Annotated in this window: 93 protein-coding genes and 1 tRNA gene (1 of these 94 running past the window's edge); 41 read left to right on the top strand and 53 right to left on the bottom strand. The window is 63.1% G+C overall.

The genetic code is table 11. The annotated features are described in order from the left end of the window. The 7 genes from NKI35_RS18495 to NKI35_RS18465 form a co-directional block, all read right to left on the bottom strand. A partial coding sequence (locus NKI35_RS18495; RefSeq protein WP_352741197.1) for a TadE/TadG family type IV pilus assembly protein occupies positions 1-424 on the bottom strand: 424 nt, incomplete at its 3' end. A gap of 19 nt (positions 425-443) precedes the next feature. Beyond that, positions 444-1,649, bottom strand: coding sequence for a pilus assembly protein TadG-related protein (locus NKI35_RS18490; RefSeq protein WP_502897150.1), 1,206 nt, complete (start codon positions 1,647-1,649; stop codon positions 444-446). Positions 1,650-2,026: 377 nt separating this feature from the next. Further along, positions 2,027-3,013, bottom strand: coding sequence for a methyltransferase (locus NKI35_RS18485; protein ID WP_352741195.1), 987 nt, complete (start codon positions 3,011-3,013; stop codon positions 2,027-2,029). Between the two features lie 237 nt (positions 3,014-3,250). Further along, a complete protein-coding gene (gene chrA, locus NKI35_RS18480) occupies positions 3,251-4,642 on the bottom strand; it encodes a chromate efflux transporter (RefSeq protein ID WP_352741194.1) in 1,392 nt (463 codons plus the stop codon). Next, positions 4,639-5,457, bottom strand: coding sequence for a chromate resistance protein ChrB domain-containing protein (locus NKI35_RS18475; protein WP_352741193.1), 819 nt, complete (start codon positions 5,455-5,457; stop codon positions 4,639-4,641). The genes chrA and NKI35_RS18475 overlap by 4 nt, the downstream gene beginning before the upstream one ends. 140 nt (positions 5,458-5,597) lie before the next feature. After that, entirely contained in the window at positions 5,598-6,386 is a 789-nt protein-coding gene (locus NKI35_RS18470) for a 3-hydroxybutyrate dehydrogenase (RefSeq protein ID WP_352741192.1), read from the bottom strand. A gap of 333 nt (positions 6,387-6,719) precedes the next feature. Next, positions 6,720-7,256 carry a TetR/AcrR family transcriptional regulator gene (locus NKI35_RS18465; RefSeq protein ID WP_352741191.1) on the bottom strand — a complete coding sequence of 179 codons (537 nt, stop codon included), beginning with the start codon at positions 7,254-7,256 and terminating at the stop codon, positions 6,720-6,722. Between the two features lie 149 nt (positions 7,257-7,405). Here NKI35_RS18465 and NKI35_RS18460 point away from each other — a divergent pair, with 149 nt between their 5' ends. Beyond that, positions 7,406-8,710, top strand: coding sequence for an efflux RND transporter periplasmic adaptor subunit (locus NKI35_RS18460; RefSeq protein ID WP_023670058.1), 1,305 nt, complete (start codon positions 7,406-7,408; stop codon positions 8,708-8,710). Then, positions 8,707-11,790 (top strand): efflux RND transporter permease subunit, encoded by a 3,084-nt coding sequence (locus NKI35_RS18455; protein WP_352741190.1) that lies wholly within the window; start codon positions 8,707-8,709, stop codon positions 11,788-11,790. Before NKI35_RS18460 ends, NKI35_RS18455 begins: the two co-directional genes overlap by 4 nt. Before the next feature lie 165 nt (positions 11,791-11,955). Here NKI35_RS18455 and NKI35_RS18450 read toward each other — a convergent pair whose 3' ends face one another. Next, positions 11,956-12,417: a L,D-transpeptidase gene (locus NKI35_RS18450; RefSeq protein ID WP_023670060.1), complete on the bottom strand. Its 462-nt coding sequence runs from the start codon at positions 12,415-12,417 to the stop codon at positions 11,956-11,958. 330 nt (positions 12,418-12,747) lie between these two features. Between NKI35_RS18450 and NKI35_RS18445 the strand changes: the two genes are divergently transcribed. Both NKI35_RS18445 and NKI35_RS18440 read left to right on the top strand, forming a co-directional pair. Beyond that, positions 12,748-13,080: a hypothetical protein gene (locus NKI35_RS18445; protein ID WP_023670061.1), complete on the top strand. Its 333-nt coding sequence runs from the start codon at positions 12,748-12,750 to the stop codon at positions 13,078-13,080. Between the two features lie 33 nt (positions 13,081-13,113). Continuing rightward, positions 13,114-13,284 carry a hypothetical protein gene (locus tag NKI35_RS18440; RefSeq protein ID WP_023670062.1) on the top strand — a complete coding sequence of 57 codons (171 nt, stop codon included), beginning with the start codon at positions 13,114-13,116 and terminating at the stop codon, positions 13,282-13,284. Between the two features lie 71 nt (positions 13,285-13,355). Here the strand turns inward: NKI35_RS18440 and NKI35_RS18435 are convergent, their stop codons facing one another. Continuing rightward, on the bottom strand, positions 13,356-14,060 hold the full coding sequence (locus NKI35_RS18435) for a response regulator transcription factor (protein ID WP_352741189.1): 705 nt from the start codon (positions 14,058-14,060) through the stop codon (positions 13,356-13,358). A 94-nt stretch (positions 14,061-14,154) separates the two neighbouring features. On the opposite strand from NKI35_RS18435, the gene NKI35_RS18430 reads away from it, so the two are divergent. Beyond that, positions 14,155-14,883, top strand: coding sequence for a response regulator (locus NKI35_RS18430; RefSeq protein WP_352741188.1), 729 nt, complete (start codon positions 14,155-14,157; stop codon positions 14,881-14,883). Positions 14,884-15,106: 223 nt separating this feature from the next. Continuing rightward, positions 15,107-17,197 (top strand): hybrid sensor histidine kinase/response regulator, encoded by a 2,091-nt coding sequence (locus NKI35_RS18425; RefSeq protein WP_023670065.1) that lies wholly within the window; start codon positions 15,107-15,109, stop codon positions 17,195-17,197. 231 nt (positions 17,198-17,428) lie between these two features. On the opposite strand, the gene NKI35_RS18420 is transcribed toward NKI35_RS18425, so the two are convergent. Beyond that, a complete protein-coding gene (locus NKI35_RS18420) occupies positions 17,429-17,809 on the bottom strand; it encodes a hypothetical protein (RefSeq protein ID WP_352741187.1) in 381 nt (126 codons plus the stop codon). Positions 17,810-18,312: 503 nt separating this feature from the next. Between NKI35_RS18420 and NKI35_RS18415 the strand changes: the two genes are divergently transcribed. After that, on the top strand, positions 18,313-19,515 hold the full coding sequence (locus NKI35_RS18415) for an aromatic ring-hydroxylating oxygenase subunit alpha (protein WP_352741186.1): 1,203 nt from the start codon (positions 18,313-18,315) through the stop codon (positions 19,513-19,515). A gap of 15 nt (positions 19,516-19,530) precedes the next feature. Here the strand turns inward: NKI35_RS18415 and NKI35_RS18410 are convergent, their stop codons facing one another. Beyond that, positions 19,531-20,943, bottom strand: coding sequence for an aminotransferase (locus NKI35_RS18410; protein ID WP_352741185.1), 1,413 nt, complete (start codon positions 20,941-20,943; stop codon positions 19,531-19,533). A gap of 292 nt (positions 20,944-21,235) precedes the next feature. On the opposite strand from NKI35_RS18410, the gene NKI35_RS18405 reads away from it, so the two are divergent. From NKI35_RS18405 to NKI35_RS18395, 3 genes are all read left to right on the top strand, one after another. After that, positions 21,236-22,153: an ABC transporter permease gene (locus NKI35_RS18405; RefSeq protein WP_023701363.1), complete on the top strand. Its 918-nt coding sequence runs from the start codon at positions 21,236-21,238 to the stop codon at positions 22,151-22,153. Then, on the top strand, positions 22,150-22,974 hold the full coding sequence (locus tag NKI35_RS18400; protein WP_023690125.1) for an ABC transporter permease: 825 nt from the start codon (positions 22,150-22,152) through the stop codon (positions 22,972-22,974). Before NKI35_RS18405 ends, NKI35_RS18400 begins: the two co-directional genes overlap by 4 nt. A 91-nt stretch (positions 22,975-23,065) precedes the next feature. Next, positions 23,066-24,139: an ABC transporter ATP-binding protein gene (locus tag NKI35_RS18395; protein WP_023690124.1), complete on the top strand. Its 1,074-nt coding sequence runs from the start codon at positions 23,066-23,068 to the stop codon at positions 24,137-24,139. Between the two features lie 40 nt (positions 24,140-24,179). Here the strand turns inward: NKI35_RS18395 and NKI35_RS18390 are convergent, their stop codons facing one another. The 5 genes from NKI35_RS18390 to NKI35_RS18370 all read right to left on the bottom strand — a co-directional run bounded on the left by NKI35_RS18390 (position 24,180) and on the right by NKI35_RS18370 (position 29,314). Beyond that, positions 24,180-25,475 (bottom strand): flavin monoamine oxidase family protein, encoded by a 1,296-nt coding sequence (locus NKI35_RS18390; protein ID WP_352741184.1) that lies wholly within the window; start codon positions 25,473-25,475, stop codon positions 24,180-24,182. Then, positions 25,472-26,548: an extracellular solute-binding protein gene (locus NKI35_RS18385; RefSeq protein WP_352741183.1), complete on the bottom strand. Its 1,077-nt coding sequence runs from the start codon at positions 26,546-26,548 to the stop codon at positions 25,472-25,474. Before NKI35_RS18385 ends, NKI35_RS18390 begins: the two co-directional genes overlap by 4 nt. 116 nt (positions 26,549-26,664) lie before the next feature. Beyond that, a complete protein-coding gene (locus tag NKI35_RS18380) occupies positions 26,665-27,747 on the bottom strand; it encodes an ABC transporter substrate-binding protein (protein ID WP_352741182.1) in 1,083 nt (360 codons plus the stop codon). 58 nt (positions 27,748-27,805) lie between these two features. Next, on the bottom strand, positions 27,806-28,486 hold the full coding sequence (betI, locus tag NKI35_RS18375) for a transcriptional regulator BetI (RefSeq protein WP_023708595.1): 681 nt from the start codon (positions 28,484-28,486) through the stop codon (positions 27,806-27,808). Positions 28,487-28,513: 27 nt separating this feature from the next. After that, positions 28,514-29,314 (bottom strand): class I SAM-dependent methyltransferase, encoded by an 801-nt coding sequence (locus NKI35_RS18370; RefSeq protein ID WP_352741181.1) that lies wholly within the window; start codon positions 29,312-29,314, stop codon positions 28,514-28,516. 202 nt (positions 29,315-29,516) lie between these two features. Between NKI35_RS18370 and NKI35_RS18365 the strand changes: the two genes are divergently transcribed. The 4 genes from NKI35_RS18365 to NKI35_RS18350 are packed head-to-tail and all read left to right on the top strand — an operon-like array spanning position 29,517 to position 34,214. Next, positions 29,517-31,136, top strand: a complete 1,620-nt coding sequence (locus NKI35_RS18365; RefSeq protein ID WP_352650978.1) for a phytoene desaturase family protein — start codon at positions 29,517-29,519, stop codon at positions 31,134-31,136. After that, entirely contained in the window at positions 31,123-32,688 is a 1,566-nt protein-coding gene (locus tag NKI35_RS18360; protein ID WP_352741179.1) for a phytoene desaturase family protein, read from the top strand. Before NKI35_RS18365 ends, NKI35_RS18360 begins: the two co-directional genes overlap by 14 nt. 51 nt (positions 32,689-32,739) lie before the next feature. Further along, a complete protein-coding gene (locus tag NKI35_RS18355) occupies positions 32,740-33,966 on the top strand; it encodes an aminomethyl transferase family protein (protein WP_352741177.1) in 1,227 nt (408 codons plus the stop codon). A 2-nt stretch (positions 33,967-33,968) separates the two neighbouring features. After that, positions 33,969-34,214: a hypothetical protein gene (locus tag NKI35_RS18350; RefSeq protein ID WP_352741175.1), complete on the top strand. Its 246-nt coding sequence runs from the start codon at positions 33,969-33,971 to the stop codon at positions 34,212-34,214. A gap of 3 nt (positions 34,215-34,217) precedes the next feature. Here NKI35_RS18350 and NKI35_RS18345 read toward each other — a convergent pair whose 3' ends face one another. From NKI35_RS18345 to NKI35_RS18330, 4 genes are all read right to left on the bottom strand, one after another. Then, positions 34,218-35,276: a dipeptidase gene (locus NKI35_RS18345; protein ID WP_352666303.1), complete on the bottom strand. Its 1,059-nt coding sequence runs from the start codon at positions 35,274-35,276 to the stop codon at positions 34,218-34,220. Positions 35,277-35,525: 249 nt separating this feature from the next. Next, positions 35,526-35,825 (bottom strand): GNAT family N-acetyltransferase, encoded by a 300-nt coding sequence (locus NKI35_RS18340; protein WP_352741173.1) that lies wholly within the window; start codon positions 35,823-35,825, stop codon positions 35,526-35,528. Further along, entirely contained in the window at positions 35,818-36,450 is a 633-nt protein-coding gene (locus tag NKI35_RS18335; protein ID WP_352741171.1) for an alpha/beta hydrolase, read from the bottom strand. The genes NKI35_RS18340 and NKI35_RS18335 overlap by 8 nt, the downstream gene beginning before the upstream one ends. Positions 36,451-36,454: 4 nt before the next feature. Then, positions 36,455-37,387: a VOC family protein gene (locus NKI35_RS18330; protein WP_352741169.1), complete on the bottom strand. Its 933-nt coding sequence runs from the start codon at positions 37,385-37,387 to the stop codon at positions 36,455-36,457. 217 nt (positions 37,388-37,604) lie between these two features. Between NKI35_RS18330 and NKI35_RS18325 the strand changes: the two genes are divergently transcribed. After that, positions 37,605-39,158 (top strand): alkaline phosphatase family protein, encoded by a 1,554-nt coding sequence (locus tag NKI35_RS18325; RefSeq protein ID WP_352741167.1) that lies wholly within the window; start codon positions 37,605-37,607, stop codon positions 39,156-39,158. Between the two features lie 92 nt (positions 39,159-39,250). On the opposite strand, the gene NKI35_RS18320 is transcribed toward NKI35_RS18325, so the two are convergent. Next, positions 39,251-40,555 carry a PRC-barrel domain-containing protein gene (locus tag NKI35_RS18320; RefSeq protein WP_023693689.1) on the bottom strand — a complete coding sequence of 435 codons (1,305 nt, stop codon included), beginning with the start codon at positions 40,553-40,555 and terminating at the stop codon, positions 39,251-39,253. Between the two features lie 258 nt (positions 40,556-40,813). Here NKI35_RS18320 and NKI35_RS18315 point away from each other — a divergent pair, with 258 nt between their 5' ends. Beyond that, a complete protein-coding gene (locus NKI35_RS18315) occupies positions 40,814-41,734 on the top strand; it encodes a diacylglycerol/lipid kinase family protein (RefSeq protein WP_023683959.1) in 921 nt (306 codons plus the stop codon). Positions 41,735-41,760: 26 nt separating this feature from the next. On the opposite strand, the gene NKI35_RS18310 is transcribed toward NKI35_RS18315, so the two are convergent. Then, on the bottom strand, positions 41,761-41,988 hold the full coding sequence (locus NKI35_RS18310) for a hypothetical protein (RefSeq protein WP_023693688.1): 228 nt from the start codon (positions 41,986-41,988) through the stop codon (positions 41,761-41,763). Positions 41,989-42,100: 112 nt separating this feature from the next. Between NKI35_RS18310 and NKI35_RS18305 the strand changes: the two genes are divergently transcribed. Beyond that, positions 42,101-43,675 (top strand): sensor histidine kinase, encoded by a 1,575-nt coding sequence (locus tag NKI35_RS18305; protein WP_502897149.1) that lies wholly within the window; start codon positions 42,101-42,103, stop codon positions 43,673-43,675. 57 nt (positions 43,676-43,732) lie between these two features. On the opposite strand, the gene NKI35_RS18300 is transcribed toward NKI35_RS18305, so the two are convergent. The 3 genes from NKI35_RS18300 to NKI35_RS18290 all read right to left on the bottom strand — a co-directional run bounded on the left by NKI35_RS18300 (position 43,733) and on the right by NKI35_RS18290 (position 45,418). Further along, the gene (locus NKI35_RS18300; RefSeq protein WP_023806538.1) at positions 43,733-44,194 is read right to left on the bottom strand and encodes a hypothetical protein; all 462 of its coding nucleotides are present in this window, start codon (positions 44,192-44,194) and stop codon (positions 43,733-43,735) included. An 11-nt stretch (positions 44,195-44,205) separates the two neighbouring features. Further along, on the bottom strand, positions 44,206-44,532 hold the full coding sequence (locus NKI35_RS18295; protein WP_023670092.1) for an ElaB/YgaM/YqjD family protein: 327 nt from the start codon (positions 44,530-44,532) through the stop codon (positions 44,206-44,208). A gap of 124 nt (positions 44,533-44,656) precedes the next feature. Continuing rightward, positions 44,657-45,418 (bottom strand): Crp/Fnr family transcriptional regulator, encoded by a 762-nt coding sequence (locus NKI35_RS18290; protein WP_023670093.1) that lies wholly within the window; start codon positions 45,416-45,418, stop codon positions 44,657-44,659. Positions 45,419-45,756: 338 nt separating this feature from the next. Here NKI35_RS18290 and NKI35_RS18285 point away from each other — a divergent pair, with 338 nt between their 5' ends. Further along, positions 45,757-46,074 carry a response regulator gene (locus tag NKI35_RS18285; protein ID WP_050485906.1) on the top strand — a complete coding sequence of 106 codons (318 nt, stop codon included), beginning with the start codon at positions 45,757-45,759 and terminating at the stop codon, positions 46,072-46,074. A gap of 56 nt (positions 46,075-46,130) precedes the next feature. On the opposite strand, the gene NKI35_RS18280 is transcribed toward NKI35_RS18285, so the two are convergent. Then, positions 46,131-46,682 carry a sigma-70 family RNA polymerase sigma factor gene (locus tag NKI35_RS18280; RefSeq protein ID WP_023670095.1) on the bottom strand — a complete coding sequence of 184 codons (552 nt, stop codon included), beginning with the start codon at positions 46,680-46,682 and terminating at the stop codon, positions 46,131-46,133. 3 nt (positions 46,683-46,685) lie between these two features. Then, positions 46,686-46,889: a NepR family anti-sigma factor gene (locus tag NKI35_RS18275; protein ID WP_023670096.1), complete on the bottom strand. Its 204-nt coding sequence runs from the start codon at positions 46,887-46,889 to the stop codon at positions 46,686-46,688. Between the two features lie 212 nt (positions 46,890-47,101). Between NKI35_RS18275 and NKI35_RS18270 the strand changes: the two genes are divergently transcribed. The 6 genes from NKI35_RS18270 (at position 47,102) to NKI35_RS18245 (ending at position 50,579) form a co-directional block, all read left to right on the top strand. Then, positions 47,102-47,896: a response regulator gene (locus NKI35_RS18270; protein WP_023670097.1), complete on the top strand. Its 795-nt coding sequence runs from the start codon at positions 47,102-47,104 to the stop codon at positions 47,894-47,896. Between the two features lie 219 nt (positions 47,897-48,115). After that, positions 48,116-48,283 (top strand): DUF1328 domain-containing protein, encoded by a 168-nt coding sequence (locus NKI35_RS18265; RefSeq protein WP_023670098.1) that lies wholly within the window; start codon positions 48,116-48,118, stop codon positions 48,281-48,283. Between the two features lie 160 nt (positions 48,284-48,443). Beyond that, positions 48,444-49,478: a sensor histidine kinase gene (locus tag NKI35_RS18260; RefSeq protein ID WP_352741161.1), complete on the top strand. Its 1,035-nt coding sequence runs from the start codon at positions 48,444-48,446 to the stop codon at positions 49,476-49,478. 129 nt (positions 49,479-49,607) lie between these two features. Next, the gene (locus NKI35_RS18255) at positions 49,608-49,784 is read left to right on the top strand and encodes a hypothetical protein (RefSeq protein ID WP_023690108.1); all 177 of its coding nucleotides are present in this window, start codon (positions 49,608-49,610) and stop codon (positions 49,782-49,784) included. Between the two features lie 143 nt (positions 49,785-49,927). Then, positions 49,928-50,254, top strand: a complete 327-nt coding sequence (locus NKI35_RS18250; RefSeq protein ID WP_352741159.1) for a hypothetical protein — start codon at positions 49,928-49,930, stop codon at positions 50,252-50,254. Positions 50,255-50,336: 82 nt separating this feature from the next. Next, on the top strand, positions 50,337-50,579 hold the full coding sequence (locus NKI35_RS18245) for a YMGG-like glycine zipper-containing protein (protein ID WP_023818436.1): 243 nt from the start codon (positions 50,337-50,339) through the stop codon (positions 50,577-50,579). Between the two features lie 39 nt (positions 50,580-50,618). Here the strand turns inward: NKI35_RS18245 and NKI35_RS18240 are convergent, their stop codons facing one another. From NKI35_RS18240 to xylF, 4 genes are all read right to left on the bottom strand, one after another. Next, positions 50,619-52,265, bottom strand: a complete 1,647-nt coding sequence (locus NKI35_RS18240) for a CHASE domain-containing protein (RefSeq protein WP_352741158.1) — start codon at positions 52,263-52,265, stop codon at positions 50,619-50,621. Between the two features lie 156 nt (positions 52,266-52,421). Then, on the bottom strand, positions 52,422-53,219 hold the full coding sequence (locus tag NKI35_RS18235) for an ATP-binding cassette domain-containing protein (RefSeq protein ID WP_352741156.1): 798 nt from the start codon (positions 53,217-53,219) through the stop codon (positions 52,422-52,424). Between the two features lie 12 nt (positions 53,220-53,231). Continuing rightward, entirely contained in the window at positions 53,232-54,548 is a 1,317-nt protein-coding gene (locus NKI35_RS18230) for a sugar ABC transporter permease (RefSeq protein ID WP_352462175.1), read from the bottom strand. A gap of 144 nt (positions 54,549-54,692) precedes the next feature. After that, a complete protein-coding gene (gene xylF / locus NKI35_RS18225; RefSeq protein ID WP_352741154.1) occupies positions 54,693-55,733 on the bottom strand; it encodes a D-xylose ABC transporter substrate-binding protein in 1,041 nt (346 codons plus the stop codon). 265 nt (positions 55,734-55,998) lie between these two features. Between xylF and NKI35_RS18220 the strand changes: the two genes are divergently transcribed. Further along, complete coding sequence (locus tag NKI35_RS18220) at positions 55,999-57,234, top strand: ROK family transcriptional regulator (protein WP_352741152.1); 1,236 nt, start codon at positions 55,999-56,001, stop codon at positions 57,232-57,234. A gap of 30 nt (positions 57,235-57,264) precedes the next feature. On the opposite strand, the gene phoB is transcribed toward NKI35_RS18220, so the two are convergent. From phoB to NKI35_RS18185, 7 genes are all read right to left on the bottom strand, one after another. Continuing rightward, positions 57,265-57,954, bottom strand: coding sequence for a phosphate regulon transcriptional regulator PhoB (gene phoB / locus NKI35_RS18215; RefSeq protein ID WP_031193203.1), 690 nt, complete (start codon positions 57,952-57,954; stop codon positions 57,265-57,267). A 16-nt stretch (positions 57,955-57,970) separates the two neighbouring features. Next, complete coding sequence (phoU, locus tag NKI35_RS18210) at positions 57,971-58,675, bottom strand: phosphate signaling complex protein PhoU (protein WP_352741150.1); 705 nt, start codon at positions 58,673-58,675, stop codon at positions 57,971-57,973. Positions 58,676-58,715: 40 nt separating this feature from the next. Beyond that, positions 58,716-59,540: a phosphate ABC transporter ATP-binding protein PstB gene (gene pstB / locus NKI35_RS18205; protein ID WP_023670110.1), complete on the bottom strand. Its 825-nt coding sequence runs from the start codon at positions 59,538-59,540 to the stop codon at positions 58,716-58,718. 17 nt (positions 59,541-59,557) lie between these two features. After that, complete coding sequence (gene pstA, locus NKI35_RS18200) at positions 59,558-60,874, bottom strand: phosphate ABC transporter permease PstA (protein WP_352623583.1); 1,317 nt, start codon at positions 60,872-60,874, stop codon at positions 59,558-59,560. After that, complete coding sequence (gene pstC, locus NKI35_RS18195) at positions 60,871-62,331, bottom strand: phosphate ABC transporter permease subunit PstC (protein ID WP_023706293.1); 1,461 nt, start codon at positions 62,329-62,331, stop codon at positions 60,871-60,873. Before pstC ends, pstA begins: the two co-directional genes overlap by 4 nt. 96 nt (positions 62,332-62,427) lie before the next feature. After that, positions 62,428-63,456 carry a substrate-binding domain-containing protein gene (locus NKI35_RS18190; RefSeq protein WP_352741147.1) on the bottom strand — a complete coding sequence of 343 codons (1,029 nt, stop codon included), beginning with the start codon at positions 63,454-63,456 and terminating at the stop codon, positions 62,428-62,430. Positions 63,457-63,952: 496 nt separating this feature from the next. After that, positions 63,953-68,515: a PAS domain-containing hybrid sensor histidine kinase/response regulator gene (locus NKI35_RS18185; protein WP_502897148.1), complete on the bottom strand. Its 4,563-nt coding sequence runs from the start codon at positions 68,513-68,515 to the stop codon at positions 63,953-63,955. A 188-nt stretch (positions 68,516-68,703) separates the two neighbouring features. Between NKI35_RS18185 and NKI35_RS18180 the strand changes: the two genes are divergently transcribed. Beyond that, complete coding sequence (locus tag NKI35_RS18180; RefSeq protein WP_352741143.1) at positions 68,704-69,057, top strand: hypothetical protein; 354 nt, start codon at positions 68,704-68,706, stop codon at positions 69,055-69,057. Between the two features lie 118 nt (positions 69,058-69,175). Here the strand turns inward: NKI35_RS18180 and NKI35_RS18175 are convergent, their stop codons facing one another. Next, positions 69,176-70,087: a DUF2865 domain-containing protein gene (locus NKI35_RS18175; RefSeq protein ID WP_352741141.1), complete on the bottom strand. Its 912-nt coding sequence runs from the start codon at positions 70,085-70,087 to the stop codon at positions 69,176-69,178. Positions 70,088-70,378: 291 nt separating this feature from the next. Here NKI35_RS18175 and NKI35_RS18170 point away from each other — a divergent pair, with 291 nt between their 5' ends. Next, positions 70,379-70,594, top strand: coding sequence for a hypothetical protein (locus NKI35_RS18170; protein ID WP_023690098.1), 216 nt, complete (start codon positions 70,379-70,381; stop codon positions 70,592-70,594). Positions 70,595-70,729: 135 nt separating this feature from the next. Here NKI35_RS18170 and tolA read toward each other — a convergent pair whose 3' ends face one another. The 6 genes from tolA to NKI35_RS18140 all read right to left on the bottom strand — a co-directional run bounded on the left by tolA (position 70,730) and on the right by NKI35_RS18140 (position 74,362). Then, on the bottom strand, positions 70,730-71,098 hold the full coding sequence (gene tolA / locus NKI35_RS18165) for a cell envelope integrity protein TolA (protein ID WP_023735219.1): 369 nt from the start codon (positions 71,096-71,098) through the stop codon (positions 70,730-70,732). 212 nt (positions 71,099-71,310) lie between these two features. Continuing rightward, complete coding sequence (locus NKI35_RS18160) at positions 71,311-72,192, bottom strand: glutathione S-transferase family protein (protein WP_023828378.1); 882 nt, start codon at positions 72,190-72,192, stop codon at positions 71,311-71,313. A gap of 25 nt (positions 72,193-72,217) precedes the next feature. Then, a complete protein-coding gene (locus tag NKI35_RS18155) occupies positions 72,218-72,799 on the bottom strand; it encodes a VOC family protein (protein ID WP_023818427.1) in 582 nt (193 codons plus the stop codon). A gap of 594 nt (positions 72,800-73,393) precedes the next feature. Then, positions 73,394-73,468, bottom strand: a tRNA-Glu gene (locus NKI35_RS18150). A gap of 92 nt (positions 73,469-73,560) precedes the next feature. Then, positions 73,561-73,968 (bottom strand): VOC family protein, encoded by a 408-nt coding sequence (locus NKI35_RS18145; RefSeq protein WP_023818426.1) that lies wholly within the window; start codon positions 73,966-73,968, stop codon positions 73,561-73,563. A 13-nt stretch (positions 73,969-73,981) separates the two neighbouring features. Continuing rightward, the gene (locus NKI35_RS18140; RefSeq protein ID WP_023748342.1) at positions 73,982-74,362 is read right to left on the bottom strand and encodes a hypothetical protein; all 381 of its coding nucleotides are present in this window, start codon (positions 74,360-74,362) and stop codon (positions 73,982-73,984) included. Between the two features lie 26 nt (positions 74,363-74,388). Between NKI35_RS18140 and NKI35_RS18135 the strand changes: the two genes are divergently transcribed. Both NKI35_RS18135 and rpoH read left to right on the top strand, forming a co-directional pair. Beyond that, positions 74,389-75,447, top strand: a complete 1,059-nt coding sequence (locus NKI35_RS18135; RefSeq protein ID WP_023748341.1) for an RluA family pseudouridine synthase — start codon at positions 74,389-74,391, stop codon at positions 75,445-75,447. Positions 75,448-75,691: 244 nt separating this feature from the next. After that, a complete protein-coding gene (gene rpoH / locus NKI35_RS18130) occupies positions 75,692-76,603 on the top strand; it encodes an RNA polymerase sigma factor RpoH (protein ID WP_023670124.1) in 912 nt (303 codons plus the stop codon). A 294-nt stretch (positions 76,604-76,897) separates the two neighbouring features. Here the strand turns inward: rpoH and NKI35_RS18125 are convergent, their stop codons facing one another. The 4 genes from NKI35_RS18125 to NKI35_RS18110 all read right to left on the bottom strand — a co-directional run bounded on the left by NKI35_RS18125 (position 76,898) and on the right by NKI35_RS18110 (position 79,416). After that, entirely contained in the window at positions 76,898-77,770 is an 873-nt protein-coding gene (locus NKI35_RS18125; RefSeq protein ID WP_352445271.1) for an MBL fold metallo-hydrolase, read from the bottom strand. Positions 77,771-77,915: 145 nt separating this feature from the next. Next, positions 77,916-78,575: a peroxiredoxin gene (locus NKI35_RS18120; RefSeq protein WP_023727298.1), complete on the bottom strand. Its 660-nt coding sequence runs from the start codon at positions 78,573-78,575 to the stop codon at positions 77,916-77,918. A gap of 190 nt (positions 78,576-78,765) precedes the next feature. Then, positions 78,766-79,131 (bottom strand): cell division protein ZapA, encoded by a 366-nt coding sequence (locus NKI35_RS18115; protein WP_023670127.1) that lies wholly within the window; start codon positions 79,129-79,131, stop codon positions 78,766-78,768. Positions 79,132-79,143: 12 nt separating this feature from the next. Beyond that, entirely contained in the window at positions 79,144-79,416 is a 273-nt protein-coding gene (locus NKI35_RS18110) for a DUF4164 domain-containing protein (RefSeq protein ID WP_023670128.1), read from the bottom strand. Between the two features lie 273 nt (positions 79,417-79,689). On the opposite strand from NKI35_RS18110, the gene tkt reads away from it, so the two are divergent. From tkt to NKI35_RS18070, 8 genes are all read left to right on the top strand, one after another. Further along, a complete protein-coding gene (tkt, locus tag NKI35_RS18105) occupies positions 79,690-81,681 on the top strand; it encodes a transketolase (protein WP_352741138.1) in 1,992 nt (663 codons plus the stop codon). Positions 81,682-81,836: 155 nt separating this feature from the next. Continuing rightward, a complete protein-coding gene (gene gap / locus NKI35_RS18100; protein ID WP_023696438.1) occupies positions 81,837-82,847 on the top strand; it encodes a type I glyceraldehyde-3-phosphate dehydrogenase in 1,011 nt (336 codons plus the stop codon). 205 nt (positions 82,848-83,052) lie between these two features. After that, positions 83,053-84,939 carry a potassium/proton antiporter gene (locus tag NKI35_RS18095; RefSeq protein WP_023683985.1) on the top strand — a complete coding sequence of 629 codons (1,887 nt, stop codon included), beginning with the start codon at positions 83,053-83,055 and terminating at the stop codon, positions 84,937-84,939. 145 nt (positions 84,940-85,084) lie between these two features. Further along, on the top strand, positions 85,085-86,287 hold the full coding sequence (locus NKI35_RS18090) for a phosphoglycerate kinase (protein ID WP_352741136.1): 1,203 nt from the start codon (positions 85,085-85,087) through the stop codon (positions 86,285-86,287). Between the two features lie 121 nt (positions 86,288-86,408). After that, positions 86,409-87,434, top strand: a complete 1,026-nt coding sequence (locus tag NKI35_RS18085) for a class I fructose-bisphosphate aldolase (RefSeq protein ID WP_023727302.1) — start codon at positions 86,409-86,411, stop codon at positions 87,432-87,434. A gap of 174 nt (positions 87,435-87,608) precedes the next feature. After that, positions 87,609-88,349, top strand: coding sequence for a DUF899 domain-containing protein (locus NKI35_RS18080; protein WP_023752897.1), 741 nt, complete (start codon positions 87,609-87,611; stop codon positions 88,347-88,349). Positions 88,350-88,411: 62 nt separating this feature from the next. After that, positions 88,412-89,125 (top strand): SGNH/GDSL hydrolase family protein, encoded by a 714-nt coding sequence (locus tag NKI35_RS18075; RefSeq protein WP_023683989.1) that lies wholly within the window; start codon positions 88,412-88,414, stop codon positions 89,123-89,125. Between the two features lie 25 nt (positions 89,126-89,150). Continuing rightward, positions 89,151-89,471 (top strand): hypothetical protein, encoded by a 321-nt coding sequence (locus NKI35_RS18070; protein WP_155924185.1) that lies wholly within the window; start codon positions 89,151-89,153, stop codon positions 89,469-89,471. Positions 89,472-89,480: 9 nt separating this feature from the next. On the opposite strand, the gene NKI35_RS18065 is transcribed toward NKI35_RS18070, so the two are convergent. After that, positions 89,481-89,642 (bottom strand): hypothetical protein, encoded by a 162-nt coding sequence (locus NKI35_RS18065; RefSeq protein ID WP_023683991.1) that lies wholly within the window; start codon positions 89,640-89,642, stop codon positions 89,481-89,483. Positions 89,643-89,846: 204 nt separating this feature from the next. Here NKI35_RS18065 and NKI35_RS18060 point away from each other — a divergent pair, with 204 nt between their 5' ends. The 3 genes from NKI35_RS18060 to NKI35_RS18050 all read left to right on the top strand — a co-directional run bounded on the left by NKI35_RS18060 (position 89,847) and on the right by NKI35_RS18050 (position 91,455). Beyond that, the gene (locus NKI35_RS18060) at positions 89,847-90,017 is read left to right on the top strand and encodes a hypothetical protein (protein ID WP_023670139.1); all 171 of its coding nucleotides are present in this window, start codon (positions 89,847-89,849) and stop codon (positions 90,015-90,017) included. A 181-nt stretch (positions 90,018-90,198) separates the two neighbouring features. After that, positions 90,199-90,609, top strand: coding sequence for a hypothetical protein (locus NKI35_RS18055; protein ID WP_031196067.1), 411 nt, complete (start codon positions 90,199-90,201; stop codon positions 90,607-90,609). A gap of 126 nt (positions 90,610-90,735) precedes the next feature. Then, on the top strand, positions 90,736-91,455 hold the full coding sequence (locus NKI35_RS18050) for a helix-turn-helix transcriptional regulator (protein WP_023683994.1): 720 nt from the start codon (positions 90,736-90,738) through the stop codon (positions 91,453-91,455). Positions 91,456-91,518: 63 nt separating this feature from the next. Here NKI35_RS18050 and NKI35_RS18045 read toward each other — a convergent pair whose 3' ends face one another. The 3 genes from NKI35_RS18045 to NKI35_RS18035 form a co-directional block, all read right to left on the bottom strand. Further along, the gene (locus NKI35_RS18045; protein WP_023670142.1) at positions 91,519-92,211 is read right to left on the bottom strand and encodes a DUF1013 domain-containing protein; all 693 of its coding nucleotides are present in this window, start codon (positions 92,209-92,211) and stop codon (positions 91,519-91,521) included. A gap of 325 nt (positions 92,212-92,536) precedes the next feature. Continuing rightward, positions 92,537-92,677, bottom strand: coding sequence for a DUF1127 domain-containing protein (locus NKI35_RS18040; protein WP_023670143.1), 141 nt, complete (start codon positions 92,675-92,677; stop codon positions 92,537-92,539). A 420-nt stretch (positions 92,678-93,097) separates the two neighbouring features. Then, the gene (locus NKI35_RS18035; RefSeq protein ID WP_031196069.1) at positions 93,098-94,108 is read right to left on the bottom strand and encodes an NAD(P)H-quinone oxidoreductase; all 1,011 of its coding nucleotides are present in this window, start codon (positions 94,106-94,108) and stop codon (positions 93,098-93,100) included. 146 nt (positions 94,109-94,254) lie between these two features. Here NKI35_RS18035 and NKI35_RS18030 point away from each other — a divergent pair, with 146 nt between their 5' ends. Further along, positions 94,255-94,433 carry the 5' portion of a DUF1192 domain-containing protein gene (locus NKI35_RS18030; RefSeq protein ID WP_023670145.1) on the top strand. The gene runs 16 nt beyond the window's last position, so the window shows 179 of its 195 coding nt (coding positions 1-179); its start codon is at positions 94,255-94,257; its stop codon lies off the right edge, out of view.

Genomic DNA, 94,433 nt, shown 5'->3' with positions numbered 1-94,433 from the left:
AGCGGACACGGATCACCTGCTGATGACTGATCGCGCGCGGGTCCGGGAAGACACCGAAGTTAAACGGGGGCACCCAGGTGCCCGTTGCCGTTATCTGGACGAAGACGGTCGGCAGCTTCGTTCCGCCGCAAATGGTGGTCGCATCCACGACCGTGGCGCCGCACAAATAGGAGCGGACCAGTACGACCGCGGCGTCCTCGGGCTTGTCGTTCCAGCTCGAAAGCGCGACCGCCTGCGGTCCGGTGTCATTGGACGCGCCGGCCATTACGAGATTGGCCGCGGTTTTAACGCCCGCGCGCATCTGCAGGTAACTCGTTACGTAGGACCAGCCGTCGGCGATGCCGAGGCAGACGAGGCACAGGATGGGCAGCAACATGGAAAACTCGACGGCAGCTATCCCGGATTTGTCCAGGACAATGCGCAAGGTCCGCCCACCCATCCCGCTACTCGACGAGCTGAACGGATTGCGCCGCCGGAATGTTCTTCATCCCGAGGCTGGTGCAGTCCTGCTTGATGGTCGTACTGCCGGACCACTGGATGGTGTCGGCGACGACCTGAGTGCAGCCGCCGTTCCCGGAGAAGTTGCCAAGGTAGTTGACCTGCTGCCTGGGGAAATAGATGGCGCCGGTCAAAAGCGAGGCCGCGGTGCCGTTGAAGGTGCTCTGCGCCGTGGCCCCGGTCCTGTCGCCGTAGAACAGCACGCCGGAATAGGTTCCGGATGTCGGCGCGCTCAGCGTCACCTTGGCGTTGCCGTTCATGCTGACAGTGTTGCTGCCCGCCATGAAGATGGTTACCCCGCTGCCGGCGACGACCGCGTTGGCGTTGACCTTCATACCGCCCTGCACGACGTAGACGCCCGGCTGCAGGGTGACATTGCCCTTGAGATCCATGCCGCTGCAGTAGGTGCCAGGCTGGAGTGTTTGCGACGTCTTGTTGCCGTTGACACTCTTGCACGGGTTGCCGGCCGTCGGCTTCGCCAGGCTGGAGAAAGGATCAGCCGCCGGCAAGGCATGGGTCATGTTAGACTTGCAGACCGTGGTCGCTGGATTGTTCAGTACCATGCCGCCGACCGTGATCAGGCAGTCGGCCTTGAGCACCGCCGAGCCCTGCGTCTTTATGGCGTCCGAGGCAATCGAGTCCGACATGACCGAACAGCCGGTGAGGTTGACGGTGGTGTTGCCGGAAAAGAGCGCAGCCTGGGAGGCCGAGGGACTGAGCGCCAGCACACAAGCCTTGGAGGCATCATTGATCAGCGCCACCGCCCTTGCCTGTTCGGCAACGGGCGCCTGGTTGAAAATCGCCGTGAAGTAGCGATCGAGATTCTGCTTGACGATGACCTCTACCGCCTTCTTCGCGGTGTTCGGGCCGGACAATGGCGGCGTGTTGACCTGAATCGTGCCCGGCGTGGCAAAATTGTTCGAGGTCGCGGACTGCGTGGCGGCGGCGATGATGGTCGGGTTATCGGAACCCGCGACTTTCTCGAGCGCACCGGCATAGGCCGCGGCATCGGCGACGGCCTGCAGCTTGAGGCTGCTGTAGTACCAGAGGGATGTCTCGACACCGAGGCCGGCGCCGCCGACCACGACCGGCAAGGTGAAGGCAAAGATGACGGCAACGTTACCGTTCGTGGCGCGCGTTGGGCGGCCCAAAGCAAACCAAATCCGGGTGAACGCGTTGGATGCCATATGTATTAGAAACCACGAATAGATAAACGAATGTCTAAAAACACCATTCCGATTCGACGTAGTCGAACGTGCTAGGCGCAATTGCAGCGACCGCGCATCATCCTGTCGGAGGTACCGCCCCAGAATCGATGAATGCGAAATATGCCGCTATCGCGAACTTTGTTGTCGACCAAGTGACATTTAAATGCCCCCTCTGCGAAGAAGCTGTCGACAAGACAGGGGACACCGCGCTGCCCGGTAAGGGGAAAGATCGGCTCACGCCGCCTCAGGAACTTTGTGCAATCCGTCCGGGGCTGGCTCTGAGGGCCACACACGCCCGAAACCAACCACTCCAGTCATGATCAGTCCGTGAGGCGCCCACGAAACAACGTGGTGCCGTCGGTCAGCTGCGACCTGGAGATATCCCGGAACCCAGCCTCGGCCATCCACCCGCGATACTGACCTTCCGTGTACGATTCGCCTGCGCGGTAAAGGTTCAGGAAGGTGAGATTGAGAAAGACACCCTCAGGCGGGCCGAGACGGTCGTCATCGACGACACCCCACCCCGCAATTGCGATCTCGCCTCCTTGGGTGAGGCAACGCGCCGCGTTCAGGATCGAACTGCGCGCCTGGTCCGGCGGCAGGACCTGGACGACGGCCTTCAGGATCGCCAAGTCATGCAGGCCGGTCGATGGCGCGACCGTTATGTCGCCTTCTTCGACAACCACATCGCCGGCACCGTATTCCGACAGGGTCGCTGGTGCGACCGCCGCGACCGTCGGGAGTTCCATCAATGTCGCCGCAATATGCGGCCATCGCTCGCGAAGACCGACCAGAATGGTCCCGGCGCCGCCGCCGATGTCGATCACCGAACGGACCGCCGAGAGGTCCAGCTCGCGGGCGAGATTTCGGCCGAAAATCACCCCTCCCGGTGCGAGCATGCGGCTGAAGGCCGCTGCGGATTCTGGTCCCGCTTCGGAAAAGTCGTGCAGCGCGGCCGGCCGGTTCTGCCGCAGCGACTCTGCGGTCAAAAGGTCGGCTCCCCAGAGTTCGCGCAGCAGCACATGATCGCCGCCGCGATAGGTCGGCTTGGACGCGTCGAGAAACTCCGACGATTCGGCTCCGTTGCGAAACTCACCATCCTCGACCTCGAGGAGACCGATGCTGGCGAGCGCGTAGAGGAGCCGCGACAGACGAGCGGGCTCGACTTTGAGCGCTGCCCCAAGGCTGTCGGCAGTCGCAGCATCGCCGCCGAGCCGGGTGAAGATGCCAAGGTCCAGCCCGGCACGAAGCGCCAAGGCAGGGGGCACCCCTGCGATCAGCTTGTCGATCCGATCGGAATCTACCATGTCATATCCCGTTGTGCGATCCAGGATCGACTTTGAACAGCTCGGCCAACCTCGTCAAATCAGTTCACCAGCGCGCCGCTCTCCGCGTCGAACAGGTTCAGCTTGGCGGTATCGGGTTCGACGTAAAGCGTATCTCCGGGGCCGGCGCTGATCCTACCAGCGCCCGCGACCGTTGTGCGCCGCCCCGGCATACCTCAAAAATCCGGCTGTGATGATGGCTGGCCGCGCCTTCGAACGCTACGCAGGCAAGGCCAGCAGCGCCAGTCCGGCCAGCGCCGAGCCGGCCAATGTCGGCAGCATGCCGATCCTCAGTTTCAGCATGGCGACCATGGCGGCTGCCGCCAGCAGCGCGGCACGCCAATCCAGCGACGACAGCACCGGCACCTCCATCCCCAGGCCAACGCGGTGCACCGCGCTGAAGACGACATGCAGTGCGAACCACAACGCAAGGTTCATCACCACGCCGACGACAGCCGCCGTGATCGCACTCAGCGCCGCCGACAGTGCCTTGTTGCCGCGCAGCGCTTCGATGTAGGGGGCACCGAGAAAGATCCAGAAGAAGCACGGCACGAACGTCACCCAGAGCGTCAGCAATGCGCCGAGCGATCCGGCGACAAGCGGTCCCATCGCACCGGCGTGCCGATAGGCGGCGACGAAGCCGACGAATTGCAGCACCAGGATCAATGGTCCCGGCGTCGTCTCGGCCAGGCCAAGCCCATCGACCATTTCACCCGGCGCCAGCCAGCCGAACGAGGTCACGGCTGCCTGCGCGACATAGGAGAGCGCGGCGTAGGCGCCGCCGAATGTGACCACCGCCATCAGGCTGAAGAAGCCGCCAAGCTGTGCCCAAACACTGGCAGGGCCGGTCAGCGCCAGGATCAGTACGACCGGCCCGAGCCAGATCGGCAGCCAGATCGCGATGGTGCGCGGCGCGTGCCATTTCGTCGGCTTGGTGTGAGCGAGTTCGCCGCGTTCGAACATGACGTCGACGGCGCCCCTGACATCGGGCAAATTGTCCTTGCTGCGTGCGGCTCCGGAAAAACGCGCCGGTGCCAAGCGGTTGCCGATCCAGCCGGTCAGCCCTGCAACCAAGATGATCAGCGGAAACGGCAGCCTGATGACATAGATGGCAAGGAACGCGGCCACCGCGATCGCCACCATCACCCGGTTCTTGAGCGCCCGTTTGCCGATGCGGAGGACCGCCTCGACGACGACGGCCAGCACCGCCGCCTTGATGCCGAAAAACAGCGCCTCGATGACAGGCGCATCATTGTAAAGCACGTAGAAGATGCTGAGGCCCAGCATGACAAACGCACCGGGCAGCACGAACAGGATGCCCGCGACGAGGCCGCCGGCGGTCCGGTGCAGCAGCCAGCCGATATAGATGGCGAGCTGCTGTGCCTCGGGGCCTGGCAGAAGCATGCAGTAGTTGAGCGCATGCAGGAACCGCTGCTCGCCGATCCAGCGGCGATCCTCGACCAATTCCTTGTGCATCAGCGCGATCTGTCCGGCCGGCCCGCCGAAGGAGAGCAGGCCGATCCTTGCCCACAGTTTCGCGGCTTGGCGGAAGGTCGGGACGACCGGAGCCTCGGTAGCCTGTGCATCGTCGTCCGCGGCGAGGGCGCTCATGGCGCTTTGCCCGCGCTGGGCCAATTGTGGGTTTCGTCAGTGGCATCGCGGCACCATCTGAAGAACGCATCGTAGAGCAGCATGCCGGCATTAAGCTGTTCGAGATCGTCGCGGAACATGCGCGACAGCCCGAGCGATGCAGCGAGGAACCCGGCCGCCTGCGGTACGAGATCGAGGCGCGCCGTATCGGCTGCACGCACGATCAGCGCAAGGCGATCGAGCGCTTCGGACCGCAACCCGAACTCTTCGATCATCGTGTCGAAGGTGCAGCGCTCGCCGCGATGGCTCCAGAACACGTCGTCGATGTCGAAGGCAACCGCCCCAAACCGATCGGCGGCCGCCAGCACTTCAGACGGCTCGACAAACAGGAACACCGCCGAGGGATCGACGAAGCGGCGGATCAGCCAGGGACAGGCGATGCGGTCGACCTTGGGGCGGGCACGCGTCACCCAGACCGTACGGCCCTTGTCGTCGCGGGGCGGTATCTTGTCGGCCTTGACCAGAAGTCCCTTGGCCGCCTGCCACGCCTCGAAGCCGCCTTCAAGGGATTCGGCAGCAATGCCCTCATGGCGCAGCCATGCGGCAACGCCTTGCGAGAGCTTCAGCCCCTTCTGGCAGATGACGACAGCATGAGCCCCCGTGAACTCGGCCGCCCAGCTCGAAACAGACTTGAAGTCGCGCCGGCACGAGGCCGGAAGCAGCCGCGGATCGGCGTCGTAGTCTTCGTCGATGCGGACATCGACAAGAACAGGCGCGTCGGACAGACCGACAAGGCGGGAAAGCTGCGCTACGGTGATTGCGGTTGTTGACGGCATGGCGTCCACCTCCAGAGTGAGAGTTTGGACGCGATCATTGGGCTGACGCCTCACGGGGTCGTCGCGAAGGAACCCCTTGTCACTATGCTGGATTGATCCTTCGTCTTTGTCAAGGAAAGAGCGGCGCCGGGGGACCGCGCCTACTGCGCCGTCCAGCCGCCATCCATCGGCAAAGTCGTGCCGGTAATCTGCCTGGCCGAGTCCGAGCACAGAAACAGCGTCAGCGCGGCGAGCTCCTCCACGGTGACGAATTGCTTCGTCGGCTGTGCCGCCAGGAGCACGTCGCGCTTGACCTGTTCCTCGGTCATGCCGCGCGCCTTCATCGTGTCGGGGATCTGCCTTTCGACCAGTGACGTCCAGACATAGCCGGGCGCGATGGCGTTGACGGTGATGCCGTCCTGCGCGACTTCCAGCGCTACCGTCTTGGTCAGACCCGCTATGCCGTGCTTGGCCGAGACGTAAGCCGACTTGAACGGCGAGGCGACCAGTGCATGCGCCGACGCGGTGTTGATGATGCGGCCCCATTTGCGCGCCTTCATGCCGGGCACCACGGCCTTGATCGCGTAAAAGGCGGCAAGCAGATTGATGCGGATGATGGCTTCCCACTTGTCGTCGGGAAACTCCTCGATTGGCGCGACATGCTGTATCCCGGCATTGTTGACCAGAATGTCGAGGCTGCCCAAGGCCTGCTCGGCTTCGCGCACCATGGCGGTCAACGCTGCGCCGTCCATCATGTTGGCGCCGGAGTAGCGGCACTGGACGCCGAAATCCTTCTCGATGCCGGCGCGCTCCTGTTCGATCGCCGCGGCTTCGCCAAGGCCGTTGATCGTGACGTTGGCGCCCTCGGCGGCAAGGGCGCGGGCAATGGCCAGGCCAATGCCGCTGGTCGATCCGGTGACGAGCGCATTCTTCGAAGAAAGGGAACCCATGGAGATCTCGCGACTGTTAGGAGGACTACAAAGGCACATAGTTTGTGCGCCACAACATGACAACGCCATAACCATATGTCGGCGCCATCACAGCCCTAAAACGCGCTTTGCCGGCCTCGCCGAGCGCCGTCTCAAGGCTGACACGGCAGTGTTATGGTGCGGCGCAACATAGTCGGCCGCGCATTCGCGCAGTCATTCCTGAACCATCGATCCAACGAATCAGGGGGGCTGTAGCTTGAAATCGCCGATGTCGTGATGCGTGCCTATGCCATGCCGCTCACCAACCGTGCTTTCCGCCCGGCCCGTATCGCTTCTTCGACCCGACGCCTTGAGCTATCCCGCAATCTCCAGCAGGGCCGATACCAGCAAGCGGCGTTCGTCGGCGGAAAGCACGTCGGAATCGAAGAGGTTCATGCTGCGCAGCCCTTCGATGGCCAGAAAGCAGACCAGCAGCGTCTTCAGGTCCGGCGTCTCGCTCTTCAGCCGCTGCAGCAGCTGCGACTTGAAGGCTTTTATCGGCGTCAGGAAATCCGGATCCTCGGCGATCGCCGAGAATATCCACGAAGCCGTCGGCTTCGGCTCCTCGCAATCATCCGCCGAGAGCCGGATATAGGTGGCGAGCAGGTTCTCGCCGCTGGCGCCGGCGACAAGGCCCGATTCCAGCGCCAGCTCGAACGCGCGCAGGTAATTCTCCACCAGGCCCTGCATCAGTTTGGCCTTGGTCGGAAAGTTATATAACAGGCCGCCTTTCGACACGCCGGCGCGGCTGGCGACGGCGTCAAGCGACAGGCTGCCGGGACCGGCCTCGCGTGCGACATCGGCGGCGGCGGCGAGTATCTTGTCGCGCGAATTTGCCCTTTGGGTCTTCATCGATCCCTTCCCCCGCACCAGCCTAGGCGGAATTGACAAGACCGTCCAGACGGTACAGTAAGTTCGCCGTCATTTGTAATCGGGACCTGGCGTCGATAAGTGTCCCGCTATTCGGCTATTTTGCCGGACACCGGCCGAGGGGACAGTTCGTGAAGCGCTTCATCTCTATCACCGCAATTCTGCTTCTGCTCGCTCTGGTGTGCGTCGGCGTTGTCGGCTTCAACCTGTTCCGCGACAACGCTATCAAACAGTATTTCGCCACCATGAAGCCGCCGGCGACGACCGTATCGACGGTTGTCGTCAAGCCTTCCGACTGGACGCCGGGCGTCGAGGCGATCGGCACGGTACGCGCCGTGCGCGGTGTCGACCTTACCGTCGAGACCAGCGGCATCGTCAAGGACATCCTTTTCCATGCCAACCAGAAGGTGCCGGTCGATTCGGTCCTGCTGCAGCTCGACGATGCCGTCGAACGCGCGGATCTGGTCGCGGCCAAGGCGCAGTCCGTGTCCGACAAGACGGCGCTCGAACGCGCGCTGGAGTTGCAGCGGCGCGGCGTCGGAACGGATGCCACGCTCGACACCGCTCAAGCCGCTGCATCGGCCTCCGCCGCGCAGGTCAACAAGCTGCAGGCCGTGCTCGATCAGAAGCAGCTGACGGCGCCGTTCGCCGGCACCGTGGGCATCCCCAAGATCGACCTCGGCCAATATCTCTCGCCCGGCAACGCAGTGGTGACCTTGCAGGATCTGGACACCATGCGGGTCGATTTCTCGGTACCCGAACAGCAGCTGCCGCTGCTCAAGATAGGCCAGGCGGTGCGGCTCGGCCTCGGCGGCACCGGCGGCGGCGCCGACATGCCGTTTGCCGGCTCCATTCGCGGCATCGATCCCAAGATCGACGCTTCAAGCCGCCTGGTGTCCGTCCGCGGCGAGGTCGCCAACCCTGACGGCAAGCTGACGCCCGGCCAGTTCGTCCAGGTTCGCGTCGAGCTGCCGCAGGAGAAAAACATTCTGTCCTTGCCGCAGACGGCATTGACGTCGAGCCTCTATGGCGACTTCGTCTTCGTCGTCGTTCCGGCGAAGCCGGCGGAAGGCGCCCCAGCCGCGAAACCCGAGGAAAAGCCTGCTGCAGGGGCCGACGCAGCAAAGCCGGCGGCAGATGCAAAGCCGGCAGACGCGAAACCGGCTGCCGAAGACGCCGCGGCGAAGCCCGCGGACAAGCCGGCTGTCGACCCCGCGAAGCCCGCGGCAGAACCGGAAAAGCCGGCGCTCGTGCTGTCGCAGGTGTTCGTGAAGCCCGGCCGCCGCAACGACGGCATGGTCGAGATCATCGAGGGCATCAAGGCCGGTGACGAGGTCGTCACCGCCGGTCAGAACCGTCTCTTCAACGGCATGTCCGTCGCTGTCGACAACACCATTGACCCCAGCAAGTCGGCTAACCAGCAGGCTCAGCAATGAACTTTTCCGACATCTTCATTCGCCGGCCGGTCCTCTCCACCGTCCTCGCCTGCATGATCCTGCTCCTGGGTTTCCAGGGCATCTTCAACCTGTCGATCCGGCAGTATCCCAAGGTTGACGAGACGGCGATCACCATCACCACCGCCTATCCCGGCGCCAGCGCCGACCTGATCCAGGGCTTTATCTCCGCCCCGATCGCGCGGGCCGTCGCCTCGACCGAGAACATCGACTACGTCACCTCGTCCAGCCGGCCGTCTTCGAGCACTGTGGTCGTCCAGATGAAGCTCGGCTCCAATCCGGATGTCGCGCTCACCGAGGTCCTGTCGAAGGTGCAGGGCGTACGCGGCACCTTGCCGGATGCATCCAAGGACCCGGTCATCGTCAAGGGCACCGGCCAAGAGTTCGCGATGATGTACATCTCGATGCAGAATCCGAACATGAGCAAGGAGCAGCTCACCGAATATATCGAGCGCGTCGTGCGGCCCCGCATGTCGACGGTCGAAGGTGTCGCCGACGTGCAGATCTTCGGCGCCGAGGAATATTCGATGCGGGTCTGGATCGACCCGGTCAAGCTTGCTGCGCGTGGCGTCACCGCCGCCGAAGTGCTGGCGGCGATCAACAACTCCAACTTCCTGTCGGCGCCCGGCAACACCGAGAACGAATATGTCGTCTCCTCGATCACGGTTCGCTCGACGCTGCAGACGCCTGAGGCCTTTGCCGAGCTTCCGCTGCGCTCGACGGACGGCCAGGTGGTGCGCTTGCGCGACGTGGCGCGAGTCGAGCTTGCCGCCGAGAGCACCCACACGAGGGTGAGCTTCAATGGCAAGCCCGGCACCTTCCTCGCCATCTTCCCGACGCCGGCCGCCAACCCGCTGACAACGGCGGAGGCGATCCACAAGATCGTGCCTTTGATTCAAGAGACGCTGCCGAAAGGCATGACCATCGAAATCGTCTACGATTCCACCGAACAGATCAGCGCCTCGATCGATGAAGTGTTCAAGACCATCGCCGAAGCCGTCGCCATCGTCGTCGTGGTCATCCTGTTGTTCCTCGGCTCATTCCGCTCGGTGATGATGCCGATCGTGACCATCCCGCTGTCGCTGGTCGGAGTCTGCTTCCTTTTGTTTGCGGTCGGCTATTCGATCAACCTTCTGTCGCTGCTGGCCATGGTGCTGGCCATCGGCCTTGTCGTCGACGACGCTATCGTGGTGGTGGAGAACATCCATCGCCACATGGAGGAGGACCACATGTCGCCGATGCAGGCGGCCTTCAACGGCATGCGCGAGATTTTCTCCGCCATCGTGGCCATGACCATCACGCTCGCCGCCGTGTTCGCGCCGCTGGCCTTCACCGGCGGCCTGACCGGTGCGCTGTTCCGCGAGTTCGCGGTGACGCTCGCCGGTTCGGTGGTGCTGTCCGGCCTCATAGCCGTCACCATCACGCCGATGATGGCGGCGCGTCTGCTCAAGGCGGGATCGCACAGTCGCTTCCAGCGCGTCGTCGACGGAACCTTCAGCCGTGTCGAGCATGTCTATGAGCGGGCGGTCACCGCCTCCTTGAGAAATCGACCGGTGACGCTGCTGATGGTCGTGGCGCTGGTTGCGCTCACCGGCTTCATGTTCACCAAGACCTCGAGCGAACTGGCGCCGGAAGAGGACCAGGGCTTCCTGTTGTCGATCGTGACGGCACCGCGCTACGCGACCTCGGACTACACCGAGACCTACGTCAACCAGATCCTCGGCCTGGTGAAGGACATTCCCGAAACCAGGGCGCAATTCTCTGCCGTTGCCTTTGGCGGCGCCACCAACGGCGCCTTTGTCGGCTTCGCCTTCAAGGATTGGGCCGAGCGCCAGCGCAACTCAAAGGAGCTTCAAGCCGATATCCAGGGACGCCTCGGCAAGGTGGCCGGCGTCGAGGCCTTCGTCTTCGCGCCGCCGACGCTGCCGGGCTCCGGCGGCGGCCTGCCGATCTCCATGGTGGTGCGCTCGACCGGTGGTTCCGCCGAGGTCTACGAGGCGGCCGAGCAGATTAAGAACAAGGCGCAGGCCTCCGGCCGCTTCATCGTCGTGCAAAACTCGATGTCCTTTGACGCTCCGCAGGTGACGGTGACCATCGACCGCGACCGCGCGGCGGCTCTCAACCTGCCGATCGCCGACATCGGCCAGACGCTGACGCTGCTGGTCGGCGGCGCCGAAGTGGCTCAGTTCGACCGCGACTCCAACAGCTACGACATCATCCCGCAGGTGCCGAAGGAATTCCGCGACAATCCCGAGAAGCTCGGCGAATATTTCGTTCGTAGCGTGACCGGCGAAATGGTGCCGCTTTCAGCGGTAGTGAAGATTTCGACCAACGCCGCGCCGGCCGCGATCGAGCAGTTCAACCAGCTGAACTCGGCGACGATATCAGCGCTGCCGCTTCCCGGCGTCACCACGGGCGACGGGCTGCAGACCCTGGAGACCCTTGCCAAGGAGAGCCTGCCCGATACCTTCTTCATCGATTATTCCGGCCAGTCCCGGCAGGAAAAGGAGCAGGGCAACACGATCCTTATCGCGTTCGCAGCCGCCGTAATCGTCATCTATCTGGTGCTGGCGGCGCAGTTCGAAAGCTTCCGCGACCCGCTGATCATCATGATGGCGGTGCCACTGTCGATCTTTGGCGCCATCGTGCCGCTCAATCTGGGGCTTGGAACGCTCAATATCTACACGCAGGTCGGCCTGATCACACTGATAGGTCTGATCACCAAGCACGGCATTCTTCTGGTCGAGTTCGCCAACCAGCAGCGCGAGTTGCATGGCATGAGGCGGCGCGATGCGATCGTCGCCTCGGCCAAGGTGCGCTTGCGGCCGATCCTGATGACGACAGCGGCGATGGCGCTCGGCGTCGTGCCGCTAATCGTGTCCAGTGGTGCTGGTGCGGCGGCGCGCTATTCGATGGGCCTCGTGATCTTCACCGGCATCCTGGTCGGAACCATGTTCACCCTGTTCGTGGTGCCGATGTTCTACACCTTCATCGCCAGCAAGGACCTGCCGCACCACGCCGAAAAGCCAGACCCGAAGCTGATGCCGGTGCACGCGGACTGAGCTGCGAACGGCGTCAGCGAACAAACGAAAAGAGGCCGGAAAATCCCGGCCTCTTTTTTGACTGGATTGATTTACCGCGAAGCCCCGATGGAGCTCCAAGGCGGGAACTTGCGGTGTGGCATGACCTGTCCGGCTGCGCTGCACCATCGCTCCAAACGCAGTCTGCTACTTGACGATGACGATGCTGGTGTTGGTCGGGCCGAAGGTTTCGACCAACTGGTAGAAGTCGGCGGCATTGTCGGGATGCAGCCGCACGCAGCCATGCGACGCCGGGCGTCCCAGCCGCTTGATGGCGTTGGTCGCATGCACGGCGTAGCCGCCGCTGAAGAAGACCGAATGCGGCATCGGCGCGTTGTCGTATTTCTTCGAATGCCACATCTCGTGCATGCGGGTCGGCTTGAACGAGCCGGTCGGCGTGACATGCGCACTGTCGCCGGTCGAGACCTTCCAGGCGAAAGTCGGCCGGCCATCGACCAGCACTTCCATGGTCTGCTGCGACAGCGAAACACGCGCCACGATCTGGTTTGCCGCGGCATGGGCGGTGCTGTTGGCGGCGCCAAGCAGAAGCGCGGCGCCGCCGGCTGCGGCGGTGACGTTGATGAGTTTGGCGGAAATGGCTTTGTACATGATGGCTCCTCTTTGCCGGTCCTGCCGGCGTCAATTCGGTGGCCGCCTTATCCACTGCGCCATGTTTCAGACTGACTTCGCTGAGGCTCGTTTGTGTTTCGAATCTGTTTCCTCTGGTTAACAAGCAAGGTGGACAAGGAGCGTGCTCCCGTCTTCGCTGCGCACTCCCGACACGCACCGCCCCCCAAACGAAAGTGCTGATGTCCTTATATGAAAGAAGATTGGCTTCGCTCGAAACCGACTTGCAACAAAGCGCGGCCCGGGCGGCATGATCTGGTTACAGGCTCACGGCAAAGTCATCCCAACGAGAACAGCCGGCGCCAACGAAAAATGAGCATCAAATCGACAACCCTGTCCTGGCTCTTCAGGATAAGCATCGCCGCATTTGTCGTCGGCGGCATCGGCACAGTAGCCGGCACCCCGATGACGAAACTGGCGGTGATGAATTCGGGTGAGATTTCGACGCTGCATGCCGCGCTGTTCATAGCCTTGGTCTGGATTGTCTCCAGTCTGCGCATCAACCGTCTCAGGGCCCTCTGGCGGGTCGGCCTCGGGTTGAAGTGGATGCGCGGCCCCTCCGGCAACTTGCTGCCGAGAGGACCGAAGGCCCGCGTCGCAACGGGGGGCTCCGTGGGCGACGCGGGCACTTCGGGTTTATCCTGAAGCACCCGCGGTTCTGATTTTTGAGGACAACCGATGAAGACGAAATCTGCAGCCTCCGTGCTTTCGGTACTGCTCTATGCACAAGGCCTGCTCGGCTTTGCCGGTCTCGCCACGGTTCTTCTGAAGGACCGCGCGCATGCCGCCAGCGAAATCGTAGTCGCCAGCGAATTGCCGTCGGGACCATCGCTTCTGGTGGTGCGCTGACGCCTATGCATGGCGTCCAAGATTGCGCAGCTTTTTTGGGCGAGCCGAGGAACAATCCAGCCTCCCAACCCTCAGTCGGCGCGCTGCGTCGGCGGGTCGAACCGGTAGCCTGCGCCGCGTATAGTTGTGATGGTTTCGGTGTCGAGCTTGCGGCGCAGCCGCACGATGCGCGAATCGATCGAGCGGTCGAAGGCATCGGCATTTTCGGCGGGCGCCGCCGCAATGATGTCGTCGCGCGTCAGCACCTTGCGCGGGCTGGCCAGAAACAGCCTGAGCAGCGCCACCTGGCCCGGCGACAGCTGTTCTTCCGTACCCGAACGGTGCATGACGATGGCCGACCGCAAATCGACGGTGGCATTTTCCAGCACGATCAGTTCCTGGGCGGACCTGCCGCGCCGCGTCAGCAGGCCGCCGATGCGCGCGGCAAGCTCCCTGACATTGAGCGGACTTTCGACGACATCTGCGGCGCCAAGCTCGAGGGCCAGCACCTTGTCGACCAGATCGGCCGGCCGGCAGATCAGGATGAAATCCGGCGCCGCCTTCCCGTCCGCGCTCTGGCCGCCGCCATAACGCCTGAGCAGGTCCCGCCCCTCCGCCTGGCTGAGGCTGTCGCCGACGATGACGATATCGATGCCTCCGGCCGAAAGCAGGGATTCAGCTTCCCAGGGCTGCCGCGCCTCGCGCACGTCATGGCCGCGCCGGTCGAGATGATCGGCAAGATCGCCGGCCACCATATCGGCGACGGAAACCAGCGCGATGACGGATCGTGCAGCCATGTTTTTCTTCCCGTTCCCCCGCAACCGGATATGAGTGCTGGACATCATGTTTATACCCAATCTACTTTCCGCTGAAAGCGGGAGCGAGGCCATAGTGCAGGCACGGATTGTCATCGTCGAGGACGAGCCCGATCTCCGGGACGCGGTCGCCGAGTATCTCGGCGCCAACGGCTACGATGTGACCCAGGCCGGAAGCGCGGCCGAGGCGCGCGCCTTGCTGGAGACGGAATCGTTTCATTTGGCCATTCTCGACATCGCCATGCCGGGCGAGGACGGACTGTCGCTCGGCCGCTGGCTGCGCTCGAAAATACCGGTCGGCATCATCTATGCCACGGCCGCCGGCACCGCACTCGACCGCATTGTCGGGCTGGAGCTTGGCGCCGACGACTACATCGTCAAGCCCTACGAGTTGCGTGAGGTGCTGGCTCGTGTGCGCAGCGTGCTGCGCCGCGTTCCGCAGCCGAGCCCGCCCCAGGCGGCGAAGACACAAGCCGATGGCGGCCGCCGCCTGACCTTCGGCCCGTTCCAGGCCGACCTCGACGGCAGGCTTGTCACCGGCGCCAACGGCGCCGTCATCGACATGGCCAAGAGCGAGTTCGATGTGCTGGAGGTTTTCCTGACCCGCGCCAACCGGCTGTTGACGCGATCGGCGATCTCCGAGGCGATTGGTTTTGTCGAGGATCCTGAATCGTCGCGCGCCGTCGACATTCGCATCATGCGGCTGCGCAAGAAGATCGAAACCGATCCGGCCAATCCGAAATTTTTGCGCACAGTGCGCGGCGAAGGCTATATCTTCTCGCTGCCGACCGGTGACGGGCACTAGCGCAATTACAGGAAAAGTGTACGCGGTTTTCCGCCCGGAATTGTGTGAAAACAAAGAGATAGAGGCTTCTCCGTTTCCGTGAAACGGTGAAGCGCTTTAGCAATTCCAGGAACAGTGCGTAGCGATTTTCCGTTCGGGATTGCATTGAAACATGGAGCGTTTCACCTTTTTCGTGAAATGCTCCATAGCTGCCTAATTCGACGGCCCTTTACTGATGGCTGACATGACCGCTGAACCAGCACCACGCATGGACCCGCAAGGCGCTCGCCAGAGCGCCGCGATGGCGGCTGTGCGCGTCGTCCGCCGGTTGCGCGATGCCGGCGACTGGCAGCGCGAGATGGAAACCATCCTCGAAACGCTCTGCAGCGCCATGAATTGCCAGCGCGGCATCCTGTTCAGGCTGCGCGAATTGCCCGGCCAGGGCTTCGCCCAATCGGTCGCCGCCTACTGGATCGATCCTCGCTTCGGCGGCGAACTGGCTTCGCCGACGGTGATCATGCAGTCGATCGTCGATACCGATCCGCTGCTGGAGCGGATTGGAGAGGACGAGCGGCAAGGCAAGATCTTCGCCGGCCATACGCGCGATCTCGACGGGTTCCTCAGGGCCGATTTCGAAAAGCAGCACATCAAGTCGTTCCTGTCGGTATCGGTGTTCGCGCACGGTCATCTGTGGGGCACGTTCGCGGTCAACGACTGCCTAAACGAGCGCGAATGGACCGAAGAGGAAGAGGCGACGATGCACATCATCGCGCTCGCCATCGGCGACGCCATCGAGCACTCGCCGTCCGACGCCCATGCTAGCGAAGTCATCCGCCGCACCATGCTGCAGGCGTCGCTCGACGCCATCATCGTCATCGACGAGACCGGCTCGATCATCGAATTCAATCCGGCCGCCGAAAAGATGTTCGGCTATCAGCGCAGCGACATCCTCGGCAAGGACCTGCTCGATACCGTGGTGCCGGAATATTACCGCAAGGGCTATGTCTCGGGCGCCGAATACATGTCTGGCCGCGGCGCGCCGATGGTTGGCCAACGGCTTGAGACCGTGACACAGAATGCGGCCGGCGAGGTGTTTCCCATCGAATTGACGGCGACCGAGATGCGGGTGGCTGACCGTCAGCTCATCTTCGGTTCGATCCGCGATCTGCGCGATAAGCTGCGCGCCGAAGAAGAGATCAACCGCCAGCGCGAAAAACTGCACCAGAACGAGAAGATGGCGGCGATGGGTTCACTGCTGGCCGGTGTTTCGCACGAGCTCAACAACCCGCTCGCCGTGGTCGTTGCGCAGTCGACGCTGCTGCATGAATTCGCCACCGACCCGCAGACCAAGGTTCGCGCCGAGAAAGTGCGCGCCGCTGCCGAGCGCTGCGGCCGCATCGTCAAAAGCTTCCTGTCGATGGTGCGCCTGCATCCGGCGGCGCAGGCCGAGACCGATCTCAACCAGGTGATCCGCGCCGCACTCGAAGTAACCGCCTATGGCGCACGCTCGAGCGGCATCATCATCGACACCGATTTCGCGCCCGGCCCGCTGCTGGCGATGGCCGATGCCGACCACGTCACGCAGGTGGCCGCCAATTTCCTGATCAACAGCCAACACGCTCTGGCCGGTATCGGCGGCGACCGCCTGATCAAGGTGCGGACATTCCGCAGCGATCGCGGCAACCCCGGGTTTTCGGTCGAGGACAACGGACCGGGCATTCCCGAGGCGATCCGCAGCCGCATCTTCGAATCCTATTTCACCACCAAGCCGGTCGGCGTCGGCACCGGCATCGGCCTGTCGATCTCGAAATCGATCGTCGAGCGCCACAACGGCAATATCTGGTTCGAGGAGGTGCTGCCGCGTGGCGCGCGCTTCGTCGTCCAGCTGCCGGTAATCACCGGCGGCGCGGCAGCAGCCGGCGACAGCCCGGCTCGTTCCAGCGGCTTGCGCCATGCGCTGATCATCGACGACGAACCCGACGTCGCCGGCTCCCTCTCCGACATCCTGGAACTGATGGGTATCAAGTCGCGGGTCGTGCCGGCCTGGACGTCGGCGGCGGCGACCTTGACCGGCCACATGCCGCCAGACATCGTCTTTTCCGACTTGCGCATGCCCGGCACCAGCGGCATTGCCATCTACCGCGAATTGCTCGCCGACAACCTGGCGCTGGCCAAACGCTTCGTGCTGGTCACCGGCGACCTGATCGGCGCCAAGGCCGAGATCGAAGCCTTGCCGGCGCCGCAGCGCCCGCAAATCCTGGAAAAGCCGTTCTCGACGCTGGACGTCCGCGGCGTACTCTCGGCAATAGCCGACCAAGTCGCCGCCGCCGGCTAAGTTTTCGGAAGCACCCACGTAGGGTCTATCGATTCGGGTCAGGCCGAGTCGAGAATGGTGGTTCCCGAGAACCGGAGCGGAGCGTACTTGAAGTACGCGAGCACCGGAAGCGCAGGGAACCTCCATGCGCAGGCCGGCCTCACCCGAATATCGATAGGCCAAAAAAGAGGCTCCCGACCGAGGGAAGCGGCGGGAGCCAAGAACGAGCGCGGGAGGAAGCGCTCGGGAGGTTCAGAAAACGTTGGGTGTCGTGGTCAGCGGCGCTGCGTTGGCGATCATGCGGACGGAACGCGCCTTGTGCACGCCGGACTGGGCGGCGATGACGCGCAGGCACTCCGCGCTCTCGGCGCCCCAGGCCTGACCCTGGCAGGCAAAATCGATTTCCGGCTCCGGCAGCCGGGCGGTCTTGATGGTGGTCGGCGCGCCCTGGACAACATTGGCCGGCGGGTTGAGCGAAGCAAAAGCCGGACCGGAAGCCGGTGTCAGCAACATGACGGCCAGAGCGCAGGCGCCCAGCATGGAGAACATCGCAACCGGATGGTCGCTGGCGCGCTGACGCAGTGCCAGTTTGGCGCGTCGTTCGTTGCTGGTGATCTCGACTTTCGTATGCATTGCTGCTCCCCTTCATTTTCTTATGAAACGAACCTAAGCGCGCCTGGTAACGGGCGAATGATGCGCTTGGCTTGCCCGCGTAACAGGTTTGAAACAAGAAATTCGGGCATATCCGGACAGATCCGGTCATGTGCCGACGGCAAGATGCGTTTGCGAAGCTGTTTCATGCGGGCAATCAAATGTTGACGACAGGCGGGCCGCGAACGCACCAAGCCCGCTTCCTGTCGGCCGCACTATGAACAAGCTCACACTGCGGATCGAATTTGCGGACGCCAGGTATTTTCGTCTCGGAGCGGGCCGTGTTTGCAAGCTCGGCACGGCCAAATCCGCATGCCGGACAGCTATTTCACGCCCCCGGTTAACGCCCGGATATTCCGGGATTTTCTGGCTTTCAGCTGGTCCTGTTGTGCCGACTTGAAAAGTTGTGATTTCTACAAGCCATTGCATTTCAATGTAAAATATGGTTTTATTGAATGAGTATTCAATAAAAGAAGAGCTTTTTTATGAACCCGCATCTCCGTGACGTGGCGATCCCCAATGATTGGGACCGGCGGGGTCTGCCGGGCTGGAGTTATCACTCCGACGCGCTTCTCGAACTTGAGAAGGAATACGTCTTCCGCAACCATTGGCAGATCGCCGGCCATGTCTGCGACGTGCCGAATGCCGGCGACTATCTGACTATGGACGTGGTCGGCGAGCGGGCGCTCATCGTGCGCGGCAAGGACGGCGTCGTGCGCGCCTTCAACAACATGTGCCGGCATCGCGGCAGCCGCGTCGTCGCCGACAGCCAGGGCACCTGCAAGAACGCGCTGGTCTGCCCGTTCCATGGCTGGGTCTACAATCTCGACGGCACGCTGCGCGGCGCCGCCCGGCCGCGCTCCTTCCCCGAGCTCGACAAGACCGAATTCGGCCTGATGCCGCTCGACCTTGAGATATGGATGGGCTTCATCTTTGTCCGCTTTCGCAAGGGCGGCCCGCAGCCTTCGGTGGCCGAACTGTTGAAGCCGATCGAGGCCGAGATGGCACACTACAACGTGGCCGAGATGGTGCCGTCCTGGGGCATCTGGACACAGAAAACGCCGGTCAACTGGAAGTCGGTGCGCGACGTCGACAATGAAGGCTACCACGTCGCCATGGCGCATCCGGCGCTGCAGGATCTCTACGGCTCGACCTATTTCGACGAGCCGTTCATCAACGGCGTGTCGCGCTCGTTTGCCACCTACAATCCGCATGCCGGCCGGCGCTGGAGCGTGCGCGAATACATCAAGCTCACGCCCGATGCCTCACACCTGCCGGAGCATCTGCGCAGGGCCTGGATCTATTACGGCATCTTCCCCAACAACGCGCTGTCGATCATGCCGGAATCGGTGCAGTTCTATCAGGAGTTCCCGCTGTCGACCGGCGAGACGCTGCTGCGCGGCGCCATCTACCGCTCCCCCGACGAGACCCGGGAACAGGCGGCCGCCCGCTATCTCGCCTACCGCATCGACCGCGATACCATGAACGAGGACGTGCAGCTTTCCGTCTGGTCAAACGAGTCCATGATCTCGGAGGCCTTCGAGGGTTTTTATCTCTCCGACCTCGAATACGGTGTGCGCACCCACCACGACCATCTGCGCAAGCAGATCCCGGTGCTGGGCCTGGAGACGGCGCCGGAGGAGAAGGACATGTGGAACCTCAATGAGGCTATGCGCTCGCAGGTGTAGGGGCGGAACTGCCAGTCACCCCTGCCACACGCCCTCTTTGCGCAGATCATCCATGGTCCGCGAAATGCCTTCGCGCAGGATCGCCACCATGTCGTCGATCTGCTCTCGCGTGATGATCAGCGGCGGCGACATCACGCACATGTTGATCAGCGGCCGGACCAGGAGGCCGAGTTCGTGGCAATGCGCGTCGATGCGCTTGCCGACATCCTTGTCGAGCTGCAGCGGATCCTTGCTTTCGCGGTCGGCTACGCACTCGACGCAGCCCATCAGGCCCATGCCGCGGACTTCGCCAACCAGCGGCAGTTCCTCCAGCGTCTTCAACTGCGCCTGGAAATAGGGCGCGACATCGCGCGTGTGGGCCAGCACGCTGTCTTCCAGGATATCGAGGTTCTTCAGCGCCACCGCGCAGCCGATGGGATGACTGGTATAGGTCAGGCCATGGCCGAACATCGCATCGGGATGGTTGGAACGGCGCATTTCCTGAAGCAGCCGCTCCGAGATGATGACGCCGCCAAGCGGGAAATAGCCTGATGTAACGCCCTTGGCGAAGGTGATCATGTCGGGGTCGATGCCGAAGCCATCGCCGGAGGCAAAGACATGGCCGAGCCGCCCGAAGCCGGTCACCACCTCATCGGAGATATAGAGGATATCGTTGTCCCTGCAGATTTCGCGAATGCGCTTGAGATAGCCATCCGGCGGCACGACGACGCCGCCGGATGCCTGCACCGGTTCGCCGACGAAAGCACCGATCTTCTCTGCGCCGACGCGGGCGACCGTATCGCGAAACTGCTCGACCAGGAAATCGCAGAAGGCGGCGATGTCAATGCCTTTCGGCCGCCGGAACGGGTCTGGCGAGGACAGTTTGACGACCAGATCGTCGGCGCCGTCCATCCAGTCGCGGTCGCGCGGCCGGCCGTTGAGCGAGGCCGACAGATAGGTCGAGCCGTGATAGGCGCCGCCGCGGCTGAGGATCAGCTTCTTTTCCGGCCGCCCGCGCACATTGTTGTAGAACTGCATGAAGCGCAGTGCCGTCTCGACAGCCGACGATCCGCCGGTGGTGAAGAAGGTATGGCTGAGATCGCCCGGCGCATGATCGGCGAGGCGCTTGGCGAGCTCGGCCGACGGCGCATTCATCGTATACCAGGGCGTGTTGTAGGACAGCATCATCGCCTGGTCGTACATCGCCCTGGCCAGCTCCTCGCGGCGGTGGCCGACATTGATGCACCACATGCCGGCCGGCCCGTCGATCAGTCGCTTGCCTGTTACATCGGTGATGTAGATGCCATCGCCCTCGCCGATCAGCGCACGCGCTTCATTGCCGACCGAGCCGGCATAAGGCCAGGGCTGGATGAGATGGCGCTTGGCCAGCTCGACCGCATCGCCACCGTCAGCCATTTCCATCGCTCTTAGGTCTCTTGCAGCCGCCATCATTGCCTCTCATCGTCTGAGCGTAATTTCACCGGACAGAAAGCGAAGCGCCAAGGGCAGGAAAGCCGGCTTTCTTCACTTCATTTTGAATGTCCGTTCAATCAATATTACAGAAATAGCGCTTGATTTCAATGCACGGATGCGCTCATGATGAAAGAAAGCCGGCAAGCTTGGAGCGCGGCCAGCAAAGCGCGCTCCGCAAAAATTGGGAACAGGCAGCCGGCCCGGTCAATGGGAGCATCATGGCGGAACAGTTCGAGCCAGCAACCGAGATCACGCCCGGGTCGCTGCAATGACGGTAGCTGCCGAAGGGGTGCCCACGCGACGCATGACGCGAGCAAGGCGAAACGCCCTTCTGCAGTCCGAATCCGTCCAGGGCCTTGCCCTGATCAGCCCGACCTTGGTCTACGCTTTGATCCTGCTGCTGGTGCCGATCCTGGTGGTCTTCGCCCACTCCTTCTGGACGCAGAACTACCTCACCATCGACCATACATTCACGCTGGAGAATTATCGCATCGCGCTGACCGAGCCGATCTACCGCGATCTTCTGTGGCGCTCGCTCTACATTTCCCTGACGGTGAGCTTTTTCACCGTCATCCTCGCCTATCCGATCGCCTATTTCATCTCGTTCCATGGCGGTCGCCACAAGAGCCTGTGGCTGTTCCTGATTACCATCCCGTTCTGGACCAGCTATCTCCTGCGCGTGATGTCATGGAAAGTCATCCTCGGCTATAATGGCGTGCTGAATTCCGGCCTGATGGGCCTCGGCATCATCGACGAACCATCGACCGCGCTACTCTACAATTCCAGCGCCGTCATCATCACGCTCACACACGCCTGGGCGGCCTTCGCCATCCTGCCGATCTTCGTTTCGCTCGAGAAGGTCGACCGCACCTTGGTCGAGGCTGCCACCGATCTTGGCGACGGCCCGCTGCGCTCCTTCCTGCGCGTGACGCTGCCGCTGTCGGCGCCGGGCGTCATCTCGGCCGCTCTCATCGTCATGATCCCCACCGTCGGCGACTACGTCACCCCAAGGCTGGTCGGCGGCAAGGATGGCGTGATGATCGCCAATGCCATCGAGTCGCAGTTTCACAAGGCCTCCAACTGGCCACTGGGCGCGGCACTGTCCGTGACCACCATGCTGGTCGTGACGCTGATGGCGGGCGCCACCGTGCTCATCATCCGCGCGCTGCAGAGGCTGGCGCGATGACGGCGAGGCGGCGCCTTTTCCCCGGCGGCTGGCTGTCCGCCTACGCCCTCCTCTACGTCGTCTTTCTCTATCTGCCGGTGATCTTCCTGCCGATCTTCTCGATCAACACCGCGCCGACGCCAAAATTTCCTCTCACCGGCTATACGCTGAAATGGTACCAAGACCTGCCGAAGACGCCGGCGCTGCTTGACGCCGCCTGGAACAGCCTGATCGTCGGTATCTCGGCATCGGTGCTGTCGACGCTGCTCGGCATCCTCGCCGCCCGCTCGATCACCCGCTACCGCTATCCCGGCCGCCGCACAATCAATGGCCTGATCATGGCGCCGCTGGTGCTGCCGGAAATCATCCTCGCCATCTCCATGCTGCTGGTCATGCTGCAGTTAGGCCTGAGCCTGTCGCTGTTCACCGTCGTGCTCGGCCATGTCCTGATCTGCATTCCCTATTCGATGACGGTGCTGACCGCCGGTTTCGAGGGCTTCGACCGCAGCCTCGAAGAAGCGTCCGCCGATCTCGGCGAGAGTGCCTTCGGCACCTTCCGGCGGGTGACGCTGCCGATGGTGGCGCCGGCGATCATTTCCAGCCTCCTGGTCTGCTTCACCATCTCGCTCGACGAGTTCGTCATCGCTTTCTTCCTGACCGGCACCGAGACGACGCTGCCGATCTATATCTGGGGCCAGTTGCGCTTTGCCGCCAAGCTGCCGGGTGTGTTGGCGCTGGGCACGCTGCTGCTGGTTGCCTCTTTCGTTTTGATGACCGTTGCCGAGATCCTGCGCCGCCATGCGGCCAGACGCACCCAGAGCGAGGGAGGCCTCTATGCCTGAGCAGTCCCGGGCCGAACGGCCTCAGGATGAGCCATCCAAGCAGGATAAGTCCGAGCGGGCCCAATCTGATCGACCCCAAACAGACCGAGCAATGATCGAAATCCGCAGCGTTACCCGCAGCTATGGGGCGTTCAAGGCGCTCGACGACGCCTCGCTGACCATCAAGGAGGGCGAGTTCTTTTCGCTGCTCGGCCCTTCCGGCTGCGGCAAGACCACGCTGCTGCGCATGATTGCCGGTTTCGACAACCCGACCAGCGGCTCGATCTCGGTCGGCGGCCAGTCGATGGAAGGCATCCCCGCCAACCGCCGGCCGACCAACATGGTATTCCAGAGTTATGCCATCTTCCCGCATCTCAATGTCGAGCAGAATGTCGCCTATGGGCTGAAACGGCTCAGGCTGGGAGGAACGGAAGAAAAGCGCCGCGTCGAGGAAGCGCTGGCGCAGGTGTCGCTCACCGGCCTCGGCAAACGCCTCGCCACCGAGCTTTCCGGCGGCCAGCGCCAGCGCGTGGCGCTCGCCCGCGCCTTGGTGATGCGGCCCAAGGTGCTGCTGCTCGACGAGCCGCTGTCGGCTCTCGACAAGAAATTGCGCGAGCAGATGCAGGTCGAACTGCGCCGCCTGCAGCAGGCGGTCGGCATCACCTTCGTGCTGGTCACCCATGACCAGTATGAGGCGCTCGCTATGTCCGACCGCATCGCCGTAATGTTCGGCGGCAAGATCGCCCAGGTCGCCTCGCCCAAGGAAATCTACCAGCGGCCGGTCAACCGCCAGGTCGCCGATTTCCTCGGCGGCATGAATTTCGTAAAAGCGCAGATCATAGAGGAGAATGCCGCCTCGCTGGTCGTCGACACGCTGGGCTTCGGCCGCGTCAGGACCGACAAGCCGAAGGCCTTCATGCGCAATGGCGGCGGCGCCACTCTGGGCATCAGGCCGGAGCGATTGCGCGTGCTGTGGGACAATGCGACGGCGAAATTCGAAGTGGCCGGCAAGGTGGTCGAACGCCACTATTTTGGCGAGATCACCCACCTGATCGTCGAGATACCCGGATTGGAAAAGCCACTGTCGGTCACCGAGACCAACGACTTCGGCGCCGACGATATCCCCGTCGGCACGTCGGTCCGCCTCGGCTACGATCCCGAGGCCCTGGTGGCGATGGCGGACTGAGCATGATCCCGAAAAGTGGGAACCGATTTTCGGAATAAGATCATGCTCCACTAAGAATTTTAAGTTCCGTCGCGATCTGTTTGGCTGCGATCCGCCCCATCACGATGGCGCCTTCGACATAGCCCGGGAATGACGGCGACAGTTCCGACGATGCTAAATGAACCGGGGCAGCGCCGGCACGGATCGTGCGCTCGGCATCCCGTGCCGTCACATCGACAATTAGGTCGCTGTAGGCGCCGCCGCTCCAGCGGTCATCGATCCAGTCGCGCTGGCTGAAATCGACAATGCCGGCCGCCTCCGGGCCAAGGGCATCAACGAGCCTTGCCGTGACCTCCGCACGCAGCGCCGCGTCCGCGAGCGGACGCCAACGCAACGCCAGTGGTCCGCCGACGAAGACGACCAGCGCGGCATGTTGCGCATCCTTGCTGGCGTCACAGGCGAACAGGCCCGGCAGGTCGCGCCACATCACCATGCCGCACAGGTCGCGCTCGCGCCAGAACGGCGTGGGATAGCGCACCAGGATCTTGATCACCGCACCGCTTTCCCAGACGCCGAGCGCCTTTGCGAGAGCCGGCGGCAGAGCGGGCGCGAAATCCAGCTTCGCGGCCGTCGCCGGCGGCAGCGCGACCAGCACTTTTCGCGCTTCGATGGAGCTGCCTGCCGAGACGGCACGAACCCCTTGCGGGCCGTGCTCGATGCGCGTAACCGGCTCGTTCAGCCAAACCCTGTCGCCGAGATCTCCGGCCATATCCTCGGCCAGCGACTGCATGGTTTCGAGCAGCGAATATTGCAGCTCAGGCACCTCGTTGGTGATGCGGCGGTCATTGTCGATGAGGTACCACAGCGGCACCTTGTCCATCGCCAGGCACCACAGGCCTTCGATCATCGAGCGAAAAGCCGTCTTGGCGTCAGTGGGATCATGCTGGCGTTCGAGCCAGGCGGCAGCGCTCATGCCGGCGATCGAGGGATCGTCCGGCTCGATCGCATTCATCCGCTCGCGGATTGCCATCGCGCCATGATAGGTCCGTTCGGCCTCTTCGACCGACAGCGATGGATGGGTGATGAAATCGCCATTCACATAGGTTTCGACGAAGGCCTTGCCACGGGACGCGGCCAGCGCCGTCACCTCCGGCATGTCTTCGCAGAAAAACTGGCCGCCGCTGTCGATGCGCTCGCCAAGCCCGTTGCGAATAGCCTCGACCCTGCCGCCGACGCGATCGCGTGCTTCGAGCAGCACGACATCGATGCCGGCCTTTCTCAGCTCAAGCGCAGCCGACAGGCCGGTGAAACCGGCGCCGACGATGACGACATCGGTTCTTTCAGTCCTGTCGCTCAATAGCCGGCCTTGATCTTCTCGAATTCCGTGACCATGCGCTGCTTGAGCTCAGGCGGCACCGGCTGCTGGAACAGCGTCTTGTCCAAGAACTTGTCGAGATTGTCGAAGCTACGGTCGCTCAGCACCTGATGGTCGATCGCGGCCATCCCGGCGCTGTTGCCGTGGCCGTAGCCGAAGGTCTTGACCAAGTAATCGGACACGGCATGCGCGTTGACCGCACTGAGGAAATCATAGGCCTGATCGAGCTTGCCCGGCGCATCCTTCATCAGCACATAGCCGCACACCCAGGTGGATATGCCTTCCCTGGTGTCGCGGTTCATGGCGATCGGCATGCCTTGGCCCTTGAGCGTCACGAAGGTCTCATTCCAGCCCCAGACGAGGTCGACCTCATTGCCGGTAAAGGCCTGGTTGAGGTCGGTGTCGTCGGTCCAGTAAAAGCGGATGTTCTTGTGGACGTCACGCAGGAAGGCGGACGCCTCCTGGAACTGCGCGTCGGTCATCTTGGTCCAGTCCTTGAGGCCGATGACCAGGCTGGCCAGCGCATAGGCGTCATCGACATTGTCGCCGATGGTGACGCGGCCCTTGAATTTGGGATCGGCGAAAATCTTCAGCGACTGCGCTTCCTCCGCCGTGACCTTGTCGGTGCGGTAGAGCAGCGAAGTGTTGCCCCAGTCGAACGGCATGAACCAGGCCTTGCCGTCGGCGGTGACGGCGAGATCCTTCATCGCCATGATGCCGGGATTGAGATCCTTCCAGCCGGCGATCCGCGAGGTGTCGAGCGGTTGCAGAATGCCGGCCGCGCGCCACTTGGTCACGCTTTGCGAGCAGGGGTGGGCGATGTCGGCCTTGAAGCCGGCGCGCATCTTCTGGAACGCTTCCTCCTCGTCGCCGAAGAAAGCAAAGGTCGGCTCGGCGCCGTATTTGGCGGTGTAGTCGGGGTGCAGCAACGGATCTTCATAGCCTGACCAGTCGAACACGACGAGATCGCCGCCGCCTTCGGCATAAGCAAGCACGGCGCCGGCGCCGACTGTAAGAGCAGCGGCAAGGGCGAGGCGGCGAAGCATGGAATTCATGGCGCGAAACTCCTCATCGCGAAAAGCGGCCGGGCGACGTTACGGAATTTCAGCGGCCTTGGCGAGACCGTCTGCCCGGCGCACTGACAGGCAGACGGAGGAGGCCGGACAGAGCTTTAGTAGCCTGCCTTGATCTTCTCGAATTCGGCGATCATCTTGAGCTTGAGCGACGACGGCACGGGCGATTGGAACAGGGTCTTGTCGACGAATTTCTGCACGTCGTCATAGCCCTTTTCTTTCAGGATCGCCGGGTCGACGCCGGCCATGCCCTTGGCGTTGGCCTGGCCATAACCCCAGTCCTTGACCAGCACCTTGGCGGTCTCGGGATCGTTGATCGCGTTGAGGTAGTCATAGGCCTTGTCGACATTGCCGGGTGCGTCCTTGAACAGCACGTAGCCGCAGACCCAGGTCGAGATGCCTTCGTCCGTATCCTTCTTGGACTTGATCGGCACACCGGCAGCGACGGATTGTACCGTGGCATCGTTCCATGCCCAGGCGAGATCGACCTCGCCGCCGCTCAGCAACTGCACGACGTCGGTGGTATCGGTCCAGTAGGAGCGGACATTTTTGTGCACCTGACGCAGGAAGTCGGAAGCCTGCTTGAACTGGTTGTCCGTCATCTTGGTCCAGTCCTTGAGCCCGATGGCAAGGCTGGCCAGCGCATAGGCGTCGTCGACATTGTCGCCGATTGAGACCCGCCCCTTGAACTTGGGATCGGCGAAGGCCTTCAGCGACTGCACATCCTTCGCGTCGATCTTGTCGGAGTTGTAGGTGAGCTGGGTGTTGCCCCAGTCCCACGGCATGAACCAGGCCTTGCCGTCCGAAGTGGTGGCCAGATCCTTCATCGCCATGATGCCGGGATTGAGATCCTTCCAGCCGGTGATTTTCGAGGTGTCGATCGGCTGCAGCAGCCCCGCCTCGCGCCACTTTGTCACGCTCTGCGAGCAGGGATGGCCGAGATCGGCCTTGAAACCGGAGCGCACTTTCTCGAAGGCTTCGTCCTCGTCGCCGAAGAAGGCGAAGGTCGGCGAGTCGCCGTTCTTCTCGACATATTTGGGGTGGAAGCTCGGGTCCTCATAGCCGGACCAGTCGAACACGATCAGGTCCTTGTCGGCGGCGACCGCAATCGCCGCGGCCGAACCAGCCAGCGTCGCCGTCAGCGCCAATGTCAGTGTCAGGCGTCGGGTTATTCTTTTCATGCTGTTCCATCCTCTTTGTTTTTGATTGTTCGCTCCGGCTTGGATCTGCCGGTTGTTGTCAACGTCCGCTGCCCGGCCGGTAGTGTTTCGGAAAGGCGGCCGACAGGAATTCGTTTGCCGCCTGCAGCGCGCTCTCACGGGTGACGTCCTCGGTCCCCATCATCAGCCGCAGCCACAAGCCCTCCAGCATGGCGCTGAGCGCGAGCGCCATGACCTGCGGCTCATAGGCATAACCACCGCCCTGCTTGAGCGTGGCACAGAGGTCGATGAAGATCTTCTGGTAGGCCGCGTCGCGTGCGCCGCACAGCGCCTGGTAGGTCGGCCGCGACTTGGCCTCGCCCCAGAACGCGCACCAGGCCGCGAGCTTGCGCTTGTTGCAGATCGAACGGTCGAAATCGGCGGCGACCAGCGCCCGCAGCTGCCGGGCTGGATCCTCGCCGGCCTTGGTCAGCGCGACGCGCCAATGCGCCGCATATTCGTCGGCCATATAGGCAAGCGTGGCGACGAGCAGCTTCTCCTTGCTCTCGAAATGGAAGTTGACGATGCCGCGCGACAGGCCGGCGCCGTCAGCGACATCGGCCATCGTCGTTTCCGAATAACCGCGCTTGGCCAGCGAATCGATGGTCGCTTCGATCAGCTGCTGTTGCCTGACCTCCTTCGACGCCTTGCGGCCGCGTTTTTCCGGTTCGGTTTTTCCAGACGTGTCGGAGGATCGCTCTTCGCGCGCTGCAGCTTTCATCGGTGCCGTCATGCTCCACATTGCCGGCTATCCCACCACAGCCGGCTTCCACCCGCGAAGATGAGTGGGACGGTGCTCGCCACTGTCAAGCACCTTCTGCATGGCCTCCCAGGTTCGTATGTTCTTGTCGATATAGGCCGCTCCGACTGCGGCTGCCGCCGTCTGGTAGAGCGGGCCTTTCAGCCTTTCCAGCTCGCCGCGCGCGACCTTGCGATACCAAGAATTGCGGTCTCTGACGGCGACATCGGCAAAGCCGGCGCTGCGCATCGCTTGCGCATAGCGTGCCGGCGAGGCCATGGCGAAGGACATGCCTTCGGCCGCGACATAGGCCTTCATCTCAGATGACGGCTCGCCGTCATGGCCGATCAGCCAGTCGGAGGCGGCAAAGACGCCGCCCGGTTTCAGCACGCGGAAGATTTCGGCAAACAGCGCGTCCTTGTCACGCACATGCAAAAGCGCGTCCTTGGAGAACACAACATCGAAGGCGCCATCGGTGAAAGGCAGCGCTCCGGGTGACGCCTGGATGAAGCTGGCGCGGTCTGAGAGCCCGCGTGCAGCAGCCCGCGTTCTGGCCGCCTCGATCACCGGGCGTTCGATGTCGAAGCCGGTGGCATGGGCTGCACCGTGGCGCTCGATCAGATGCAACGCGATGCCGCCGGAGCCGCAGCCTATGTCGAGGATCGTCTTGCCCTTGAGCGACAGGCCTTCGACCACCCGGTCGACCTCGTCGGGTCCGCCCGGCGACAGATAACCCTCGCCCCACAGCGCCTCGAGGAAGCGGATCGCGGCGTCGTCATATTCCGGCTCGCCATCTGCCGTTTCGATCATCAGACTTTAAGTCCCATCAGCCGAATTGCGCAGGTTCGAATGCCGGCAAAGCGTAGCGTATTAACAGGAAAACGCAATATAATTTGTTGAACATTCATTCAGAACGGCTGGACAGAATAGCCGCTGCCGTGCCAAATTCCGCGCATTCGGCGACAAATCACGCGAAAAATGAAGGGTCGAGCACCATGAAGGCTGGGCGCGAATGAAAGCTTGGGATGCGATCGTCATCGGCGGCGGACACAACGGCCTGGTCAACGCCTGCTATTTGCAACGCGCCGGGCTCGACGTGCTGGTGGTGGAAAAGAACGACTGGGTCGGCGGCGCCGCCACCAGCCGCGAGCTGACGCCGGGCTTCCTCTACTCCAACTGCTCCTATGTCTGCTCGCTGTTTCGCCCCGAGATCATGCGCGACCTCGAACTGCCGCGCTTCGGCTTGCAGGTGATTTCCTATGAGGGCGGCGCCGTGTTCACGCGCGATGGCGACTACCTCGCCAACTACCGCGATCACGATGCGCACCGGCGCGAATTTGCCCGCTTCTCCAGGCGCGACGCCGAGGCCTATGACCGTTATTCGCGCGACGTGACGCGGCAGTGCCGCTTCATCCAGCCGCTGCTGATGCGCACCGCACCGGACCCGACCAGTCTCAAGCCGCGTGACCTCGGAGAGCTTCTCTATCTCGGCAGGAAATTCGCCGGCCTGTCATCAGAAGAAATGGCGCTGACGCTGCGCTTCTGGACCATGTCGATCTCGGAATTCCTCGACGAATATTTTGAGACCGATGTCATCAAGGCGAACTTCGCTTTGTCCGGCATTATCGGTACCGCGCTCGGGCCGATGTCGCCCGGCACGGCCTACGTGCTGCTGCACCACTATATGGGCGAGGTCGACGGCTCGGTCGGCGCCTGGGGCTATGCGCGCGGCGGCATGGGCGCTGTCACCAAGGCGCTCGCCGCTTCCTTCGAGGGGTCCGGCGGCACCATCCGTACCGGCGCCGAGGTCGACCATGTGCTGGTGAGCCGAGGCAAGGCCAAGGGCGTGGTGCTGGCCGGCGGCGAGGAGGTCTACGGCAAGCTCGTCGTCTCCAACGCCGACGCCAAACGCACATTCCTGAAACTGGTCGAGGAGAAGGAACTGCCCGATATTTTCCTGCGTCGGGTCAGGAACTTCAAGGTCCGCGGCTCGTCCGGCAAGGTCAACATCGCGCTGGATTCGCTGCCCGATTTCCCGGCACTGCCGAAGGATTCGCCCGTTTATCGCGGCGACATGCATTTCACCGACTCCATGGAGCGCATGGAGCGCGCCTATGACGACTGGAAGGCCGGTCGCTGGTCGGCCGACCCATTCCTCGACATGGTCATCCCAACGACGCTCGACCCGACCATGGCGCCGCCGGGCAAGCATTTCATGAGCTGCTTCGTGCAGTACGCGCCGCCCAAGGTGAACGGCCGCGACTGGACCGATACCGACCGCGACGGCTTCGCCGAAAGCGTGGTCGCGCAGATCGCGGAATACTCGCCGGGCTTCCGCGACCGCATCGTTCACATGGAGGTTCGCACGCCGCGCGAGATCGAAGCCGAGGTTGGGCTGACCGAAGGCAATATTTTCCAGGGCGAGCTGACCTTCGACCAGCTGCTGTTCAACCGGCCGGTGCCGGGCTACGCGCAATACCGTTCGCCGGTCGGCGGGCTCTATATATGCGGATCCTCGACCCATCCCGGCGGCGGCGTCATGGGCGCGCCCGGCCGCAATGCGGCAGCCGAAATCCTGCGCGATCTCGCCAAATCGACCTCCCATATGAGCCCGGCCCATGACGTCATTTGATGCCATCATCATAGGCGGCGGCCATAACGGCCTTGTCGCTGCCGCCACTCTGGCGAAAGCCGGCCGCAAGGTGCTGGTGCTGGAAGCCGCTGGCGATGTCGGCGGCGCGGCGCGCACCGAAGAGTTTGCGCCGGGTTTTCGGGTCTCCTCGATCGCGCATGTGCTGAACCGCCTGCACCCCGACGTGGTGAAGACATTGGAGCTGGAGAAACACGGGCTGCAGGTCACCCGTACAGACTTCATGCCGTCGGTCGCCTTGGCGAAGGACGGCCCGCCGCTTGTCCTGCATGGCGCCTATGGCGAAGTGCTGACCGGCTCCACTCCGTCCGAGCAGTCCGCCTGGAAGGAATTGCGCGCGCAACTCATGCGCTATGCCGGCATCCTGAAACCGTTCCTGTCGCGGCGCCCGCCCGATCTCGGTGGCATGTCGCTGCTTGAAACGGCAGCGCTCGGCCAGACGGCCGTGGCGCTGAAAAAGCTCGGCAAGGAAGACATGCGCGACTTTCTGCGCGTTCTCCTGATGAACGTCGCCGACCTGCTCGACGAGCAGCTTGCCGATATCAGGCTGAAGGGCCTGCTTGCCTTCGACGCCACGCTTGGTAGCCATCTCGGCCCGCGTTCGCCGACCTCCCTGCTCGGCCTCTACTATCGGCTGGCCGGCGAGACCGGCGGTGCGGCAGGGGCACAGATGCTGCCGAAAGGTGGCATGGGTGCGGTCGTCGCCGCGATCCGCGCGGCGGCGGAGAAAGCCGGCGTCACCATCCGCACGGCAGCGCCCGTGGCCAGAATAGTCGTCGAGAAAGGCCGCGCCCTCGGCGTGACCCTCGACGGCGGCGAGGTGCTGCACGCCAGAACGATCGTCTCCGCCGTCAACCCGGCGACGACCATGCTCGATCTCGTCGGTCCGCGCGAGATCGACACGGGTTTCGTGCGCAAGGTAAAAAATATCCGCATGAAGGGCGACGCTGCCAAGCTCCATCTGGCGCTCGATCGGCCACCGCAATTTTCCGGCGTCGACGCCGATAATCACAAGGGCCGTCTGGTCATCGCGCCCTCGGCCGACCATGTCGAGCGCGCCTTCAACCCGTCAAAATATGGCGAGTTCTCAGCCGAACCGGTGATGGAGATCACACTGCCCTCGCTCTCCGACCCGTCGCTCGCGCCAAGCGGCGCCTGCGTGCTGTCGGCGATCGTGCAATACGCGCCTTATGCGCTGAAAGAGGGTTGGGATGCCGGCAAGCCGAAATTTCTCAAGGCTGTTATGGCGCAGCTCGAAGCCTACGCCCCCGGTATCGGCAAGTCCGTGCTGCATGCCGAGCTTTTGACGCCAGCCGATATCGAAGCCAACTACCGCATGCCGGGGGGCCATTGGCACCACGGCGAATTGCAGGCCGACCAGATGTTGATGTCGCGGCCGGTCTCCGGCTGGTCGGGCTACGACACGCCGATCGAGGGGCTGTTCCTGGCCGGCGCCGGTTCGCATCCAGGCGGCGGCGTTTCGGGTGCTCCCGGTTTTAATGCGGCGCGGCGCATCATAGCGACGAAGGGATGACCGGATGTTTCAGCCAGTCAACGCCGCACTCTACGGCGAAGGAATGCCGTGATGACGAGTCAGATCAACAACGCCGCCCGCACCCCAGCGCAGGGCCATTTCCGCACCTTGCGTCTCGGCACGCCGTTCCAGCCGCGCATCGATGCGCTGGCCAAAACTCAGGACTGGTACAATTGGGCCGGCTATCGCGCGCCGCATTCGCTGTGGGACGAGGAACTCGAATATTTCGCCATCCGCAGCCAGGCGGCTTTGTTCGACATCTCGCCGATGACCAAATACCGCATCGAGGGGCCGGATGCCGAAGCCTTCCTCGATCGCGTCACGCTGCGCGATGTCACCAAGCTGAAACCGGGCCGCGTCCACTACACCGCATGGTGCGACGACGAAGGTTTTGTCCTCGATGACGGCACGCTGTTCCGGCTGTCGCCGACCCGCTTCCGCCTGTGTTCGCAGGAGCGGCACCTGCCCTGGCTGCTCGACAGCGCCATCGGTTTCGAAGTGACCGTCGAAGAAGAGACTGAAAGCGTCGCTGGTCTCGCTCTGCAAGGCCCAACCTCCTTCGCCGTGCTGCGCGAGGCCGGCTTTGCCGGCGTTGAAAAACTCAAAGTGTTCGATCTCGCCGAGTTCCCGCATGACGGTAGCACCGTCACCATCTCACGCACCGGCTTCACCGGCGATCTCGGCTACGAACTGTTCGTGCCGGCCGAAAAAGCGCTCAGCCTCTGGGACCGCCTGATGAGGGCAGGCGAACTGCGCGGCATCCGCGCCATCGGCTACGCCGCCCTCAACCGCGCTCGGCTGGAAGCCGGCCTCATCGTCGCCAATGCCGACTTCACCACCGCCGAGCATGCCATTCGCGCCGACCGTCTGCGCATGCCGGACGATATCGGTCTCGGCTTTATGGTCGATTTGGGAAAAGGCCATTTCAATGGCCGCCGCGCCATGCTCGAAGCGCGCGCCAAACGCAAGCTGCGCCATGTGCTGGTCGGGCTGGAGATCGAAGGCAACATCCCGGCCGAACACGCCATCGTCTATCACAAGAAGCATCAGGAGGTCGGGCTGGTCAGCGCCGCCATGTGGTCGCCGATGGCCAAGCGCAACATTGCCATCGCCTCGCTGACGCGTCCCTATGGTGATAGGATGGTCGAAGACCTCTGGGTCGAGATCTACGCCATGCGCGAGTTGCAGTACCAGAAGCTGATGAAGCGGGCCAAGGTGGTGGCCCGTCCCTTCATCAAGCTCGACCGCCGCACCGCCAATCCGCCGGCGGATTTCTGATCATGGCCGACGAACCGGATGATGAGGCGGAAGCCGCCGAACAGTGGCAGCTGGTCAACACGCCGCTCGGCGAAAAATGGTCGGGTCGTACCCGCTATGCCGCCGCCATGTACTTCTACAAGCGCGGCGAAATGAGCGCCGAGACGCTCGAAGTCTACCGCGTCTGCGCGCGGCTGGACTGGGAGAACCCGCTGCCGATGATCAGGGATCGCGGCGGCCAGGATTGGCTGAAGCGCATGGGCGCTTAAGCCTCAGCCTATGGTTCTTTCGAGAACGTTCAGCCAGTTGCGATAGGCGATCTTCTCGATCAGCGCGCGTCCGAAGCCGCGCGCGGCCAGCGCATCTACCAGCTTTGGCAAGCCGGCAACGTCGCCGATGACCGCCGGGATCATGGCGCCGTCGAAATCGGAGCCGAGACCGACGCCGTCCTCGCCCAGCGCCTGCAGCAGCGAATCGACATGGCGCACCATGATGTCGAGGCTGGTGTCCGAGTTCATCCGTCCGTCTTCACGCAGGAAGCCGGTTGCGAAGTTGAGCCCGACCATGCCGCCGGTCTCGCGGATGGCGCCGAGCTGCCAGTCCGTCAGGTTGCGCGAATGGGTGCACAGCGCATGCACGTTGGAATGAGTGGCGACCAGCGGCGCATCGCTGAGCGCGGCGACATCGCGAAAGCCCTTTTCGTTGAGATGTGACAGGTCGACCATGATCTTGAGCTGATTGCAGGCCTTGACCAGCGCCTTGCCGGCATCGGTCAGCCCCGGTCCGGTATCGGGCGACGACGGAAAGCGGAACGGGACGCCATGGCCGAAGGCGTTGGGTCGGCTCCAGACAATGCCGAGCGAGCGCAGGCCGGCTTCGTAGAGCACGTCGAGCAAGGTAAGTTCGGGATCGATCGCCTCGACGCCTTCGATGTGAAACACCGCCGCGATCGAACCTTTCGCCATCGCCTCGCGAATGTCACCGGCACTGCGGCAGACGGTCAGCGCCCCCGCTCGCTCCAGCCGAAACAGGATCGAGGCCATGCCGATGGTGGAATTGAGCGCATCAGCGCGTGGCAGTTCCGGCGGCAATGGCTCATTGTCGCTCGGCGCCGGCGGCACCGCAGAGCGTTTGCTCTTCTCGACCGGCGGCGGGAAGATCGCGAACATGCCGCCGGCAAAGCCGCCCTTCTTGGCGCGCGGCAGATCTATATGACCGCCCTGCGTCCCCTCGATGAACAGCTTTTCGACGTCGGTGTCTTTCGACTGGTACAGTCGCAGCAGCGTGTCGTTGTGGCCGTCGAAGACGGGGACGAGATCGGATTCGGTCATCAGGAAGCCATTCGGTCAGTTGGCAGGAGCGGACGAACCGCAGCGAACTGTGTACTTAGGCAAGAAGGCCGAACTGCGCAAATGCCAGAGAGGTGTTCGCTCTTGTGGCTGAGCGACTCCGACCACCTGCCGGGTCCCCGCTGCTTCGCAGCGTCCCGGCGTCCGCCGGCCTTTCATCGTGCCATCGGCACGATGAATTCGCCTTCGGCGACCGGCAACTCACCCCACAAGGGGAGAAGGGAAAAAGGTCTATTGCTTCAGCACATCCGCCCATTCCGGATGGCGGCGGAACTGGGCGTTGGCGAAGGGGCAGAGCGGGATGATCTTCTTGCCCACTGCCCGCGCGTCCTCGATGGCGCGTGTGACAAGCCGAATGCCGGCGCCCTGGCCGCGAAACACGTCCGGCACTTCGGTGTGATCGATGATGATCTGGTGCTCGCCGATCTTGGTGAAGGTCATTTCCGCCTCGGCGCCACCGGGCCCGCGCAGGACATAACGTCCCTTCGAGCCGCGGTCCTCGAGTTCGATCTCAGGTAACTGGTCAGGCATCGCTTGCTCCTTCAACCGGCGCATCGGCAAAAAGCCGCTTCGCCGCTTCGATCTCGTTGGGCCGAATTTCGTGGCCGCCATCGTGCCACTCCACTGTGACATCGGCGCCATCGGCACGCAAATAGGCTTCCAGCCGCGACGTCAGGTTGGGCGGGCAAATCGGATCGTGTTTGCCGGCGGTGACCAAGATGCGGCGTCCGGCAAGGCTGCCCTGCACCTGCGGTTCGAACGGGATCAGCGGGTGCATCAGCACCGCCGCATCGAACAGCTCGGGCGCGGCGAACATTACCGACGCCAGGATGTTGGCGCCGTTGGAATAGCCGAGACCCAAGACCGAAGATGGTCTTGCCGCCGCCACCTGCGCCTTGATGAAACCGGCCATCTTGGCGGTCGCCCGCGCGAGGTCGTCCATGTCGTAGACGCCCTCGCCGGTGCGGCGGAAGAAACGCGCCGCACCATGCTCGGAAACATCGCCGCGCGGCGATACGATCGTCGCCTGTGGCGCGAGGTCGCGCCCGAGCGACAGCAGCTGGCTCTCGTCCGCGCCGGTGCCGTGAAAGACGAAGAGCAGCGGGCCGCCGGGCGAACCCGGCAGCGCTTTATGGATGTAAGCTTCCTTGCTCATCGTCTCAGCCTTCCAGCTTCTGCAGATGTTCTTCAAGATAGGGCCGCAGATGCTGGTGCTGCGTCGGCAGTTTCAGCGCCTCGCCGAGATGGGCGGTGTCCTCGTCGCGGTCGAAGCCCGGCTCATTGGTGGCGACTTCGAACAGCACGCCGCCCGGCGTTCGGAAGTAGATCGCCCAGAAATAGTCGCGGTCGATCACCGGCGTCACACCATAACCCGTATCGATCAGCGCCTTGCGCACTTCGAGCTGCTGGGCGCGGTTCTCCACCGCGAAGGCGACATGGTGGACCGAGCCGGCGCCGAGATTGGCAAAGGCCGCGGTAGGCAGCGATTCGATATCGACGACATCAGCGCCGTTGCCGTTCTTGATGGCGAGCCGGCTGACACTGCCGGACTTGTCCACTTGCTCATAGCCCATGAACTTCAACAGCTCTTCCGTGGCGCCACCATCCTTCAATCTGAGCGAGACCGAGTGGAAGCCGCGTATCGCCTCATCAGCAGGAATGCCGCCTTTCAACCATGGCGCGCGGCTGTCCGCTTTGTCTTCGACCAGCGCGAAACCGTCGCCGTCGGGACCGGCGAAGGCCAGCCGCTTCTCGCCGAACGTCTCTTCGCGGGAGACACCCGCAACGCCTTCATCGGCGAAGCGCTTTTCCCAATAGCCGAGCGTGCCGGCCGGCACCGAATAGGCCGTGGTACCGACTTCCCCGACGCCATGGCGGCCCCTGGCAATGTCCGGGAACGGAAAATAGGTCATCACCGAGCCGGGCGTACCGTGCTCGTCACCATAATAGAGGTGATAGACATCTGGCGCGTCGAAGTTGACGGTCTTCTTGACCCGGCGCAGGCCGAGCTTGTGCGTGAAGAAATCATTGTTCTGGCGCGCATCGCCGGCCATCGACGTCACGTGATGCAGGCCCTTGATCTGGTCGAGCATTGTCTTGCTCCTTCCCTTCGGTTTGCGGCTCTTGCCGCTGTCCACGCCTATATGAGTGGCCGCCCGGCAATGGCAAAGGCGGCAAACTCAGAATGGACTGTATCCTAATAGTGAACAGCAGGAAATTTTCGTTCACCATTTAAGCAAGACTGACAGGCTTGCGCTGCCGCCAAATTCCGGTTCATTGAACGTCTTCCCGACGTGACAGGATAGAGCATTGGCCGCGAAAAGCAGACGCCCGAACATCCTATTGATCTCCTGCGACCAATGGCGGGGCGATTGCCTGTCGGCTGCCGGCCATCCCGTGGTGAAGACGCCGAATGCCGATGCGCTCGCCGCCGAAGGCGTCCTTTTCATGCAGCATTACGGCGGCGCGGCGCCCTGCTCGCCGGCCCGCGCGTGCCTCTACACCGGCCTCTACCAGATGAACAATCGCGTCTGCCGCAACGGCACGCCGCTCGACGCCCGCCACGGCAACATGGCGCTTTCGGCCCGCGCCCTCGGCTATGATCCGACTTTGTTCGGCTACACCGACGTCTCGCCCGATCCGCGCACGATGGCGCCGGGCGATCCCCGGCTGAAAAGCTATGAGGGCGTGCTGCCCGGCTTCAGCGTTCGCCAGTTCCTGCCTGAGCATCAGAAACCATGGCTGTCATGGCTGAAGGCACGTGGCGTCGACACCAGCGCGGGCTCTCCCGGCATTCACCGCCCCGTGGGCGGGGAAGCGGGCGACGCCGTGACCAACGCGCCGCCTGTCTATTCCAGGGACGAGACGCCGACCGCTTTTCTTGCCGGCGAATTCATTCGCTGGCTCGACGAGCAGGATGCGCCATGGTTCGCGCATGTCTCCTTCATCAGCCCGCATCCGCCCTTTGTGGTGCCGCGGCCGTACAACACTCTGTATGATCCAGCCGATGGTCCTGCCTTCCGCCGCCAGGAAAGTTGGCAGGTGGAAGCTGAGAGCCATCCCTATCTGGCTTACGACCTTGGTCGCCAGAAGCGGAGAAGCTTCCGCCCCGGCACCGACGGCCACGTGCGCGACTGGGGCGACGACAACATCCGGGCCATCCGCGCGATCTATTACGGCATGATCTCGGAGGTCGACGCGCAGCTTGGCCGCATCTGGCAAGCGATCAAGAAAGCGAATGCATGGGATGACACCATCATCGTGCTGACTTCGGATCACGCGGAGATGATGGGCGACCATTTCATGCTGGGCAAAGGCGGCTTCTTCGACGGCAGCTATCACATCCCATTGATCGTGCGCGACCCACGACGCGGCAATGCAGCCGGCTCGATCGTCAACCACTTCACCGAGGCAGTCGACATCTTTCCGACTTTGCTCGATCTACTTGACGCCGACGCCCAGCTGCATCTCGACGGCCGCTCGCTAAAACCGTTCCTGCAAGATGAACCGCCTAAGGATTGGCGCGACGCGGCGCATTGGGAGTTCGACTTCCGCTCCATTGCCAGCGGTGAGGCCGGACGGCATTTCGGCATCGGCTCGCGCCAGTGCAACCTCGCCGTCATCCGTACGGAAAAATTCAAATACGTGCATTTCGGCGGCGGCCTGCCGCCGCTGCTCTTCGACATGCAGAAGGATCCGGGCGAACTGGCCAATGTTGCCGCCGACCCGGCCTATCTCAGCGTGCGGCTTGAATTTGCCGAGCGGCTGCTTGCCTGGCGCGCCGAGCATCTCGACCAGTCGTTGGCGCTTGCAGAGCTGACGGACGAAGGGGTGGTGGGTATGTGGGTAGGCAGTAGGCAGTAGGCAGTAGGCAGTAGGCAGTAGGCAGTAGAATGTTCTGGCGGCCTGATGCCTCGTCGGTTTCGCCTACTGCCCAATCCCCACTGCCTATTCCCTTACTGTACCATCATCCGCTGCTGGTCGCGCTTCTCGGCATAGCTGCCCTTGTCATAGGCGGCCTGCGCCTGCAGCTGCTCCTTGGTGAAGTTGGTGTAGAGATATTTGTTGCCGTCCTTGTCGGTCATGAATTTGAGCTTGTCCATGCCGACCGCGACCTCCTTGGCGCCGATGCCCAGAAAGCCGCCGACATCGATGATGACGGCATCTGGCTTGCTGTCGGGCGTGAGCACGACGTCGCCGATCTCGCCGACCTTGGCGTCGTTGGCGCCATAGACGGTGGTGCCCTTCAGGTCGTCGCCTCTGATGTTACCGACCGGCATTTCGGTCAATGTGGACTTGTCGATCGCTGCCGTTTGCGTCGGATCGGTAGCCTTTGTCCCGGCCGGAGCTTCCGCGGTCTTGTCCGCTGGCTGAGCATTGTCAGCCGGTGCAACGGCCGTCGGGGCAGCCGGAGCAGTCGGCTGCGTCGCGTCGGAGGTTGTCGTCACGGGCGCCGGATCATAGGGCTTCCGGTCGAAATCAGGCTGCGCCTGCAGTTCCTCCTTGGTCGTCTGCGCCACCAGCCAGCGATCGCCGTTCTTTTCGGCCCACCGCGCCTTGGCGAAATCATAGGTGACGTTCTTTTCACCCATGCCGAGGAAGCCGCCGACGCCGATCACCAGCGACTGCGCCTTGCCATCCTTGGTCAGCACGATGTCGTTGACGTCGCCGATATTCTGGGCATCGTCGCCAGTGCCATTGTAGACATTCTCGCCGATGATGTTGGTTGCGAGATTGCCGTCAGCGCGTTTCACCGCCGGTTCTGACGGCGCGGCGTTGAGATCAACCGGCTTCTGCGGGTCGTTCTGCGCCGTGGAAGCAGGCGCCGAGGCCGGATCGTAGGGCTTACGGTCGAAGTCGGGCAGCGCCGTCAACGCTTCTTTCGTCGTCTCGGCGACGAGCCAGCGGTCACCATTCCTCTCGACCCATTGCAACTTGCCGTAGTCGAAGGCGACGTTCTTGCTGCCTATGCCGAGGAAGCCGCCAACGCCGATAATGGCGGATTTCGCCTGGCCGTTTTCATCGAGGACGACGTCGCTGACGTCACCGATCTTCTGCGCATCGTCGCCAGTGCCATTGTAGACGGACTCGCCGATGATATTGGTCATCAGCGCGCCGTCGGCCTGTTGTGTCGCCGGCGCGATGGTAGCAGGGGCTTCAGCCGGCGCTGGGGTCGTCGCCGGGGCCGTCGTTGACTGCGCAAACGCACCGGTAGCGATCAGCGTTGCGAGTGCGGTCGTCGCGAACAGTGTGCGGATCATGATTAAGTCTCCTCTTGCGTGATCTCGTGCGCGCCGCAATCGGCAAACCACTTGCCGGGAGACCGAAGGCGGCGCCTCCAATGGGATCACAACGTTGTGACAAGGCGCTTGTTCCGAAAAAACGGGAGCATCGAAACACCCCGGGCAAGTCCGTGGAATCGCCGGACTTTCCACCCGGCCGATGGAACCTTTCCCAAGCTTGCCCGTTTCAGCCTGCGGCTGGCATTCCGGCCACTAAAAAAGAACACGGAGCGGGGCATGCGATTTGCAGCGGTGCTGAACCGGGACGGCGGCACCTTGCGGACCACCGATCTTTCCGCGCTAACCGACCGCATGCGCCAGACGCTTGAGACGGCTGGTCACTCCATCGATATCGACATCGTCGCCGGCAAGGAGATTGTCGCGGCGCTCGACAAGGTCGCCGCGCGACGCGACATCGACGTCGTGCTGGCCGGTGGCGGCGACGGCACCATTTCGGCCGCCGCGGGGCGGCTGATGAATGGCAAGAAGGCGCTGGCCGTCCTGCCTGCAGGAACCATGAACCTGTTCGCCCGCGGCCTTGGAATTCCGCAGACCATCGATGGCGCGCTGAAGTCCTTTGCCGACGGCGAGATCATGGCGGTCGATATCGCGAGCGCGAATGGCCGGCCGTTCGTGCATCAGTTCTCGATCGGCCTGCACGCCAGGATGGTGAAGCTGCGCGACAATATGGAATTCGCCTCGCGCCTGGGAAAGATTCGCGCCTCGGCCAAGGCCGCTTGGACGACGATCAACAATCCTCCAGCCATGAAGGTGACATTGACGGTCGGCGAAGCCGAAATCGTGACCCGCATCAGCGGCATCGGCATTTCCAACAATCTGTTTGGCGAAGGCCATCTGCCTTATGCCGACAATCCTGCCGGCGGCGTGCTCGGCATCTATGTAACCGTGGCGCGGCAGCGTGGCGAGCTGGTCAGGGCGCTCTTCGACATGGCTCGAGGCAGGTGGCGCGACAGCGACCATGTCGAAACTCATCAGGCCGACAAGGCAATCGTGAAAATCCATACAGGGAGCAAGAAATTCGGCGCCGTCATCGACGGCGAACTGGTCAAGCTGGAGCGTGAAACGACAATCCAGATCCACCCTGGCGCGCTGAACGTCCTGGTTCCGGCGCAAGCCGCCCAGGCAAAGGCCGCCTGATGCGATTACGAATGACGAGGAAAACCCTAGCCGCCCGACTGCCCCTCGCCTGCTGGCGCGCTCTGGTCGGCCGGCGCGGTCTGGCCGGTGGGCTGCCCCTGGCTTTCAGGGGTATCTGGATCGATCTTTTGGCCATAAATCTCGGCCGCTCCCCAAGCAATGAAAGCCAGGAGCAACGCGGCGACCAGTATGCGCAAGCCGTGCCAACCCCAGCGCCCCTGACGGGCTTTGTTTTCAGGGGCGATCTTGGTCATCGGCGGCGTTCCTATCGTGCAACCGGCATGGTGGATAAAACCATCGCTGGCGAAACATGGTGGGGTAACGATTGCTTGCTACAAAAGTTCCGGCGCGCGACGGCCGCGCAAGATGCGCGCCACCGCGGGTGGGGCCTGCAAGCGAGGGGGCTTGGTGGATAGCAAGGTGCCGAAGCAGGTTTGTTTGCCGGTTGAAGTCCGCCGCGCCGTGGTGGCGCCGGAGCGGCTTGCCGTACTGCACGGGCTTGACGCGATCGACACCGACTCCGATCCCGACTTCGATCACATCACCGACCTTGCCGCAGCCGTGATGCAGGCGCCGATCGCGCTCGTCACGCTGCTCGACACCGAACGACAGTGGTTCAAATCCTGTGTCGGCTTTAACGAGACCGAAACCGCGACCGACATATCGTTCTGCGCCCATACCATTGCCGCCGGCGACGAGCCGATGGTGGTGCCGGATGCCAGCATGGACCCTCGCTTCTCCCGCAACCCGCTGGTCACCGGCGAACACCATGTCCGCTTTTATGTCGGCGCGCCGATGGTGGTCGCCGGCGCGCGCGTCGGCACGGTGTGCGTACTCGACCGGGAGCCGCATGAATTTCCGTCCGCTGCCGCGCTCGATCATTTGAAATCGCTGGCCAGCCTCGCCGCCAGCCTGTTTGCCCTCAAGGACGCCACCCGCAGCGGCGCCATTGCCACGGCTGCTTTGGCGCAGGAGGAAAAGCGCCGAGCCATAGCGCTCGACGCCGCCTCGCTCGCCAGTTGGGCCTGGGATATCCGCACCGACATGATCGAATGCGACGTGCGTTTGTCGGAGCTGTTCAACCTGCCGCGTTCGAACCGGCTGCGGGCGCGCGACATTCTGGCCGCCATCGACCCGCGCGACGTCTACCAGACCGAGACGCGCTTTCGCGATGCCCTGACCGGCAGCGACGACTATTTCGGCGAATACCGTGTCAAAGGCTTCGATCCGCCGCGCTGGATAGTCACCCGCGGCCGCGTCATCGAGCGCGACGGCGAAGGCAAGCCGACGCTTATCTTTGGCGTCAACTACGACATCTCGGAACGCAAGCTCGGCGAGGACCGACAAAGGCTGCTGCTGCGCGAACTCAACCATCGGGTCAAGAACACGCTGGCGACGGTGCAGGCGCTGGCGACGCAGACCGTTCGCCACGCTCGCCGCCCAAGCGAATTCCTGGAAGCCTTCGGCGCCAGGCTGCAGGCGCTGGGCGCTGCCCATAACCTGCTGTCGGATCGCGAATGGCGCGGCATCGGTATTCGCGAACTGATGCAGATCGAGGTCAAGCCGTTCGATTCGGCAGAACGGCCGCGCATCGTGATCTCCGGTCCGGAGCTGCTGCTTTCGCCTGACCAGGCGGTGGGGCTCGGCCTGATCATGCACGAACTGGCCAGCAACGCGCTGCAATACGGATCGCTGTCGGTTGGCTCGGGGAAGGTCGATGTCGACTGGAAGGCGGCGGGCAAGAAAGGCGCGCGCCGCCTTGTGCTGACCTGGAGCGAAAGCGGCGGGCCGAAAGTCGACCCGCCGGAACGCCAGGGCTTCGGCTCTATCCTGATCCGCCGCAGCCTCGCCAAGGTTTTATCGAGCGAAGTGACCCACGAATTCCGCAGCGAAGGCGTGTTCGCCGAAATATCGATGCCGCTTGAAGATCTGCCGGCTTAAAGCAATTTCAGAAGTGCGAAGCGGTTTTCCCGGGAACAGCGTATCAGCGCGCGCGCTTTAGTCGGCTTCGCTGTCCGGATCGCCCCGGTCCGGCTTGACGTTCTCACGGTAGATGGCATAGGCCGCGAGCGCGATCATCGGGCCGAGAATGACGCCCTTCCCGCCTTTCCCCTTGAGCAAGGCCGGCAGCACGGCAAGCGCCGCGGTGATACCGAGCGCCTTCAGGTCGGCATTGCGCCTTCGCGCACGTCGGCGCGCACGCGTTCCAGCCGCAAGTTGATGAATGAGCACGATAAGCCCGGCCAGTACCAGGAAACCAGCCGCGAAGCCGAGACAGGCGGCCATCGAGCCATAACGGTCAGCCGCCCAGATGTAGGCCGCCCCCAGGAGAAACCCGAGGCCGCACAGGGCAGCGACGGCGGCGAACCCGTAGACGATTGCCGCCGTGCGCGCGCGGCGCATGGCGGCAATGGCTTCACCCGAGGCCAAGGCCGAGATAAGCGGTGCCAGCATGCCCATCTCTGTCGAAACTAGCGCCGGGCAAGAAGCGCAAACAGGAAGCCGACGCCGGCCGCGATCGCCAGTGAAGTAACTGGCTTCTCGCGCACATTGGCCGTGATCTGGGCCTCAAGATCCTTGGCGTTGCCACGCAGGCTGTCGAAGACGGCTTCACCCTGGGCGCGCAACTGGTCGACGCCTTCGGCAGCAGCGCGCCGCGCCGTGCCGTAACCATGTTCGCCGGTCTTGGCCAATTGCTTGGTCAACTTTTCGATATCCGCCTTCAACTGCCGAATGTCGGCTTCGAGGTCGGCGTTCGTCTGACTTTCGTTGGCGGTTTTTCCTGCGGCAGTTGCCATTCTAAACTCCTTGCGTTTGCTTGGCTTCAAACGCCCGACACACGTCATGGTTCCGAAATCGGAGACCGTATCCATGAAAGGGTGTTTGCAAGTGCGAGTCCAGCCCCAGATGGAGGCCTGCCTGTCAGATCAGCGGCCGACGGCCTTCGCTTAGGCCCTCCCAGCGCGCGAGATCCTTCAGCCCCTCCCCATCGATCACTTCGCAACCGCCGTCGCGCCAGGCGATCAGCTTGCGATCGATGAGCTTGCGGATCGTCTTGTTGGTGTGGACCAGCGACAGGCCGAGCGTATCGGCGACATGCTGCTGGGTAATCGGGATTTGCACCGGCGCCTTGCCGTTGAGCCCGACTGCCGCCGCGCGGCTGGCGATGAAGGCAATGAGATAGGCGGTGCGCTCGACCGCCGTACGCCGGCCGACGCTGAGCAGGTTCTCGTCCAGCATGCGCTCCTCGCGCGACGCCAGCCAGGTAATGTCGTAGGCAAGGCCCGGATGGTTGCGGTAGAGCTCGTGCAGGTTTTCACGCTCGAAGACGCACAACAGCATGGGCGACAGCGCCTCGACCGAGTGCTGCATTTCGCCCATCAGGCTGCCCTGCAGCCCGATAAGATCGCCGGGCATGGAGTAGTTCAGGATCTGGCGCCTGCCGTCCGACAACAGTTTGTAGCGGAAGGCCCAGCCCGAAAGCACGGTGTAGAGATGAGCACTTTGGCTGCCTTCGACCAGCACTGTGGCGCCCTTGTCGACGGCCAGTTCGCCCTTCTTGAACATGCTGACATAGGCAAGCTCCTGCTTCTCGAATTCCCGGAACACCGGCAATGGCCGAAGCGGGCAGATCTCGCATGGGTACTGACGGCTGGAAAACGAACGACCATTCTGGCCAGACATTTCGATCCCTCTTTCGAAAGTCTCTTGCCAGAGACTGAGTGCTACGCCTTGTAAGGCCGCGGTTCCGCTGCCGACGGCATGTCTTTTTTAAATGACAGGATGGCAAATAGCGATCATGACTCGCTACACTCCACTGAGGCGAATTCGAAGCTCGCTTGTGGAGTAGAGCCGGTGGGCGAACTTTTCGGATTAAGGCCTGACCGATCCCCCAAGGTCCGCGATGCGGTTGACTGGAGTCACTGTACCCGATGCTGCAAGAATTGAGGAGAGATTGCCAAGTGCCGCCATTGCTTGAGGGATTGCGAATTCTTGTCTTGGAGGATGAATTCCTGATCGCCATGGATGTCGAGCAGCTTTGCCGCGACCATGGCGCGAACGACGTAGTGATTGCCCGCGCTCTGGCCGAGATCGATGAGCAGAAGGTCGTTGGCGAGTTCGACGCCGCTATCGTGGACCTCATGCTGGGCGGAACGTCCACACTCGATTTCGCCGCGCGGTTGCGCCAATCGGGCCTGCCGTTTGTCTTTGCCTCCGGCTATTCGGACCCCGATGAGATCAAAGGGTCTTTTCCCGGCATCCGCCTGGTCACCAAGCCTTATTCGGGGACCGATCTCGTCGAGGCTCTGGCGGCGGCCTGCGGCCGCGCGCCAGTCTGAGATATCTTCGATGCGTATGTGTAGAGAGCCCAGGCCCGCAAACGGGGCCTCCGCCGTCAGGCAGCGTTTGAACCCGTCACCTGGGACGAGATCGCGTCCGGCCCGTATTCGTCTTCGCCGGAGATTTTGAGGATCTCCTGCAACCGTGTGCGGGCCCGGCTGACCCGGCTCTTGATCGTTCCGACCGCACAGCCGCAGATTTCGGCGGCCTCTTCATAGGAAAAGCCTGAAGCGCCGATGAGGATGATGGCTTCGCGCTGGTCCTCGGGGAGTTGCTCGAGCGCGCCGCGAAAATCCTTGAGGTCAAGCTGGCCGTGCTGAGCCGGATGAACGGCAAGCCTGGCCGTCATGATGCCATCGCTGTCCTGCACCTCGCGGCCGCGCTTGCGCATCTGGGAATAGAACTCGTTGCGCAGGATGGTGAACAGCCATGCCTTGAGATTTGTGCCGGGCTGAAAGCTCTCATGCTTGTCCCAAGCCTTGACCAGCGTCTCCTGCACCAGATCGTCGGCCTTGTCGGCATTCTGCGTCAGCGACACGGCAAAGGCCCGCAGGCTCGGGATCGAGCCGAGCAGGTCGGTCTTGAACCCTTGTGAGACAGCTGCCATGCCTCAGTCCTTCTTCTGTGCGGGTTCGGCCTTTTCCAGTTGGCTGAGCAACTGGGCAAAGCGATCCGGCACATTGTCCGAGACCAGCTCGTCATAATACTGTTTGAGTTTACGGCCAATTTCCGAATTCGCCCCGAGCGGGTCGCCGGAATTGGCCCGGCGCCTGTCAGCGGCGCCAGCCAGCGTTTCTTTATTCATGTCCTTCATTTCGCCCTTAAATCCAGCGCCCCGAGCCGCCCCATTACACAACGCAAAGCGGCCCCCTCGTCTGGTTGCCCATCGCACCACAAACGTCGCCCGTGCAGTTTCGTTCCACAAGTGTCGGAACTTTTTCGCAAAACCCGCGTTTGGATGTTGGGGCTTGCAATCAGCTTGACCTGCAATCTATGCAATCACGTCATCTGAGGGAGACGTCTACCATGAGCCTTTCCGCAACCATCGCTCCGCACCTGCCGTTCCTGCGCCGCTTTTCACGCGCCGTATCCGGATCGCAGGAGAGTGGCGATGCGCTGGTCGCCGCGATGCTCGAAGCCATCATCGCCGACGTCGACATCTTCCCGCAAGCGTCAAGCGACCGCATCGCGCTCTACAAGGTATTCGCCAAACTGTTCACCTCCATTGCCATCCGCGTTCCGCAGGAGCAGGCGCAATCGGCATGGGAGCAGCGCGCCGCCGCCAATCTGAACGCCATTGCGCCACGGCCACGCCAGGCTTTCCTGCTGGTCGCGGTCGAAGGCTTCGGTGAAGACGAGGCAGCTGAAATTCTCGATGTCGACGCCAAGGAATTCTCCGAACTGCTTGCCCAGGCGAGCAATGAGATCTCTCGCCAGGTGGCGACCGATGTGCTGATCATCGAGGACGAGCCGCTGATCGCCATGGACATCGAGGAAATGGTCGAGAGCCTCGGCCACCACGTGGTCGGAACCGCGCGCACCCATACCGAGGCGGTGGCGATGTTCGGCAAGACAAGGCCGAAGATGGTGCTGGCCGACATTCAGCTTGCCGATGGCAGCTCGGGTATCGATGCGGTCAACGAAATCCTGTCGTCGACTTCGGTGCCGGTAATCTTCATCACCGCCTTCCCCGAACGTCTGCTGACCGGCGAGCGGCCGGAACCGGCCTTCCTCGTCACCAAGCCGTTCAATCCCGACATGGTAAAGGCGCTGATCAGCCAAGCGCTGTTCTTCGACCGGCAGGCCAAGGCCGCCGCGTGAAGTAGGGCCTTCAATCTCCAACTTTTCGCCGCCTCGCAGCGTTGCCGGCACTGGCGATCGCCAAACCGGCGATCAGCGGCTGCCCGTCGCTCCGTATGGGACGCACGCGCGTGAATCAATTCGCATCCGGGCCTCTTCCAAAGACCTTCTTTTTCGGGAAATGGTGGAACAAACAGCAATCACTCACGTTTTTGATCCAGTATCGGAAGGAGACAGATCATGCTCTACTGGGCGCTCGTATTTCTCGTCGTGGCGATCATCGCCGGCGCGCTTGGTTTCGGCGGCATCGCCGGTACCTCGGCCGGTATCGCGCAAATATTGTTCTTCATCTTTCTCGCCTTCCTCGTCATCTCGCTTCTGGCCGGCCTGTTCAGACGGGCATCGTAGGAGCGGGCGAACACTGGAAGCCGCACCCCTCAAACGGTTTCCAGCCACCGCCGGGCGATGTCCTTCAACGGGACATCGTCCGGCGGACCTTTTCTGGGGACCTACTCAGGAACTGAGTTCAAGTGAATCGTTCAGTCCTGATCAGGTGGACAGGTGATTGATGCGTTCTATTGGCGGAGGCGAGAGCGGACAGGGCGACGAGGTGATCGCACTGCACCCGGCTGAAAGCGGAATGCAGCTTGGCCGGGCATTGCTTCACGCTCTGCACAATGCCGGCATTTCCGTCCTCTATCAGGATCGTGAATTGAAGACTGTATGGGCCCGCAACATGCGCGCGCCGTGGGTCTCAGACACAGCCGACAGCAACGGCGCGCTGCCACCGGCGCAGGCTGAACAAATCGCCGCCGCCAAAGGCAATGTGATCGCTTCCGGCAATCCGGAACGCCTTGAACTGAGTGTACCCACCGGTGATGGCATGCGCTGGTTCCAGGTATGGGTCGATGCCGATCGGGGCCATCGCGGCGACGTGCAGGGCGTCGTCACCACGATGGTGGAAACCACCGAGCAGAAACGCCGCGAACAGACGCTGAAGACGCTGTTGCGCGAAGTCAGCCACCGCTCCAAGAACCTGTTGGCCATCATCCAGAGTATTGCCACCCAGACCGGCCGCTATTCCGAGACACCCGACGATTTCCTGAAGCGCTTTCGCGGCCGCCTGCAGTCACTGGCTTCCTCCCAGGATCTGGTAACGTCGTCGAACTGGCGGGGTGCAGCACTTCGCGAGCTTATCCGCGGCCAGGTCGTTCGCTACGGCGCCGATCCCGCGCAGAGCCTGCGCTTCAATGGCGTCAACCCCTACCTCAATCCCAACGCGGCCATTCATATTGGACTGGCAATGCACGAACTCGCCGTCAATTCATTCAGCTACGGCGCCCTGGCGCGGCCGGACGGCTTTGTCGAGGTAACCGCCGATCTGTCGAACGTCGCAGAGGCCGCAGACAAGCCGGCTTTGTCGCTGACCTGGGTCGAGGCCATTGTCGCCAATGATAACAGGCGCACCGAGAAACGCTTCGGCAGCGTTGCCCTCGAACGTGTCGTGCCGGCATCGCTGAACGGCACGGCGACGCTGGAGATCACCAGTGAGCGCCTCGAATATCGCCTCGTCGTTCCGCACGGCAATTTCGAAACCGAATGAGCGGCGGGATTCCTTAACCGGCTGTTCACCATAAAATCCGATGCTGTGGTTCCCAGAGATTGCTGGATCTTGACCGATTCAACCGATGTTTCGGCCGCAGCCTGCAACGCGAGTATGGGAGGAATGATCATGACGGTTGCCGATATGAACAGGCTGGAGCAGGCCGCCCGGGTGTCGATGAGCGGCTTTCAGGATCCTGATGCTTCAGCCTCGCCTTTGCAGCACGCCTGGCACCCCTTGCTTCGCTTCGCCGCTGTCGCGCTCGTCGCCGCTGTTGTGCTGATCGTGGCGTCGCAATTGGCCTGAGCCAGATGCTCAGGTTCACGCTGCTCCCACGCAGCCTGGCTCAGAAGCTTTCCAGTTCGTAGCCGACCAATTATTAACGCCCCTTTTCGGCACAGGAACTTTGACGGCTGTGGACCGTTCTTATGGCGAGAGGACGTGTCGCCGTGGAACACATCGCCGCTTTGCTTTTGGTAATTGGCTGTTCGAACAACATGACCGAATGCCGTGAACTGCCGGTGCCGGTCAGCGTTTTCGAAACCGCCGAAGCATGCACGGCAGAACGTCCATTCGCTGCCGGCGACGTGCAGGATCAGGCCGAGCACGTCGTTGCCAAATGTCTTGCGGTCGACCCCGCGCTGGAGGATGATTACGACCAGATCGTCTGGAACGTGCGCCCGGACGGCACCCTCGACGCGTCTTTGCAGATTTCCAATGTCGTGGTCGCGTCGAATGCGACGCGCCGCGAAAAAGACTCTCTTAGCCAACAATAAGATCGAGCGGGCAAAGGCTGCTGTTTCGTGCTAAATAGCGGCTGGAGCTTACTAAAGTGAGGACAAAGTGAGGAGAGATTCTATGCGGAAATTGATTATTGCCATGGTTGCGGTGGTCGCCGTCAGCGGCTGCAGCACGACCGAGCAGGATGTCGGCGTCGGCGCCGGTGTCGGTGCTTTGGCCGGCGGACTGATCGGCGGCGGCAAGGGTGCGCTGATCGGCGCAGCCGTTGGCGCCGGTTCCGGTCTGCTGGTGCGCAACCTGCGCAACGGCTATTGCCAGTATCGCGACAATCACGGCCGGCTCTACACCGCTCGCTGCTGATCCGCTTCACAAGCGTCAAACAATCGAGACGGAGACCAGTCAGCCGGTCTCCGTTTGTTTGCCTGCATGAGGCGGCGGGATCCTGATTTCCACCGTAAGCCCATCGACGCGAAAATCTCGGGCAATCGTGCCGCGCAATTCCTGCGTGACATTGAGGTCGATCAGCTTGGTGCCGAAGCCGGTCTTCGACGGCGCTTCGAGTTCCTTCTGCCCGGCCTCGCGCCAGTTCAGAACCAGCATCCGCTCGGACCCGCGCCCCTCGAACGACCAGTTGACCTTCAGCGCACCCACGGAATTGCCGGCCTCGCCATATTTCAGCGCATTCGTCGCCAGTTCGTGAAAGGTCAGGCCAAGCGCCTGCGTCGTCCTCTCGTCGAGCAGCACCTGAGGCCCTGACAATATCCCTTCCGGAAGCTCCTTGCCGAATACCTGGCCGAGCTCGATGCGCAGCAGGTCGCCAAGATCGGCCTTCTGCCAGCGCGAACGCGTCAGCATGTCCTGGGAAGCCGCCATTGCCTGCAGGCGGGCCGAGAAGGAAGTTGAGAACTCCTGCACGTCGGTTGCTTGCGCCGCCGTCTGGCGCGCAATCGCCAGCACCCGCGTGATCGAATTCTTGATTCGATGCTTCATCTCCTGCAGCATCAAATCCTTTTCGAGCAGGCTTTTTTCCGTCGTTTCATGCAGCAGCGACTTGGCGTCGTAGGCGCGCTCCTGGTAGCGGGCCACCAACGCTATGGCGCCGGCCAGAAGCAGGCCGAACAGCCCGAGCATGACCGGAATGGCGCGCGAGGACGGTTGCGAAAATGCACTTGTCGGCCGAAACAGCACCGTCCAGGGCCGACCGGCGACGATGATCTTGCGCGTCACCAACAGCCTGTCGCCAAAGCTCGCAACCGGCGGCGTCTCCGACTGGAACAGAAGATTGTCGGCGTCGGCCGTGCCGTCATAGATCGCGGTGTTGACCGGCAGCAAAGGCGTGCGGCTGAGCGCGGTCTGGAACAGGTCGCGGGCGCGGAAGGCCGCGTAGAGAAGGCCTGATGTCGATGATCTGGACGCGTTGATACCATCCGGCGCGGTTTCGACATTGAGCCTGACGAAGACCAGGAAACCGGTAAAGGTCTGCGCCGCGCCCGTGTCCTGGCCGAGTTGGACCAGACCGCTTGCGTGCTGTGCGTCATCGGCCAGCGCTTTTTCGATCGCCTCGCGCCGCACCGGCTCGGTGAACATGTCGTAGCCGATGGTGGATTCGTTGGCAGGGTCGAGCGGCTCGAACAGCACGACGGGCGTGCGCCACGGCTGTGTCGTGTCCGGATAGACCGTGTGGGCGGCGCCGCGGTCGCGCAACATGTCGCGCTCGACCGCCGCTTCGTCACCGGTCTTGGCCAGCCTGAGATAGCCGATGCCGCGCAAGCCGGCGAAATTGTTATCGACATTGAGGGCGCTGAAGAAGGCCTTGAATTCGCTACCTGAAATCTCGCCGTTGCGGGCGTCGAACAGCGCCTGCGTCGAGCGCAGCAGTGACAGATGCAGATCGATACGGCTTTCGATGCGGTTGAGCGCGTCGTCGGCCGTCGCCTCAAACTTGATGCGCGCCGCTTCCTGGGTCGCGAAATAGGCGAAGCCCGCCATCGTCAGGCTGATCAGTGCAACGGCAATGAAGGCAAGGATCGGGAAAAACTTCTTCAACGCAGGCCCATGGACGGTTCGGGACCTTTATGGGCAAGTCGCCGCGGCAAGACAATGGCGCGGCCAAGCCATAATGACAGCTGGCATATCATGCATATTTAGCCGGCTTATCGATCTCGAGCATCAGTGAACATGACAGCTGACGATAGCGTGGTCTCAGGCCGCGATCTTCAGCGCACCCGGACCGGGAATGGCGCCGGGCGGGCACTTTCCCAGGATGATCATGCCGAGCACTTCGTCCTGGGTCACATCGGTGGTGCGCGCGGTGCCGACGACCTGGCCGTTCTTCATTACGCAGACTCGGTCGGCAAGCTCGAACACGTCGTGAATGTCGTGGCTGATCAGGAAAATGCCGATGCCGTCGGCCTTGAGCTGCTTGACCAGTTCGCCGACCTGCGCCGTCTCCTGCGGCCCAAGCGCGGCCGTCGGTTCGTCCATGATCAGGATGCGGGCGTTGAACAGGATGGCGCGTGCGATCGCCACCGACTGGCGCTGGCCGCCCGATAGCTTGATCACGGGCTCCTTGAAGCGCTGGAAGCGCGGATTGAGCCGGCCCATCACCTTGCGCGCCTCGGCCTCCATGGCGACATCGTCGAGTGTCCCCCACGCGGTCATCAGTTCGCGGCCGAGGAAGAGGTTGGCGGCAGCATCGACATTGTCGGCCAGCGCAAGCGTCTGGTAGATCGTTTCGATGCCGTATTTCTTGGCGTCGCGCGGATTGGAGATCGAGGCCTCCTGGCCGTTGACCAAGATCTGGCCGGCATCGCGCTTGTGGGCGCCCGACAGGATCTTGATCAGCGTCGACTTACCGGCGCCGTTGTGGCCAAGCAGCGCCACCACTTCGCCCGGGAAAAGATCGATGGACGCATCGTCGACGGCGCGAATGCCACCGAACGCGATCGAGATGTTGCGCATGTCGATCAGTGGCGTACCGGTGGGAGCAGTTTTTTCCATAATCGTTCCTCCCTAGACGCGCTTGCGGTAGACGGTGTCGAGCCAGACGGCGATGACCAGGACAGCGCCAACGACAATGCTCTGCAGCGGCGAGTCGATGCCGAGCAGCACCATGCCGGATTGCAGCGACTGCATCAGAAGCGCGCCGAGCATGGCGCCCATCACCGTTCCGGCGCCGCCCGCGAGCGACGTGCCGCCGATGACAGCGGCCGCGATCACCAAAAGCTCGTCCAGTGTGCCCAGCGCATTGGTTGACGCATTGAGACGGGCCGACGAGATCGCCGCGCTGATTGCAGCCAGCACACCCATGATCATGAACACCTTCATGGTCACCCAGCGCGTGTTGATGCCGGCGAGTTCCGCTGCCTCCGGATTGCCGCCGATGGCGAAGACATAGCGGCCGAAACGCGTGCGCTTGGTGATGAACGTCATGATGATGCCGACAATCACCGCCATCAGCACCGGTATGGCGATGCCATGCGCGATGAACAGCCCGCCTTCGGGAACGGTGATGCCGTTCTGCTGTGCGTACTGGCGCACGATGCCGATCGGCCATGGATAGGAATTGGCGATCCACACGGCGCCGAGGATGGCCGCGCAAGCGACCACGCCAAGCAGGGTCTCGGCCCAGACGGGGCGCAGTGGAAAGCTGAAGCGCTTGCGCTGCGAGCGACCGTTGAGCAGCGCGAAGGCGACCGCCGCGCAGGCGACGATGCCGACGATCCAGCTGGCAGCGGCGCCAATCGAGCCGCGTGGTCCGCCGCCCATCAGCTGGAAGGTGGCGTCGAGTGGCGCGACCGTGCGCCCGCTGGTGATGAGCCATGCCATGCCACGCCAGACCAGCAGGCCACCAAGCGTCACGATGAAGGCCGGAACCTGCATATAGGCGATGATGAAGCCCTGGAACGCGCCGATCAGCAGACCAAGCACCACGCCGGCGGCAAGCGCGACGACCCAGAGCCAGGGGTTTCCAAGCTGGAAGCCGATGACGCGAATCAGGAATTCGGCCTGTGCCACGCCCATGATCATGCCGATCACGCCTTCGACGGAGCCCACCGAAAGGTCGATGTTGCGCATGACGATGACCAGTACCATGCCGGTAGCCATGATCGCGACCGAGGACGTCTGCACCGACAGGTTCCAAAGATTGCGCGGCGTCAGGAAAAGCCCGCCCGACAGGATATGTATGCCGACCCAGATGACCAGCAGCGCGCCGACCATGCCGAGCATGCGCGTGTCGAGCTCGGTCGCCTTCAGGAACCGGGCGACCGCGCCGAGTTCAGACGCTCGTGCCGTATCGGCCTGCGGATTTGAGGTCGTGTCGGTCATGATGTCCTCCAGCGGCTTGCCGTCTGGCGCGGATGCCGGACCACAGCCTAGAAGTTTGCCGCCGATGGCGGAAACACACAATTCTCGTAGAGAAAACGCCGCGGCTTGACCGCCGCGGCGCCTCATTTCTTCAAGTCGTCGAGATCAGTTGCAAGCCGCGACGCTGCCTGCGGCGACGCCTGTGCAGACTTCGTCCTTCTTGATCCAGCCGGCGTCGATGACGACGTTGAGGTTGTCCTTGGTGATCGCGACGGGGGTCAGGAACAGCGACTTGACGGTGTTGCCGCCAGGCGTGGTGAAGTCCTTGGCGCCGGCAATGTCGCCCGTCTTCTTGCCATCGGCGAGCTGCGAGGCGATCTCGGCGGCGTTCTTGCCGAGTTCGCGCGCGTCCTTCCACACCGACACCGTCTGCGTGCCGAGTGCGATGCGGTTCAGAGCGGCATGGTCGCCATCCTGGCCCGAGACCGGAACCGTTCCGGCGAGGCCCTGCGCCGTCAGCGCGGCGACAACGCCGCCGGCGGTGCCGTCATTCGCCGCAACCACGGCATCGACTTTGTTGTCGTTGGCGGTCAGGAACTGTTCCATGTTCGTCTGGGCGTTGGCCGGCAGCCAGCCATCGGTATAGGCCTCGCCGACATTCTTGATCTTGCCCGAGTCGATGGCTTCCTTGAGCACTTCCATCGAGCCCGAGAACAGGAAATCGGCATTCGGATCCGAGCCAGAGCCCTTAATGAAGACATAGTTGCCTTCGGGCTTCGCCTTGAACACTTCGCGGGCCTGCATGCGGCCGACTTCCTTGTTGTCGAAGGTCAGGTAAAAGACGTCCTTGTTCTCGATCAGGCGGTCATAGCCGACGACCGGAATGCCTTCGTCCAGCGCCTTCTGCACCGCCGGGCCGATGGCCGAGGCGTCCTGCGCCAGGATGATCAGAGAGTTGGCGCCCTGCGAGATCAGGCTTTCGACGTCGGTCAGCTGCTTGCCGGGATTGGACTGCGCGTCGGCGGAAATGTACTTGTCGCCGGCAGCCTCGATCGCCGTTTTCATCGCAGCCTCGTCGGTCTTCCAGCGCTCTTCCTGGAAGTTCGACCACGACACGCCGATGACCTTGTCCTTCGCCTGCGCGACCGACATCAGCGCCAGCGACATGGCGACACCCGCCAGCATGGCGGCTGCAAATCTGTTCATCATAATCCTCCCTGCGCCGCGTGCGGCGCGACAAAACTGGCCCGAGGGCCGGCACACAGAGGCCCTATTTTTCGAGCCTCGAAAAAATACTGGTTCAATGATAAGGCGCTGTCAACATCGATTCTGATGGATTCTGATGGCCCTTGCCGATTTTTTTCGAGGTCCGCAATAAACAATGACAGGGCTGCCGGCGTCTGCCAATATTTGGCTGGTGCCGTCGAACGCCTTCACTATCATGAGGCGCGAGGAGGCCGGGAGGAAACAAATGTCGGTTGGAATCCGCCACGACGATCTGCGCCGTCGCAACCGTGCCATGGTGATTTCGGCCGTGCGCCGGGCCGGCCAGCCGTCGCGGACCGAGATTGCGGCGACCACCGGCCTCAGCCACTCGACCATATCGGCAATCTCGTCTGATCTGATTGAAGAAGGCATCCTGATTGAAGGCAAACCTGGCGAGACAGGCGCACTGAAACGCGGCCGGCCGCAGGTCGGCCTTGGCCTCAACCCGGAAGCGGCGGCGGTGATGACCGTCGTGCTGTCGCTCAATTTCCTGTCCGTCACCGTCATCGACTATGCCGGCCACGTCGTCGCCGAGGAACAGCGCCGGCTGGACACGCTGACCAAGCCGCGCGACGAGCTGATTGGCGAATGCGTAGCAATCGTCCGGCGGCGGCTTGAGGATCCCGACCTCGATGTCCAGAGCATCGCCCGCATTGCCATGGGCATCCAGGGCATCACCGATTCGCAGGCGCGCGCCATGCTGTGGTCGCCAATCACGCCACTGACCGACATTGCCTTCGCCGACATGTTGGAAGCGGAATTCGGCATTCCGGCCACCATGGAGAACGACTGCAACATGATGGCGGTGGCGCTGCAATGGCGCCAGCCCGAGCGCTACCGCGACAATTTTATCGCCATCCTCTTGTCGCACGGCATCGGCATGGGACTGGTGCTGAAAGGCGAACTGTTCACCGGCACCCATTCCTCGGGCGGCGAGTTCGGCCACATGATCCACCGTCCGGGCGGCGCGCTCTGCCGCTGCGGGCGGCGCGGCTGCGTCGAGGCCTATGCCGGAAACTACGCCATCTGGCGCAGCGCCAAAATGATGAGCGAAGATGCCGAGCCGGTCGATGTCGGCGACGCTGATATGCGCGCACTCGCCGCGCGCGCCCGCGAAACCGATGGCCCGGAGCGCGAAGCCTATCGCAGGGCCGGCGAGGCGCTCGGCTTCGGCCTCGGCAGCCTGTTTGCACTGATCGATCCGGCACCCGTCGCCATGGTCGGCGTCAGCGCCGCCGCCTTCGACTTGATCGAACCGGCATTGCGCGAAGCGATCGCCCAGACCGCCGGCGGCCAGCACTCGAAATCGATCTCCTTCGACACCGAGCCCAACGAGCTGCCGCTGATCCGCGAAGGCTGTGCCATGCGCGCGCTCGGCTTCGTCGATCAGGAGATTTTCGCGCCGGGCATTCAGGCCAAATCCGGCAAGCATGTCGCCTGAATGGCCGGCAACGGCGCGACGCGCAGCATCCTAGTCTTCCCTGATCGCGTAGCCAGCGCCGCGAATGGTACGGATGACATCCGGCATGCGGCCGTTGTTGACCGCTTTGCGTAAGCGCCCGACATGGACGTCAACGGTTCGCTCGTCGATATAGATCGTCTCGCCCCAGACATTGTCGAGCAGTTGGCTGCGCGAGAACACGCGGCCGGGATGGCGCATCATGAATTCGAGCAGCCGGAACTCGGTCGGTCCGAGCCTGATCTCGCTCTTCTTGCGGTAGACACGGTGCGACTCGCGGTCGAGCACGATGTCGCCGACCTTGAGCACGCTGGACAGCACTTCCGGCTTGGCCCGGCGCAGCAGCGCCTTCACTCGCGCCATGAACTCCGGCGTCGAGAATGGCTTGACCAGATAGTCGTCGGCGCCGGTGGACAGGCCGCGCACGCGATCGCTTTCCTCACCGCGCGCGGTCAGCATGATGATCGGCAGCCGCTCGGTTTCGGGCCGCACTCTAAGCCGCCGGCAGAGCTCGATGCCGGAAACAGCGGGCACCATCCAGTCGAGCACCAGGAGATCGGGCACGTTTTCCTGCAGGCGGATCTCGGCCTCGTCGCCGCGTGTCACCACCTCGACGTGATAGCCTTCGGATTCGAGGTTGTAGCGGAGGAGCACGCCTAGCGGTTCCTCGTCCTCCACGACCATGATGCGTGGCGCGATCATCGGCAGTTCACCCTCATCAGGCCGGCATGGCCATCGCCGTCTCGTCCTGCTTCGGACGATTGGCGGGCAGTTGCTGGCCGGTCAGCACATAATACGCATTTTCGGCGATGTTGGTGACATGATCGCCGATGCGCTCAAGATTCTTGGCGCAGAACAAGAGATGCGTGCAGGCGGTGATGTTGCGAGGGTCTTCCATCATGTAGGTCAAGAGCTCACGAAACACGGACGTGTATTTGACGTCGATGCGCTCGTCGTCATTCCTGAGTTTTGCAAGCGCTGCCGCATCGGTGGCGGCATATTCCTCGACGACGCCTTGCACCTGGATCAGCACCAGCTGCGCCATGGCGTCGATGGAGTGCGACAGGTCGCGCGGCGTGACACTGAGGCCCACGGTGCCGACGCGCTTGGCGATGTTCTTGGCGAGATCGCCGATGCGCTCGAGGTCGCCGGCCATGCGGATCGAGCCGACCACGGCGCGCAGATCGTTGGCCATCGGCTGGCGCTTGGCGATCAGCGTGATGGCGCGGTCGTCCAGTTCGCGCTGGCGCGCATCCATGATGGCGTCGTCGGAAACGACACGCTGTGCCAGCGCATTGTCCGAATTGAGCAGCGCCCTGGTCGAGCCGCTGAGCATCGAGCCTGCCAGATCGCCCATGTCGCGGATCAGCTTGCTGATCTGCCCGAGCTCTTCATCGAAGGAGGCGACGGTATGTTCACCCATGATCTTGGTCCTCGTGCCTGAAATTCACCCGCCGGAAGGTTCAGCCGAAGCGGCCGGTAATGTAATCCTGGGTGCGCTTGTCGTCGGGGTTGGTGAACATCTTGTCGGTTGCGCCCTCCTCGACGAGATAGCCGAGATGGAACATCGCCGTGCGCTGCGACACGCGCGCCGCCTGCTGCATCGAGTGGGTGACGATGACGATCGTGTAGTTCTGGCGCAGCTCGTCTATCAGCTCCTCGACACGGGCGGTGGCGATCGGATCAAGCGCCGAGCAGGGCTCATCCATCAGGATCACTTCCGGCGACACGGCGATGGCGCGCGCGATGCACAGGCGCTGCTGCTGGCCGCCGGACAGGCCGGTGCCGGGCTCCTGCAGGCGGTCCTTGACCTCGTTCCAGATCGCAGCCTTCTTCAGGCTCTGCTCGACGATCTGGTCCATGTCGGACTTGCGCTTGGCCAGCCCATGGATGCGCGGGCCGTAGGCGACGTTCTCGTAGATCGACTTCGGGAACGGGTTGGGTTTCTGGAACACCATGCCGACGCGGGCGCGCAGTTCGACGACATCGATGTTCTTGTCGTAGATGTCGTCTTCATCGAGCGTGATCTTGCCGGTCACCCGCGCCGAATCGATGGTGTCGTTCATGCGGTTGAGGCAGCGCAGGAAGGTCGACTTGCCGCAGCCGGACGGGCCGATCAGCGCCGTCACCTGGTTCTGGCGGACGTCGAGATTGACGTCGAACAACGCCTGCTTCTCGCCGTAGAAGACGCCGACCTTGTCGCCGCGCATCTTGATGACTTCGTTCGACTTGGCGTTCATTTTGTCGCCCACTGCATTCTCAAGGGACTGTTCGGTCATGATGTTCATACCAAATTGCCTTTTTTCTACCAGCGCCGCTCGAACCGGCGCCGGAGCACGATCGCGGTGATGTTCATGGCCATGAGGAAGACGAGCAGGATGATGATGGCGCCGGACATGCGCTCGACAAAAGCGCGCTCAGCCTCGTTTGCCCACATATAGATCTGAACCGGCAGCGCGGTCGCCGGATCGAAAGGCGTCGTCGGATAATCGGCGACGAAAGCGACCATGCCGATCAAGAGCAGCGGTGCTGTCTCGCCGAGCGCACGCGCCAGGCCGATGATGGTGCCGGTAAGGATGCCTGGGGCGGCAAGCGGCAGGATGTGATGGAACACCATCTGCATCTTGGAGGCGCCGAGGCCGAGCGCCGCCGAGCGGATCGACGGCGGCACCGCGGCGAGGGCGGCGCGCGTGGCGATGATGATGGTCGGCAGCGTCATCAAGGTCAGCACCAGGCCGCCGACGAAGGAAGCCGAGCGCGGCATGCCGAGGAAGTTGATGAACACGGCAAGGCCAAGCAGACCGAAGACGATCGACGGCACCGCCGCGAGATTGTTGATGTTGACTTCGATCAGGTCCGTAAAGCGGTTCTTCTTGGCGAACTCCTCCAGATAGATCGAGGCGGCGACGCCGATCGGCAGCGCCAGCAAAAGCACGATCACCATCATGTAGAACGAACCGATGATGGCCACGCCCATGCCCGACGTCTCGGGCCGGCTGGAGGCGCCATAGCTGAACAGGCCGGTGTTGAAATGCTCGGCCATCGCGCCTTCGGCTTTGAGCTTGTTCATCCAGTCGATCTGCTGGTTGGACACCTTGCGGCGCGCTTCATCGACGCCGAGGTCGATCTGGCCCTTGAAGGCCGAGTCGAGATTGGCGGCGGCCAGGATGTCGACGTCACGCGTCGTGCCGATCACCGACGGATCGGCGGAGACGATGTCGCGCAGCTGGACGCGGGCGCCTTCCGACAGGAAGCCCTTGAGCTTCAGCATCATCGGCTTGTTGGCCGGATCGATGCCGAGCTTGGCCACCAGCGCGTTTTCGGCGAGCTTGGGATAGTTCGCCTTGATCAGCACGGTAGGGTCGGTCGCGCGCTTGCCGGAGGGATCGATCACCTTCTCGTCGAAGGTGACCGGCAGCGTCACCGTCGTCTGCCAGAAGGCGGTGTAGCCTTTCGAGACGATGGTGATCAACATGATGGCCAGGAACGCCAGGCCCACCGAGATCGCAATCACGCCATAGATGCGGAACCGGCGTTCGGCGGCATAGCGCGCCTTCAGCCCGATGTCGCGGCGCGGACGCGCGACGGCACCCGCCATCGTGTCCAGGGGGATGTCGGTCATTCGTACTGCTCCCGGTACTTGCGCACGATGTAGAGGGCGACGATGTTCATCACCAGCGTCAGCGCGAACAGCGTCAGGCCGAGCGCGAAGGCGACCAGCGTCTGCGGCGAGTTGAACTCGAGATCGCCGGTCAGCTGGTTGACAATCTTAACGGTGATGGTCGTCATCGCCTCGAACGGATTGGCCGTCAGATTGGCGGCGACGCCCGCCGCCAGCACGACGATCATAGTCTCGCCGATGGCGCGCGACGCCGTCAACAGGATGGCGCCGACGATGCCGGGCAGTGCCGCCGGCAGGATCACCCGCTTGATCGTCTCGGAGCGCGTGGCGCCGAGGCCGAGCGAGCCGTCACGCATTGCGCGCGGCACCGCGGTGATGATGTCGTCGGACAAAGAGGACACGACCGGGATCAGCATGACGCCCATCACCAGACCGGCGGTGAAGATGCTCTGGCCCTGGATGAAGGGCGAGCCGCCGGTGAGTGCCGCCGACAGGTCGCGCAAGAACGGTCCGAGCGTGACAACGGCGAAGATGCCGTAGACGATGGTCGGAATGCCGGCCAGCAGTTCCAACGCCGGCTTGACCACCGAGCGCACACCGCGCGAGGCATATTCGGACATGTAGACCGCCGACATCAGCCCGACCGGCACTGCCACCAGAAGGGCGACGGCGGCGATGTAGAGCGTGCCGGCAAGAAGCGGGATCAGGCCGAACTGACCCTGGCTGCCGCCGGAACCGGCGGCGGCGAAACGCGGATCCCACACCGTGCCGAAGAAGAAGCTCATCGGCGACACGCTCTCGAAGAAGGTGATCGTCTGGAACAGCATCGACAGCACGATGCCGACCGTGGTCAGGATGGCGATGGTCGAGGCCGCAAGCAGCCCCCACAGCATCAGCTTCTCGACATTGTTGCGCGCCCTGGCGCGCGGCGCGATCTGCCTCAGCGCATAGAAGGCGCCGGCGACCGACAGCGCGAAGGTCAGCACGGCGCCGAACAGGCCGAGCCGGTCCTGGACCTGGTTCGCCTCGACCGCGATCGGGATCATATAGTCCTGTGTGTCGCTGGCCAGTGCCACGCCCTTGGCGGCGAGCAGCGGCTGCAATTCGGCGAAAGTAGCGGGAAGTGCGGTATCGCCATCGAGCCGGCGCAGGCCCTTGGCCAGGCTCTTCACCAGGCTGGCGTCGAGCGCTTCGCTGGCCACCTTTGTGTCGGCGGTGCGCTCGGGCAAAGCGGCATGGATGTGCCGGTCGAGATAGAAGGAAGAGCCGATATCCCAGACGGCGAGCAGCAGGACGGCAGGCAGGACCGCGAGCAGAAAGGCCCACCAGCCATGATAATGCGCGCGCGAATGCGGCTTGACCTTGCCGGTATCCTGCGCCGCTGCGCGCTGGCGGCCGATCACAAAAGCGACCACGCCTATGGCGATGACTATGGCGAGTACGAGCAAGGACGACATCACCCACCCCAGGGAAAATTCAGATCGCCGCCACCGTTGCGGCAAGCGGCGAAATCAGGGCGCGGATTTGGTCCGCGCCCTGATCCGGTCGGTTGATTACATCGTCTTTTCGGCGGCGAAGGCGTCGCGCTGGCCCTGACGTTCGGCGTCGGGAGCGGAAACCAGGCCGTACTGGGCGAGCGGGCTTTCCGGGCCGATCATCTGGTCATCAAGGAAGAACTCGACATATTCCTTGAGGCCGGGAACGACGCCCAGATGCGCCTTCTTGACGTAGAAGAACAACGGCCGCGACACGGGGTACGTGCCATCGGCGATGGTCTGCGTCGAAGGCACGATGCCTTCCACGGTAGCGACCTTCAGCTTGTCGGCATTGTTCTCGTAGAAGGCGAGGCCGAACACGCCAACGCCGGTCTTGTTGGAGTCGATGCGGGCCAGCGTCTCGGTGTAGTCGCCATCGATGTCGACAGCCTTGCCGTCCTTGCGGATGGCGATGCAGGTCTTGCCGATTTCCTTGTCGTCGGCGATGCCGGCAGCCTTCAAAGCGGCCTTGTCGCAGCCGGCGTCGAGCAGCTTGGTCTCGAACACTTCACGGGTGCCGTGCTTCTCACCCGGGATATAGGCGGCGATATCCCAGTCGGGCAGCTTCGGATTGACCTGGTTCCACTTGGTGTTCGGGTTGTCGACCAGCTTGCCGTCGACCACCAGCTTGGCGGCGAGCGCCTTGTAGATGTCGGCGGGAACCAGCGCCCAGTCCGGACCCTTGATGTCGGTGGCAAAGACGATGCCGTCATAGCCGATGCGGACTTCCTGGACGTCCTTGACGCCGGCGTCGGCGCAGGACTTCAGCTCGTCCTTCTTGATCGGGCGCGAGGAGTTGGCGATATCGATCGTGTCTTCGCCGACGCCCTTGCAGAACTCCTTGATGCCGGCGCCGCTGCCGCCGGACTCGACCACCGGGGTCTTGAAGTTGGTGAAGGTTTCGCCGAACTGCTCGGCGACGATCTTGGCGTAAGGCAGCACGGTCGACGAACCGGCGACCTGGATCTGGTCACGCGCAGCGGCGACACCGGACGATGCGGCGAACGCTACCGCCACGGCCGATGCCGTAACGAGGAATTTCTTCATGTGGCCTGCTCCTGTTCGGAAGATGGTCTCTTGGCGCCCTCTTCAAACCGGCGCCCGCTGAGGCCAATAGCCTTCGATTATTACAGTCGCATGACAGTTTCGTGTCAGCCCGGTAACGTCGCACAGACGTCTTGTGGGCCGCACCCTTTAAGCCGGTTTGTGGGAATGGAAGTTGCCGCTGGAATCAGACGCTTGCGCAATTCGTGCTGGCATCAAGTCCCGGCACACCGCAGGCCGCGATGCCGAGAAAGAAAAACCGGACGGGAGCGCGTTGCCCGTGACCAGAGCGAATCTTGGCCGAGCCATCGCCAAAAACAGGTCCGTTGGGGTAGATTCGACGCTGTTTCTTGTCGGCGGTCGCTTGCTCCCGCCCGTAACTGAATGAGCGGTTTCGTTGCGACCATTGTCCTGACTGGGCGCCAGCTTTGATATGGTGCGATCGCACCATATCCTTGGCTGTTGCGGCGCGGCCGAATCCCGGCGGCGCCGCAGGTTGCTATCCAGCGTCTCGTTGGGCTTCGCCTGATATGCCGACCCAGCGCTCGACCTTTTCGAGCAGCGCCCTGGGGCTGATCGGCTTGGGCAGATAGTCGTCCATGCCGGCTTCCAGGCAGCGCTCACGGTCGCCCTTCAAGGCATGCGCGGTGACGCCGACGATCGGGATATGCATACCCGTATGTTCTTCCAGCCGGCGAATTGCGGCGGTGGCCTCGAGCCCGTTCATCTCCGGCATCGAGACGTCCATCAGGATCATGCGCGGATTAAGCCGGCCGAAGGCATCGAGCGCCTTGCGCCCGTTGCCGACGATTTCGAAACTGTAGCCGGTTTCGCCGATTATCTGGGTGAACACCATCTGGTTTACTTCATTGTCCTCCGCAACGAGGATGTCGAGCCGGCGTTCATCCCCGGCGGCCCGGGCGCGGGCACGAACCGGCGGCGGTTGCAGTAGGGCCCGTTCCGAGGCAGCGAGCGGCGGCTTTGCCGGCGACGGTTCGTTCCTGCCGCCGCCGGAACCGCTGCTTGCCGCCGGCAGCACACGGCCGCCCGTGATATTGTGATGGTGGCGCTGGATGGTGGCGACCAGCGTTTCCAGAAGCACCGAGGAGCGCGCCGGCTTGATCAGCTGGGCGTCGATGCCGAGATCGCGATAGCTGGTGTTGGCGAGCGACTGGTCGACCGAAGTCAGCATGATGATCGGCGTGTCGGCCAGCCCTGCGGTGCTGCGCACGACGCGCGCCATTTCGGCGCCGCTCATCCCCGGCATCTGATAATCGAGCACGACGCAATCGACCGGCACGCCATAGGCAGCCGCGGCAACCAGCACCTTGAGCCCTTCGGGTCCGCTTTCGGCGGCGCAGGAATCAAAGGTCCATGACGCCATCTGCTCGCTCAGGATCGATCGGTTGACGGCATTGTCGTCGACGATCAGCACCCGTGAGCCGGTCACGTCGACCGGCATGATCCGCCGTCCGGTCTGTTCCTCGGCCCTGGGCAATGTCACGGTGAACCAGAAGGTCGAGCCCTTGCCTTCGGCGCTCTCGACACCGATCTCGCCGCCCATCAACTCGACCAGCCGCGAGGTGATGGCGAGCCCGAGCCCTGTGCCTTCGTGGCGTCTGGTCGACGAGGTGTCGGCCTGACTGAATTTTTCGAAGACGAGCTTCAGTTTCTGCTGCGGAATGCCGATGCCGGTGTCGGTGACCGAAACGGTAAGCTTTGTCCCCGTCGGCCCCCTTTGTCCGGTCACGTCGACCAGCACGTGGCCTTCGTCGGTAAACTTCACCGCGTTGCCGACCAGATTGGTGACGATCTGCCTGATGCGACCGACATCGCCGACGAACAGGCTTCCCAGGCCCGGCTCGACGCGCACGATGAGCTCGAGGTCCTTCTCCTTGGCGCGCGTCGATATCAGCGTCGCCACATCCTCGATCGCTTCGGGCAGGTTGAAGGGCGCAGGGTCGAGCACCAGCTGTCCGGCATCGATCTTGGAGAAGTCCAGTATGTCGTTGATGATGGTCAAGAGCGCGTTACCCGACTTGACGATGATATCGGTGAACGTCTTCTGCTTGGGATCGAGGTCGGATTTGGCCAGCAACTCGGCCATGCCGAGTACGCCGTTCATCGGCGTGCGGATCTCGTGGCTCATATTGGCCAGGAATTCCGACTTGGCGCGGTCGGCCAGCACGGCGCGCTGGCGCGCCTCGCGCAGTTCGGCCTCGCGCAGCTTCAGTTCGGTGATGTCGGTGGTCGACCCAATCAGATAGAGCGAACCGTCGGACGCGATCATCGCGCCCTTGCGGGCGAACTGGTGGCGCACGCTGCCGTCGGCAAGCGTCACCGTTTCCTCGATCTCCTGTGTATCGCCTGTGCGCAGCACGGCGAGATCGCTGTTGACGAAGGCTTCGCCGTCCTCGCCGAAAATCTCGATGTCCGTCTTGCCGATCGCGTCTTCCCTGCGGAGGCCGGTGAGGTCGCACCAGCCCTTGTTGACGTAGAACTGCCTGAGGTCGGAGCGCTTGGCGTAGATCGACACCGGCACGTTGTCGATGAGATTGCGGAACACCTCGTTCTCGCGCATGCTCTCTTCCAGCGCCTGCTCGCGTGCCTTGACGTCGGTGATGTCGGTGCTGGAGCCGACCAGGTGCACCGACCCATCGAGCGCCACCAGCCGGCTCTTGCGCGTCATCAATTGCCGCACCGTGCCGTCGCGATGGGTAACGGGCTCCTCGATCTCGCGGCCGCGCCCGGTGACGACGACCTCGGTGTCGTCATGGGTGTAGGTTTCGGCGTCGTCGATGCCGAAAAGCTGGAGATCGGTCCGGCCGATGACCTCCTCCTTGGGGATGCCGGTCAGCGCGCACCAGGCTTTGTTGACGAATTCCATGCTCAGATCCTGCGCCTTGATGAAGGCGGCGACCGGCAGTTCGTCCATGACGTGGCGGAACAGGTCGATCTGGCGCATGCTTTCCTGCAGCGCCTTTTCGCGGCTCTTGATCTCCGAGATGTCGACGCGCACGCCGATGAAGGTGCCGTCCTCGGTGCGCATATCGTAGACCTGATACCAGCGGCCGTCGGGATTGCACCGTTCGTAGGAGGAGTTCGGCAGGCGGTAGCGGGCGAGAATGGCATCCAGCCAGATGTCTCGATCGCCGTCATAGAGCTTGTCGGTCTCCGGATCGCCACTGAAGCGGAAATATCCCACGGAATGTCCAAGTTCCAACGCCTCGCGGAAGGTGCGGCCGGGCTGCCATGCCGGTTTCAGCGCCGGCAGCGTGTCCTGCAGCTTGCGATTGGCAAAGATGAACTTGTCGTCGCGGTCATAGATGATGACGGCCGCCGGCAGCGACTCCAGCACCGTGGTGAGGTTCTTGCGGGCGTCCTCGGCTTCGGTCTCGCGGCGCTTCATGTCGGAGATGTCGAACAGGAAACCGGCGACATAGTTGCGGCCGCTGGGCATGCCGACGCGGTTCTTGCGCACGATGCGCGAGCGGCTGGCGCCCTCGGCGTCGAAAGTCTCCTCGACCTCGTAGGGCGTGCCGGTCGCCAGCACGGCGCGTTCGCTGTCTTCGAATTGGGCGGCGTCCTTTTGCTTGAGGAAGTCGCCGCCGGGCCTGCCCAGCATCGCTTGCGGGCTCTGTCCGAAAAGTGCCGAAAACGCCTCATTGACGAAGACGAAACGCAGATTGTCGTCCTTGACGAAGATCGGGTCCTTGACGCCGTTGATCACCGCCTCGGCCAGCCGCGATTTCTCCAGCGCTAGGGCGAGTTCAGCCTCGCGATCTTTCATGTTGGTGACGTCGACATAGGAGATCAGCCTTTTGCCGCCGGCGAGCGGCGCCAGCGAGGCAATCAGCGTACGGCCGTCATTGCGTGGCAGTTGCCTGGAGCCCACCAGGCCGGCCGAGATTTCTGCTTCGCGCTCGGCGATGTGGCCCTGCCATTCGGCATCGTCAGCACCGTAAGGGTCCATATCGCGGCTGGCCTGCATCAGTTCGCGGAAGCCGCAGCCGATGCCGGCGCGTCGGGGATCGATTTCCCAGAAATCATAGAAGGCGCGGTTGATCACCTCCGCGCGCATCTCCGCATCGAGGACGAGCACGCCGATCGGCATCTGGTCGACCATCGTGCGAAGATTGGCGAAGGTCTCCGTAATTTTGGCGTTGGCACTCTCGATCTCGGCGTCGCGACGCTTGAGCTCGGAGACGTCGTAGTAGGTCAACAGCCGCTTGCCGCCGGACAACGCCGTCACGGAGAACATCATCGTCCTGCCATTGGCATGGAGAAATTCGCGTGGCGCAACCGAGCCGGCGCTGATCTCCTCGATGCGGGTGGCTAGGTAGTGCTGCCACTGCTGTTCATCGAGATCGCCGTAGATGCCGTTGCGGCGGTTGAGTTCCATCAACAGGCTGAACGGCGCGCCGACCGTGACGGCGCCGTCGGGAATCCTGGAGAGCTCGCGATAGGCCTTGTTGACGATGAGCGTGTCGAACTTCGCGTCAAGCACCACGACGCCCATATGCATGGCATCCATCGTCCGCTCGAGATCGGCGAGGTGCTGCGTAGCCTCGCCGGCCGGCGGATCGCTCTCGTCCTGCCGCAGTTCGTCCAGCGCACCGGCCAGTGCCGTGACGTTGCGGCCGATGCCGCGATAGCCGATGAATTCGCCTTCGCCGTCGAACCGCGGGGAACCGGTGATCGAAACCCAGCGGCAGCCGGGACGGCCGCCCTTCAACTCATAGACAAAGTCGCGAAACGGCCGATGCGCCTGCAGATCCTCCAGATGCGCGGCGGCGTGTCGATTGCCGTGCACCATCTGCTTGAGGAAATCGAAGCGGAAACGGCCAAGAATGCTGGCGGGATCGATGCCGGTGGCGGCCTGGTAGTTCTCCGAAAGCCAGGAAAAGCGCAGCTCGGCGTCGGTCTCCCAGACCCAGTCGGCGCCGGCCCCGACCAGTTCGCGCAGCGCTTCGGGCGAACCCCCGACGGACGTATCCTCGCCGTTCACCACCCCTTTTCGGGAACCGCGTCCGCCGCGTGTTCCAACAGTCCCGTCAGCCATCCCGTTCCCACCCCGAAAGCCAAGGCCGAACCCCCTCAGCGGTTCGCCGGCGGAATGTGCCCGAGAAGCATTAATGATCCGCTAACCATAACCAATCCAGACTGCGGCCAGAGCCACATTGCCCTGCGGTATTCCGCCGGTTGTCGGCGGAACCCCGGCCGGGCTATAAGTCGGCGGGGGTGTTGCTGATGACCGGTTGGATCGTGCCTTGTTTCCTGTGCCTGGCGCTGCTTGCGGGCAGCGGCTGCGCACGCAGCTATGACGGCACGGTGGTGATCCCGAAGCCGCTCGATATCAGGCGGGTCTGGGATCGCGATCCGTCGCAGACTGAGGCCAGCCAGATGCAGGCGGCAGCCGGTGTGTTTCCGACGCCGCCGCCGCAGGAGCCCTACCGGCCCGCGGCACGCAGGCACACACAAATAGCTGCGCCAAGGCGGCACGTCAGGTCCAGCCCTCCCAGCATGGCTTCCGAACCGGCCAATCCGCTCACCTGCAAGAATGTCAGCGAACCCGGCAAACGCTACAGGATGGTTTGCGAATAGCTGGTACTAGAGCAATTCCAGGAAAAGTGTGAAACGGTTTTCCGTCCGGAATTGCGTAAAACAAAGACATAGAGCGGTTCGCCGTTTCGGTGAAACGGTTAAACGCTCTAGGCGCAGGTTACTCCGCCGGGAAGAAAGCCGGCCCGACCACCCTGACCGGCCGCGAGCCTGCCAATAGCTCGACCGACTGTCGCTGGGCGGCGCCCCTGGCCTCTGCAGCGTCTGCGCCAGGCTGGGGAATTTGCGCCACGGTGCCAAGATCCGGCTTCGCTGACGGCAAAGGAATGATCGCGTTGGCCATATTGGCTGGCGTCACCGTGCGCGCTCTCAGCTCGGCAACGCGCCGGTGATAGCGCTTGAGGTCGCAGGCCCTGAAGTTCGCATCACCGCGATATTTGAAGGCCGTCGGCAGGTCCTTGTAGGATGTGCGCGTATCGAGCGCGACCATCTCTTCGGTTTCAAGGCTTGGGTCACTGAGCGTGTACAGGTCGACGCCGGCATCGTCGCAGATGTAGCGGCACTGGTCGACCATCTCCTTGACATCGCCGCCTTTCACGAACTGCGATTTCGGCGCCGGGAAGAAATAGCCGTCGGAGAGACGAACGCAAAACAGCATCGAATTGCTGCCGATCATGGCGCCAGCCGGACGCTGTCTTTGTTGCCCGGCGGCGGGCGTGCAGCCGAGCGCGACGAGCCTGGCCTGCAGTCCGGACGTATCCCGGCGCGAAATCGCGGCGCCGGCGATCTGGCGTTGCACCTGTGTGCGGCTTTTGGCGAGGTCGGCGCAAGCATTGAAGAAGCCCCCCACCGCACTTTGCGCCGTGCACCGGCGTTGCCTCTCCAGCCCCTGGATCGCCGCAAGCTGGCGACGCAGCTGCGCAAGCTCGGGGCTGATCCCGCCGCTGCGGCCGGACGGTGCCAGCTGGCTCCTGAGCGCGGCGCATGGATCGGCAAGGGAAGCCGAAATGCCGAGGACGCTTGCCGCTACCGACACCAGTGCAAAGGTCACGACAAGCCACAAACGCATCATCGGCGACACCTGGTCCTTGTACCCCTGTGGAGCCGATCGCCGCTCCAGCCGATTGAGCCTCAATGCGTGAGGCAAGTCTAATTCAAGAGACGCCAGCAACCGCCAGGTATTTTATGCCAAGTGTATTATGCCGGTTCCTGTAAATTCGCTATTACACTTTTGTTTCAAGATTGAGACGTAGCCAGGCTCGGGCGACCCAGGCCGCCGCAATCATCGATCCCGCGTTATCGGCCCTTGCGGATGAAACCTTTCTCCGGTGTCTCGCGTTGTGTCGGGCAAAGGAGACCGAAGATGTCTATTCACTTCACTGTCTCTGGCCTGACCAGGAACCTGTTCCACTCGCTGGGGCTGGACCATGAGCGGGCGCCGAGAGCGCTCGATCCCGAACAGAGCCTGCTGCTGGAATGCTATCTGGCCGGACAGATTCCGGAATCCGCCTGGGCCGACTACGTCTTCGAGACGCCGGAACTGCAGCGGCATGTCGATATCAGACGCCCGCACAACTGATCAGAGCAATTTCAGCAAAAGTGTGAGCCGTTTTTCCGGGAAAAGCGCGTAGCGCTTTCCCTTGGGAATTGCGTCAAGACAACGAGAGAGCGGGTCGCCGTTTCTGTGAAACGCGTGAAACGCTCGCCCGCTCGCCTACCGCTTGGGCGAAGCGAATTGCACGGTGAAGACATTGCCCGCGACGCCTTGCGCCAGCGTCGGCGAGAAGCTCAACGGCAAGCACTTTTGCAGGGCAGTAGTTGCGGCGTCGACGAATGATTTCCTGGTATCCGCATCGCCATCGACCTTGATCGCCGTCGGCCGCGGCGGACCAATCAGCGTGCCGTCGCGCTTGAAGCTGAAGCTCAAGGTGACGCTGGCATTTCCAACACCCGCCGGCGGCGTCCAGCACGCCTGGATGGCATCGCCGACCTCCGCCATCGTGTCGAGCGGCGCGGCATCGGAGGGGTAGCCTCCGGCCAACACAACACCGGCAATCGCAAACACTCTCGCTACGCCCTTCATAAAGCTCCTCGTGTGTCGTCCGCCGACCATGACGGTAGGGTCGAAGCAGACGATGGCAATATGCCTGATGTCTTACAGCATGAGACGCGCCTGATGGCGCATCGGCGAAAAGCAAAAGGCCGGCATTGCGCCGACCTTTCCCTTCACCCTTGCGCCAGTACATCCGTGGTCGCGCGGTGCCTTCAATAGACAGCGTTTTGGTTAATGAATCCTTAGCGTTGCGCGTTGGCCTGCGACTTCACATACGCAATGTAGCCGCGCACGTCGCCGGCCGGCTCGGCATAGGCCTGGCCGAGTTTCTTCTCCATCGCAGCGACATACTCCATGGCCCATTTGGGCAGCGCATAGTCGATGACGGCCAGGAACTCCAGCGTCGATGCCAGGCGTATGTCGGCGATCGACGGGTGCTTGCCGCCGATGAACGGCTTGCCGTCCCTGAAGAAGGAGTGAAACACCTCCAGCGGCTCGGCAATTGCCGCCATGGCGGCCTTCTGCGCCTCGGACTTCTTCTCCGGATGGGCGTCGCTATGGCCGACCTCGCCGGCATAGTGCGGGAAACCCAGCGCCGGATAGGTGGCGCGCGCCACATACGGGTAGAGCGTGCCGATCAGGTAGAACATGGCGCTGTCGACCATCGCCCGCTTGGCCGGCGCCTTGGGATAGAATTTCTCCAGCCCGTGCTTGTTGGCGAGATACTGCATGATGGCGCAGCTCTCCCACAGCACGCCGCGCGGCAGCCCCTTGTCCTCGATCATCGGCGTCAGATGCGCCGGATTGCGCGCCATATATTCCGGCGACCGGGTATGGCCCCAGGCGTCGGTCTCGGCGGCGTCGAACCCGGCCGCACGGGCAAACACCCGAACGGTCATGTTGTTGACGCTTGGCTTCAGCATCGAGAGCTTCAGCGCCGGTTTTTTCGCCGCCTTGGCCTTCGGCGCGGATTTCTTGGCAGCCGGCCTCGTCGCGGTTTTCGCGGCCGGCTTTGCGGCTGCCTTCGGCGCGGCCTTTACCGCCGCTTTTGCCGCCGGCTTCGCAGCCGCTTTTGCCGCAGGCTTGGGTGCTGATTTGCCAGCGCTCTTAACTGTCTTTGCCATTGTGGTCCTCCCCTTTTGCTGGCCGTCAGTATGGATTCTTCGGCGTCCGGTCGTCCGACAAGGTCGCGCGCGACCACTCGACCAGCGTCTGGATCGCGTCGGCAAGGTGCACTTCGGCGATGTTGTAGTCGCCGCGCGCAACGCGCAGCTTGTGCGCCTGCATCAAGACGTCGGCATGGGTGAAGCCGGCCGGCGGCTCGAAGCGGTAGGACGCCAGCTCGATCAGAAGGCCGAGCGGATCCTCGAAATAGATCGAATCCATGAAGCCGCGATCCTTGACGCCGCTGTGCTTGATGGCGCGCTCGTCGAGCCGGGCGACCGCCTGCAGGAAGGTCACGCGCGACACCGAGAACGCAATATGATGGACGCAGCCCGGTTCGGTGGGCGTGCGCCGCTTGACCGGCGTGCGGCTCTCGTCGGTGAAGACGGTGATCAACCTGCCGTCGCCGGGATCGAAATAGAGATGGCTTTCGCTTGGCTTGTCGAGATTGGGTTGCTCGAAAATGAACGGCATGCCGAGCACGCCCTCCCAGAAATCGATCGAGGTCTGGCGGCCGGCGCCGACGAGGGTGATGTGATGGACGCCCTGCGACTGCAGTTTCTGCATCGGTCTCCTCCTCGCCGACCCTCGCCTATGTTCCCCGGCGTCTTGCGCGCCGCAACGAGCCCTTTGGCAAGGCTTCGTACATGATGCTAGTGCAATTGGCAGCGCCGCGCCAGAAGCTCGCGGAGACTGCCGGCGCTGGATGGTGAAAGAGGCTTAAGGTTGCATGACCTGAGGCTACGCGACCGCTCTGAGCTCGGCTTCCGCCAGCGTGCCCAGGCCCGCGCATTCGGCGCATGCCATGGTCTGCCCGGGACAGCCGGCCCGATGCGTGCCTTGCGGGCAGCAATGCCCTTTCGACTCGCGCCATTTCAAGCAATCGAAAACCTGCCCGCTGCCGTGACAGCACGGGCATATCATTTTTGCCGAACTCATACCTGCTATGCCCAACCAAATCCGCGTTGCCGCAGATGCTATCCCCGCACCGCAAGTAACAGAGATCGCTACGCTTTCAAGCGTCGCGGTCTGACTTAAATTGGGTGTATCTGTGACGCGGATTTGCCGGGTTTTCGCTGATGCCGCCGACCCTCGCGGTCACACGCGATCCGCGCGGCTGCTGCCCGAAATTGTCGATGATGCGGAAGGAAAGCGGTTGCTTGGTACGCCCAAGGGGAATCGAACCCCTGTTCCCGCCGTGAGAGGGCGGTGTCCTGACCGCTAGACGATGGGCGCGTTCAAGAACCGGCGATATAGGCTGACGGTTTGGAAAAAGCAACTGGGCTTCGAACGGCCGGACCGCTTCTGTGCAATCTCGGTTTGCGGACTTAGCGTTTCGGCTCGATCAGGTCCCACAGATTGCCGTAGAGATCGGCGAAAACCGCCACGGTGCCGTACGGCTCATGGCGTGGCGTTTCATGGAAATCGACGCCGTTTTCCAGCATCGTCGCATGGTCCCTGGCAAAATCGTCGGTTTCGAGAAACAAAACCACGCGGCCGCCGGTCTGGTCGCCGACGCGGCTTTTCTGCACATCGTCCAACGCTTCCGCCAAAAGCAGCCGGGGGCCTTGCCCGGCCGACGGCGTCACCGTCACCCAGTGCTTGCCGTCACCGAGATCGATGTTGTCGCAGAGCGCAAAGCCAAGCTTGCCGACATACCAGGCAATCGCCTCGTCATAATCGGCGACGACGAGCGTAACGGTTGCTATGCGGCGATGGTCGGCAAACCCGGTCATTGTTTCGGCCCGCTCATTTGTTGCGGATGGCGAAGCGGCCGATGATACGGCGCTCGGCGATGTCGTAGACGAAGATGGTGCGGCTGCCGTCGCTGAGCTCGGCGTCGATTGAAATTCGATTGCCCGACAGAGCCTGGCTGATCACCTTGGCTCCGACCGGGAGCACTATGTCGGCCGCGAGCGGCTCGCCGGGCGGAATTGGAATGTCGTTGGCGAGCGGCGGGTTCGCGGGCGGCGCTTTGCGCGATTTGTAGACAATGGCCGCGATCACCACCATAAGGGCCAGCAAAAGCAGGCCGAGATTGATGGCCATGAAACGGATGAGCCTGCCGCGCACCTTTTCGATCTCGGGATCGAGCGGCTTTTCTTCTTCATCGGCAACGGGCCGGGCCATGGCAGAACTTTCCGGAACTTTTTTCGATGAGCGCTCATAGCGAAGAGACCCCTGAATTGATAGAGGCTGGACAATTCATAGAGGCGGCGCCGACCGTGCTCGAAGCCGGCGCGGAAGCGGCCGGCCAGCGCCTCGACCAGTGGCTGGCGAGCGCCCTCGGGCCTGACATGTCGCGCAGCCGGGTGCAGATGCTGATCCGGCAAGGTGCCGTTTCGATCGACGGCAAGCCGGTCGACGAGACCAAGCGCAAGATGAGTGCCGGCGAGCGCGTATCGGTCGTCATGCCCGAGCCGGAACCGGCCGAACCGCAAGGCGAGCCCATCGTGCTCGACGTGCTTTATGAGGACGACGAGCTGATCGTCATCAACAAGCCGGCCGGCCTCGTCGTCCATCCCGGCGCCGGCAACTGGACCGGCACGCTGGTCAACGCCCTGATCCACCACTGCGGCAACAGTCTTTCCGGCATTGGCGGCGTCAGGCGGCCGGGCATCGTCCATAGGCTGGACAAGGAAACGAGCGGCGTCATGGTGGTGGCCAAGACCGACCGCGCCCACAAGGCGCTGTCGGAGGCCTTTGCCGACCACGGCCGCACCGGCGACCTCGAACGTGCCTATCTGGCGCTGGTCTGGGGAATCCCGTCGCGGCCGGCCGGAACGGTCGATGCGCCGCTTGGCCGTGCCGCCGACCGCGTGCGCCGCGCCGTCGTGCCGGAAGGCCGTGACGATGCCCGCCACGCCGTGACCCATTTCACCGTCAAGGAGCGTTTCGGCGAGGGCCAGCAGGCGTTCGCCACCGCCAGCCTGGTCGAATGCCGGCTGGAAACCGGCCGCACCCACCAGATCCGCGTCCACATGGCCCATATCGGCCATCCCGTCATCGGCGACCCCGATTACGGCCAGGCCTTCCGCACCAAGGCCAACCGGCTGCCCGAGCGGCTGAAGGGTCAGGTCAAGGCATTTTCCAGGCAAGCTTTGCATGCCTGGCTCCTTGCATTTCGGCACCCGGCTACCCATTTATCGATGAGGTTCGAGGCGCCGATACCGGGGGACATGGAGGAACTCGTCGGCGGCTTTCGCAAACTCTGAACCCGAGCAATTCCAGGAAAAGTGTGAAACGGTTTTCCGTCCGGAATTGCGTCTAAACAAGCCAGCTAAAACCTGAGCGGCATTGTTCACTTCAGCGTGACACACTGTTTCGTGTTGAACAAATGCCTGTCTTTTCTGGTTTTGTTCCTATATAAATCAGCTGCCGCGGGCGAGCCTTTTGGTGCTCGCGTCACATGCCCGCCGCGTTTCGGGGGCATCACTCCAATAGAGAGGGGGCGCTATCATGGCCCAGTCACTACCCAGTATTGTTTCCGGCGAAGGCGGCCTCAGCCGCTACCTGGAAGAAATCCGCCGCTTTCCCATGCTTCAGCCGCAGGAAGAGTACATGCTCGCCAAGCGCTACGCCGAGCATGAAGACACCAGCGCTGCGCACAAGCTCGTCACCAGCCATCTTCGGCTCGTCGCTAAGATCGCCATGGGCTATCGCGGCTACGGCCTGCCGATCGGCGAAGTGATCTCGGAAGGCAATGTCGGCCTGATGCAGGCCGTCAAGAAATTCGAACCCGAGCGTGGCTTCCGCCTCGCGACCTACGCCATGTGGTGGATCAAGGCCTCGATCCAGGAGTACATCCTGCGCTCGTGGAGCCTGGTCAAGATGGGCACGACCGCCAATCAGAAGCGCCTGTTCTTCAACCTGCGCAAGGTGAAGGGCAAGATCCAGGCGCTGGACGATGGCGACCTCAAGCCCGACCAGATCACCGAGATCGCCACCAGGCTGAACGTGTCGGAAGCCGAAGTCGTGTCGATGAACCGCCGCCTGTCGGGCGACGCGTCGCTGAACGCGCCGATCCGCGCCAGCGAAGGTGAATCCGGCGAATGGCAGGACTGGCTGGTCGATGACCACGAAAGCCAGGAAGACATGCTGATCGAGCAGGACGAGCTGGAAAACCGCCGCGGCATGCTGTCGGGCGCTCTGGCCGTGCTCAACGATCGTGAGCGGCGCATCTTCGAGGCCCGCCGCCTCGCCGAGGAGCCGCTGACGCTGGAAGAGCTGTCGTCCGAGTTCGACATCAGCCGGGAGCGCGTGCGCCAGATCGAGGTGCGCGCCTTCGAGAAGGTGCAGGACGCGGTCAAGGCCGCCGCCAAGCGCCAGATGCAGGCGCTGCGCACGATCGAGGCGCAGCCGGCGGCGTAAAGCTGGGTTCGGCTAAGGAACAGAAGGCGGCGTCGGGAAACCGGCGCCGCCTTTTTTGTTTTGTCGTCCGTCGGCGGTTAGCGAAAGTCGGACAACAGCTGATCTCCCCCCTTGAGGGGGAGATGTCCGGCAGGACAGAGGGGGGCGTGACGGATCGCAGCTTGCGATTTTAACTATCCCCAACCTGGAATTGTTCGAGCACACAGCCAAAGGTCAGCGGGACAGCACCCCCCTCTGCCCTGCCGGGCATCTCTCCCGCAAGGGGGGAGATCGGCAGCTTCGCCAACTGCCCTCTCAAAGCCCATCAAGCGGAAACTTCAGATACCGCCTCCCATTGGCCTCCGGTTCCGGCAGCCGTCCACCATTCATGTTGACCTGCAGCGCATGCAGGATCAGCCGCGGCATCGGCAGTGTCTTGTCGCGCGCTTCGCGCAAGTCGACGAACTCGGCTTCGCTGCGCGCCGCAACGAGGTGGATATTCTTCGCCCTCTGCTCGGCGACCGTGCTCTCCCAGCGCGGCTCGCGGCCGCCGGCCTGATAGTCGTGGCCGACAAACACCCGCGTTTCGTCCGGCAGCGCCAGAACGCCCTCAATCGAATGCCACAGCCGCGCGGCACTGCCGCCGGGAAAGTCCGTCCTTGCCGAGCCGCTGTCGGGCATGAACAGCGTGTCGTGGACGAAGGCTGCGTCGCCAATGACATAGGTGATCGAGGCGAGCGTGTGGCCGGGCGAGAACAGCACCTTGACCGGCAGGTTGCCGATCAGGAACGTCTCGCCTTCCCCAAACAGCCGGTCCCACTGCGAGCCGTCTGCGGGGAAATCCGGCCAGTTGTAGATCGCCTTCCACAGCGCCTGGACTTCGACGATCCTGTCGCCGATCGCCGTCGGCGCGCCGGTCCTTTCCTTGAGATAGTGCGCCGCCGAGAAATGATCGGCATGCGGATGGGTGTCCAGGATCCACTCGAGCTCCAGCCCGTTTTCGCGGATAAAATCCAGCAAGGCGTCGGCATTCTTCGTCGCCGTCGCGCCGGATTTTTCGTCGAAGTCGAGGATCGGGTCGATGACGGCGCAGCGTCTCGTCACCGGGTCGGTGACGACATACTGGATGGCGCCGGTCGGCTTGTCGTAGAAGCCGGCGACCTCAGGTTTGGCCGAAGCGATGTCCAATGTCCGGCCCCCCTGCCCCTTGCCCGACAGGAACCGTTTTCTCCGTCGGGTTGAACAAGAGCATGGTCATCTGGCAAAGCGCGCCGGTCAAGCACGCCTTGCCACAAATAGGACTGAAGCCCCAAATAGCTCCGACGGAGAAAACCTAGGCTGACGGCTGCTTGGTCTTCCTGAGATAGGGCAGGATCGTCTCGAAAGCGCCAAAACGCTTGACCGCATCTTCGTTCGAAACCGCGGCGGTGATGATCACATCCTCGCCCTGCTTCCAGTTGGCCGGCGTCGCCACCTGGTGCTTGGCGGTCAGCTGCATGGAATCGACCGCGCGCAGGATCTCGTCGAAGTTGCGGCCCGTCGTCATTGGGTAAGTCAGCACCAGCTTGATCTTCTTGTCCGGCCCGACGACATAGACCGAGCGCACCGTGGCGTTGTCGGCCGGCGTGCGGCCTTCCGACGTCTCGCCGGCGCCCGCCGGCAGCATGTCATAAAGCTTGGCCACCTTGAGATCCTTGTCGCCGATCAGCGGGTAGTTCACCGTCTGGCCGGTCGCCGTCTTGATGTCGGCCTGCCACTTGTCGTGGCTCGCAACGGGATCGACGGAAATGCCGATGACCTTGACGTTGCGCTTCTTGAACTCGCCTTCGAGCCCCGCCATCGTGCCCAGCTCGGTGGTGCAGACCGGGGTGAAATTCTTCGGATGGCTGAACAGGATCGCCCAGCCGTCGCCGATCCAGTCATGAAACTTGATCGGCCCTTGCGTGGTCTCGGCGGTGAAGTCAGGCGCGATGTCGTTGATACGAAGGCTCATGGCATTATTTCCCCAGCAACAGATTTCGTCAGGAGCGGCCGTGGACGGCGTCAACGCTCCGGCATTGCCGCATCTTAGCGCAAAAATCGCGGCTGCAGGACAATAGGAAACTATTATTGGCGACGGAACGAGCACTTTCGTTCTACGGACCGACGTTGGGCCGACAATCTTTCGTTTGTGCGGGGAAGGCTCAGGCCTTGTTGACCGCCAGCGACGTGGCCAGGTCTTCCATGCGCTGGGCGAGCGCGCCGAGCGCGCTGGTCAGCACGGTGTCGTTCTTGTCGGCCTTGGTCAGCGCTTCGTCGCGCGTCTTGCGCAGCGTCTGCACTTCGGTCTCCATGCCCTTGACCCGCTTCTGCAGCTCCGAAAGCTCGTCCATCACCATGATGCCGGCCATCACCGTCAGCCGCTGGTCGCCGATCTCGCCGAATGAATCCTTCAGATGCGAGACATAACGGTCGAACCGCTCGGCGAGGTCGATCAGGTGCTCTTCCTGACCCTCGTCGCAAGCCATGCGATACTGCTTGCCGTCGATGGAAACCGTGACCTGTGCCATGGCCTGCAGCTCCTACCTGTCCAGCACCGCGCGGATGGTTTCCATGGCGGTCACCAAGCGGCGCGACACTTCCTTGTTGGCATCTTCCAGCCGTTCGGCGCGGGCTTCGGAATTGTCGAGTTCCTGCGCCAGCCGTGAACGGTCGGCGTTCATGCGCTGCACCTCAGCCTCGGCTTCGGAATAGTCGCGTTCATGCTCAAGCTTGGCCGCGACTGCGTTTTCCAGCCCCTCGATGGCCTTGCCCAGCCTGTGGATGACTTCCTTGAGTGTGGTTTCGCCGGTCATGGCCTTCGTCCTGTGCCCTGCCCATCACCGAATCGCTTCGCGTTCAGAACGCGTTAACAAGGAAACATTAGGCACCGGGTGAAGGCAACGTCAACAAAGCTCTCGCGACTGTCCCCCGCTAACGCTAATGTAGGTCGCCCCATGAGGTCTCAAAGCCATCACAAGACCGGCAAATGTGCAGCCGATTTGTTGACTAAAAGCCCGTGGCTGCTATGTGTCGCGCACTCTTTCCTGGGCTCTGCCAAGCCCACAAATCCCCACCCCGGAGGTACCATGACGTCGCGTGAACAACATGACCGGATGGCCAATGCGATCCGTTTTCTCTCCATGGACGCCGTCGAGAAGTCGCAGTCCGGCCATCCCGGCCTGCCCATGGGCTGCGCCGACATCGCCACAGTGCTGTTCACCCGCTTCCTGAAATATGATCCGAAGAACCCCCATTGGCCGGACCGCGACCGCTTCATCCTGTCGGCCGGCCATGGTTCGATGCTGCTCTACTCGCTGCTGCATCTGACCGGTTACGAGGACATGACCCTCGACCAGATCAAGCATTTCCGCCAGCTGGGTTCCAAGACCGCCGGCCATCCCGAATACGGCCATGCCACCGGCATCGAGACGACGACCGGCCCGCTTGGCCAGGGTCTCGCCAATTCGGTCGGCTTCGCGCTCGGCGAGCGCATCATGAACGCCGCCTTCGGCAACGACCTCGTCGACCACTACACCTATGTGCTGGCCGGCGACGGCTGCCTGATGGAAGGGGTTTCGCAGGAAGCCATCGCGCTGGCCGGCCACCTCAAGCTCAACAAGCTGATCGTCTTCTGGGACAACAACAACATCTCGATCGACGGTCCGGTTTCGCTTGCCGACAACACCGACCAGGTCGCCCGCTTCCAGGCCTCGGGCTGGAACGCCAGCCACATTGACGGCACCGACCCCGAGGCGATCGCCTACGCCATCGAAGCCGCCCGCCATTCCGACAAGCCGACGATGATCGCCTGCAAGACGACCATCGGCTTCGGCGCCCCGACCAAGGCCGGCACCAACAAGGCGCACGGTTCGCCGCTCGGCGCCGACGAGATCGCAGGCGCGCGGAAATTCTTCAACTGGGACTCGCCGCCCTTCGAAATTCCGGCCGACATTCTCGACGCCTGGCGCACCGCCGGCAAGGCCGGCGTCAAGCCGCGCACCGACTGGGAAGGCCGCCTGGCCAAGGCCAAGCCTGAGTTGAAGGCCGAGTTCGAGCGCCGCCTCGCCGGCAAGCTGCCGTCGAATTTCGATGCCGTCATTGCCGACTACAAGAAGAAGCTGTCGGCCGACAAGCCGAAGGTCGCCACCCGCAAATCGTCGGAAATGGCGCTGGAAGTCATCAATGGCGCGGTGCCGGAAACCATCGGCGGCTCTGCCGACCTGACGGGCTCCAACAACACCAAGACCAGCCAGACCAAGAACATCACGCCGGACGATTACGGCCAGCGCTATGTCCACTACGGCATCCGCGAGCATGGCATGGCGGCCGCCCTCAACGGCCTGACGCTGCATGGCGGCCTCATCGCCTATGGTGGCACCTTCATGTGCTTCTCCGACTATGCCCGTCCGTCGATGCGGCTGGCGTCGCTGATGGGCATCCGCTCGATCTTCGTCATGACCCATGATTCGATCGGTTTGGGCGAAGACGGCCCGACCCACCAGCCGGTCGAGCACCTGGCGGCGCTCCGCGCCATCCCCAACCACAATGTCTTCCGCCCGGCCGACGCGGTGGAAACCGCCGAATGCTGGCAGATCGCCATTGAATCGGAAAAGACCCCGTCCACCCTGGCGCTGACCCGTCAGAACCTGCCGACGGTGCGCACCGAGCAATCGGCCAGGAACCTCAGCAGCCAGGGCGCCTATGAACTGGCCGCGGCGAGCGGCGAAGCGGCGGTGACGATCTTCGCCACCGGCTCCGAGGTCGAGATCGCGCTCGGCGCCCGTGATTTGCTTGAAAAGCATGGGCACCCGACCCGCGTCGTCTCGGTGCCTTGCTTCGAACTGTTCGACCAGCAGAGCGACGCCTACCGCAAGGAGACGATTGGCAACGCGCCGATCAAGATGGCGATCGAGGCCGGCATCCGCCAGGGCTGGGATCACCTGATCGGCTCCGACGGCATCTTCATCGGCATGACCGGCTTCGGCGCTTCCGGCACCATCGAGCAGCTCTACCCGCATTTCGGCATCACCGCCGAAGCCGCGGCCAAGGCTGCGGAAGCCCGCCTGCACGGCAAGTAAGATCAAGGTCAGTCCCGCGCACCTCCAAGGCGGATTCGCGGGGCTGGACCAACCTAATCGATTTAAATTCGGCCTTCTGCGGCTGGATTCTTGTGCCATCCGCCGCTATGAAGCTGCGGACCCATCTGCCGCCTCCAGCTCCCAGGGAGAGTAAAATGACCGTCAGAGTTGCCATCAACGGATTTGGCCGCATCGGCCGCAACATCCTGCGCGCCATCCATGAATCCGGCCGCAAGGATATCGACGTGGTCGCCGTCAACGACCTCGGCCCGGTTGAGACCAACGCGCATCTGCTGCGCTATGACAGCGTGCACGGCCGCTTCCCGCACGAAGTGTCGGTCTTGGGCGACCAGATCACCGTCGGCAAGGAGACCTTCAAGGTCACCGCGATCAAGGACCCGGCGCAACTGCCGTGGGAGGAACTCGGCATCGACATCGCGCTCGAATGCACCGGCATCTTCACCGCCCGCGACAAGGCTGCCGCGCATTTGACCGCCGGCGCCAAGCGCGTCGTGGTCTCCGCGCCTGCCGAAGGTGCTGACCTCACCGTCGTCTACGGCATCAACCACGACAAGCTGACCAAGGACCACATCGTCATCTCGAATGCGTCCTGCACCACCAACTGCCTGGCGCCGCTGGCCGCAGTGCTGCACGAGACCGTCGGCATCGAAAAGGGCATGATGACGACGATCCACTCCTACACCGGCGACCAGCCGACGCTGGACACCATGCACAAAGATCTCTACCGCGGCCGCGCGGCTGCCCTGTCGCAGATCCCGACCTCGACCGGTGCGGCCAAGGCGATCGGCCTGGTGCTGCCCGACCTCAAGGGCAAGCTCGACGGCATCTCGATCCGCGTGCCGACCCCCAACGTCTCGGTTGTCGACTTCAAGTTCATCGCCAAGCGCGCCACCACCGTGCAGGAGATCAACGAAGCGGTGATCGCCGCCTCCAACGGCAAGTTGAAGGGCATTCTCGGCGTCACCCATCACCCGAATGTGTCGATCGACTTCAACCACGATCCGCGCTCGTCGATCCTGGCGCTCGACCAGACCAAGGTCATGGACGGCAACTTCGTTTCGGTGCTGTCCTGGTACGACAATGAGTGGGGCTTCTCTAACCGCATGGCCGACACCTCGGTCGCCTTTGGCAAGACCATCGCCTGACCTGAAGGCATCGTCTCGCAGCTTCGAACGCCCGGCTTGTCCGGGCGTTTTTCGTCAGGGCGGCGGGCAAGGCGCGCCAAGCCGCCAAACGCCGGAAAATCAGCGGCATCAGGCAAAAAGCCATCCTTGCGCCTTGCACCGGCCATGCCTTCGCCCCACTCTCCCGTGAATCGGTAGAAAGAGGAATTCGAGGGGCAAATCACGGATGGAGCATGCGATCTATCTCGTCACGCTGGTCGGCACAGCGCTAGTCGTCGCCGCAGCGTTCTCGAGCCTGATCGCCTTCCGCTTCGGCGCCCCTTTGCTGCTGCTCTTCCTCTGCATCGGCCTCGCCAGCGGCGTCGATGGTCTCGGCATCGAATTCGACAATGCGCGCGTGGCATATTTTGCCGGCTCGCTGGCGCTGGCGGTCATCCTGTTCGATTCCGGTTTCGGCACGCCGCTCAACGCGCTGCGCCAGGCGGCCGGACCGGCGGTGTCGCTGGCGACCTTCGGCGTAATCCTGACCACTGGCCTGTTCGGCGCCGCCGCCTATTACCTGCTCGACCTCAGCTGGCTGGAATCCTTCCTGCTCGGCGCCGCGGTCGCCTCGACCGATGCGGCGGCCGTCTTCTTCCTGCTACGCGCCGGCGAGATCAATCTGCGCGAACGCGTGCGCGCGACACTGGAAGTCGAATCCGGGACCAACGACCCGATCGCCATCTTCCTGACCATCACGCTGGTCGAGATCATCGCCGCCCACGCCAATCCCGAGACCCATGTGCTGGTCACCGACCTGATCCTCGGCTTCCTGCTCAATATGGGGCTCGGCGCCGTCGTCGGCGTGCTTGGCGGGCTCGGCATCGTGCGCCTCGTCGACCGGCTCAACCTTGACCATGGCTTGCTGCCGATCTTCGTGCTGACCCTGTCACTGATGGTGTTCGCCGCGGCCGGCGCCATTGGCGGCTCTGGCTTCCTGGCGGTCTATCTCGCCGGGCTCATTGCCGGCAACTCCGACATCCGCGCCGTCACCATCCTGAAGCGCTTCCAGGACGGCATGTCGTGGCTGGCACAGATCATCATGTTCCTGATCCTCGGCCTGTTCGCGACACCCTCGCAGTTTCCGGCGATCATGGTGCCGGCGGTGCTGCTCGGCCTATTCCTGATGTTTGTCGCGCGCCCTGTCGCCGTCTGGCTCTGCCTGATCCCGTTCCGCCTGCCGCGTCCCGAGATCGCCTTCGTCTCCTGGGTCGGCCTGCGCGGCGCCGTGTCCATCCTGCTTGCCATCACCCCGCTGCTCGGCGGACTGGAGAACGGCCGCACCATCTTCAACGTCGCCTTCATCATCGTGCTGGTATCGCTGGTGGTGCAGGGCTGGTCGGTCGGTCCGCTGGCGCGCCGGCTCGGCCTGATCGTGCCGGCGAGGCTCGGGCCGCTCGACAAGGTCGAACTCGAACTGCCGGGCTCCGCCCATCACGAACTGCTCGCCTACCGCGTGGCGCCCGGCAGCCCGGTGGCGCGCGGCGAGCGTATCCCGCGCTGGGCACGGCCCTCGTTGGTGCTGCGCGACGGCCGCTCGATGCGTTTCCAGGACATGGGCCGGCTCGCGGCCGGCGACCAGGTTTATATCTTCGTGCCCGACCGCTATCCGCGCCTGCTTGACAAGCTGTTTGCCAGCCGCGCCGTAGTCGACCCCGAGGATGCCGACTTCTTCGGCGCCTTCGCCGTCGATCCCGCCCGCTCGGCCGCAGAGCTCGAGGCCGCATACACACCGGGATTGAGCGAAGCCGAGCAGAAGCTCACCGTCGGCGCGCTGGTGACGGCAAGGCTTGGCGGCCATGCCGAATATGCCGACCGGGTGCTGATCGGCCCGATCGAATTGATCGTCCGCGACGTCGACGACAAGGGCAAGATCACCGGTCTCGGCCTCTCCTTCGAGCCGACCGCGCCGGTGGCGCGGGTTCCGGTGTTCCTGAGCGCCGGCGAGATCGGCGATCGTGTCTCCGCCTTCATCCGCAACTGGCGCAAGCCGACCGAGACGCAGACTGCAGAGGCGACAGCCAATGAGAAGGCCCTTGAGCCGACGGCGGAAAAGATAACGACAGAAGGCTGACAAGCGATCGGTTCACGCTGACGTCCCGCATCATCACGACAGCCTTCGCCTTGATCTCAAAATTTAGCTCGCACCCCGGCTCAAGCCTTGCATCGTCATCGATGCGAGGTATGGTCCCGGCGATTTTCCACGGAAAGGAACCCGCATGGCCGCCTTCAAGACACTCGACGATATCGGCAATATCAGCGGCAAGCGCGTGCTGGTGCGCGTCGACCTCAACGTGCCCGTCGCCGACGGCAAGGTCACCGACGCCACCCGCATCGAACGCATCGCGCCGACCATCGCCGAGCTGTCCGGCAAGGGCGCCAAGGTCATCCTGCTCGCGCATTTCGGCCGCCCGAAGGATGGTCCCTCGCCCGAATTCTCGCTGGAGCCGATCGCCAAGGCTGCCGCGGAGGTGCTTGGCCGCCCCGTCGGCTTTGCCGGCGACTGCGTCGGCGACACGGCGGGCAGTGCGGTCGCCGCCATGAACAAGGGCGATGTGCTGCTGCTGGAAAACACCCGCTTCCACAAGACCGAGGAGAAGAACGACCCGGCCTTTACAGAGCGGCTCGCCGCCAATGGCGATATCTTCGTCAATGACGCCTTTTCCGCCGCCCACCGGGCGCACTCCTCGACCGAAGGCCTGGCGCGGCTGTTGCCGTCCTATGCCGGCCGCACCATGCAGGCCGAGCTCGAGGCGCTGGAGAAGGGGCTCGGCAATCCGGTCCGCCCTGTCGTCGCCATTGTCGGCGGCGCCAAGGTGTCGACCAAGATCGACCTGTTGATGAACCTGGTGAAGAAGGTCGACGCGCTGGTGATCGGCGGCGGCATGGCCAACACTTTTCTCGCCGCGCGTGGCACCGCTGTCGGCAAGTCGCTGTGCGAGCATGACCTTGCCGCGACCGCCAAGCAGATCATGATCGAGGCCGCCGAAGCCGGCTGCGCCATCATCCTGCCTGTCGACGGTGTCGTCGCCAAGGAATTCAAGGCGGGTGCGGCCAGCGAGACCGTTGCCATTACGGATGTCCCGGCTGACGGCATGATCCTCGATGTCGGCGAAAAGACCGTGAAGACGATCCGCGAATGGATCGACCGCGCCGCGACCCTGGTCTGGAACGGCCCGCTCGGCGCCTTCGAGATCGAGCCTTTCGACCACGCCACGGTGGCTGCGGCAAAGCACGCGGCGTCCCGCACCAGGGCCGGCAAGCTGGTCTCGGTCGCCGGTGGCGGGGACACGGTGGCCGCCCTCAACCATGCCGGCGTCGCCGACGATTTCACCTATGTCTCGACCGCCGGCGGCGCTTTCCTCGAATGGATGGAAGGCAAGCCGCTGCCCGGCGTCGACGTGCTGAAGAAACAAGCCTGACCGGATTGGGGGGCACAAAAACGGACGCCAGGAACTTTCAACCGATTCGAGCTTTCCGATGCCATTCCTTTGGCGGTAGAGTTCCGTTAAGCGCGGAACAACGCCGTCAAGGAGAAGCAAAATGAGCGAACGTCTCGAAGACATTGCCGCCGCGATGGTGGCCGGCGGCAAGGGCCTGCTGGCCGCCGATGAGAGCTCCGGCACCATCAAGAAGCGCTTCGACGTCATCGGCGTCGAATCGACGGCCGACAGCCGCCGCGACTACCGCGAGATGATGTTCCGCGCCACGGACGCGATGACGAAGTACATCTCCGGCGTCATTCTCTACGACGAGACCATCCGTCAGAAGGCTGCCGACGGCACGCCTCTGGTCGACATCATCAAGGCGGCGGGCGCCATCCCCGGCATCAAGGTCGATGCCGGCGCCAAGCCGCTGGCCGGCTTTCCCGGCGATACCGTTACCGAAGGCCTCGACGGCCTGCGCGAACGGCTCGCGGATTATTACAAGCTCGGCGCCCGCTTCGCCAAATGGCGCGCGGTGATCGACATCGACACCGGCAAGGGCGTGCCCTCGGTCAATTCGATTGGCTCCAACGCCCATGCGCTGGCCCGCTATGCCGCACTGTGCCAGGAGGCCGGCATCGTGCCGATCGTCGAGCCGGAAGTGCTGATGGACGGCGCGCACGACATCGACACCTGCTACGACATCTCGAAGGCAACGCTGATCAAGCTCTATGACGAGCTGCATGCGGCGCGCGTTGTGCTGGAAGGCACCATCCTGAAGCCGAACATGGTGCTGGCCGGCAGGAAGTCGGGCAAGGTGAGCAGCCCCGAAGAGGTCGCGGAAAAGACCATAAAACTGTTCCGCGAAACCGTACCGGCAGCGGTGCCGGGCATCGCCTTCCTTTCGGGCGGGCAGTCGGACGAGGAGGCGACCGCCAACCTCAACGCCATCAACGCCATCGGGCCGCATCCGTGGAAGCTGACCTTCTCCTATGGCCGCGCCTTGCAGGCCGCCCCACAAAAGGCCTGGAGCGGCAAGGCATCGAACGTCGCCTCCGGCCAGGCCGCCTTCACCCATCGTGCCCACATGAACCATCTGGCGGCGCTGGGACGATGGACGGCGAGCCTCGAACAGGCCGCCTGAGCGCAGTCCTCCCGTTGTCATACAACCCGGGCCGATGCGCCCGGGTTTTGTTTATGACAAGGCGGGCTTGGGACGGAGTTCGCCCATCCTTATCTCCTTTTCGGCAAAAGCTGACGGCGATGTCGGTTTCTGCCCACCCCGAACGTCCTTGGGTGAACAGACAGGGAGAACTTCATGACTCGCAAGAAGGTGGTTTCGCGTGAAGACTGGTTTGAGGCGCACAAGGCGCATCTGGCGCGCGAGAAGGAATTGACACGGTTGCGTGAGCGCATCGCCGCCGAGCGGCGTGAACTGCCCTGGATGAAAATCCGCAAGGACTATGTCTTCGAGACCGAGCAGGGTCCGAAGAACCTGGCCGGACTGTTCGGCGCCAACAGCCAACTGATCGTCTACCACTTCATGATGACGCCAGGATCGAACCACCGCTGCGAAGGCTGCTCCTTCCTTGCCGACCATATAGACGGCGCCGATCAGCATCTCAGGCGCCACGACGTGTCGCTGGTGGTGGTTGCGCGCGCGCCGCTGGCGGAACTGCTGCCTTACAAGCAGCGTATGGGCTGGAAATTCGACTGGGTGTCGTCCTACGCCTCGGATTTCAACTTCGACATGCAGGTCTCCTTCACCGACAAGCAGATCGCGGCCGGCGACACCACCTACAATTTCGAGACGCGTCCGCGCACGTCAAAGGACCTTCCCGGCACCAGTGTTTTCTACAAGGACGAGAACGGCGACATCTTTCTCACCTTTATGTCGCGCGCCCGCGGCGGCGAGGCGCAGATCGGCACCTATGACTATCTCGATATGACGCCGAAGGGCCGCGGCGAAAATGGCCCTTATCAAAGCCTGATGGACTGGGTGCGGCTGCATGACGAATATCAGGAAAAGCAGGCGGCTAAGGAAAACTGCTGCGACTAGAAGCGCGTTCACCTGCGCCCAAACATGCGCTAAGGCTGCCGTTAACCTCTAACGGTATTGCCATGCGCTTCCCGGCCCTTCTTACCTGGCTCGCCTACCCCGTCTATGTCTGGCAGGGCCTCGGCGTGCGCCGCCGCACCACCCGCATGCTGCCGGCACAAGGGCCGGTCATGCACGAAATATCGGGCAAGGCGCCGGCCATCTCGCTGCTGGTGCTGGGCGATTCCTCGGCCGCTTCCGTCGGCATCGGCAATTCCGAGAACGGGCTTGCCGCGCAGCTTGCCGTCATGATCGCGCAGCGAACCGGCCTTGCCGTGCGCTGGCGCGCCGCCGGCTTCAACTCGGCAACGTCGGGCCAGATCCGCGACCATGTGCTGCCCAATCTGTCGGCCGATCGGTGGACGCATATAGTGCTGGCCATCGGCACCAACGACACCAAGAATTTCCACTCGGTGCCGCGCTTCAAGAAAGAGTTCGGCGGCCTGCTTTACGCGCTGCGCGCCAAATGGCCGGAGGCCCGCGTCGTCTGGTCGCCGGTGCTGGAATTCACCCGTGCGCCGGCCATGCCGCCGCTGCTCGGCAAGATACTCGAAATCCGCGCTACCGCAATGAACCGCATGGGCGAGCGCCTCTGTTTCGAGCGCGGCGCCGTGCCGGCGCCACGGCTGCCGATCACCAACCCTGAGGCCGGCTTTGCCTCCGATGGCTTTCATGCCTCGGAAGCCGGTTACCGCGCCTGGGCCGAACATCTGGTCGGATGGGTGCTCGCCGATTGACCTGAGGGGGCACAAGCTCGGACTGGTGGGCTTCAGAGAACTGACGCGGGTATTTCCAAATACTGTTGATTGCAGCCTGCTTCCAATGGATCTGAGCCAGAATATCATCCAGCAGCAATGGACGAGCTACGGCCTGGATTCCGAAACCGGCAACGACACCTGCACGCTGACCGGCAACCGCGCCGAATCGAGCAAGCATGTCATTCCGGCCGGCCCGGCCAACGCCACGCCTTTTATTGCGGCGAACCTGCCGGAATTCATGACGACGCGCGGTGGCGATTACTTCTTCGTGCCCAGCCTCAACGCCATCCGGATGATTGCCATGGGAACGGTGGACCCGACCTGACCCTCAAGGCTATGCCCAGTGCCCCAGCGCACCCGCCAGCGCGATGGCCGCCATGGCGATCAGGGCCAGCTTCCAGAAATCGCCGCGCCGCTTCAGGCCCGGCCAGCCGAGCGGCTTGATCAGCTGAATGGCCATCATGCCGATGATGACGAGCGCGAGGAGTTTCGACATGCCCGCCTTTGAGCAGCATCGCGACAGGCTGTCAAAGCGGTTCTTGCATGGTCTCGGTCGACTTGGCCATTCCTGACAAAAGGCTCGTTTCCGAACCGACCGCCAAGCACCTCGCAGCTTTCTTCAACGAGCTGACATGCTCCTGACAGACTGCTGTCAGGAGGGGTATGCGATAGTGTCTCCATCAGAGAAGAGGAGATGGTCATGAACAGCTTTGGTATTTTGAACAGCGTACAGCACTATGTCGGCAAGATCCGCACGATGCGCAATGAAGTCCGTACCCAGCGCTTCCTGAACTCCTTGCCGGCGGACATCCGCAAGGACATTGGCTGGCCGGATATGTATGAGGGTCACAGCCGCATTCGCGAGATCTGAGGCGTTTTACCTGACAATGCTTGGATGCGGACCCCGCAACGCCCGGATCATTGACATGGACCCCCGGGCAGCGACCCCTCGGGCTGGCGCAAAAACTTTGGCGCCTGCTACGGACAATGCTGAAGGCTCCTGACAGAATGCTGTCAGGAGCACCATGCCATAAACGTGTCAGGAGACATGAATGGTGAAAAGCTGGAACGACAGGCTGAACACGCCGGGCGTCAACGGCGTGAAGCCGACGCCACGCACAATGGGCGACGTCGTCGAGGGCCAGCCGATGCTGGTGCCGACGCCCCGTCAGGTCGATGATTTCATCCGCACGATCCCCAACGGCGTCGAGATGGATGTACGCGCCTTGCGCACTGCGCTCGCCATCGAGCATGGGGCGCAAGTGACATGTCCGGTCACCATCGGCTATCATCTGCGCACCGTCGCCGAAGCCGCCAATGAGGATCTCGAACGCGGCATGACGCTGAACGATATCACGCCGTACTGGCGTGTGCTCGACGTGAACACGCCGACAACGAAGAAATTGTCCTTCGGCGCGGAATTCGTCGCCGTGCAGCGCAAGCGCGAAGGACTTAAACCATAATGCGTGTCGCCCAAAAGTGCGCAGCGGTTTTTGGGAGAACGACAAGCATAAAACAGGAGATGGATGTCACCCGGAACCGGTTTCGGGACCGTGACATTCATAGAAAAGCAGCCGAGGGACCATACGATGCGACGTGCCGACAGGCTCTTTCAGATCGTGCAGCACCTGCGTGGCGGCCGGCTGGTCACCGCCCAGAAGCTCGGCACATGGCTCGAGGTTTCCGAGCGGACCATCTACCGCGATATCGCCGATTTGCAGTCGACCGGAGTGCCGATCGACGGCGAGGCCGGCGTCGGCTACATGATGAGGGAGGGTTTCGACCTTCCGCCGCTGATGTTCACGCGTGACGAAATCGTCGCGCTGGTCGCCGGCGCCCGCATGGTGCGGGCCTTTGGCGGCGCGGCCATGGCGCGTGCGGCCGACGAGGCGCTGGTCAAGATCGGCGCCGTCCTGCCCGACGCCGAGAAGGACCGCATCGCCCGCACCGAGATCCACACGCCGATGTGGGTGGTGAGCGACGCCGCGCGTGAGGCGATCGACGTGATCGAGCGCGCTGTCGAGAAGCGACAGGTGCTGACCATCGACTACCGCGACGAGGCCGGCCGCGGCACCGGGCGTGACATCCGTCCGCTCGGTCTGTGGTTCTGGGGCAAGGTATGGACGCTGGTTGCCTGGTGCGAGATGCGCGACGATTTCCGCGCCTTCCGCATCGACCGCATCGCCTCGGTGGTCATCGCCGGCCGCATCTTCAAGCCTGAGCGCGGCAAGCAGCTTGCCGACTTCTACCGCGCCGTCGAACGCTCGGAGGACTATGGCATGACGCCGGACCGGGCGGCGCGCAGCTGAGACTTCGATAATCAATGAAAAAGCCCGCTCGAAGCGGGCTTTTTTGATGAACTGTCGCAAACCTTACTCGTCGTCCGCATCTTCCTTCTTGGACTTGAGCGCCGAGAGCTTGGCGAACACGGCGTTTGCGTCGAGCTCGGCATCCTCGTCCTTCGGCTTCTCCGGCGCCGGCACCAGGCGCTCGGTCACGGCAGCCGGCAGCAGCGTGTCGCCGACAGGCTGCGCCTGCTCGCGGCCGCGCGAGGCGCGGTTGACTTCCATGTCGAGGTCGATCTGCGAAGCGAGACCCAGCGTCACCGGGTCCATCGGCTGCAGATTGGCCGAATTCCAGTGCTTGCGCTCGCGGATCTGTTCGATCGTCGACTTGGTCGTGCCGACCAGGCGCGAAATCTGCGCGTCCTTCAATTCCGGATGGTTGCGGACCAGCCACAGGATGGCGTTGGGCCGGTCCTGGCGCTTCGACAGCGGTGTGTAGCGGGGACCCTTGCGCTTGGATTCCGGCACCCGCACCTTGGGGTCGGACAGTTTCAGGCGCTGGTTCGGATCCTTCTCGGCGCGCGCGATCTCGTCGCGGGTCAGCTGTCCGGTCATGATCGGATCCATGCCCTTGATGCCCTGCGCCGATTCGCCGTCGGCGATCGCCTTGACCTCGAGCGGATGCAACCCGCAGAACTGCGCGATCTGCTCGAAGGAAAGCGCGGTGTTGTCGACCAGCCAGACGGCGGTCGCCTTGGGCATCAGCAGCGTATTGGCCATTTCAAAAATCCTTCTCGTTCGCCCGCGTTCCCGCGCGGGCGGTGGTTTAGAGCCACCAAAATGGGAAATTCGCGGCCTGTATAACCGCTCCGTAGCCGTTTCGCAATGTTTTTGGCGCAGGGCGCAGCCGTCGGACACCGGACAGCAGGGGAGGCCAGGAGGACCTCGGCTCCGGCGATCATTGATGCCGAGTTGTAACAGGGGTCCAAAACGACAAAACCCGCCGGACAGGGTCCAGCGGGCTCGGAACCGGCGACGGGATACCGTCTGCGGCGGCTCTTGCTTCTGCCGCGTGGTCAGGCCTCACTGGCCGACCATGCTCGAATTAGATGGCCTTGCGGGCAATCCTCTCGATGTCGCCGCGGCTGATGCCGAGGTCGCTGAGCTGACGGGCATTGAGCTTGTTCAGCTCGCGCACGGTTTCGTTGTACATACGCCAGTTACGGAAAGCGCGGATCGGGTTCATGGTTGTCCTCCAGTTGTTGGATCATATCGTTTCGATGACGCTTAGATAGGCAGGGCTGCCCACGAATTGAACAGACGTCTTTGCATAGCCGCAATGCAAATGCTGCATTGCAGCATCAAGCTTCTGTTCATCTTGCCGACAGGCTGAGCGCGGAGCATGGCGCGAGTTCAGGTCAGACCGAGTCGAGAATGGCCGATACCGAGAACCGGCCTACGCCGGCCGTAGCCTTCATAGAGCGGAGGCATTTATGACGGCTTCGGCCGGCGAAGGCCGGAGCGGAGCGTACTTTTGTACGCGAGCACCGGCCTACGCCGGCCGTAATCTTAACTGCCGCAACCCCTCATGGGGGCTTCGGCCGGCGGAGGCGGGAAGCGCAGGGAGCCGCCATTCGCAGGCCGGCCTCACCTGACTCTCGCCCATCTACCCGACGTCGAGAACGATCTTGCCTATATGCTCGCCCTCTTCCATGCGCTCATGCGCCCGCCATGCGTCGGTCAGCGGGAAGATCATGTCCATCACCGGCGCTACCTTGCGGGTGCCGAGCAGCGGCCACACCTGTGCTTCCAGTGCGGCGGCGAGCGCCGCCTTGAACTCGACCGTGCGAGGCCGCAGCGTCGAGCCGGTGTGGGTCAGCCGCTTGACCATGATTTTCGAGAAATCGGCGCTCGCCATCGCGCCGGCCTGGACGGCGATCTGGACGATCCTGCCCTCGACCGCGGCGGCCTCGTAGTTGCGCGCGATATAGTCGCCACCGACCATGTCGAGTATGACGTCTGCCCCGTTGCCGCCGGTCGCATCCTTGACCGCCGCGACGAAATCCTCCTCGCGGTAGTTGATCGCCCGGTCGGCGCCGAGCTTCAGGCAGGCGTCGCATTTCTCCTTCGAGCCGGCGGTGGTGACGACATACGCGCCGAAGGCCGACGCCAGCTGGATCGCCGTGGTGCCGATGCCCGATGAGCCGCCATGGACCAGCAGCGTCTCACCCTTTTTCAAGCCGCCGCGCTCGAACACATTGTGCCAGACGGTGAAATAGTTTTCCGGAACCGCGGCCGCCTCCGTGTGGGTGAAGCCGGCGGGCAGCGGCAGCACGCTGCCGGCATGAACCTTGACATATTCGGCATAACCGCCCCCCGGCGTCAGCGCGCAGACCCGGTCGCCGATGCGCCAGCGCGATATCTCGTCGCCAAGGGCGGCCACTTCGCCCGATGCCTCGAGACCGGGCAGGTCGGAAGCGCCGGGCGGCGCCGGATAGGCGCCCTTGCGCTGCTGCACGTCGGGGCGGTTGACGCCGGCCGCACGCACCCGGATCAGGATTTCGCCGGGACCAGGCACCGGCACGTCGCGCGTTTCCGGTTTCAGCACCCGCGGCCCGCCCGGTTGCGAGATTGCGATGGCCGTCATTGTGGCTGGAATTTTATGTCCGCTCGCCATGAAATTTCCCGTCTGGGTCCGCCGGTCTGTCGCCGGCTGCCAGCTTCTTGCCGGCTGTTTGCATCTGCGCCCCTGCCCTATGTATGCTGATTGCCGGATCAGGCAAATGGCCAAATCAGCCCAATACTGAATAGGGAGGAGCGACGATGGCGATCTTCGACGACGAACCCAAGAAGAAAGCCCGCCCGCATGAGATCGGACAGGATCTGTCGCTGCTTTCGGTCGGTGACCTTACCGAACGGATCAGCATCCTGCGCGAGGAGATTGCCCGGCTGGAAGCCGAGCTCCAGACCAAGGGCAGCACCAAATCGGCGGCCGAAGCCCT

The organism is Mesorhizobium sp. M0676 (assembly GCF_040320535.1).
Classification (GTDB): Bacteria; Pseudomonadota; Alphaproteobacteria; order Rhizobiales; family Rhizobiaceae; genus Mesorhizobium.
Note: the sequence above shows the minus strand (reverse complement) of the source record. Positions and strands in the feature narration are given on the sequence as shown.

Excerpts from the sequence above, each read along its gene's own strand:
- NKI35_RS18075 (WP_023683989.1), top strand. The coding sequence starts at position 88,412 with ATGCGCTTCCCGGCCCTTCTTACCTGGCTCGCCTACCCCGTCTATGTC.
- NKI35_RS18475 (WP_352741193.1), bottom strand. The coding sequence starts at position 5,457 with ATGCCGTCAACAACCGCAATCACCGTAGCGCAGCTTTCCCGCCTTGTC.
- chrA (WP_352741194.1), bottom strand. The coding sequence starts at position 4,642 with ATGAGCGCCCTCGCCGCGGACGACGATGCACAGGCTACCGAGGCTCCG.
- xylF (WP_352741154.1), bottom strand. The coding sequence starts at position 55,733 with ATGAACAGATTTGCAGCCGCCATGCTGGCGGGTGTCGCCATGTCGCTG.
- tkt (WP_352741138.1), top strand. The coding sequence starts at position 79,690 with ATGACGTCGCGTGAACAACATGACCGGATGGCCAATGCGATCCGTTTT.
- NKI35_RS18265 (WP_023670098.1), top strand. The coding sequence starts at position 48,116 with ATGCTCTACTGGGCGCTCGTATTTCTCGTCGTGGCGATCATCGCCGGC.
- NKI35_RS18055 (WP_031196067.1), top strand. The coding sequence starts at position 90,199 with ATGGTGAAAAGCTGGAACGACAGGCTGAACACGCCGGGCGTCAACGGC.
- NKI35_RS18405 (WP_023701363.1), top strand. The coding sequence starts at position 21,236 with ATGACGGTAGCTGCCGAAGGGGTGCCCACGCGACGCATGACGCGAGCA.
- phoU (WP_352741150.1), bottom strand. The coding sequence starts at position 58,675 with ATGGGTGAACATACCGTCGCCTCCTTCGATGAAGAGCTCGGGCAGATC.
- NKI35_RS18415 (WP_352741186.1), top strand. The coding sequence starts at position 18,313 with ATGAACCCGCATCTCCGTGACGTGGCGATCCCCAATGATTGGGACCGG.
- NKI35_RS18455 (WP_352741190.1), top strand. The coding sequence starts at position 8,707 with ATGAACTTTTCCGACATCTTCATTCGCCGGCCGGTCCTCTCCACCGTC.
- NKI35_RS18450 (WP_023670060.1), bottom strand. The coding sequence starts at position 12,417 with ATGTACAAAGCCATTTCCGCCAAACTCATCAACGTCACCGCCGCAGCC.
- NKI35_RS18350 (WP_352741175.1), top strand. The coding sequence starts at position 33,969 with ATGGCCGACGAACCGGATGATGAGGCGGAAGCCGCCGAACAGTGGCAG.
- NKI35_RS18285 (WP_050485906.1), top strand. The coding sequence starts at position 45,757 with ATGGATGTCGAGCAGCTTTGCCGCGACCATGGCGCGAACGACGTAGTG.
- NKI35_RS18095 (WP_023683985.1), top strand. The coding sequence starts at position 83,053 with ATGGAGCATGCGATCTATCTCGTCACGCTGGTCGGCACAGCGCTAGTC.
- rpoH (WP_023670124.1), top strand. The coding sequence starts at position 75,692 with ATGGCCCAGTCACTACCCAGTATTGTTTCCGGCGAAGGCGGCCTCAGC.
- NKI35_RS18245 (WP_023818436.1), top strand. The coding sequence starts at position 50,337 with ATGCGGAAATTGATTATTGCCATGGTTGCGGTGGTCGCCGTCAGCGGC.
- NKI35_RS18310 (WP_023693688.1), bottom strand. The coding sequence starts at position 41,988 with ATGACCAAGATCGCCCCTGAAAACAAAGCCCGTCAGGGGCGCTGGGGT.
- NKI35_RS18260 (WP_352741161.1), top strand. The coding sequence starts at position 48,444 with ATGCGTTCTATTGGCGGAGGCGAGAGCGGACAGGGCGACGAGGTGATC.
- NKI35_RS18255 (WP_023690108.1), top strand. The coding sequence starts at position 49,608 with ATGACGGTTGCCGATATGAACAGGCTGGAGCAGGCCGCCCGGGTGTCG.
- betI (WP_023708595.1), bottom strand. The coding sequence starts at position 28,486 with ATGAAAGCTGCAGCGCGCGAAGAGCGATCCTCCGACACGTCTGGAAAA.
- NKI35_RS18135 (WP_023748341.1), top strand. The coding sequence starts at position 74,389 with ATGAGCGCTCATAGCGAAGAGACCCCTGAATTGATAGAGGCTGGACAA.
- NKI35_RS18145 (WP_023818426.1), bottom strand. The coding sequence starts at position 73,968 with ATGACCGGGTTTGCCGACCATCGCCGCATAGCAACCGTTACGCTCGTC.
- NKI35_RS18295 (WP_023670092.1), bottom strand. The coding sequence starts at position 44,532 with ATGGCAACTGCCGCAGGAAAAACCGCCAACGAAAGTCAGACGAACGCC.
- pstA (WP_352623583.1), bottom strand. The coding sequence starts at position 60,874 with ATGACCGACATCCCCCTGGACACGATGGCGGGTGCCGTCGCGCGTCCG.
- NKI35_RS18485 (WP_352741195.1), bottom strand. The coding sequence starts at position 3,013 with ATGGTAGATTCCGATCGGATCGACAAGCTGATCGCAGGGGTGCCCCCT.
- NKI35_RS18140 (WP_023748342.1), bottom strand. The coding sequence starts at position 74,362 with ATGGCCCGGCCCGTTGCCGATGAAGAAGAAAAGCCGCTCGATCCCGAG.
- NKI35_RS18090 (WP_352741136.1), top strand. The coding sequence starts at position 85,085 with ATGGCCGCCTTCAAGACACTCGACGATATCGGCAATATCAGCGGCAAG.
- NKI35_RS18190 (WP_352741147.1), bottom strand. The coding sequence starts at position 63,456 with ATGAAGAAATTCCTCGTTACGGCATCGGCCGTGGCGGTAGCGTTCGCC.
- NKI35_RS18270 (WP_023670097.1), top strand. The coding sequence starts at position 47,102 with ATGAGCCTTTCCGCAACCATCGCTCCGCACCTGCCGTTCCTGCGCCGC.
- NKI35_RS18170 (WP_023690098.1), top strand. The coding sequence starts at position 70,379 with ATGTCTATTCACTTCACTGTCTCTGGCCTGACCAGGAACCTGTTCCAC.
- NKI35_RS18445 (WP_023670061.1), top strand. The coding sequence starts at position 12,748 with ATGAGCATCAAATCGACAACCCTGTCCTGGCTCTTCAGGATAAGCATC.
- NKI35_RS18340 (WP_352741173.1), bottom strand. The coding sequence starts at position 35,825 with ATGCCTGACCAGTTACCTGAGATCGAACTCGAGGACCGCGGCTCGAAG.
- NKI35_RS18160 (WP_023828378.1), bottom strand. The coding sequence starts at position 72,192 with ATGGCAAAGACAGTTAAGAGCGCTGGCAAATCAGCACCCAAGCCTGCG.
- NKI35_RS18115 (WP_023670127.1), bottom strand. The coding sequence starts at position 79,131 with ATGGCACAGGTCACGGTTTCCATCGACGGCAAGCAGTATCGCATGGCT.
- tolA (WP_023735219.1), bottom strand. The coding sequence starts at position 71,098 with ATGAAGGGCGTAGCGAGAGTGTTTGCGATTGCCGGTGTTGTGTTGGCC.
- NKI35_RS18370 (WP_352741181.1), bottom strand. The coding sequence starts at position 29,314 with ATGATCGAAACGGCAGATGGCGAGCCGGAATATGACGACGCCGCGATC.
- NKI35_RS18235 (WP_352741156.1), bottom strand. The coding sequence starts at position 53,219 with ATGGAAAAAACTGCTCCCACCGGTACGCCACTGATCGACATGCGCAAC.
- NKI35_RS18355 (WP_352741177.1), top strand. The coding sequence starts at position 32,740 with ATGACGAGTCAGATCAACAACGCCGCCCGCACCCCAGCGCAGGGCCAT.
- NKI35_RS18425 (WP_023670065.1), top strand. The coding sequence starts at position 15,107 with ATGACCGCTGAACCAGCACCACGCATGGACCCGCAAGGCGCTCGCCAG.
- NKI35_RS18290 (WP_023670093.1), bottom strand. The coding sequence starts at position 45,418 with ATGTCTGGCCAGAATGGTCGTTCGTTTTCCAGCCGTCAGTACCCATGC.
- NKI35_RS18230 (WP_352462175.1), bottom strand. The coding sequence starts at position 54,548 with ATGACCGACACGACCTCAAATCCGCAGGCCGATACGGCACGAGCGTCT.
- NKI35_RS18345 (WP_352666303.1), bottom strand. The coding sequence starts at position 35,276 with ATGACCGAATCCGATCTCGTCCCCGTCTTCGACGGCCACAACGACACG.
- NKI35_RS18440 (WP_023670062.1), top strand. The coding sequence starts at position 13,114 with ATGAAGACGAAATCTGCAGCCTCCGTGCTTTCGGTACTGCTCTATGCA.
- NKI35_RS18275 (WP_023670096.1), bottom strand. The coding sequence starts at position 46,889 with ATGAAGGACATGAATAAAGAAACGCTGGCTGGCGCCGCTGACAGGCGC.
- NKI35_RS18180 (WP_352741143.1), top strand. The coding sequence starts at position 68,704 with ATGACCGGTTGGATCGTGCCTTGTTTCCTGTGCCTGGCGCTGCTTGCG.
- pstB (WP_023670110.1), bottom strand. The coding sequence starts at position 59,540 with ATGAACATCATGACCGAACAGTCCCTTGAGAATGCAGTGGGCGACAAA.
- NKI35_RS18185 (WP_502897148.1), bottom strand. The coding sequence starts at position 68,515 with ATGGCTGACGGGACTGTTGGAACACGCGGCGGACGCGGTTCCCGAAAA.
- gap (WP_023696438.1), top strand. The coding sequence starts at position 81,837 with ATGACCGTCAGAGTTGCCATCAACGGATTTGGCCGCATCGGCCGCAAC.
- NKI35_RS18080 (WP_023752897.1), top strand. The coding sequence starts at position 87,609 with ATGACTCGCAAGAAGGTGGTTTCGCGTGAAGACTGGTTTGAGGCGCAC.
- NKI35_RS18050 (WP_023683994.1), top strand. The coding sequence starts at position 90,736 with ATGCGACGTGCCGACAGGCTCTTTCAGATCGTGCAGCACCTGCGTGGC.
- NKI35_RS18155 (WP_023818427.1), bottom strand. The coding sequence starts at position 72,799 with ATGCAGAAACTGCAGTCGCAGGGCGTCCATCACATCACCCTCGTCGGC.
- NKI35_RS18435 (WP_352741189.1), bottom strand. The coding sequence starts at position 14,060 with ATGGCTGCACGATCCGTCATCGCGCTGGTTTCCGTCGCCGATATGGTG.
- phoB (WP_031193203.1), bottom strand. The coding sequence starts at position 57,954 with ATGATCGCGCCACGCATCATGGTCGTGGAGGACGAGGAACCGCTAGGC.
- NKI35_RS18410 (WP_352741185.1), bottom strand. The coding sequence starts at position 20,943 with ATGGCGGCTGCAAGAGACCTAAGAGCGATGGAAATGGCTGACGGTGGC.
- NKI35_RS18420 (WP_352741187.1), bottom strand. The coding sequence starts at position 17,809 with ATGCATACGAAAGTCGAGATCACCAGCAACGAACGACGCGCCAAACTG.
- NKI35_RS18335 (WP_352741171.1), bottom strand. The coding sequence starts at position 36,450 with ATGAGCAAGGAAGCTTACATCCATAAAGCGCTGCCGGGTTCGCCCGGC.
- NKI35_RS18300 (WP_023806538.1), bottom strand. The coding sequence starts at position 44,194 with ATGGGCATGCTGGCACCGCTTATCTCGGCCTTGGCCTCGGGTGAAGCC.
- NKI35_RS18315 (WP_023683959.1), top strand. The coding sequence starts at position 40,814 with ATGCGATTTGCAGCGGTGCTGAACCGGGACGGCGGCACCTTGCGGACC.
- NKI35_RS18060 (WP_023670139.1), top strand. The coding sequence starts at position 89,847 with ATGAACAGCTTTGGTATTTTGAACAGCGTACAGCACTATGTCGGCAAG.
- NKI35_RS18385 (WP_352741183.1), bottom strand. The coding sequence starts at position 26,548 with ATGAATTCCATGCTTCGCCGCCTCGCCCTTGCCGCTGCTCTTACAGTC.
- NKI35_RS18330 (WP_352741169.1), bottom strand. The coding sequence starts at position 37,387 with ATGCTCGACCAGATCAAGGGCCTGCATCACGTGACGTCGATGGCCGGC.
- NKI35_RS18220 (WP_352741152.1), top strand. The coding sequence starts at position 55,999 with ATGTCGGTTGGAATCCGCCACGACGATCTGCGCCGTCGCAACCGTGCC.
- NKI35_RS18380 (WP_352741182.1), bottom strand. The coding sequence starts at position 27,747 with ATGAAAAGAATAACCCGACGCCTGACACTGACATTGGCGCTGACGGCG.
- NKI35_RS18320 (WP_023693689.1), bottom strand. The coding sequence starts at position 40,555 with ATGATCCGCACACTGTTCGCGACGACCGCACTCGCAACGCTGATCGCT.
- NKI35_RS18040 (WP_023670143.1), bottom strand. The coding sequence starts at position 92,677 with ATGAACCCGATCCGCGCTTTCCGTAACTGGCGTATGTACAACGAAACC.
- NKI35_RS18400 (WP_023690125.1), top strand. The coding sequence starts at position 22,150 with ATGACGGCGAGGCGGCGCCTTTTCCCCGGCGGCTGGCTGTCCGCCTAC.
- NKI35_RS18470 (WP_352741192.1), bottom strand. The coding sequence starts at position 6,386 with ATGGGTTCCCTTTCTTCGAAGAATGCGCTCGTCACCGGATCGACCAGC.
- NKI35_RS18280 (WP_023670095.1), bottom strand. The coding sequence starts at position 46,682 with ATGGCAGCTGTCTCACAAGGGTTCAAGACCGACCTGCTCGGCTCGATC.
- pstC (WP_023706293.1), bottom strand. The coding sequence starts at position 62,331 with ATGTCGTCCTTGCTCGTACTCGCCATAGTCATCGCCATAGGCGTGGTC.
- NKI35_RS18035 (WP_031196069.1), bottom strand. The coding sequence starts at position 94,108 with ATGGCGAGCGGACATAAAATTCCAGCCACAATGACGGCCATCGCAATC.
- NKI35_RS18305 (WP_502897149.1), top strand. The coding sequence starts at position 42,101 with ATGCGCGCCACCGCGGGTGGGGCCTGCAAGCGAGGGGGCTTGGTGGAT.
- NKI35_RS18085 (WP_023727302.1), top strand. The coding sequence starts at position 86,409 with ATGAGCGAACGTCTCGAAGACATTGCCGCCGCGATGGTGGCCGGCGGC.
- NKI35_RS18175 (WP_352741141.1), bottom strand. The coding sequence starts at position 70,087 with ATGATGCGTTTGTGGCTTGTCGTGACCTTTGCACTGGTGTCGGTAGCG.
- NKI35_RS18465 (WP_352741191.1), bottom strand. The coding sequence starts at position 7,256 with ATGAAGACCCAAAGGGCAAATTCGCGCGACAAGATACTCGCCGCCGCC.
- NKI35_RS18110 (WP_023670128.1), bottom strand. The coding sequence starts at position 79,416 with ATGACCGGCGAAACCACACTCAAGGAAGTCATCCACAGGCTGGGCAAG.
- NKI35_RS18120 (WP_023727298.1), bottom strand. The coding sequence starts at position 78,575 with ATGAGCCTTCGTATCAACGACATCGCGCCTGACTTCACCGCCGAGACC.
- NKI35_RS18065 (WP_023683991.1), bottom strand. The coding sequence starts at position 89,642 with ATGTCGAAACTCCTCGCGCTCGTCATCATCGGCATGATGGCCATTCAG.
- NKI35_RS18045 (WP_023670142.1), bottom strand. The coding sequence starts at position 92,211 with ATGGCCAATACGCTGCTGATGCCCAAGGCGACCGCCGTCTGGCTGGTC.
- NKI35_RS18365 (WP_352650978.1), top strand. The coding sequence starts at position 29,517 with ATGAAAGCTTGGGATGCGATCGTCATCGGCGGCGGACACAACGGCCTG.
- NKI35_RS18360 (WP_352741179.1), top strand. The coding sequence starts at position 31,123 with ATGACGTCATTTGATGCCATCATCATAGGCGGCGGCCATAACGGCCTT.
- NKI35_RS18395 (WP_023690124.1), top strand. The coding sequence starts at position 23,066 with ATGATCGAAATCCGCAGCGTTACCCGCAGCTATGGGGCGTTCAAGGCG.